The organism is Massilia sp. Root351 (assembly GCF_001425045.1).
GTDB lineage: Bacteria > Pseudomonadota > Gammaproteobacteria > Burkholderiales > Burkholderiaceae_D > Rugamonas.
The window spans coordinates 1-112952 of the sequence record NZ_LMDJ01000035.1; the positions used below are offsets into that span (position 1 = coordinate 1).

General features: G+C 67.0%; 104 protein-coding genes, 4 tRNA genes and 1 riboswitch (1 of these 109 running past the window's edge). Of the genes, 42 read left to right on the top strand and 66 right to left on the bottom strand.

Annotated features, from left to right (window positions below; translation table 11 throughout):
- From ASD15_RS28350 to ASD15_RS28365, 4 genes are all read right to left on the bottom strand, one after another.
- A partial coding sequence (locus ASD15_RS28350; protein ID WP_229418376.1) for a GTP-binding protein occupies positions 1–332 on the bottom strand: 332 nt, incomplete at its 3' end.
- An 81-nt stretch (positions 333–413) separates the two neighbouring features.
- A tRNA-Thr gene (locus ASD15_RS28355) sits at positions 414–488 on the bottom strand.
- Between the two features lie 38 nt (positions 489–526).
- A tRNA-Gly gene (locus ASD15_RS28360) sits at positions 527–600 on the bottom strand.
- A gap of 49 nt (positions 601–649) precedes the next feature.
- A tRNA-Tyr gene (locus ASD15_RS28365) sits at positions 650–733 on the bottom strand.
- A 225-nt stretch (positions 734–958) separates the two neighbouring features.
- On the opposite strand from ASD15_RS28365, the gene ASD15_RS28370 reads away from it, so the two are divergent.
- On the top strand, positions 959–4294 hold the full coding sequence (locus ASD15_RS28370) for an EAL domain-containing protein (RefSeq protein WP_057158376.1): 3336 nt from the start codon (positions 959–961) through the stop codon (positions 4292–4294).
- Here ASD15_RS28370 and ASD15_RS28375 read toward each other — a convergent pair.
- The 5 genes from ASD15_RS28375 to ASD15_RS28395 all read right to left on the bottom strand — a co-directional run bounded on the left by ASD15_RS28375 (position 4257) and on the right by ASD15_RS28395 (position 11826).
- Positions 4257–5810: an HDOD domain-containing protein gene (locus tag ASD15_RS28375; RefSeq protein WP_057158377.1), complete on the bottom strand. Its 1554-nt coding sequence runs from the start codon at positions 5808–5810 to the stop codon at positions 4257–4259. The genes ASD15_RS28370 and ASD15_RS28375 overlap by 38 nt on opposite strands.
- 57 nt (positions 5811–5867) lie before the next feature.
- Complete coding sequence (locus tag ASD15_RS28380) at positions 5868–7526, bottom strand: response regulator (RefSeq protein ID WP_057158378.1); 1659 nt, start codon at positions 7524–7526, stop codon at positions 5868–5870.
- A 203-nt stretch (positions 7527–7729) separates the two neighbouring features.
- Positions 7730–9319 (bottom strand): DUF3369 domain-containing protein, encoded by a 1590-nt coding sequence (locus ASD15_RS28385; RefSeq protein WP_057158379.1) that lies wholly within the window; start codon positions 9317–9319, stop codon positions 7730–7732.
- A 190-nt stretch (positions 9320–9509) separates the two neighbouring features.
- A complete protein-coding gene (locus ASD15_RS28390) occupies positions 9510–10538 on the bottom strand; it encodes a J domain-containing protein (protein WP_057158380.1) in 1029 nt (342 codons plus the stop codon).
- 133 nt (positions 10539–10671) lie between these two features.
- Positions 10672–11826, bottom strand: a complete 1155-nt coding sequence (locus tag ASD15_RS28395; protein ID WP_057158381.1) for a class I SAM-dependent methyltransferase — start codon at positions 11824–11826, stop codon at positions 10672–10674.
- A gap of 33 nt (positions 11827–11859) precedes the next feature.
- Here ASD15_RS28395 and ASD15_RS28400 point away from each other — a divergent pair, with 33 nt between their 5' ends.
- From ASD15_RS28400 to ASD15_RS28425, 6 genes are all read left to right on the top strand, one after another.
- Entirely contained in the window at positions 11860–12669 is an 810-nt protein-coding gene (locus ASD15_RS28400) for an SDR family oxidoreductase (RefSeq protein ID WP_082552214.1), read from the top strand.
- A gap of 30 nt (positions 12670–12699) precedes the next feature.
- On the top strand, positions 12700–13098 hold the full coding sequence (locus ASD15_RS28405; RefSeq protein ID WP_057158383.1) for a dihydroneopterin aldolase: 399 nt from the start codon (positions 12700–12702) through the stop codon (positions 13096–13098).
- Complete coding sequence (gene ttcA / locus ASD15_RS28410; protein WP_057158384.1) at positions 13098–14033, top strand: tRNA 2-thiocytidine(32) synthetase TtcA; 936 nt, start codon at positions 13098–13100, stop codon at positions 14031–14033. The genes ASD15_RS28405 and ttcA overlap by 1 nt, the downstream gene beginning before the upstream one ends.
- A gap of 98 nt (positions 14034–14131) precedes the next feature.
- Positions 14132–14458, top strand: a complete 327-nt coding sequence (locus tag ASD15_RS28415) for a metalloregulator ArsR/SmtB family transcription factor (RefSeq protein ID WP_057158385.1) — start codon at positions 14132–14134, stop codon at positions 14456–14458.
- Positions 14459–14471: 13 nt separating this feature from the next.
- Positions 14472–15437: an acyl-CoA desaturase gene (locus tag ASD15_RS28420; RefSeq protein ID WP_229418377.1), complete on the top strand. Its 966-nt coding sequence runs from the start codon at positions 14472–14474 to the stop codon at positions 15435–15437.
- 9 nt (positions 15438–15446) lie between these two features.
- The gene (locus ASD15_RS28425) at positions 15447–15785 is read left to right on the top strand and encodes a hypothetical protein (RefSeq protein ID WP_057158387.1); all 339 of its coding nucleotides are present in this window, start codon (positions 15447–15449) and stop codon (positions 15783–15785) included.
- 19 nt (positions 15786–15804) lie between these two features.
- Here ASD15_RS28425 and ASD15_RS28430 read toward each other — a convergent pair whose 3' ends face one another.
- The 4 genes from ASD15_RS28430 to hppD form a co-directional block, all read right to left on the bottom strand.
- A complete protein-coding gene (locus tag ASD15_RS28430) occupies positions 15805–17583 on the bottom strand; it encodes a M14 family zinc carboxypeptidase (protein ID WP_057158388.1) in 1779 nt (592 codons plus the stop codon).
- A 102-nt stretch (positions 17584–17685) separates the two neighbouring features.
- Positions 17686–19257, bottom strand: a complete 1572-nt coding sequence (locus ASD15_RS28435) for a S41 family peptidase (RefSeq protein WP_057158389.1) — start codon at positions 19255–19257, stop codon at positions 17686–17688.
- 86 nt (positions 19258–19343) lie between these two features.
- The gene (locus ASD15_RS28440; RefSeq protein WP_057158390.1) at positions 19344–22904 is read right to left on the bottom strand and encodes an indolepyruvate ferredoxin oxidoreductase family protein; all 3561 of its coding nucleotides are present in this window, start codon (positions 22902–22904) and stop codon (positions 19344–19346) included.
- Positions 22905–23043: 139 nt separating this feature from the next.
- Complete coding sequence (gene hppD, locus ASD15_RS28445; RefSeq protein WP_057158391.1) at positions 23044–24168, bottom strand: 4-hydroxyphenylpyruvate dioxygenase; 1125 nt, start codon at positions 24166–24168, stop codon at positions 23044–23046.
- 127 nt (positions 24169–24295) lie between these two features.
- Between hppD and ASD15_RS28450 the strand changes: the two genes are divergently transcribed.
- A complete protein-coding gene (locus ASD15_RS28450) occupies positions 24296–24823 on the top strand; it encodes an Lrp/AsnC family transcriptional regulator (protein WP_057158392.1) in 528 nt (175 codons plus the stop codon).
- Positions 24824–24839: 16 nt separating this feature from the next.
- Here the strand turns inward: ASD15_RS28450 and ASD15_RS28455 are convergent, their stop codons facing one another.
- From ASD15_RS28455 to ASD15_RS28470, 4 genes are read right to left on the bottom strand one after another with little or no spacing between them, the layout of a single operon-like run.
- A complete protein-coding gene (locus ASD15_RS28455) occupies positions 24840–25520 on the bottom strand; it encodes a GNAT family N-acetyltransferase (protein WP_057158393.1) in 681 nt (226 codons plus the stop codon).
- A complete protein-coding gene (locus tag ASD15_RS28460) occupies positions 25513–26766 on the bottom strand; it encodes a multifunctional CCA addition/repair protein (protein ID WP_057158686.1) in 1254 nt (417 codons plus the stop codon). Before ASD15_RS28460 ends, ASD15_RS28455 begins: the two co-directional genes overlap by 8 nt.
- A gap of 20 nt (positions 26767–26786) precedes the next feature.
- Positions 26787–27503 carry a glutathione S-transferase family protein gene (locus tag ASD15_RS28465; RefSeq protein ID WP_057158394.1) on the bottom strand — a complete coding sequence of 239 codons (717 nt, stop codon included), beginning with the start codon at positions 27501–27503 and terminating at the stop codon, positions 26787–26789.
- A 25-nt stretch (positions 27504–27528) separates the two neighbouring features.
- On the bottom strand, positions 27529–29514 hold the full coding sequence (locus ASD15_RS28470; protein WP_057158395.1) for a lytic transglycosylase domain-containing protein: 1986 nt from the start codon (positions 29512–29514) through the stop codon (positions 27529–27531).
- A 38-nt stretch (positions 29515–29552) separates the two neighbouring features.
- Between ASD15_RS28470 and ASD15_RS28475 the strand changes: the two genes are divergently transcribed.
- Positions 29553–30155, top strand: coding sequence for a 5-formyltetrahydrofolate cyclo-ligase (locus tag ASD15_RS28475; protein WP_082552215.1), 603 nt, complete (start codon positions 29553–29555; stop codon positions 30153–30155).
- Here ASD15_RS28475 and metF read toward each other — a convergent pair.
- The 4 genes from metF to metK all read right to left on the bottom strand — a co-directional run bounded on the left by metF (position 30152) and on the right by metK (position 34124).
- Positions 30152–30979 (bottom strand): methylenetetrahydrofolate reductase [NAD(P)H], encoded by an 828-nt coding sequence (gene metF / locus ASD15_RS28480; RefSeq protein WP_057158397.1) that lies wholly within the window; start codon positions 30977–30979, stop codon positions 30152–30154. The two genes, ASD15_RS28475 and metF, sit on opposite strands and share 4 nt — an antisense overlap.
- Positions 30966–31322: a phage holin family protein gene (locus tag ASD15_RS28485; protein WP_057158398.1), complete on the bottom strand. Its 357-nt coding sequence runs from the start codon at positions 31320–31322 to the stop codon at positions 30966–30968. Before ASD15_RS28485 ends, metF begins: the two co-directional genes overlap by 14 nt.
- A gap of 58 nt (positions 31323–31380) precedes the next feature.
- Positions 31381–32796, bottom strand: coding sequence for an adenosylhomocysteinase (gene ahcY / locus ASD15_RS28490; protein ID WP_057158399.1), 1416 nt, complete (start codon positions 32794–32796; stop codon positions 31381–31383).
- A gap of 28 nt (positions 32797–32824) precedes the next feature.
- A riboswitch (S-adenosyl-L-homocysteine riboswitch) is annotated at positions 32825–32893 on the bottom strand.
- 61 nt (positions 32894–32954) lie between these two features.
- Positions 32955–34124 (bottom strand): methionine adenosyltransferase, encoded by a 1170-nt coding sequence (gene metK / locus ASD15_RS28495; RefSeq protein WP_057158400.1) that lies wholly within the window; start codon positions 34122–34124, stop codon positions 32955–32957.
- 187 nt (positions 34125–34311) lie between these two features.
- Here metK and ASD15_RS28500 point away from each other — a divergent pair, with 187 nt between their 5' ends.
- From ASD15_RS28500 to dapF, 3 genes are read left to right on the top strand one after another with little or no spacing between them, the layout of a single operon-like run.
- The gene (locus ASD15_RS28500; protein ID WP_057158402.1) at positions 34312–35169 is read left to right on the top strand and encodes a lysophospholipid acyltransferase family protein; all 858 of its coding nucleotides are present in this window, start codon (positions 34312–34314) and stop codon (positions 35167–35169) included.
- Complete coding sequence (locus tag ASD15_RS28505) at positions 35166–36068, top strand: lipid A biosynthesis acyltransferase (RefSeq protein ID WP_057158404.1); 903 nt, start codon at positions 35166–35168, stop codon at positions 36066–36068. The genes ASD15_RS28500 and ASD15_RS28505 overlap by 4 nt, the downstream gene beginning before the upstream one ends.
- 33 nt (positions 36069–36101) lie before the next feature.
- The gene (gene dapF / locus ASD15_RS28510; protein WP_057158405.1) at positions 36102–36986 is read left to right on the top strand and encodes a diaminopimelate epimerase; all 885 of its coding nucleotides are present in this window, start codon (positions 36102–36104) and stop codon (positions 36984–36986) included.
- Here dapF and ASD15_RS28515 read toward each other — a convergent pair.
- Complete coding sequence (locus ASD15_RS28515; protein ID WP_373888208.1) at positions 36983–38623, bottom strand: hypothetical protein; 1641 nt, start codon at positions 38621–38623, stop codon at positions 36983–36985. The genes dapF and ASD15_RS28515 overlap by 4 nt on opposite strands.
- Positions 38624–39108: 485 nt before the next feature.
- Here ASD15_RS28515 and ASD15_RS28520 point away from each other — a divergent pair, with 485 nt between their 5' ends.
- From ASD15_RS28520 to ASD15_RS28565, 10 genes are all read left to right on the top strand, one after another.
- Positions 39109–40185, top strand: coding sequence for a porin (locus ASD15_RS28520; protein ID WP_057158408.1), 1077 nt, complete (start codon positions 39109–39111; stop codon positions 40183–40185).
- A gap of 207 nt (positions 40186–40392) precedes the next feature.
- On the top strand, positions 40393–41688 hold the full coding sequence (locus ASD15_RS28525; RefSeq protein ID WP_057158409.1) for a porin: 1296 nt from the start codon (positions 40393–40395) through the stop codon (positions 41686–41688).
- 109 nt (positions 41689–41797) lie between these two features.
- Entirely contained in the window at positions 41798–42472 is a 675-nt protein-coding gene (locus tag ASD15_RS28530) for a DUF484 family protein (RefSeq protein WP_057158410.1), read from the top strand.
- A 7-nt stretch (positions 42473–42479) separates the two neighbouring features.
- Positions 42480–43421 carry a tyrosine recombinase XerC gene (locus ASD15_RS28535; protein WP_057158411.1) on the top strand — a complete coding sequence of 314 codons (942 nt, stop codon included), beginning with the start codon at positions 42480–42482 and terminating at the stop codon, positions 43419–43421.
- A 119-nt stretch (positions 43422–43540) separates the two neighbouring features.
- Positions 43541–44596: a GTP-binding protein gene (locus ASD15_RS28540; protein WP_057158412.1), complete on the top strand. Its 1056-nt coding sequence runs from the start codon at positions 43541–43543 to the stop codon at positions 44594–44596.
- Positions 44597–44721: 125 nt separating this feature from the next.
- Complete coding sequence (gene dksA, locus ASD15_RS28545; RefSeq protein ID WP_056401310.1) at positions 44722–45174, top strand: RNA polymerase-binding protein DksA; 453 nt, start codon at positions 44722–44724, stop codon at positions 45172–45174.
- Positions 45175–45328: 154 nt separating this feature from the next.
- Positions 45329–46729 carry an STAS domain-containing protein gene (locus ASD15_RS28550; protein WP_057158413.1) on the top strand — a complete coding sequence of 467 codons (1401 nt, stop codon included), beginning with the start codon at positions 45329–45331 and terminating at the stop codon, positions 46727–46729.
- 112 nt (positions 46730–46841) lie between these two features.
- Complete coding sequence (gene hslV / locus ASD15_RS28555; RefSeq protein WP_057158414.1) at positions 46842–47390, top strand: ATP-dependent protease subunit HslV; 549 nt, start codon at positions 46842–46844, stop codon at positions 47388–47390.
- Entirely contained in the window at positions 47387–48724 is a 1338-nt protein-coding gene (gene hslU, locus ASD15_RS28560; protein ID WP_057158415.1) for an ATP-dependent protease ATPase subunit HslU, read from the top strand. Before hslV ends, hslU begins: the two co-directional genes overlap by 4 nt.
- Positions 48725–48743: 19 nt before the next feature.
- Positions 48744–48935, top strand: coding sequence for a hypothetical protein (locus ASD15_RS28565; RefSeq protein ID WP_057158416.1), 192 nt, complete (start codon positions 48744–48746; stop codon positions 48933–48935).
- A 202-nt stretch (positions 48936–49137) separates the two neighbouring features.
- Here the strand turns inward: ASD15_RS28565 and ASD15_RS28570 are convergent, their stop codons facing one another.
- The 17 genes from ASD15_RS28570 to gpmA form a co-directional block, all read right to left on the bottom strand.
- Positions 49138–49674 carry a type II secretion system protein N gene (locus ASD15_RS28570; RefSeq protein ID WP_157201182.1) on the bottom strand — a complete coding sequence of 179 codons (537 nt, stop codon included), beginning with the start codon at positions 49672–49674 and terminating at the stop codon, positions 49138–49140.
- A gap of 1 nt (position 49675) precedes the next feature.
- A complete protein-coding gene (gene gspF, locus ASD15_RS28575; RefSeq protein WP_057158418.1) occupies positions 49676–50896 on the bottom strand; it encodes a type II secretion system inner membrane protein GspF in 1221 nt (406 codons plus the stop codon).
- A gap of 5 nt (positions 50897–50901) precedes the next feature.
- Complete coding sequence (gene gspE, locus ASD15_RS28580) at positions 50902–52323, bottom strand: type II secretion system ATPase GspE (RefSeq protein WP_057158419.1); 1422 nt, start codon at positions 52321–52323, stop codon at positions 50902–50904.
- Positions 52323–54524: a type II secretion system secretin GspD gene (gspD, locus tag ASD15_RS28585; protein WP_057158420.1), complete on the bottom strand. Its 2202-nt coding sequence runs from the start codon at positions 54522–54524 to the stop codon at positions 52323–52325. The genes gspE and gspD overlap by 1 nt, the downstream gene beginning before the upstream one ends.
- Before the next feature lie 9 nt (positions 54525–54533).
- Positions 54534–55310, bottom strand: a complete 777-nt coding sequence (locus ASD15_RS28590; RefSeq protein WP_057158421.1) for a type II secretion system protein N — start codon at positions 55308–55310, stop codon at positions 54534–54536.
- Positions 55307–55849 (bottom strand): type II secretion system protein GspM, encoded by a 543-nt coding sequence (gene gspM, locus ASD15_RS28595; protein ID WP_057158422.1) that lies wholly within the window; start codon positions 55847–55849, stop codon positions 55307–55309. Before gspM ends, ASD15_RS28590 begins: the two co-directional genes overlap by 4 nt.
- A complete protein-coding gene (gene gspL, locus ASD15_RS28600) occupies positions 55846–57111 on the bottom strand; it encodes a type II secretion system protein GspL (RefSeq protein WP_057158423.1) in 1266 nt (421 codons plus the stop codon). The genes gspM and gspL overlap by 4 nt, the downstream gene beginning before the upstream one ends.
- Positions 57112–57177: 66 nt before the next feature.
- Positions 57178–58233, bottom strand: a complete 1056-nt coding sequence (gene gspK / locus ASD15_RS28605; RefSeq protein WP_229418378.1) for a type II secretion system minor pseudopilin GspK — start codon at positions 58231–58233, stop codon at positions 57178–57180.
- Positions 58233–58883: a type II secretion system protein J gene (locus tag ASD15_RS28610; RefSeq protein WP_057158424.1), complete on the bottom strand. Its 651-nt coding sequence runs from the start codon at positions 58881–58883 to the stop codon at positions 58233–58235. Before ASD15_RS28610 ends, gspK begins: the two co-directional genes overlap by 1 nt.
- Positions 58880–59296, bottom strand: coding sequence for a type II secretion system minor pseudopilin GspI (gspI, locus tag ASD15_RS28615; protein WP_373888209.1), 417 nt, complete (start codon positions 59294–59296; stop codon positions 58880–58882). Before gspI ends, ASD15_RS28610 begins: the two co-directional genes overlap by 4 nt.
- A gap of 1 nt (position 59297) precedes the next feature.
- Positions 59298–59795: a type II secretion system minor pseudopilin GspH gene (gspH, locus tag ASD15_RS28620; RefSeq protein WP_057158425.1), complete on the bottom strand. Its 498-nt coding sequence runs from the start codon at positions 59793–59795 to the stop codon at positions 59298–59300.
- A 9-nt stretch (positions 59796–59804) separates the two neighbouring features.
- Positions 59805–60251, bottom strand: a complete 447-nt coding sequence (gene gspG / locus ASD15_RS28625) for a type II secretion system major pseudopilin GspG (protein ID WP_057158426.1) — start codon at positions 60249–60251, stop codon at positions 59805–59807.
- A 74-nt stretch (positions 60252–60325) separates the two neighbouring features.
- Entirely contained in the window at positions 60326–62491 is a 2166-nt protein-coding gene (locus ASD15_RS28630; RefSeq protein WP_057158427.1) for an amidohydrolase family protein, read from the bottom strand.
- 13 nt (positions 62492–62504) lie between these two features.
- Positions 62505–63269, bottom strand: a complete 765-nt coding sequence (locus tag ASD15_RS28635; protein ID WP_057158428.1) for a HesA/MoeB/ThiF family protein — start codon at positions 63267–63269, stop codon at positions 62505–62507.
- A 4-nt stretch (positions 63270–63273) separates the two neighbouring features.
- Complete coding sequence (locus ASD15_RS28640) at positions 63274–64770, bottom strand: S41 family peptidase (protein WP_057158429.1); 1497 nt, start codon at positions 64768–64770, stop codon at positions 63274–63276.
- A 22-nt stretch (positions 64771–64792) separates the two neighbouring features.
- Positions 64793–66358 carry a murein hydrolase activator EnvC gene (locus ASD15_RS28645; RefSeq protein WP_082552216.1) on the bottom strand — a complete coding sequence of 522 codons (1566 nt, stop codon included), beginning with the start codon at positions 66356–66358 and terminating at the stop codon, positions 64793–64795.
- Between the two features lie 7 nt (positions 66359–66365).
- The gene (gpmA, locus tag ASD15_RS28650; RefSeq protein ID WP_057158430.1) at positions 66366–67112 is read right to left on the bottom strand and encodes a 2,3-diphosphoglycerate-dependent phosphoglycerate mutase; all 747 of its coding nucleotides are present in this window, start codon (positions 67110–67112) and stop codon (positions 66366–66368) included.
- A gap of 105 nt (positions 67113–67217) precedes the next feature.
- On the opposite strand from gpmA, the gene ASD15_RS28655 reads away from it, so the two are divergent.
- The 8 genes from ASD15_RS28655 (at position 67218) to ASD15_RS28690 (ending at position 74048) form a co-directional block, all read left to right on the top strand.
- Entirely contained in the window at positions 67218–67619 is a 402-nt protein-coding gene (locus ASD15_RS28655) for a rhodanese-like domain-containing protein (RefSeq protein ID WP_057158431.1), read from the top strand.
- Between the two features lie 14 nt (positions 67620–67633).
- A complete protein-coding gene (gene grxC / locus ASD15_RS28660) occupies positions 67634–67894 on the top strand; it encodes a glutaredoxin 3 (protein WP_057158432.1) in 261 nt (86 codons plus the stop codon).
- Positions 67895–68019: 125 nt separating this feature from the next.
- Complete coding sequence (secB, locus tag ASD15_RS28665) at positions 68020–68496, top strand: protein-export chaperone SecB (RefSeq protein WP_057158433.1); 477 nt, start codon at positions 68020–68022, stop codon at positions 68494–68496.
- A 112-nt stretch (positions 68497–68608) separates the two neighbouring features.
- Complete coding sequence (locus ASD15_RS28670; protein WP_057158434.1) at positions 68609–69052, top strand: SH3 domain-containing protein; 444 nt, start codon at positions 68609–68611, stop codon at positions 69050–69052.
- Between the two features lie 10 nt (positions 69053–69062).
- On the top strand, positions 69063–70091 hold the full coding sequence (locus ASD15_RS28675) for an NAD(P)H-dependent glycerol-3-phosphate dehydrogenase (protein ID WP_057158435.1): 1029 nt from the start codon (positions 69063–69065) through the stop codon (positions 70089–70091).
- A 174-nt stretch (positions 70092–70265) separates the two neighbouring features.
- On the top strand, positions 70266–70742 hold the full coding sequence (locus ASD15_RS28680; RefSeq protein WP_057158436.1) for a hypothetical protein: 477 nt from the start codon (positions 70266–70268) through the stop codon (positions 70740–70742).
- Positions 70743–70754: 12 nt separating this feature from the next.
- Positions 70755–72776, top strand: coding sequence for a hypothetical protein (locus ASD15_RS28685; protein WP_057158437.1), 2022 nt, complete (start codon positions 70755–70757; stop codon positions 72774–72776).
- Between the two features lie 9 nt (positions 72777–72785).
- A complete protein-coding gene (locus ASD15_RS28690; RefSeq protein ID WP_057158438.1) occupies positions 72786–74048 on the top strand; it encodes a hypothetical protein in 1263 nt (420 codons plus the stop codon).
- Here ASD15_RS28690 and ASD15_RS28695 read toward each other — a convergent pair.
- From ASD15_RS28695 to petA, 8 genes are all read right to left on the bottom strand, one after another.
- The gene (locus tag ASD15_RS28695) at positions 74032–74586 is read right to left on the bottom strand and encodes a hypothetical protein (protein ID WP_157201183.1); all 555 of its coding nucleotides are present in this window, start codon (positions 74584–74586) and stop codon (positions 74032–74034) included. The two genes, ASD15_RS28690 and ASD15_RS28695, sit on opposite strands and share 17 nt — an antisense overlap.
- A gap of 99 nt (positions 74587–74685) precedes the next feature.
- Entirely contained in the window at positions 74686–75099 is a 414-nt protein-coding gene (locus tag ASD15_RS28700) for a cupin domain-containing protein (protein ID WP_057158693.1), read from the bottom strand.
- A gap of 200 nt (positions 75100–75299) precedes the next feature.
- Positions 75300–75375: transfer RNA gene (locus ASD15_RS28705), tRNA-Thr, on the bottom strand.
- A 19-nt stretch (positions 75376–75394) separates the two neighbouring features.
- Entirely contained in the window at positions 75395–75928 is a 534-nt protein-coding gene (locus ASD15_RS28710) for a ClpXP protease specificity-enhancing factor (protein ID WP_057158440.1), read from the bottom strand.
- Between the two features lie 2 nt (positions 75929–75930).
- Complete coding sequence (locus ASD15_RS28715; RefSeq protein ID WP_050409980.1) at positions 75931–76542, bottom strand: glutathione S-transferase N-terminal domain-containing protein; 612 nt, start codon at positions 76540–76542, stop codon at positions 75931–75933.
- Between the two features lie 116 nt (positions 76543–76658).
- Positions 76659–77423: a cytochrome c1 gene (locus tag ASD15_RS28720; protein WP_057158441.1), complete on the bottom strand. Its 765-nt coding sequence runs from the start codon at positions 77421–77423 to the stop codon at positions 76659–76661.
- 31 nt (positions 77424–77454) lie between these two features.
- Positions 77455–78867, bottom strand: a complete 1413-nt coding sequence (locus ASD15_RS28725; RefSeq protein ID WP_057158442.1) for a cytochrome bc complex cytochrome b subunit — start codon at positions 78865–78867, stop codon at positions 77455–77457.
- 2 nt (positions 78868–78869) lie between these two features.
- Positions 78870–79478, bottom strand: a complete 609-nt coding sequence (gene petA, locus ASD15_RS28730; protein ID WP_057158443.1) for a ubiquinol-cytochrome c reductase iron-sulfur subunit — start codon at positions 79476–79478, stop codon at positions 78870–78872.
- Positions 79479–79684: 206 nt separating this feature from the next.
- Here petA and mscL point away from each other — a divergent pair, with 206 nt between their 5' ends.
- The 3 genes from mscL (at position 79685) to ASD15_RS28745 (ending at position 82056) form a co-directional block, all read left to right on the top strand.
- Positions 79685–80104 (top strand): large conductance mechanosensitive channel protein MscL, encoded by a 420-nt coding sequence (gene mscL / locus ASD15_RS28735; RefSeq protein WP_057158444.1) that lies wholly within the window; start codon positions 79685–79687, stop codon positions 80102–80104.
- Positions 80105–80175: 71 nt separating this feature from the next.
- Positions 80176–81342 (top strand): S1C family serine protease, encoded by a 1167-nt coding sequence (locus ASD15_RS28740; RefSeq protein WP_057158445.1) that lies wholly within the window; start codon positions 80176–80178, stop codon positions 81340–81342.
- 21 nt (positions 81343–81363) lie between these two features.
- Positions 81364–82056 (top strand): DUF2461 domain-containing protein, encoded by a 693-nt coding sequence (locus ASD15_RS28745; protein ID WP_057158446.1) that lies wholly within the window; start codon positions 81364–81366, stop codon positions 82054–82056.
- Here ASD15_RS28745 and ASD15_RS28750 read toward each other — a convergent pair.
- Positions 82053–82967, bottom strand: coding sequence for a LysR family transcriptional regulator (locus ASD15_RS28750; protein WP_057158447.1), 915 nt, complete (start codon positions 82965–82967; stop codon positions 82053–82055). The genes ASD15_RS28745 and ASD15_RS28750 overlap by 4 nt on opposite strands.
- Positions 82968–83052: 85 nt before the next feature.
- On the opposite strand from ASD15_RS28750, the gene ASD15_RS28755 reads away from it, so the two are divergent.
- The 3 genes from ASD15_RS28755 (at position 83053) to ASD15_RS28765 (ending at position 85322) form a co-directional block, all read left to right on the top strand.
- Positions 83053–84147: a tartrate dehydrogenase gene (locus tag ASD15_RS28755; protein ID WP_057158448.1), complete on the top strand. Its 1095-nt coding sequence runs from the start codon at positions 83053–83055 to the stop codon at positions 84145–84147.
- Positions 84148–84314: 167 nt separating this feature from the next.
- The gene (locus ASD15_RS28760) at positions 84315–84521 is read left to right on the top strand and encodes a hypothetical protein (RefSeq protein WP_057158449.1); all 207 of its coding nucleotides are present in this window, start codon (positions 84315–84317) and stop codon (positions 84519–84521) included.
- A gap of 39 nt (positions 84522–84560) precedes the next feature.
- On the top strand, positions 84561–85322 hold the full coding sequence (locus ASD15_RS28765; RefSeq protein ID WP_057158450.1) for a GIN domain-containing protein: 762 nt from the start codon (positions 84561–84563) through the stop codon (positions 85320–85322).
- 10 nt (positions 85323–85332) lie between these two features.
- Here ASD15_RS28765 and ASD15_RS28770 read toward each other — a convergent pair whose 3' ends face one another.
- The 13 genes from ASD15_RS28770 to ASD15_RS28830 all read right to left on the bottom strand — a co-directional run bounded on the left by ASD15_RS28770 (position 85333) and on the right by ASD15_RS28830 (position 97382).
- A complete protein-coding gene (locus ASD15_RS28770; protein WP_057158451.1) occupies positions 85333–86283 on the bottom strand; it encodes a type II secretion system F family protein in 951 nt (316 codons plus the stop codon).
- On the bottom strand, positions 86280–87272 hold the full coding sequence (locus ASD15_RS28775; RefSeq protein WP_057158452.1) for a type II secretion system F family protein: 993 nt from the start codon (positions 87270–87272) through the stop codon (positions 86280–86282). Before ASD15_RS28775 ends, ASD15_RS28770 begins: the two co-directional genes overlap by 4 nt.
- 21 nt (positions 87273–87293) lie before the next feature.
- Positions 87294–88661: a CpaF family protein gene (locus ASD15_RS28780; protein ID WP_082552217.1), complete on the bottom strand. Its 1368-nt coding sequence runs from the start codon at positions 88659–88661 to the stop codon at positions 87294–87296.
- A gap of 22 nt (positions 88662–88683) precedes the next feature.
- Positions 88684–89859: an AAA family ATPase gene (locus ASD15_RS28785; protein WP_057158454.1), complete on the bottom strand. Its 1176-nt coding sequence runs from the start codon at positions 89857–89859 to the stop codon at positions 88684–88686.
- A gap of 29 nt (positions 89860–89888) precedes the next feature.
- Entirely contained in the window at positions 89889–90461 is a 573-nt protein-coding gene (locus tag ASD15_RS28790) for a TadE/TadG family type IV pilus assembly protein (RefSeq protein ID WP_057158455.1), read from the bottom strand.
- A gap of 52 nt (positions 90462–90513) precedes the next feature.
- Positions 90514–90975: a hypothetical protein gene (locus ASD15_RS28795; RefSeq protein ID WP_057158456.1), complete on the bottom strand. Its 462-nt coding sequence runs from the start codon at positions 90973–90975 to the stop codon at positions 90514–90516.
- Entirely contained in the window at positions 90972–92405 is a 1434-nt protein-coding gene (locus tag ASD15_RS28800) for a pilus assembly protein TadG-related protein (protein WP_057158457.1), read from the bottom strand. Before ASD15_RS28800 ends, ASD15_RS28795 begins: the two co-directional genes overlap by 4 nt.
- A complete protein-coding gene (locus ASD15_RS32815; protein WP_082552219.1) occupies positions 92402–92740 on the bottom strand; it encodes a hypothetical protein in 339 nt (112 codons plus the stop codon). The genes ASD15_RS28800 and ASD15_RS32815 overlap by 4 nt, the downstream gene beginning before the upstream one ends.
- Entirely contained in the window at positions 92737–94272 is a 1536-nt protein-coding gene (locus tag ASD15_RS28810; protein WP_157201185.1) for a type II and III secretion system protein family protein, read from the bottom strand. Before ASD15_RS28810 ends, ASD15_RS32815 begins: the two co-directional genes overlap by 4 nt.
- Positions 94273–94280: 8 nt before the next feature.
- Positions 94281–95141 carry a Flp pilus assembly protein CpaB gene (gene cpaB, locus ASD15_RS28815; protein WP_057158459.1) on the bottom strand — a complete coding sequence of 287 codons (861 nt, stop codon included), beginning with the start codon at positions 95139–95141 and terminating at the stop codon, positions 94281–94283.
- Positions 95138–96523, bottom strand: a complete 1386-nt coding sequence (locus tag ASD15_RS28820) for an AAA family ATPase (RefSeq protein ID WP_229418379.1) — start codon at positions 96521–96523, stop codon at positions 95138–95140. The genes cpaB and ASD15_RS28820 overlap by 4 nt, the downstream gene beginning before the upstream one ends.
- 80 nt (positions 96524–96603) lie before the next feature.
- On the bottom strand, positions 96604–97140 hold the full coding sequence (locus ASD15_RS28825) for a prepilin peptidase (protein ID WP_057158698.1): 537 nt from the start codon (positions 97138–97140) through the stop codon (positions 96604–96606).
- A 59-nt stretch (positions 97141–97199) separates the two neighbouring features.
- A complete protein-coding gene (locus tag ASD15_RS28830) occupies positions 97200–97382 on the bottom strand; it encodes a Flp family type IVb pilin (protein ID WP_057158460.1) in 183 nt (60 codons plus the stop codon).
- Between the two features lie 379 nt (positions 97383–97761).
- Between ASD15_RS28830 and ASD15_RS28835 the strand changes: the two genes are divergently transcribed.
- Complete coding sequence (locus ASD15_RS28835) at positions 97762–98811, top strand: GGDEF domain-containing protein (protein WP_057158461.1); 1050 nt, start codon at positions 97762–97764, stop codon at positions 98809–98811.
- Positions 98812–98835: 24 nt separating this feature from the next.
- On the opposite strand, the gene ASD15_RS28840 is transcribed toward ASD15_RS28835, so the two are convergent.
- Positions 98836–100059, bottom strand: a complete 1224-nt coding sequence (locus tag ASD15_RS28840; protein WP_057158462.1) for an HD-GYP domain-containing protein — start codon at positions 100057–100059, stop codon at positions 98836–98838.
- A 105-nt stretch (positions 100060–100164) separates the two neighbouring features.
- Between ASD15_RS28840 and ASD15_RS28845 the strand changes: the two genes are divergently transcribed.
- From ASD15_RS28845 to ASD15_RS28865, 5 genes are all read left to right on the top strand, one after another.
- Positions 100165–101094, top strand: a complete 930-nt coding sequence (locus ASD15_RS28845) for a LysR substrate-binding domain-containing protein (RefSeq protein ID WP_057158463.1) — start codon at positions 100165–100167, stop codon at positions 101092–101094.
- Positions 101095–101323: 229 nt separating this feature from the next.
- Positions 101324–104884 carry an indolepyruvate ferredoxin oxidoreductase family protein gene (locus ASD15_RS28850; protein ID WP_057158464.1) on the top strand — a complete coding sequence of 1187 codons (3561 nt, stop codon included), beginning with the start codon at positions 101324–101326 and terminating at the stop codon, positions 104882–104884.
- A 114-nt stretch (positions 104885–104998) separates the two neighbouring features.
- Complete coding sequence (gene icmF / locus ASD15_RS28855; protein WP_057158465.1) at positions 104999–108298, top strand: fused isobutyryl-CoA mutase/GTPase IcmF; 3300 nt, start codon at positions 104999–105001, stop codon at positions 108296–108298.
- A 53-nt stretch (positions 108299–108351) separates the two neighbouring features.
- Complete coding sequence (locus ASD15_RS28860; protein WP_057158466.1) at positions 108352–108708, top strand: glyoxalase superfamily protein; 357 nt, start codon at positions 108352–108354, stop codon at positions 108706–108708.
- A 220-nt stretch (positions 108709–108928) separates the two neighbouring features.
- Positions 108929–109138, top strand: a complete 210-nt coding sequence (locus ASD15_RS28865; protein ID WP_057158467.1) for a hypothetical protein — start codon at positions 108929–108931, stop codon at positions 109136–109138.
- 46 nt (positions 109139–109184) lie between these two features.
- On the opposite strand, the gene ASD15_RS28870 is transcribed toward ASD15_RS28865, so the two are convergent.
- The 4 genes in view from ASD15_RS28870 to ASD15_RS28885 are tightly spaced (at most 30 nt apart) and all read right to left on the bottom strand, a layout consistent with a single transcriptional unit that may run on beyond the window.
- Positions 109185–110195, bottom strand: a complete 1011-nt coding sequence (locus tag ASD15_RS28870) for a substrate-binding domain-containing protein (protein WP_057158468.1) — start codon at positions 110193–110195, stop codon at positions 109185–109187.
- 10 nt (positions 110196–110205) lie between these two features.
- Positions 110206–111474, bottom strand: coding sequence for a sugar MFS transporter (locus ASD15_RS28875; protein WP_057158469.1), 1269 nt, complete (start codon positions 111472–111474; stop codon positions 110206–110208).
- Positions 111475–111504: 30 nt separating this feature from the next.
- Complete coding sequence (gene pgmB / locus ASD15_RS28880; protein WP_057158470.1) at positions 111505–112179, bottom strand: beta-phosphoglucomutase; 675 nt, start codon at positions 112177–112179, stop codon at positions 111505–111507.
- On the bottom strand, positions 112176–112952 hold the 3' end of the coding sequence (locus ASD15_RS28885) for a glycoside hydrolase family 65 protein (protein WP_082552220.1). Its footprint extends 1560 nt past the window's final position; only the last 777 of its 2337 coding nucleotides appear in the window; the start codon falls outside the window, past its right edge; it ends in the stop codon at positions 112176–112178. Before ASD15_RS28885 ends, pgmB begins: the two co-directional genes overlap by 4 nt.

Below are 112952 nucleotides of genomic sequence, written 5' to 3' on the forward strand. Positions count from 1 at the left end.
CCGTCGGCTGCGGAGCAAACCAGGATCGCGCCGTCCATCTGCGCAGCACCGGTAATCATGTTCTTGATGTAGTCGGCGTGGCCTGGGCAGTCAACGTGAGCGTAGTGACGGCCGGCGGTTTCGTATTCAACGTGCGCGGTGTTGATGGTGATGCCGCGTGCTTTTTCTTCTGGTGCAGCGTCGATCTGGTCGTATGCTTTGGCTTCGCCGCCGAATTTCTTCGACAGAACGGTTGCGATTGCAGCGGTCAGGGTGGTCTTGCCATGGTCAACGTGACCGATGGTGCCAACGTTCACGTGCGGCTTAGTCCGCTCGAACTTTTCTTTTGCCATTTTAGACTCCTAACAATGATAAGTGTGCAGGGCACGCGCCCGACTGTCTGAAGATACTGCTGATATTGGTACTGCGAATTCTGGTGCCCTTGACGTGGATTGAACACGTGGCCTCTCCCTTACCAAGGGAGTGCTCTACCACTGAGCTACAAGGGCTTTATTTGTTGCGATGTACCACATAGATGCAAGCTAACTGGAGCGGGTGAAGGGAATCGAACCCTCGTCGTAAGCTTGGAAGGCTTCTGCTCTACCATTGAGCTACACCCGCGAGGTTTAGATCATCTTCACTGCTATCACTCAGTTTTCTTGCAAAAACTTGGTGGAGGGGGCTGGATTCGAACCAGCGTACTCGAAAGAACAGATTTACAGTCTGTCGCCTTTAACCACTCGGCCACCCCTCCGCGAGGAACCGCAGAGTATGAAGCAACTTCTTTGACTTGTCAACACTAGTTTGCAGTTCGTTTTACCGTTCCACCTGCAAGCTGCGATGTTTCGTCTGCTTCGGGGCGAGATTGTAATCACAAGAATGTGAATGTGCAAGTGTTGTTTTTAAGTTGAATGATTTCTTATAGAATCGACACCATTCATGGGTCTTTGACGCACGCCCTGCCGACACTGGAGCCAGTTTGGAAACACAAGTCCTCCCCCGCCGCCGGCCACCCGCGCCGCCGGCCAAGACCCCATGGGCCGGCACGCTGCTGGCCAACGCCGCCCTGCTGCTGGCCTATGTGGCCACCGGCCGCATGGGCCTGGAGATGGCGCTGGGCGCCGCCTACGCCACGCCGCTGTTCCTGCCGGCCGGCATCGCGCTGGCCACCGTGTTCACGCTGGGGCCGCGCCTGCTGCCGGCCGTGGCGCTGGGCGCGGTGCTGGTCAACCTGATCCCGCTGGGCGCTTCCGGCGCGCTGACCTTCCCCGGCGGGCTGCCGCTGGGCGCGGCGCTGGCGTCCGGCGCCGGCGCCGCGCTGCAAGCGTGGATCGCCATGCTGGTGCTGCGGCGCGCGCTGCAGCCGGCGCTGGGGCGCGGGCGCGACGTGCTGGGCTTCTTGCTGCTGGCGCCGCTGCTCGCGCTGGTCAGCAGCAGCGTGGCGATCGGCGCCAGCGGCCTGCTCGGCACGCTGGCGCCGGCGGCGCTGCCGGTCAACTGGTTCACCTGGTGGCTGGGCGACACCACCGGCATGCTGCTGGCCGCGCCGCTGACCTGGATCGCCATCGGCCAGCCGCGCCCGCTGTGGCGGCGCCGGCGCTGGCTGGTCGGGCTGCCGCTGCTGGTGTCGAGCGCGGTGTTCGTGGCCATCTACTTCCAGGTCGAACACTGGGAGAACGCGCAGCAGATGCAGACCTTCCGCCTCAAGTCGCAGCAGCTGGGCGACCAGCTGCAGGCGCAGTTCAGCGAGCACGAACGCTTCATCTACGCCATGTCGAAGGCGCTCAACGATCCGCAGCGTGCGCTCAGCGCCAACGACTTCAGCAACTTCGCCTCCGGCTATCTCGACAAGCGTCCCGAGCTGCTGTCGATGAGCTGGCTCAAGCCGCTCAGCCACGCGCAGCGCCCGGCCTTCGAGCAGTGGGGCAAGCAAGTCATCGAACCGAACTTCGAGGTGCGCGAAGGAGACGCGGCGCAGCGCCTGCAACGCGCCGCGGCGCGCCCGCAGTACATGGTGTCGGTCTTTATCGAGCCGATGAGCAGCAAGCGCTACCTCGGCATCGACTTCTTCAGCGAGCCGGTGCGCGCCGAGGCGGTGCGCCAGGCGCTGCGCAGCGGCCAGCCCACCGTCAGCGCGCCGGTGGCGCTGTTCCGCCACGCCGCCGAGAAAGGCATGGTGCTGCTGCAGGCGGTGCACGCGGCCGGCGACGACGCCGACACCATCGGCATGCTGCTGATCTCCATCCACGCCGATTCCTACATCGAACGCGCGGTGGCGCAAGTGAACTTTCCGGCGCTGCAGGTGCGGCTGCAGGACGTCGGCGGCGCGCGGCCGCTGACCATGCACGACCGCCTGCCGCGCGCGGCGCAGGCCCCCGCGCAGGCCGGCGACGTGCAGCGCCGGCTGCGCTTCGGCGGCCGCGACTACCTGCTCACAGTCGCGCCGTCGGCCGACTACGTGGCGGCCCAGCGCGGCTGGCAAAGCTGGACCGTGCTCACCTGCGGCCTGCTGCTGACCGCGCTGCTGGGCGGCATGATGCTGCTGATCTCGGGCGAGCGCGCGCTGATCCAGGCCCAGGTCAAGGACGCCACGGCACGCCTGCGCGAGCGCGAGGCCCGGCTGCAGGCCATCCTCGACAAGGCGGCCGACGCCATCCTCACCATCGGCAGCGACGGCACCCTGGTGTCGGCCAACGGCGCGGCCGGGCGCCTGTTCGGCTATGCGCCCGAACAGATGCCGGGCCTGCGCCTGGAGCACCTGCTGCCGGTGGCCGAGGGCGACACCGCCGCCGGCCTGCTGCGCAGCATCGCCAGCGGCGTGACCCACGAGCACGAGGCGACCGGCTGGCGCAGCGATGGCAGCGCCTTCCCGCTGGCGGTGTCGGTCAGCGAGGTGGAGCTGCCGGACGAGCACCTGTTCGTGGCCATCCTGCACGACCTGACCGAGCAGCAGCGGTCGCAGGAGCGCATCTACCGGCTGGCCCACCACGATCCGCTCACCGGCCTGGACAACCGGCTGTCGCTGAACCTGCGGCTGGACCAGCTGCTGGCCCAGTCGCGCCGCAGCCAGTCCGACGGCGCTGTGATGTTCATCGACCTCGACCACTTCAAGAAAATCAACGACACCCATGGCCATCAAGTGGGCGACTTGCTGCTGATCGGTGTGGCCAACCGCCTGCGCGAGCTGCTGCGCGAGGTGGACACCATCGCCCGCCTGGGCGGGGACGAGTTCATCGTGCTGGCCGGCGGCAGCGCCAGCCAGCCCATCACGCCCGACAGCGCCAGCCAGGTGGCGGTGCGCGTCGTGGAAGCGTTGAGCGCGCCCTTTGTGCTGCAGGGAAAAACCATCCACAGCGGCGCCAGCGTGGGCGTGGCCATGTTCCCGTCCGACGGCAACGACGCGGCCACCCTGCTGCGCCACGCCGACACCGCCATGTACGCCGCCAAGAGCCAGGGCCGGGGCAACTTCCAGTTCTTCTCGCCGGCCATGAACGCCGCCACCCACGAGCGCCTGCTGCTGGAGAGCCGGCTGTGGCAGGCGCTGGAGCAGGGCCAGTTCGAGCTCTACCTGCAGGCCCAGGTGGAGCTGGGCGGCGGCGCGGTGATCGGCGCCGAGGCGCTGCTGCGCTGGCACCACCCCGAGCTGGGCATGGTGGGGCCGGACCGCTTCATCCCGATCGCCGAGGAATCCGGCCTGATCCTGCCGCTGGGCGAATGGGTGCTGAAGAGCGCCGTGCAGCGCCTGCAAGCATGGCGGGACGGCGGCCTGGGCCATCTGCGGCTGGCGGTCAACCTGTCGGCGCGGCAGTGCCACGGCAGCGCCCTGCTGCCGCTGCTGGACCGGCTGCTGGCCGACAGCGGCATCGATCCGGCCCTGCTGGAACTGGAGATCACCGAGTCGGCCGCCATGCAGGATCCGGAGCGCAGCCGCAAGCTGCTGCGCGAATTGCGCTCGCGCGGGCTGAAGGTGGCCATCGACGACTTCGGCACCGGCTATTCCTCGCTCAGCTACCTGAAGCTGTTCGAGCTGGACCGCATCAAGATCGACCGCGGCTTCGTCAAGGACATCGAGACCGACCCGAACGACGCGGTGATTGTCGCCACCACGATCGCGCTGGCGCATTCGCTGGGGCTGCAGGTGATTGCCGAAGGGGTGGAGACGGTGGCCCAGCGCGAGTTCCTGCGCAGCAAGGGCTGCGAGGAGGCGCAGGGCTATCTGTTCGCGCGGCCCGTGCCGGTGGCCGAGTTCGAGGCGTACGCGGCGCAGGCTCGCCGGCTCACGGCGGCGTCAGCGCCGCCAGAACCTGCCCTTTGAGGGCGCGGATCAGGGAGGTTTCATCGGGCGGCACGCCTTCCGGCGCGGGCGCGCTGCGGTCGGCGTAGAACAGGCCCAGCTGCACGCCCTGCACCACCAGCGGCAGCACGATGAAGCTGCGCGCGTCCGGCAGCAGCTTGCGGTGCCAGTCCGGCAGCAGGTCGCGGATCTTGGGCGCGCCGGCGTCGGCGATCATCAGGTCGGCGTCGTTGCGCATGGCCAGGTGGAACAGGTCGCTGCCGGTCCCGGGCGTCATGGGAAAGGCGAAACCGGCCATGCGCGCGGCGTGCTTTTCGCCGAACGCGATGCGGGCCCGGAAGCTGCCGCTGCGCGCGTCCTTCAGGCACACGGTGGCGAAGCGGAAGCCCAGGCTGCGGTACAGCGTTTCCAGCACCGCCTGGATCACTTCGTTGACCTTGCAGCGCCCGGCCGCGCGCATCTGCGCCACTTCCTGCACGCCGGCCAGCAACTGCTCGCGCGCGTTATAGGGCTTGCCGCTGGCGTGCTGCCCCTCGGGCAGGCTGCCGCCGGCGTCCATGGTCGACAGCAGCAGCACGTTCGGCAAGCCCGCCGTGACCTCCTCTTGCGGCGGCGGCGCCGGCTGCAGCTGCAGGCTGTCGAGCAGCTCGTCCATCTCGACGCGGGCCGCGCCCAGCATGTCCTCCAGGCGCTGGCGTTCCAGCCCCAGCGCCGCGCCGTAGCGCTCGAACAGCGCGCGCGCCGCGTCGGCCGACAGGCCGCCGGGCCGGGCCAGCGCGCGCGCCGCGTCCATGCTGAACGACACCACCAGCCGCACCCAGTCCTGCCGGCTGGGCGGCGGCTTGTGCAGCGGCGCCGGCGGCAGCGTGCCGATCGAGCGCACGATCACGTCCGGAATTTTCCATTCGTTGAGGATGGCGGCCGACAGGGTGTCGTAGGTACTGCCCAGTATCATTTGCGAGGCCTGGCTGACGCTGTGCGCGCCGCCGGCCACCAGCGCATTGATTTCGCGGTAGCGCTCGTGCTGCTGGGAGGCGATCAGCAGCGGGCCGATGTTCTTGAACAGCGCGCCGATCGAGGCTTCCTCGGCGCCCTGGTAGGCGGACAGGCGCGCCAGTTCGCGCCCGATCAGGCTGGCGCACAGCGCCGCCTCCAGCTCCACCCGCACGCTTTGCGCGTGCTTGCCGTTGTCCAGCGTGTCGACCAGCAGCATGGCCAGCGCGGTGGTCTTGACGTTGTCGAAGCCGAGCAGGGAAATCGCGCGCGAGATGGTGGTGACGGCAATGCCGCCCACGCTGCGGTAGCGCGGCGTGTTGGCGATGCGCAGCACCTTTTGCGTCAGGGCCGCGTCCGACAGCACATAGTAGGCCAGCTCCTGGGTGCCGCCTGCGTCCGAATCGACCAGCTGCACCACGCGCCCCACCGAGACGCCCAGCGCGAACACGCCCTCGTCGCTGCAGAGTTTCTTCAGCAGCAGGCCGCGGACGGGCCGCACGTCGGTGCGCGGATCGGAACTCGGAGGGACTGCTGTTGGCATGGCGCTGGGTCCGGTAAGGTGGCAAGGCCATTGTAGCGCCGCCCGCCGCGCGCCGCGCTAGATTGCCGCCAGCCTGCCGGCCCGGATGTTGTATTTCTTCAATATGTCCAGGTGCAGCGCGGACAGTGCGGTCAACTTGGGGTTGACCGGGTCCAGCCGGCGCACGCTGGCGATCAGGTTCAGCGCGTCCTGCCCCAGCATCGCGTCCCAGCCGGTGTTCTCCAGGCACTTGAGCACCGCCACGGCCGCGTTGAACACCACCTGGCCGTTGTCCGGCAGCTTGGCCACCGCCTCCATCATCAGCTCCACTGCGCCGCGGAAATCGCCTTCCTTGGCGCGCGCCGCGCCCACCGCCACCATGTCCACCACCTCCTGCCGGCTTTCGGCCGCCAGCTGCTGCGCCAGCTCGCCCTGGCCGGCGTCCTCCAGCACCCGCATGGCCTTGGCCATGGCGGCCGCGTTGCCGGCGTTGCGCATCACGCCGCGCAGCACTTCGGCGGCCTGCTCCGGCTTGCCGCCTTCCAGACAGGTGCGCGCCAGTTCCAGCCGCAGGTCGCTGGACAGGCCGCTGGCGCGGCGGCAGCCGGCCAGCGCGAAGTGGATGGACTGCTCCAGCCGTTCCTCGTTGCCGGTGTATTCGTGCAGCATGGCAGAGGCAATGGCGCTGCATACGGCCGTGTTGCGCTGCCCGGCCAGCGCTTTGTCGAGGTCGCGGATCACGGCGGCAGCCTGCACCGGGTCGCCCTTCTTCACCAGCGCCGAGACCAGCCGCGCGTGGTCTTCGGGATCGCGGAATTCGGAGAAGCGGGCCTTGCTGACCACCTGTTTCCAGGCCTGCTCGGCCGCGTCCAGGTCGCCCGCCTCCAGCGCCACCTCGCCCAGGCGGCGCAAGCGCCGCACCGCGTGCGGCGACAGCTCCAGCGCCTCGCTCAGCACGGCTTGCGCGCGGCGCCAGTCGCTGCCCACCTCGTGGGTGCGCGCCAGCCAGTCGTAGGCGTCCAGGAAGCGCTTGTTCTGGTCCACCAGCGCCGCCAGCATGGCTTGCGACTCCGCGTGCGCGCCGCGCAGGAACAGGCACTTGGCCTGGCCCAGCCGGGCCCAGTGGATGCTCTTGCTGGCGTACAGCTCGGCGTAAATCGGTTCGGCCAGCTCCGGCTCGCCCAGCTCCACATGCAGCTCGGCGCGCAGGCGCTGGAAGTCGGCCGCGTAGCGCGGCTGCCCGCGCTCGCCGTCCAGGCAGGCGGCAATGGCACCGCGCTGGTCGCCCAGCGCCACCAGCTGGCGGATGCCGGACAGCGCGCTGCGCTTGTCGAGCGCGCGGGCGATGCGCTCGAGCATATTGTCGGCTGTGAAAGGTTTCAGGATGTAATCGTTCGGCTGCAGCTCGGCGGCGCTGACCACCTTGTTGAACTGGCCCTCGCCGGTGACCATGAAGAACAGCGTGGCCGGCTGGATCAGCCGGTGGTGGCGCAAGTCCTCCAGCATTTGCTGGCCGTCCTGGCCGCCGTCCAGGCTGTATTCGCACAATACGATGTCGTATGTCTTGCTGGAGAGCATGCGCACCGCCTGGCCGGCGCTGCTGGCGTCCTCGATACGGGTCACGCCGCACAGGTTGAGCATATTGTGCAGGCTGGCGCGCATGCCGGGATGGGGCTCGATGATGAGCGCGCTCAGGCCGCTGCTCAGGCCGGTGCTCAGGCCGGTGGATTGGTTCATGTGGGTGGTGTCGCTATCCGTCTGCGCATGGGCGGGGCGCACGTGATGGCAGCGGCGCAGGGATGCGGCGGCGTACTGCCTACAGGCAAAGTATAGTACGGATGCGTGAGCATCGGAGAGATTTGGAGAGAATTGCGGGGCATCGGGCGCGCCATGCGGCTGCGGCGGGGCTGGCCCGCCACAGTGGGCATGCCGGACGCCGCCTATTTGGCCGACTGCGGCTGCTGCCCCAGCTGCGGATCGCGTTCGATCACCTCCAGCAGCGCCTGCACCACTTCCGGGTCGAACTGGCTGCCGCTGCGGGCCTTGATGTAGGTCATCACCTCCGGATACGGCCACGGTTCCTTGTAAGGACGCTCGTGCAGCAGCGAATCGAACACGTCCACCACGGCCACGATGCGGGCCGACAGCGGGATGGCGCGCCCCTTCAGCCCGTTCGGATAGCCCTGGCCGTCGAAATGCTCGTGGTGGCTGCCGGCGATCTCGGCGCCGAAGTGCAGGTAGCTGGGCCCGTCCACCATGTTGGCGGCGCGCTCCAGGATGGTGCGGCCCACGTCGGCGTGGGTCTGCATCTGCACCCGCTCTTCCGGCGTGTGCACGCCCGGCTTGAGCAGGATATGGTCCGGCGTGGCCACCTTGCCCACGTCGTGCAGGATGCTGGCCAGGCCTATCATGTCCAGCAGTTGCGGGGTCAGCTCGTCCTGGTACACGCCGCGCTCCTTCATGCGCGCGGCAATCGCCGACGACAGCGCCTGCACCCGCCGCACGTGGCCGCCGGTACCGCTGTCGCGGAACTCGGCCAGGTCGGCCAGCGCCACCACGGTCGCTTCCTGCGCCTTGCGCAGCTGGCCGAACATGTACAGGTTGTCGAACGCGGCGGCGATGCGCTGGCAGAACACTTCCAGCAAGTCGCGCTGGATCTGCGCCAGCGGCCAGGGCGGCGTGACGGAAATGGCCACTTCGCGCTCCTGGGTGTGGATGAACAGCACGTTGGCGGGATGGTCGAACTGGCTCTTCTTTTCTGCGAAGGCCTTGGCGATAGTGGGCCACAGCGGATGTTCGGGCGGCATGCGTTCGTTGTCGGCCAGCGGCGCGTAGTGGCCGGTGGCGGCCACCACGGTGGCCGGACCGTTCTCGCCCTGCATCAGGCACAGCACGCCGTCCGCCCCCACGTCGAGGATGGCCGACACCTGGTTCAGCACGCCGGAGGCGAACTCGCGCAGCGAGTGGATCTGGTACAGATTGGTGGCGCCGGCCAGGATCTTGCCCAGGCCCACGCGGCTGCGCTCGAGCATGTTCAGGCTCTCGTAGGCGCGCAGCGCCGAGATCACCGTGGTAAACAGCTTCTGCGTGGTCAGCTCGGTCTTGGCCTTGTAGTCGTTGATGTCGTACTCGATGATGACGCGCTGCTCGGGCGCCTGGCCCGGCTGGCCGGTGCGCAGCACCACGCGCACGATGGCGTTGTGCAGCTCTTCGCGGATGCGGCGCGCCAGCAGCAGGCCGGCGTCGTCGGTTTCCATCACCACGTCCAGCAGCACCAGGGCGATGTCCGGGGTGTCGCGCAGGATGTCGTAGGCTTCGCGCCCGCTATAGGCCGAGAACAGCTCCAGCTCGCGGCCCTTGAAGCTGACGTTGCGCAGCGCAAGACGGGTCACCGCGTGCACATCGACGTCGTCGTCGACAATCAGCACGCGCCACAAGCGCTGGTCCAGCGCGGACACGCCGGCCACCGGCGCGTCCTCTTCATCCTCGTCGAGCAGCCAGTTTTCGTCTGCAGCGTTTGAATCGGTCATACGTTCTCCAAGGTCGCGCGATGCCGCGCGGACACGCTCTGCCGGCGCTCAATCTGTGGTTCCCAGCATAATCAGATTTTAATAGCCTGACAACCCCTGCCGTCGGCCGCGCCGCATCCTGGCAACATCATGCCGAGCATGGGAAAAACGGGCCGCACGGCAGCATGCGCCGGCGTGGGCCGCAGACGGATTACTGCGGCGCTGGCCGCCGGCAGCCCGCCCGGTCGGCGGCCGGGTCGATGTTCTGGTAGCGGATTTCGTATTTGCCGCTGGCGAGCTTGTCGACCACCCAGCTGTCGCGCGCCAGCACGTAGGCGTAGCGCACATTCGATTTGCGCTCCAGGTCGTACACCTTGATGAAGACGGGCGAGTCGTTGCCGCCGTTGTCCAGCGTCAGCTGCATGTCCTCGCCCTTGTTCTGGATCGGGAAGCCCGCCACGTAGCCGGACTGCGCCGGCCACGGCTCGCCGTTGGGCGCGGCCAGCACGGCCGCCTGGCCGTCGCTGTCGCAATCGGCGGCCGCCGCGGCGGCAGTGCCCGGCAGCACCACCTGCGACAGCGCCACCACCTTGATCAGCGGCGCGCGCAGCACGCCGCTCTCGGCGGCGTAGGGCTTGGCGACAGCCCAGCTGTCGGCCAGCGCATCGGCCTTGGCGTCGTGCCGGGCGCCGGGCGCCGGCACGCCGGAGGCGGCGGCCGAGGACGACGGAGCGCCCGCCGGCGCACCGGCCGACGCGCTCAACTCGCTTTTATTGCCCAGCGCGGCGGCCAGCACGGCCTGCAGGCGCGGCTGGCCGGCCGACATCACGCCGCCCACCCAGCCCAGCATCAGGCTGGCGCCCAGCGCCACGCCCCATTTCCAGTTGCGGCGCCAGGCCGGGCGCGCTGCGCGCGGCTCGTCCACCTGCTCCGGCCAGGCGTGGTCCGGTGCCGCGTGGCGGGCCGGCTTGTGGCCGTCCTCGTGGCGCGTGCTTTCCAGCCACTCGATCTCCCATTCCTCGGCGGCAATCCACTCGTCGTGCTCCTTGCGGCGCTGCGGATCGGCCAGCGTGCCGTAGGCGCTGTTGAGGATGGCCATGATGCGCGCCGCCTTTTCATCACCGGGATTCTTGTCGGGGTGGTATTTCTGGCTGAGCGCCTTGTAGGCGGCACGTATGACTTCCTGCGGCGCCATGCGCGCCACTTTCAGGTTGTCATAGTGAGTGTGTATCTTTCCCATCGTTCCATTAACTTTTCGACAAGCGCGCCGCGACGGGGGGCCGCGCTGAATCGACCATCATAGCTGATTCCGGGCCGTCAATCCCATCTTACAACTGATGAACAGCCGATGAAAAGCATGGCAATTCGTACAATTACAGGCGATGGCTGCGGTCGGCGGCGGCCAGCGCAGGCGGCAGCTGCACGTTATTTCCTATAACCAACACTTTAAACAGCTCGCCCATCTCGGCCGGCGACAGCAGCCGCTGCAGGGCATTTGCCTGTGGCAAATACGCCATAGCGTCGGACGGATCGGTGCGCAGCAGCAGCTCGCCGACCCCGGCGCCGATCAGGAAGGAGGCCTGGTTCATATAGGCCAGCACGGCGGCGCCGGCGTCCTGCGCGGCCACCGCCATGGCGGTGAAGTCGACGTGGGCGGTAATGTCCTGCAAGCCCGGCAGGTAGAACGGCTCGGCGTGCGCGTGGTGGCGGTAGTGGCACATCAGGGTGCCTTTGTCGCGCTGGTCCAGGTAGTACTCGTGGCCGGGGAAGCCGTAGTCGAACAGGAAGGCCGCGCCGCTGCCCCTGGCCATCATGCGCGCCAGGGTGGCCATGAAGCCGCAGGCGGTGCCGTGCAGCTCGGTCTCGTAGCCTTCGGGCAAGCCGGCTTCCTGCTCGGCGCCGATCTGGCTGGCCAGCTGCTGCTGCAGCTCGCCGCCCAGCGCGTGCTCTTCGTAGGCGAAACGGCCGGCCTCCACGGTCACGTGCAGTTCGCGCCAGCCGGCGGCCGTCTTGCGCACCAGGTGCACCGGCATGGCGTCCAGCACTTCGTTGCCGAACACCACGCCGTCCCAGGCGTCCGGCAAGGCGTCCAGCCACACCACCTGCGGGAAGGCGCGCAGCTTGTCCTGCTGGCGCGCGCGCAGTTCGCCCGACAATTCCACGATGGCGTACTGCTCCAGCGCCACGCCGGCGGCCGCCAGCTCGGTCAGGATGTCGAAAGCCAGCTTGCCGGTGCCGGCGCCGAACTCGAGGATGCGGGGCGCGCTTTGAGCGATAATAGCGCCTGCCACGCGGGCCAGCGCGGCGCCGAACAGCGGCGTCAGCTCGGGGGCGGTTGTAAAATCGCCATCCTTGCCCAGTTTGGCGGCGCCGCCGCTGTAGTAGCCCAGGCCGGGCGCGTACAGGGCCAGCTCCATGAAGCGGGCGAAGGGAATGGCGCCCGGCGCGCGCTCGATATCGGCGGCGATCAGGTGCTGCAAGGCGTGGGACGCGGCCAGCGCGTCGCTAGAGGGTGCGGGTAGGGACATCCCGGCATTTTAAACAATTCGACGGAACTATTCATGACTCAGGCAGAGAACACGGTCCCGGCAGGGGCCGGGCCGGCGGCGGCCGCAGTCGCTCCGGTTGCGCTGGTGACCGGCGCCGGGCGCCGCATCGGGCGCGCCATCGCGCTCGGCATGGCGCGCGCCGGCTGGGACGTGGCGGTGCACTACCGGCATTCGCTGGCCGAGGCGCAGCAAGTGGTGGCGCAGATCGCCGCCCTGGGCCGGCGCGCCATCGCCCTGCCCTGCGACCTGGCCGACGAGGCGGCCGTGCGGCGCCTGCTGCCGCAGGCGGCCGGCGTGCTGGGGCCGGTGGCCTGCGTGGTCAACAACGCCTCGCTGTTCGATTACGACAGCGCGGCCGACTTCACGCAGGCGCGGCTGGCAGCGCACATGGCGGCCAATGTGGCCGCGCCCATCCTGCTGGCGCAGGCGCTGCACGCGGCCACGCCGGACGGGGCCCAGGCCGTGGTTTTGAATCTGCTGGACCAAAAACTGTACAATCTCAATCCCGACTTCCTGTCCTATACCTTGTCCAAGGCCGCGCTGCACACGGCCACGACCTTGCTGGCCCAGGAACTGGCGCCGAAAGTGCGCGTGGTCGGCATCGCGCCCGGCATCACGCTGGTGTCCGGCGACCAGAGCGAGGCGGGCTTCGCCAAGGCGCACACGCAAACGCCGCTGGGCCGTTCCAGCACGCCGGAGGACATCGTGGCCGCCGTGCTGTACGCGGCCGGCGCGCGCGCGCTGACCGGCACCACCCTGCTGGTGGACGGCGGCCAGCATTTGCAGGCCTCGCCGCGCGACGTGATGTTCCTCGCCAAATAACTCTTTATACTCTTTACTGAAAGTTCAACCATGCTGTCCGCCCTGACCCACCCCCGGCTCCAAGACTGCCGCCGCCTGTTCCTGCGCAACTACGAAGTGCTGATCAACATCGGCGTGCACGATTTCGAGAAGAAGGGCGAGCAGCGCGTCCTGATCAATGTGGACCTGTACATTCCGCTGGCGCTGTCGACCCCGACCGCCGACGAGCTGCACGAAGTGGTGGACTACGACTTCATGCGCGACACCATCGCGCGCCGCATGGCCGAGGGCCATGTGCACCTGCAGGAAACCCTGTGCGACGACGTGGTCAAAGCCATGCTGACGCACCCGCGCGTGCGCGCCGTGCGCGTATCGACCATGAAACCGGACGTCTACCCGGATTGCGAAGGCGTGGGCGTGGAAGTGTTCCGCATTAAGGATGACGTGTAATGAACGCAGTGATGGAAAACCTGGCCGGCGCGCCAGTGGCCCCGGCCGGCAAGTCGGCCGAAAAGATCGCACTGGAAAACAACAAGCTGCACAAGCGCCTGTGCCGCCTGGTAGGCCAGGCCATCGGCGACTTCAACATGATCGAAGACGGCGACAAGGTGATGGTGTGCCTGTCCGGCGGCAAGGACAGCTACGCGCTGCTGGACATCCTGATGACGCTGCGCGAGCGCGCGCCGATCAATTTCGAGATCGTGGCCGTCAACCTGGACCAGAAGCAGCCCAACTTCCCGGCCGACATCCTGCCGGCCTACCTGGACAAGCTGGGCATCCCCTACCACATTGAAAACCAGGACACCTACAGCATCGTCAAGCGCCTGATTCCGGAAGGCAAGACCACCTGCTCGCTGTGCTCGCGCCTGCGGCGCGGCATCCTGTACCGGGTGGCCGACGAGCTGGGCTGCAACAAGATCGCCCTCGGCCACCACCGCGACGACATCCTGGAAACCTTCTTCCTCAATATGTTCTTCGGCGGCAAGCTCAAGGGCATGCCGGCCAAGCTGGTGTCGGACGACGGCAAGCACATGGTGATCCGCCCGATGGCCTACGTGAAGGAAGTGGACACCGAGCGCTACGCCGAGGTGAAGGGCTTCCCCATCATCCCGTGCGACCTGTGCGGCTCGCAGGAAAACCTGCAGCGCAAGCAGATCAAGAACCTGATGCGCGAATGGGACAAAAAGCACCCGGGCCGGGTGGACAACATCTTTTCGTCGCTGTCGACGGTGGTGCCGTCGCACCTGATGGACCGCGACCTGTTCGGCTTCAAGGACATCAAGGCCGACGGCCAAGCCAACCCGCTGGGCGACATCGCCTTCGACGAAGAGCCCTGCTCCACGCCGAGCACCCTGCCCGGCACCATCCCGCTGCAGCCGCTGTAACCCTCCCCAAATATGCACAAGCCCCTCCTGCTTTACACCAGGCGCGCACTCATCGGCTAATGTATTAACAAATTCGTTAATTATCTAATTCAGTCATCATGTCCCTCGACAAAGTTTTTGAAGCGCTCGCGTCTGCGCCACGCCGCAAGATCCTGGCTTATCTGGCCGAAGCGGAGATGAACACGTCCGAGCTGGCGGCGCGCTTCGAGATGAGCGCGCCGGCGATTTCTCGTCACCTGTCGGTGCTGGAGAACGCGGGGCTGATCAGCAGCGAACGGCGCGGCCAGTTCGTGTTCTACAAGCTCACCGCCGGCAACGTCGCCAACACGCTCACCAGCTACGCGCTGGAACTGTGCCCCACCGGCAGGCCGCTCAAACGTGAGTCCGCCGTCATCGCCGCTCGGCGGCGCAACCGCAAAGACTAGACCGGAGAATGCCATGCCCCCGATGCCAGACAGCCTGAAACAGCACCGCGTCCAGAACGCGGACCCCGCAGGCGTGATCCGGGGCACGGTGCGCTATGCGCCCCTCAAGTCGCTGTGGTTCAGCGGCATGGCGGGCACCGCGCTGCTCGGAGGCTTCGCCACTTTCACCTGGACCGCCTTCGCCCTCTTCCTCGCCGCCACCGGCTTTGTGCTGCTGTTCGGCCACTCGCTGGGCAGCCACCGCAAGCTGATACACGACAGTTTCCAATGCCCGAAATGGCTGGAGTACGCGCTGGTGTACTGCGGCGTGCAGGTCGGCCTGGCCGGCCCGCTCGGCCTGCTGCGCCAGCATGAATTGCGCGACTACGCGCAGCGCATGCCGGACTGCCACGACTACCTGCGCCACGGCCGAGGTTTCTGGCGCGACGGCTGGTGGCAGATTCACTGCCACCTGGCGCTGGACACGCCGCCCGCCATCCGGCTCGAACCGGCCATCGCACAGGACCGTTTCTACCGCTTCCTGGAACGCACCTGGATGCTGCAGCAGCTGCCGCCGGCCTTGCTGCTGTATGCCATCGGCGGCTGGGGCTTTGTGGTGTGGGGCGTGTGCGCCCGCATCGCGGCAGGCATCTTCGGGCACTGGCTGATCGGCTACTTCGCGCACAACAACGGCCCCATGCACGCCGAGGTGCGCGGCGCGGCGGTGCAGGGCCACAACATCCGCTTCGTGTCCTTGCTGACCATGGGCGAATGCTGGCACAACAACCACCACGCGTATCCGGGATCGGCCTGCCTCGGCCTGTACGCCGGCGAATGGGACCCGGGCTGGTGGACCTTGCTGGTGCTGCGCCGCGCCGGCCTGGTGTGGGGCTTGCGCCTGCCGCACCAGCTGCCGCCCCGGCCCGAGCTGCGCAAGCTGGATGCGCTGCAGCATTCCCCTTGCGTCGCCCCTCCGCTCATGAGCACTATCTCAACTTAAGGATAGGCCATGAAGGTAGACATCAACGCCAACGCAGTGCAGGGCAAGCTGGAATTCGTCAAGAAAATGGGCTCCGCCGATTTCCGGGCGGCGCTGGACGGCGCCATGGAGGGTGGTCCCGCGCTGGCGAAGGATGCAGCGGCGGAGCTGGAAGCTTACATGAAGCAGACGCCCGCAGAACGCATGCGCGAGGCGCTGCTGAAGAAGCTGGGCATCAGCGAGGAGGAACTGGCCGCCATGCCGCCGGAGCAGCGCAAGGCCGTCGAGGACAAGCTGGGCGAACTGGTGGTCGAGGAGATGCAGAAGACCGAGCAGAAAAAAGGCACCCGTATCGACACGAGTGCCTGAGCGTGCCTGCGCTAAAGGATCAACGCACCACGGCGCTGCGCATCACCGGGTACAGCTTGAAGCGCTCGTCCCACGATGCGTGGCGGCGGGCGAAGAACTCCAGGCGCTGGGCGGAACTGGCGGCGAACGCGGGGTCGGTGTCCAGCTTGCGCTTGAACTCGGCCGCCACGGCCGGATCCCGCAACTGCTCGCGCGCCACTTCCTCGGCCACGTATTCCTCCATGTACTCCTTGCGCTCGAAGGCATTGTTGAAAGCGCCCCAGGCCAGCAGCGAATCGGCGCTCAGCGGCTCCAGCATGGCCACCACCAGGCGCGACTTGGGCTGCGCGATCGGCACGAACAGCGCGCCGCGGCCCACGTCGCGCGCTTCCTTCTGCCACCCGCCTTCCACCGCCAGCGCCTGGCGGCCTTCAAACGATTGCGCGCCGAACTTGCTCTTGTCGGCGCGGAAGGTCTCCACCTCCACCTTGCCCAGGTCCGCGTTGAGCACCTTGTAGCTGATGCCGTGCTGCTTCAGCTTGTCTGCCACCATGGACGCCTGCCCGGCCGGCACCAGGTAGCCGCCGGCCGGCGCCGCCAGCTGCAAGTTGGGCACCACTTCGTCGCGCAGCGGCACGGTCCAGGTCTGCGGCTTGCTCTCGTCGTAGCGGGTCCACAGCGCGCCGGACACGTCGGACGGGGTGCGCGTGTACTCGTAGCCCGCGAACTGGATCATGCGCGTGCGGTCGGTGGTGCGGTAGCTGAGCGGCACCAGCTGGTTGCCCAGGTTCAGCGCGCGCTCGTCGGCCGCCTGCGCCAGCTTGCGCCACTCGGCGCCGTGCTCGGCCACCTGCGACAGCAGCGAGACGATGGTGTTGCGCGTGATGCGCACGCGGGTCGGATAATCCTTCCACGAATGGGTTTCCACCAGCATCGCGAAACGGTTGCGCAGCGGGAAGTAGCCGGTCGAAAAGCGCGGCGCCGGCATGCTGTCCTCGAAGCCCGACTGCGGGTCGTCGGTCTTGGCGAAGGAGATGTAGAAATGCTTGGGATCGGAGCCCTGCTTGCGCAAGTCGTCCATCACCGCTTCGCGCAGCGCCAGGCCGGCCGGCATCAGCGCCGCGTCGCCGCCGTGCACCGGCTCCACCTGGATCGACACGTCCGGCTGGAACTTGGCGCCATCGGTGACGTGCAGGTCGATATAGGCCAGCGGGTCCCAGGCGTTGACCAGCGCCAGCATGGCGTGCATTTCCGGCGCGTCGGCCTTGATGTAGTCGCGGTTCAGGTTGTAGTTCTGCGACGTGGTGCGCCAGCCCATGGCCAGCGGGCCGCGCTGGTTGGGACGGTTCCACTGGCCGAAGCGCTCGTGGCCGTCGACGTTAAACACCGGCACGAACAGCAGCACCTGCTTGTCCAGCGCGCCCGGCGCGGCCTTGCCCTCCAGCGCTTCGCGCAGCGCCAGGAAGCCGGCGTCCTTGCCGTCGATCTCGCCGGCGTGGATGCCGCCCTGCACCAGCAGCACCGGCAGGCCGCGTTTTTTGGCCTGCTCCGCCGTCAGCGCGCCGGTGCGCGACACGGCCAGCGCCAGCATCGGCCGGCCTTCCGGCGTGCGGCCGAATTCGAAGCAGCGCACCTGCTTGGGGTAGGCGGACTGGAAAGCCTTGCACAGCTGCTGCACTTCCTCGTAGCGGCCGGTTTCCTGGAAACCGGAGCGCTCCGCAGCGGTGACCAGCGTGGACGGGGCGGCGGCATGGGCCAGGGGCAAATGGGTCAGCGGCAAGGCGGCGGACAGGGCGAGCAGCAAGGCACTACGTTTCATGTATCGGGACTCCGGCGGTTGAGGGGAATGCAACATCCGGAAATTATAGAGCGAGCCGGGCCGCAGCAGGTAGCGCAGGCCCGGCCATGCCGCAATGGCGCCCTACCGCGCCGCCGGCTGGACGGCGATCTCGCGGCCCTGGGGGCGGACCGGCGTCATCAGCGGCGCAGCGGCGGCCCTGGCGCGCGCCGCTGCCGCCGGGCAGCTGCCGCTGGCCATGTACTGCAGCGCAACCGACAGCTGCCCCTCGGCCGGATCGCCCAGCGCGCGCGACAGGTCGTCGTTCGCCGGGCAGGTGGGCGCAAAGCCGTCCGCGTAGTCGCTCTGGCCTTTCTGGTTATAGCTTTGGTACTGCACCATGAAATAGGTGATGCCGCAGTTCGGCGCCGGCGAGAACGAGTACGGCTTGCCGCAGGTGGCGCCGCCGACGATAGTCACTTCCACGTCCACGCCGCGCAGGCTGTTGATGAGCATTTCGCTGGCCGAGCAGGTGCCGGGCCCGGTCAGCACCGTCACGCGCTTGAGGCCCAGGTAAGGCAGCTCGGTGCCGCTCTTGGCCGGGTCCAGGGAACTGAAGCCGATCGCCTTGCTGCGGAAGGCGGTGGGCTGGCGCGGCGCGATCCTGTCGCTGCCGACCGGGCGCTCGAAGATCTTGCCCTCGGTCTGCAGCGGCCCGGCGACCATGTAGGCCAGTTCGCTGGCCACCAGCACCAGGCCGCCGCCGTTGTAGCGCAGGTCGATCACCAGCTCGGACACCTTGGCCGCCTGGAACTGGCTGAACGCCTTGATCAGCTGGTTCTCGGCCACGCCGGTGTGCTCGTTGAACAGCAGGTAGCCGACCTTGGCGGAACCGGTGCTCAGCACCTTGGCCACCGGCACCGGCGGCGTGACCACGCGCGCGGCCACCATCACCACGTCGAGCTGGCGCTCGCCGCGCGCGACCACGTAGCGGTGCTGCTCGCCGGCCGCCACCGGGAACAGGGCGGCGTTCAGGCGCGCCACGCTGTCGGCGCCGCTGGCGTTGACGAAATCGAGCCCGTCCAGGCCGATCAGCCGGTCGCCGCGCTGCAGGCCGGCAAAATCCGCCGCCGTGCCCGGCGCCACGCCGGAGACGTGCCACACGCGCGGCACGCTGCCCGAGGCGCTGCTGCGCACCCACTGCACGCCGTAGCCCAGGTCCACGCCCTGCTCGATGTCGTCCCACTCGGCGCTGGTGTAGGTGAAGTGGTACTTGTCCTTGGGCTGGCCGGAGGCGGTCAGCAGCGGCGTCTTCAGGTCCTTGAAGTAGGCCAGCGGATCGGTGTAGCTGGACTGCTTCAGGTCCTTCGGCACTTCCTTGTACCAGAGATAGGTTTCGTCGGTGTACAGGCGCAGGAAATCCAGCTCGTCGGCCAGGGTGCCCTGGCGGTCCGGGTAGAACACGCCCGTGCGCGGCGCAACACACCGGTCCATCACCTCGATGGCGGCGGTGGGCGGCGGCTTGACCGGCGGCACCGGCGGCTCCACGGGGGGCGTGACGGGGGGCGTGACCGGCGGGGTCACGGGCGGCTCCGGCGTCACCGGCGGCGGTGGCGCGACGGGCTCGCCTTGCTGCTGGCCGCCGCCGCAGCCGGCCAGACCGGCCAGGCCCGCCGCCAGCAGCGCGGCCATGGCCTTGGCTGGGAAAGAAGTCATCGAAAGATTATAGCCGCCAAGCAAGTAGGCCCGGCGCCGAAGTTGCAACCAATTGCAAGCATCGGGCCGGGCCAGCCTCGCGCTTGCTATGCCGCGTGGTGCGTGGCGGCGGGCGCGTTGAAGCTGGCCAGCAGGCCCGCTTCCTTGGCCTTGGCCGCCTTCAGGTGGCGCTCCTTGACGTGGCCATAGCCGCGGATGTCCTCAGGAATGCTGGCGATGGCCACCGCCTGCGCCAGGTTGTCCGCGCTCAACTTGCCCAGCAGCCCGCCCACCGTGCTGCGGTACTCGGCGATCAGCGCGCGTTCCATCTTGCGCTCCTCCGTGTAGCCGAAGATGTCCAGCGCGGTGCCGCGCAGGCCTTTGAACCTGGCCAGCACGCCGAAGGCTTTCATCATCCACGGGCCGAACTGCTGCTTGATCAGGTGGCCTTCGGCGTCGGTCTTGGCCAGCAGCGGCGGCGCCAGGTGGAACGTGATCTGGTAGTCGCCTTCGAACATGTTCGCCACCTTTTCCCTGAACGCCGGATCGGTGTACAGCCGCGCCACTTCGTACTCGTCCTTGTAGGCCATCAGCTTGTAGAAGTAGCGCGCCACCGCTTCGGTCAGGCGCAGCTGCTTATTGCCGAGCTTGCCCTCTTCGGCGCGCACATGGTCCACGAACTGCTTGTACTTGGCGGCGTAGGACGCGTCCTGGTAAGCCGTCAGCAGTTCCATGCGGCGGTTGATGATGTCGTCCAGCGACTGGGTGCGCTTGAACTCGATCACCTTGGCCGGCGTGGTCATTTTCGTCACCAGGCCGAGGTCGTGCGCGGCGGTGCGGCCCCAGTTGAAGGCGGTCTTGTTGAAGCCGACCGACACGCCGTTCAGTTCAATCGCCTTGAGCAGCGACGCTTCCGTCAGCGGCACTTGCCCCTTCTGGAAAGCGTAGCCCAGCATGAACATATTGGTGGCGATGGCGTCGCCCATCAGCGCGGTGGCGATCTGGCCGGCGTCGACGAATTCCACGCGCTCGGCACCGCAGGCGCGCATGATTTCGCTTTGCGAAGCGGCGCCCGGGAACTGCCAGTCCGGGTTCTTCACGAACGCCGCCGTGGTGGCGCCGGTGGAGTTGACGGCGGCCCAGGTGCGGCCCTCGCCCATGCGCGACAGCGCGTCGCGGCTGGCCGTGACGATCTGGTCGCAGCCGATCACCAGGTTGGCCGCGCCGGTGCCGACGCGGGTCGAGTGCAGGTCGGACTGCCTGTCCGCCAGGCGCACGTGCGACATCACCGGGCCGCCCTTCTGCGCCAGGCCGCTCATGTCCAGTACCACCGCGCCCTTGCCTTCCACGTGCGCCGCCATGGCCAGGATCTGGCCCACGGTGACCACGCCGGTGCCGCCGATGCCGGTGATCAGGATGCCGTACGGCTCGGCGGTCGACTGCAGCACCGGCGACGGCAGCGCCGGCATGGCGGTGTCGCCGGAGGCGGCCTTCTTCGGCTTCTTCAGCGCGCCGCCTTCCACCGTCACGAACGACGGGCAGAAGCCGGTGGTGCAGGAGAAGTCCTTGTTGCAGGAGGACTGGTTGATCTGGCGCTTGCGCCCCAGTTCCGTTTCCAGCGGCTCCACCGACAGGCAGTTCGACTGCACCGAGCAGTCGCCGCAGCCTTCGCACACGGCTTCGTTGATCACGGCGCGCTTGGCCGGATCAGGGTATTCGTTGCGCTTGCGGCGGCGGCGCTTCTCGGAGGCGCAGGTCTGGTCGTAAATCATGGCCGACACGCCGGGCATGTCGCGCAGCTCGCGCTGCACGTCCATCAGCTCCGAACGGTGGCGCACGGTCACGCCTTCGGCCCACTTGTAGTCGTCCGGGTATTTGTCCGGTTCGTCGGTCACGACGATGATCGGCGTCACGCCCTCGGCCGCGATCTGGCGCGAGATCATGCCGGGATCGAGCGGGCCGTCGAAAGCCTGGCCGCCGGTCATGGCGACGGCGTCGTTGAACAGGATCTTATAGGTGATGTTGACCTTGGCCGCCACCGCCGCGCGGATCGCCAGGATGCCGGAGTGGAAGTAGGTGCCGTCGCCCAGGTTGGTGAACACGTGCTTCTCGTTGGTGAACGGCGCCTGGCCGACCCAGGTCACGCCCTCCGCGCCCATGTGGGTGAAGGTGGACGTTTCGCGGTCCATCCACAGCACCATGTAGTGGCAGCCGATGCCGGCCAGCGCGCGCGAGCCTTCCGGCACCTTGGTCGACGAGTTGTGCGGGCAGCCGGAGCAGAAGAACGGCGTGCGGTCGGTTTCCGGATTGGCTTTCACCGGCAGCGTCTTTAGCGCCAGCTCCTTCGCTTCCAGGAAGGCGATGCGCTCCTGCACCCGCTTGGCCACCGGATGGCCGGCGCAATAGTGCGCGATGCGCGAGGCGATGGCGCGCGCGATCTGCGCCGGGTTCAGCTCGTAGGTGGCCGGCAGCAGCCAGTCGCCGTGGCCGGTCTTGCCCTTGTTGCTCCACTCGCCGGTGTCGTCGAACTTGCCCACCACGCGCGGACGCTGGCCGTCCGGCAGGTTGTACAGCTCTTCCTTGAGCGCGTATTCCAGGATCTGGCGCTTCTCCTCCACCACCAGGATCTCGTCCAGGCCCTTGGCGAATTCATGCACGCCGTCCGCTTCCAGCGGCCAGGTCATGCCGATCTTGTACAGGCGGATGCCGATGTCGGCCGCGGCCTGCTCGTCGATGCCCAGGTCGGCCAGCGCCTGGCGCGTGTCGAGGTAGGACTTGCCGGCGGTGATGATGCCGATCTTCGGCTGGGGCGAGTCCCAGATGATCTTGTTCAGCTTGTTGGCACGGCAGTAGGCCAGCGCGGCGTACCACTTGTAGCTGTTCATGCGCACTTCCATGTCCAGCACGGTGTCCGGCCAGCGGATGTTCAGGCCGCCCGCCGGCAGTTCGAAGTCGGTCGGCAGCTCGATCTGCACGCGGTCCGGGTCGAAGTCGACCACGGCGCCCGATTCGATGATGTCGGTGACGCACTTCATCGACACCCACAGGCCGGTGTAGCGGCTCATGGCCCAGGCGTGCAGGCCGTAGTCGATGTATTCCTGCACCGAGGACGGGTACAGCACCGGGATGCCGCAGGCGTTCAGGATGTGGTCGGACTGGTGCGCGGTGGAGGACGACTTGGCGGCGTGGTCGTCGCCGGCCAGCACCAGCACGCCGCCGTGCTTGGCCGAGCCGGCGTTGTTGGCGTGCTTGAAGACGTCGCCGCAGCGGTCCACGCCCGGGCCCTTGCCGTACCACATGGAGAATACGCCATCGTACTTGGCGTCCTCGAACAGATTGGTCTGCTGGGTGCCCCAGACGGCGGTGGCCGCCAGGTCTTCGTTCATGCCGGGGTGGAATTTGACGTGGTGCGCGTCGAGGTATTTCTTGGCCTTCATGGCCGTCATGTCGACGCTGGTGACGGGCGAACCGCGGTAGCCGGTGATGTAGCCGGCCGTGTTCAGGCCCGCTTTCAGGTCGCGCTCGCGCTGCATCATGGGCAGGCGGATCAGCGCCTGGGTGCCGGTCATGAAGGCGCGGCCGCGCTCCAGGGTCCATTTGTCGTCTAGCGAAATGTCTTGCGCTGGCTTACCGGATTCCAGGTGGGAATCTTTGACTGGTGCGTTCATACTTAGTCTCCACTATTTCTCGGGTGCCCGGCGCGCCGTTCTGTGCGGCGCTGGCGGGTTACGCTGCGCTAACCCGCCGTGCGGGTTGCGCGCTGGTATATCGCAGGGCGGGCTAGCGCAGCGCGCGTCGCCCGCCAAATTAAACCGCTGCCTTGTCGTCTTTCAATACGCCGCGCTTGATCTGGTCCAGTTCGATGGACTCGAACAGCGCGCGGAAGTTGCCTTCGCCGAAGCCCTGGTCGCCCTTGCGCTGGATGATCTCGAAGAAGATCGGTCCGATCACGTTGGTGGTGAAGATCTGCAGCAGCAGCTCGCGCTCGCTCTCGGCGCTGTGGCCGTCGATCAGGATGCGCAGGCGGCGCAGCTCTTCGAGGTTCTCGCCGTGGTGCGGCAGGCGGCGGTTGACCAGCTCGTAATAGGTCTCGATGGTGTCCTGGAACACGATGCCGGTGTCGCGCATGGCCTGGATCGACTGGTAGATGTTGTCCGTGCCCAGCGCGATGTGCTGGATGCCCTCGCCGTGGTAGGCGTCCAGGTATTCGGCGATCTGCGACTTGTCGTCCGACGATTCATTGATCGGGATGCGGATCTTGCCGCACGGCGAGGTCATGGCTTTCGACTTCAGGCCGGTCAGCTTGCCTTCGATGTCGAAGTAGCGGATTTCGCGGAAGTTGAACAGGTTCTCGTAGAACGAGGCCCATTCCTTCATGCGGCCGCGGTGCACATTGTGGGTCAGGTGGTCGATATAGGTCAGGCCGTTGCCTACCGGGTTGGCCACCGCGCCGGGGATCGCCACGAAGTCCACGTCGTAGATGCTGATGTCGCCGATGGCGCCGGCCGGCACGCCGCTGGCGGCGTTCTTGCCGCGCCAGCGGTCCACGAAGTACAGCAGCGAGTCGCCCACGCCCTTGATGGCGGGAATGTTCAGCTCCATCGGGCCGGTCTTGTTGTCGAAGCCCCAGGCGCCCAGTTCCAGCGCGCGCTGGTAGGCGAAGGCGGCGTCGTCCACCCGGATGGCGATGGCGCACACCGACGGACCGTGCTGGCGCGCGAAGCGCTGCGCGAACGAATCCTGTTCGGCGTTGATGATGAAGTTGATCTCGCCCTGACGGTACAGGGTGACGTCCTTGTGGCGATGGCGGGCGATGGCGGTAAAACCCATGCTCTCGAACAGCGCGCCCAGGGCCTTGGGGTCCGGCGCCGCGTACTCGACAAACTCAAAGCCGTCGGTACCCATGGGGTTGTCCAAAGATTCGAATTTCATGTGCGTCTCCTATGCTTATTTTCCGCCCAGTATAGTCCTCGGCGGGCGGCATTAAATTGCGAACAATTCCCGGACACGCTGGATTTGCGCAATAATATTGCTTGTAACCTGACCAAAAGAGGGATTTATGACCAAGATTGCGCTCGATAAAACCGATCGTAAGATTCTTGCTATCTTGCAAAGCGACGGCCGCCTGTCCAACCAGGACGTGGCGGAACAAGTCAGCCTGTCGCCGTCGCCGTGCCTGCGCCGCATCAAGCGCCTGGAAGAGGAAGGCGTGATCCGCCAGTACGTGGCGCTGCTGGACCCGGACAAGATCGGCCTGGGCCTGCTGGCCTATGTGAACGTGCGCCTGGAGAAACACAGCGACGCGGCGGCCGCCAACCACAGCACCGCGCGCGCGCTCGGCGTCAACCCCAGCGGCACCTCGCCGCGCGCCGACTTCGCCGTGGCGGTGGAGCAGTGGCCGGAAGTGGTGGCCTGCTATGCGATGACGGGGGAAATGGACTACCTGCTGCGGGTGCACGTGGAAGACATGGACCACTTCTCGCGCTTCATGATGGCGACCTTGCTGCGCCACCCGGCGGTGCTGGACGTGAAGTCCAGTTTCGCGCTGCAGCGGGTGAAGGACACCACCGCGCTGCCGCTGGTTTGAGTCCCGGCCGCGGGGCCTAGCGGTCCTGCTTCTTGCGGCCCGGCAGCTTGTCGAACCATTTGACGGCGGCGCGGGTGTTGGCCTTGATCGCGTAGTCCAGCGTGGCCACCTGCTCCTCCACCGCCTCCTGCAGCATGCTGACCGGGTTGGCCAGCTCCAGCTTCAGGTAGGCGTCGGCCTCGCCGTAGTCGCGGTGGATCTGCATGCCGGCCTTTTTGGCGATATGCATCATGGTCTGGTTGGACGACAGGCAGTGCATGTACAGGGTGTCGACGTCGTTGTTGCGGCAATGGATGGCGGCGCGCTCGAACAGCTTGGAGCCGATGCCCAGCCCGCGCGCCGACTTCGACACCGACACGCCGAACTCCGCCACCCGTTCCTTCTCGGTGGCCGAGTTCTTGGCCTCCTTGGGCGCGAATGCCAGGTGGCCGACCGCCACCAGCTTGAAGACGCGGTTGTAGACCCCGAACACCATGTCGCGCGAAAAATCGATGCCCTGCACGTACTTGGCGACCTGCTCGTCGCCCAGGTAGGAACCGAAGCGCAGCAGGCGGTCGGCTTTTTCCAGGGCCAGGAAATGCTTCAGCATGCGCCGCCGGTCGCGCTCGGCCAGCTCCTTGACCATGACGGTCGGGCGGTACTTGCTGCCCTTGAGCCAGCGCCGCAGCGGATTGCGGAACATGTTCAGCCTAGTCATCGTCGTCCTCCGCGGTGGCCACGCCCAGGGCGGCGCGCACGGCGCCGACGCGGGCGCGGTGCACCATTTCCGGTATGCGCTGCGGGTGTTCGGTGCAGCGCTGGGCGATCTCGCCAGCATTCACGCCGCGCGCGGCGGCCAGCGACTTTTCCAGGTGTGCCAGCTGCGGGAAAGGCTTGTCGCGGAAGCTCACGCCGTTGCCTTCGCGGCCGCAGGAATCGCATTCGGTGGCCAGCAGCATCTGCGTGAAGCGGGCCGGCTTGCGGAAGGCGTCGCAGCGCTCCAGCAGCTTGACGATGGTGTTCGGGCGCAGCTGCAGCGCCCGGCCCACGTTGCCGTGCTCGCGCGCGGTCATCACCGCCAGGTCGCGGCACTCGCTGGGCACTTTCAGGCGCTTGCACACCTGCTCCACCAGCTTGGCGCCGTCGCCCTCGTGGCCGTGGTGCGCGGGCCATTTTTCCGGCGGGGTGACGCCCTTGCCCAGGTCGTGCATCAGGCTGGCGAAGCGCACCGGCAGCTCGTGGCCGCGCGCGGCGGCGTAGTCCACCACCAGCTGCATGTGGATGCCGGTGTCGATTTCAGGGTGGTGTGCTTCGGGCTGCGGCACGCCCCACAGCGCGTCCAGCTCCGGCACGATGCGCGCCAGCGCGCCGCAGTCACGCAGCACCTGCAGCATGCGCGACGGCTTCTGCTCCATCAGCCCGCGCGACACTTCCTGCCACACGCGCTCGGGCACCAGCGCGTCCACTTCGCCCTGCTCCACCATGTTGCGCATCAGCGCATTGGTTTCGGGCGCCACGCGGAAATCCGGATAACGCGCGGCAAAGCGCGCCACGCGCAGGATGCGCACCGGGTCTTCGGCGAAGGCTGCCGAGACGTGGCGGAAAATGCGTTGTTCGATGTCGCGCCGGCCGTTGAACGGATCGGTCAATGTGCCGTCTTCGGCCCTGGCGATGGCGTTGATGGTCAGATCGCGCCGCACCAGGTCCTGCTCCAGCGTCACCTCGGACGAGGTGTGGAACACGAAGCCCTTGTAGCCGGGCGCGGTCTTGCGCTCGGTGCGGGCCAGCGCGTATTCCTCCTGCGTCTTCGGGTGCAGGAACACCGGGAAGTCCTTGCCGACCGGGCGGTAGCCCTGCGCCAGCATGTCTTCCGGCGTGGCGCCGACCACCACGTGGTCGTGATCCTGCACCGGCAGGCCGAGCAGCTCATCGCGCACCGCGCCGCCGACGACGTAGATCCTCATTGCCATATCCTTCGGCATCCTCAGTCCGGCATTTCCGCGTCGTGCAGCGGGCAGGTTTCGGTTTCGGCCTGCGCCTCGCTGATCCAGCGCGCCACCGCCGGATGGGCGCGCACGCGTTCGCAGTAGGCGTTCAGCGCGGGCGGCAGCACCACGCCGTAGGTCTTGAAGCGCATCACCACCGGCGCGTAGTAGGCGTCGGCGATGGAGAACTCGCCGAACAGGAATTCGTGGTGGCCGAAGCGGCTCAGGCACTCTTCCCAGATTTCGCTGATGCGGCCGATATCGGCCTGGGTGCCGGGCGTGCGGCCCTTGCCGGGATAGCTGCCCTTGATGTTCATCGACATCGAGTTGCGCAGGCTGGAGAAACCGGAATGCATTTCGGCGCAGACCGAACGCGCCATCGCGCGCGCGGCCACATCCTGCGGCCACATGTGTTTTTCGGGGAACTGCTCGGCCAGGTACTCGCAGATGGCCAGGCTGTCCCAGATCGTCATTTCGCCGGCCAGCAGCACCGGCACCCGGCCGCAGGCCGAGAATTCGGCGATCTTGCTGGCGGTGTCGTTCTGGTCCAGCAGCACGCGCACTTCCTGGAACGGGATGTTGAAGGCGGTCATGGCCACCCAGGGCCGCATCGACCACGAGGAATAATTCTTGTTGCCGATAACAAGGGTCAGGCCGGGCGCGCGCGCGGCGGCCAGGGTTTGCGACAGCGTAGGATCGAGTACGGTGGTTTGCATAGGTGTTCCCGGTGTTGAAATAGTGTCAGCGGCCGCCGTAAGTGGCTTCGCTGCGTTCCTGTTCCGTATAGCCTTTCGGCCCGACCGTGCCCAGGCGCGCCTTCAGCGACTGCGGGCGGCCCTCGAACAGGGCGGCGTAATAGGTGGCGTTCGACATCACGTTTTTCACGTAGACGCGCGTTTCGAAGAACGGAATCGACTCAATGAACACCGCGCTTTCCATCGGCTTGCCCAGCGTCGAGCGCCACGAGCGCAGGCGCCCCGGCCCGGCGTTGTAGGCGGCGGTGGCCAGCACCTGCGAACCGTCCATGCTGCCCAGCACCATGTTCATGTAGTTGGTGCCCAGCATGATATTGGTCTTGACGTCGGTGATGGCGTCCTGCACGAAGTCGGTCACGCCGATCTTCTTGGCCACCCAGCGCGCGGTGGACGGCATCACCTGCATCAGGCCGGAGGCGCCGGCGTGCGATTGCGCGTCCATGATGAAGCGCGATTCCTGGCGGATGATGCCGTACACCCAGGCCTTGTCCAGGCCCAGCGTCTGCGTGGCCGGATGCATGATGTCGTCGTGCGGCGACGGGAAGCGCTGGGTGTAGTCGACCTGCACCCGGGTGCGGTCGGACGTATTGACCATGCGGTCCAGGATATGGTGCTGGCGCGCCAATTCGGCGGCGGCCAGGTGGCCGCGCTCGTCCAGGCTGCGCAGCTCCCAGTTCCATTCGCGCGTGCCTTCGAAGCGCAGCCGCATGCCGAAGAATTTGAGCGCGCGCTGGAAGCCGGGGCGCTCGCCGATGGCGGCCACTTCGGCCGGCGCCAGCGGCGCGCCCGGCGGCGGGATGCTGATCAGGTGGCCCAGTTCCTCCTGCGCCAGCAGGCCGTAGAAGTTGGCCTGGTCGGCGATGCCGCGCAGCAGCTGGGCCGCTTCCGGCGTCGGATGCAGCGCGCCCGACTCGGCCATCAGGGCGCGGGCGCGCCAGTAGATCCAGGCCGGATCGGTGCGCAGCGCCTCGGGCATGGCGGCGATGTTCTTCTTGACCTGCGGCCAGTCGCCGTCGCGCAGCGCGATGCGGGTCTTCCACTGGTGCTGGTCGATCGACAGCGGCGCGCCCTCCGACTTGCGCCAGTAGGCGCTGGTGTCCGGCGACAGCGAATAGGACGACTGCAGCGCGATGGCGGCCCAGCCGATGGCCTGCTCCTGCGCGCTCAGCTGCGGCGCGGCTTTTTCCAGCGCCAGCACGGCCAGCTTCATGCTGGTCTTGGCGGCGCGGCCGACGGCCACCAGGAAGGTTTCATGTTCCACCCGGCCGCTGCCCGGGCCCTTGGCGATGGCCACCAGCGGCAGGTCCACCGCCTGGGTGATCTTCTTGTCCACGCCGCCCAGCAGCAGGATGGCGCGGCGCGCCTGGCCGGTGGCGTTGAATTCGCCCGCCAGGCGCACCTGCGCCCACACATCGTCGGCGCCGAACTGGCCGGCCTGGTACAGGGTCGCGATCAGGCCGGCGCAGGCCTCGCCGTAACCGTTGGGCGCGGTCAGCAGGGCGCGCGCCTCGTCGGCCACCTTCAGGCCCTTCAGGGCGCGGGACTGCAGTCCGTAGCACTTGACCTGGGTGTCGTCGTTGAGCACGAACAGCGGCAGCTGGTCGTCGAAGTTGGGCCAGTCCTTCTTGCGCCCCAGCTCCAGCAGCCAGTCGTTGCGCAGCCGGTCGGCGATGGCGCTGCCTTCGTAGCGCTTGAGGAATTCGCGGATCTCGTAGGTGGTGGCGTCACGCCAGCGCGATTTCAGCCGATAATAATCGACATAGGAAGGAATCGAATAGTTGGGCAGGCGGGCGGCGTAGAAGTCGGCCTTCTGCGTCTCATCCTTGCGTACCGCTTCGCGCAGCAGCAGGAAGGCGTCATCCTCTTTGCGGGTATCCGCGCCGGCGTCCTGGGCACGAGCCACGCTGGCAAAGGCGCATAGTGCGGCGGCAGCAAGCGCGGCGCCGGCAATCCATTTCGACCTGGAAATCAATGTACGACTCTCACAAAAATTCAAGACAGACTCACGACATGAGCAGCGACCCTAGAATACCACGCAACGCCCTCCAGCCCCTAGCTCAGCCAGAGGGCGGCCAGCCGAAATCGGCGCTGCGCAAACACATGCTGGCGGCGCGCCGCGCAGTGGACGCGGACACCCGCGCGCAGTGGGACCGTGCGCTATGCCGGCAGGTGCTGGCGTGGCAACAGAAAAACAAGGCGCCAGCGCTGGGCGTGTATTGGCCGCTGCGCGACGAGCCGGACCTGCACCCGGCCTACGCCGAGCTGGCGCGGCGCGGCGTGCGGCTGCTGCTGCCGGTGGTGGTGCGCAGGGATGCGGCGCTCGAATTTGCGCACTGGCAGATCGGCGAGGCGATGGTGAAGGATGCGATGGGGGTGGCGGTGCCGGCCGACTTGCGCATGGAGGCGTACCCGCCGGCGCTGCTGGTGCCGTGCCTGGGCTACAACCGGCACGGCTACCGGCTGGGCTACGGCGGCGGCTTTTATGACCGGACCCTGGCGCGCGCGCCGCGCCCGGCCACCGTCGGCATTGCGTATTCCTGCCTGCTCGCCGACTTCCCCGATGATAGCCACGACATCGCGCTCGATGCCGTGCTGACCGAACTGGACGCTTAGACCAGGCGCTGCCAGAGCGCCGTGGTGGCGGCGGCCTGGTTCATGCTGTAGAAGTGCAGGCCGGGCGCGCCGCCCGCCAGCAGGCGCTCGCACAGGCTGCCCACCACGTCCAGGCCGAAGGCCTTGATGGCGGCGCTGTCGTCGCCGAAGCTGGCCAGCTTCAGGCGCACCCAGCGCGGAATCTCGGCGCCGCACATGTCGGAAAAGCGCATCAGCTGCGTGTAGTTGGTGATCGGCATGATGCCGGCCACGATGGGCACCGCGATACCCAGCTTTTGGGCCTGCTCCACGAACTGGAAATAGGCGTCGGCGTTGTAGAAATACTGCGTGATGGCGGCGTTGGCGCCCGCCTTCACCTTGCGCTCGAAGGCCAGCAGGTCGTCCTGCGGCGACTTGGCCTGCGGGTGCACTTCCGGATAGGCCGCCACTTCGATGTGGAACCAGTCGCCCGTTTCGGCGCGGATGAACTCGACCAGCTCGTTGGCGTAGCGGAACTCGCCGGAGGCGCCGTAGCCGCTCGGCAAGTCGCCGCGCAGCGCCACGATGCGCTTGATGCCGTGCGACTTGTATTCGTTCAGGATGGCGCGGATCGACTCGCGCGTGCCGCCCACGCAGGACAGGTGCGGCGCCGCGTCCTCGCCGGCGGCCAGGATCTCGCGCACCGTGTCCAGGGTGCCGGTCTGCGTGGTGCCGCCGGCGCCGAACGTGACGGAGAAATACTTGGGGTGCAGCTCGGACAGCTGGGCGCGCACCGCGCGCAGCTTTTCCGCTCCTTCCGCCGTCTTGGGCGGAAAGAATTCGATACTGAAATTAGGGGTTTCCATCGGCATTCTTCAGAAGTAAGGTGGACAAAGCCCAGGAAATCACACTGTACAAAATGGCGCCGCCCATGGCGGACCAGAAGCTGTCGACATGGAAGCCGTCGATCCATTGCGCCACCAGCCAGAACATGAAGCCGTTGATGACCAGGATGAACAGGCCCAGCGACAGCAGCGTCACCGGCAGCGTGAGCAGCACCAGGACGGGCCGTATCAGTGTGTTGACCAGGCCCAGCACTAAGGCTGCGACCAGGGCTGCGCCTATGCTCGTGACATCGACGGAATGCATCAGGTAGGGCACGGCGAACAGCGCCGCGGCATTGATTAACCAGGTAAGGACCAAACGCATAGATAAGCCTCGCAGCGGATAAACAAAGGGCCGGCTGCGAGCCGGCCCGGTTCACTGATTAGTAGCGGTAGTGTTCAGGCTTGTAAGGGCCTTCTTTTTTCACGTTGATGTAGGCGGCCTGCTCTTCGGTCAGCTCGGTCAGCTGCGCGTTCAGCTTGCGCAGCTGCAGGCGGGCGACCTTCTCGTCCAGGTGCTTCGGCAGCACGTACACGCCGACCGGGTAGGCCTTGGTGTTGGCGAACAGTTCGATCTGGGCGATGGTCTGGTTGGCGAAGGAGGACGACATCACGTACGACGGGTGGCCCGTGCCGCAGCCCAGGTTCACCAGGCGGCCTTCGGCCAGCAGGATGATGCGCTTGCCGCTCGGGAAGATCACGTGGTCCACCTGCGGCTTGATGTTTTCCCAGGTGTACTTCTTCAGCGCGGCGACGTCGATCTCGTTGTCGAAGTGGCCGATGTTGCAGACGATGGCCTGGTCCTTCATGGCCAGCATGTGCTGCTCGGTCAGGATGTGGTAGTTGCCGGTGCAGGTGACGAAGATGTCGCCGTGTTCGGCGGCGTAGTCCATGGTCACCACGCGGTAGCCTTCCATCGCGGCCTGCAGCGCGCAGATCGGATCGATCTCGGTGACCCACACTTGCGCCGACAGCGCGCGCATGGCTTGCGCCGAGCCCTTGCCCACGTCGCCGTAGCCGGCGATGACGGCGATCTTGCCGGCGATCATGACGTCGGTGGCGCGCTTGATGCCGTCCACCAGCGATTCGCGGCAGCCGTACAGGTTGTCGAACTTGGACTTGGTGACCGAATCGTTCACGTTGATGGCAGGGAAAGCCAGCTTGCCTTCCTTGTGCATCTGGTACAGGCGGTGCACGCCGGTGGTGGTCTCTTCGGTCACGCCGAGGATGGCCGGCAGGCGCTTGGAGTACCAGGTGGCGTCTTTCGCCAGGTGGGCCTTGATCGAGTTGAACAGGCAGATCTCTTCTTCCGAACCGGGGTTGGCCAGCACCGAGATGTCGGTTTCGGCGCGGGTGCCCAGGTGCAGCAGCAGGGTGGCGTCGCCGCCGTCGTCCAGGATCATGTTCGAGTACACGCCTTCGCCCGGCCACTCGAAGATGCGGTGCGTGTAGTCCCAGTATTCGTCCAGCGACTCGCCCTTGACGGCGAACACCGGGGTGCCGGCGGCGGCGATGGCGGCGGCGGCGTGGTCCTGGGTCGAGTAGATGTTGCACGAGGCCCAGCGCACTTGCGCGCCCAGCGCTTCCAGCGTGCGGATCAGCACGGCGGTCTGGATGGTCATGTGCAGCGAACCGGTGATGCGCGCGCCCTTCAGCGGCTGGGCGGCCGCGAATTCCTCGCGGATGGCCATCAGGCCGGGCATTTCGGTTTCAGCGATCTTGATTTCTTTTTCGCCCCATGCGGCCAGGCCGATGTCAGCGATGATGTAGTCTTGTGCGGATTTGAGTACGGCGTTCATCACGCCCTCCTTTCAATGGTTGAAAAAAGTAACGTGAGCGCGGTGTTGATTCCGAGCCTGGCCAGCCGTACGGCGGGTCGCAGCGCTCCTCGGAAGGGAGATTCTAGCAGAAACAGGACTAGCGGGGTCAGACCCGATGGGTCTGACCCGGCTTTTTTTTAGCTCAGGCCGGCGGCGGCGCGCAGGGCAGCCACCTTGTCGGTGCGCTCCCAGCTGAATTCCGGCTCTTCGCGGCCGAAGTGGCCGTAGGCGGCGGTCTTCTGGTAGATCGGACGCAGCAGGTCCAGCATCTGCACGATGCCTTTCGGGCGCAGGTCGAAGTGCTCCAGCACCAGCTTGGCGATGGCGTCGTCCGAAATCACGCCGGTGCCTTCGGTGTAGACGGTGATGTTGATCGGACGGGCGATGCCGATCGCGTACGACACCTGCACCTGGCACTGGCGCGCCAGGCCGGCCGCGACGATGTTCTTGGCCACGTAGCGCGCGGCGTAGGCGGCCGAACGGTCAACCTTGGAGGGGTCCTTGCCGGAGAACGCGCCGCCGCCGTGCGGGGCTGCGCCGCCGTAGGTGTCGACGATGATCTTGCGGCCGGTCAGGCCGCAGTCGCCCTGCGGGCCGCCGATGACGAAGCGGCCGGTCGGGTTGACCAGGAATTTGGTGTCCTTCAGCCAGCCGGACGGCAGCACCGGCTTGATGATCTCTTCGATCACCGCTTCTTCGATTTGCTTGTGGCTCACTTCCGGCGCGTGCTGGGTCGACAGCACCACGGTGTCGACCGACACCGGGCGGCCGTCGACGTAGCGCAGCGTCACTTGCGACTTGGCATCCGGACGCAGCCATGGCAGGCGGCCGTCCTTGCGCAGCTGCGACTGGCGCTCGACCAGGCGGTGCGCGTAGTAGATCGCGGCCGGCATCAGTTCCGGGGTTTCGTCGCAGGCGTAGCCGAACATCAGGCCCTGGTCGCCGGCGCCCTGGTCCAGGTCCAGGCCGGCGCCTTCGTCCACGCCCTGGGCGATGTCCGGCGACTGCTTGTCGTAGCACACCATGACGGCGCAACCCTTGTAGTCGATGCCGTAGTCGGTGTTGTCGTAGCCGATGCGCTTGATGGTTTCGCGCGCTACTTGAATATAATCAACGTTGGCATGCGTGGTAATCTCGCCTGCCAGCACCACCAGGCCGGTGTTGCACAGGGTTTCAGCGGCTACGCGCGCTTTCGGGTCTTGCGCCAGGATGGCGTCGAGAATGGCGTCCGAAATCTGGTCGGCAACCTTGTCCGGGTGGCCTTCAGATACGGATTCCGAGGTGAAGAGGTAGTCGTTGGAAGACATCGCAAGCTCCTGATACTGGTTTTGTAAACATGTCGCAACAACCAATATGGCTTGCGACGCTTTAGCGATATTTATATTCCGCTTCGCAAGTTGTCTGTTAACTCAGCGGATACTGCATACGTGGTATTTTACGCTTCTTTTAAAAACTTTTGGCAAGGCAAAATTTTTTGCCCCGCTCGAATCCTCCATGCTTGTCACCATATTCCGCTTCCTTTCCGTCTTTCCCTTGCCAGTCTTGCACGCCCTGGGCGCCGCGCTCGGCTGGCTGGTGTATCTGCTGTCGCCATCGCACCGGCGCCGCATGCGCGACAATATGCGCCAGGCCGGCGTCGAGCGCCATCTGGGCGCCGCGATTGCCGAGTCTGGCAAGAGCATACTGGAATTGCCGTTTATCTGGTGCGCGCCTCCGGAGCGCGTGTCGCGCCACGCCAGCACCGAGAATTGGGAGCTGGTGCAACGCACGCTGGACGCCGGGCGCGGGATTGTGTTCCTGACGCCACACCTTGGCTGTTTTGAAATTGTCGCCCAGGAAATTGCGCTGCGCACCGAACTGATGGTGATGTACCGGCCACCGAAAAAGGCGGCGCTGAAACCGCTGATCGAGGGCGCCCGCGCGCGCAAGAACCTGCTGCTGGCGCCGGCCAATATGTCCGGCGTGCGCATGCTGGCCAAGACGCTCAAGAAGGGCATGCCGATCGGCCTGCTGCCCGACCAGGTGCCGCAGGAAGGCGAAGGCGTGTTCGCCGACTTCTTCGGCCGCAGCGCCTACACCATGACCCTGCCGGCCAAGCTGGCGCAGCTGGGCGACGCGGTGGTGATCGTCACCTACGCCGAGCGGCTGCCGTTCGGCCGCGGCTATGTGATCCGCTTCGTGCCGTTCGAGGGCACGCTGGACGGCTCCAGCGCCGAGCAGGCGCGCGCCATCAACGCCGCCATGGAGCAGCTGATCGCGCGCGCGCCGGCGCAATATTACTGGAGCTACAACCGCTACAAGGTGCCGGCCGGCGCCGCGGCCGGCGCGGCCGCCACCCCGGAGGCGCCATGAAAGTGCTGCTGGGATTCATGTGGCTGCTGCACTGGCTGCCGCTGCCGGTGCTGGGCCGCTTCGGCAAGGCGGTCGGCTCGCTGCTGTTCATCGTCATGAAGCCGCGGCGCGACATCACGCTGACCAATCTGCGCCTGTGCCTGCCCGAACTGTCCGAGGCCGAGCGCACCGCGCTGGCGCGGCGCCATTTCCAGGCCTATTCGCGCAGCGTGTTCGAGCGCTCCATCCTGTGGTGGGCTTCCGAGGCGCGCCTGCAGCGCCTGATCAGGGTGGTGTCGTTCGACGGCGCCCACCCGGAGTCGGCCGGCATCCCGGTGGCGGCCATGACGGGCCAGCCCACCATCCTGCTGTGCCCGCACTTCGTGTGCCTGGACGTGGCCGGCGCGGCGATCGCCATGCAGGCGTCGGCCTCGTCCATGTACGTGCAGCAGAAGAACGCCGTGTTCGACAAGGTGCTGCGCGACGGCCGCGCCCGCTTCAAGCCGGTGCGCCTGTTCACGCGCCTGGACGGCATCAAGCCCATCCTGCGCGCGCTGAAGGAAAAGCTGCCCTACTTCATGCTGCCGGACATGGATTTCGGCGAAAAGGACGCCGAGTTCGTGCCTTTCTTCGGCGTGCAGGCGGCCACCCTGTCGGCCACCGCGCGCATCGCGGCGGCCACCGGGGCCCAGGTCATGCCGGTGATCAGCACCTTCCTGCCCGATTATCAGGGCTGGCAGGTAAAATTCTACGCGCCGTGGGACAATTACCCGGGTCCGGACATGGTGGAAGCGACGCGCCGCATGAACGCCTTCATCGAGGAACGCGTGCGCGAGGCCCCGGCCGAATATTTCTGGACGCATAAGCGCTTCAAGACGCGTCCCAACGGCGAGCCCTCCTTTTACGGCAAGGCCCGCTAAGCCAACGACACAGAGCACTTACTAGAGCACCCCATGAAACTCAAATTCACCAAGATGCACGGCGCCGGCAACGACTTCGTGGTCATCGACGCCATCAGCCAGCCGATCGACTTCACGCCCGCGCAATGGAAACAGCTGGGCGACCGGCGCTTCGGCGTGGGCGCGGACCAGATGCTGGTGGTGGAGAAGCCGACCCAGCCGGGCTGCGACTTCCGCTACCGCATCTTCAACAGCGACGGCGGCGAGGTCGAGCAGTGCGGCAACGGCGCGCGCGCCTTCGCCAAGTTCGTGTCGCAAAAAGGGCTGACCGACAAGCGCAGCATTTCAGTGGAAACCATGGCCGGCATCATCGCGCCGCGCCTGGAAGAGAACGGCAGCGTGACGGTGGACATGGGCGCGCCGGTGCTGGAGCCGGCCCGCGTGCCGTTCGACGCGGACGGCCTGGACGGCGTGGCCGAGGGCCGCGACACGCTGTGGCCGCTGACCCTGGAACTGGGCGGCGAAAAAGAAACCGTGCTGGTATCGGTGGTGTCGATGGGCAATCCGCACGCGGTGCAGCTGGTGGCCGACGTGGACAGCGCGCCGGTGGAGCTGACCGGGCCGCTGATCGAGCACCATCCGCGCTTCCCGCGCCGGGTCAACGCCGGCTTCATGCAGCTGCTGACCCGCCAGCACGTGCGGCTGCGCGTGTTCGAGCGCGGCGTGGGCGAAACGCTGGCCTGCGGCACCGGCACCTGCGCGGCGGTGGTGGCCGGCATCCGGCGCGGCCTGCTCGATTCGCCGGTGACGGTGGAGGCGCGCGGCGGGCAGCTGTCGATCGCCTGGGCCGGCGAAGGCCAGCCGGTCTATCTGACCGGCCCGGCCGTGACCGTGTTCGAAGGCGAGATCGAGATCCAGGATCCCGCCGCGGGCGCCTAGAAACCGGGCGCCAGCCCGGCCGCCGCGCCGCCCTGGCCCGCCGCCTCCGCCTCCGGCAGCCAGGTCTTCAAGCGGTACAGGCGCTGGCGGTAATTGCCTTCCGGGCCGTCCAGGCCGGCGTCGACGTTGTCGAACAGGCGGCCGATGCGGTCCAGCGCGTGGCGCTGCTGGGCATTGCGCACCAGCACCAGGCGGCGCTTGCCGCGCCCGTAGCTGGCGCGGATATCGACCACCAGGCAATGGCCGCGGTCGGCCGCCTTCACATCCAGCAGCAGCGCCTCGGCCCGGCTCAGGCCGAACCATCCCGCCAGTTCCACGCGCGCCGCCAGCAAGGGCTGGCTGTTCAGCAATTCCCGGCTGACGCCCGGCAGGCTGGCGGCCCAGCCGCCACCGTCGGTCAGCGGCGCGATGCGGCGCAGCGCCGCCTGCGCTTCCCCGCTGCCCTGGGCGGCTGCCTTTTGCAGCCAGTACGCGGCGCGCACGTCGTTTTCCTCGCCGCCGCGCCGGGTGCGCCAGGCGTGGATGCCGCATTCGAGCTGCGCCGCGCTGTGGCCCATGTCGGCCGCGCGCTCCAGGCAGGCTTGCGCTTCGCTCACGCTGCGCTGCGAAAATTCCGGTTTGATATAGATGCGCGACAGCGCGAACCACGCGTCGGCCAGGCCCTGCTCGCCGGCCTGGGTCAGCCAGCGGATGGCGCGCTTGAAATTGACGGCCGGAATGCCCTCGCGCAGCCGCTCGCCTTCCCGGTTCATGCGCGCGAACCACAGGCCCAGCGCCAGCTGGGCGGTACGGTCGCCGCCGTGCGCGGCCAGCTCGCGGCAGTGCAGCTCGGTGCCGTCCGGCTCCAGGCCGGCGTCGGCGTCGGCGTAGGCGTCCAGCTGGCCCAGCGCCTGGGCGCAGCGCGCCAGCAGCTGCACCTGCTGCGGCGCGGCCTGCCAGCCGGCGTTGCGCGCGGCCTCGGCATCCGGCGGCGCCGCGCGCAGCAATTGGCGCACCAGCGGCAGCGCCTGCTCCAGGAAGGCGGCGCGCGACAGCTTGCCCCAGGCTTCGTCCAGCGCCACATAGGCCAGGCTGTTGACGGGGATGGGCGCCGCCGCCGGGACCGGGGCTGGCGGCTGGGCTGACGGCTGGGGGCGGGCTGGTGCGCCGGGGCCGGCCTGGGCCGGCGCCCTGGCCGCCTGCGCCGGCTGCTGCTGAGCCAGCAAGCGCAGCGCCTCCGGCAACCCGGCCCGCACCGCCGCGTCGAGTGCCTGCATGGCCTTGGCGCGCAGCGCGCCGTGGGCGCTGGCCGCCGCCACGCCAAGCGCGCCCAGCGCACCGAGCGCGCCGGCCGCATCGGACTCCCCGGGCGGCGCGCTCAGCACCAGCTGCGCCAGCACCAGGCCGGCCGGCACCACGCCGGCCTCCCAGGCGCGTTCATACCAGGGCAATACCGCTTCGCGGCTGTGCTGTGCGTATTCGTAGCCGACATGGCTGCCGATCAGCCGCCACGCTTCGTCGCGCCCCTGGATGGCGGCGCGGTGCAGCCAATGCAGGGCGGTGGGCGGGCTTTGCGGCAGGCTGGCGCCGCCGAACAGATACAGTTTCCCCAATGCCAGCTGGCACTGGGCGTCTCCCGCGCGCGCCCCTCGGATCATTACTAGTTCTTCACGATTTGCCATCGTTCCACTATTAATATGATTCATTCAAGAAAACGCAGCGTCTTTGCCGCGCCGGCCATAGACCGGGTGGCTTGCTATTTGGTTGATCTTGCCACATTCCAACAATCACAGTAAGGTCAAGTGTAGTTTTCATACCAATCGGATTTACAGCCAATTGCTAAGTATTTGATATTGCTCAACTATTGCGGGGCGGTTGCGCGTGTACGCTGAACCCCATGCCATTAACTAAACGAAAGGAAATCTTGCCGAAGCGCATGCAATGGACAGCTATTCAAGCGTTTCAAAAATACAACAAGAAACCACATTTTTTTGGCTTTCGACCAATACTAACCCTCATAATCGACCAATCCTTCACGGTAGGCGCAGCCAGCAATTAAGGTTTAGACCAGATGAGTGTCGAGTGCACTTCGCGATTTCGCTCTTTGATCGATGAACTAATAGTTAACTAAAAGGAAGAACAAATGAAAAAATCATTAGTGGCCCTGGCACTCATGGGCGCCTTCGCTGGAGCCCATGCGCAATCATCCGTCACTATTTACGGCACGCTGGATGCCGGCGTTTCAAAAACCACCGGCACCACCGCCCAGATCGGCAAACGCGACAACAACAAACTCGGTTTCCGCGGCGTGGAAGACCTCGGCAACGGCCTGAAGGCGCTGTTCCACCTGGAGATCCGCTACGAGCCGGACACCGGCACCATCGAGAACACCGCCGGCACCAACAGCCGTCCGCTGTTCCAGGGCCAGAGCCGGGTCGGCCTGCAAGGCGACTTCGGTACCGTGCGCCTGGGCCGCGGCCTGACCCCGTTCCAGGAAACGTCGACCGCTTTCGAACCATGGAGCGGCGTGCCTGCGGTGGCCGGCTACCAGACCAACCTGCAAGTGGCCGGCTACACCAGCGATCCGCTGGCGCCGCCGGGCTCGTCCGGCAACCGCTTCTCCAATGCGGTCTGGTACAACACCCCGGTGATGAACGGCTTCCAGCTGAACGTGGCGGTGGCCGCCAAGGAATCGCTGGGCAACACCACCGCCATCATCGGCCGCGGCACCGCGCTGGCGCCGCAGTACACCGTCAACTCGATGGCCTCGGCCAACCCCTTCGGCGCCAGCGCCACCTACACGCTGAACCAGTTCGCCGCCTACGCCGCGTATGAGCGCAACGCGATCGAAACCAAGCTGTGGTCGGTGGGCGCATCGTACAAGCCGATGCCGGCCCTGAAGCTGATGGCCTCGTACCAGAAGCAGGACATGGACCACACCATCGTGGCCGGCGCGGCCAACCACGAAACCGACGCCTGGCTGGTGGGCGCCAACTACACCATGGGCCCGGGCAAGCTGCTGCTGGGCTATGGCCAGAAGTCGCCGGACCGCATCCTGAAGACCAAGCAGGCCTCGATCGGCTACGAGTACAACATCTCGACCCGCACCTATATCTACTTCGACCTGTCGAACCGCAAGATGCCGGTGCCGGCCGCCGTCACCACGCTGAACGACAGCTCGGTGAACCACTACTCGGTCGGTATCCACCACAACTTCTAATGCGCAAGCAAGCCCGTGCATAGCAACGAACGGACCTGGCAACAGGTCCGTTTTTTTTGCTTTGTGACTTTTTCGCAACTCCGGATCAATCAGCAACATAGCTTTCTGTACAAGGCTGGATAGCCGTGTCATATTGGTTGCACCTAATTAGTACGCACGTACTATTTTGAGAATAATAAAAAAACAACTCAATCTTTTGGAGACTGCATGAAAACTAAACTGCTCGCAGCGGGTATTGCCGCCTGTTTCGCCGTGCCTGCCATGGCCCAATCCTCGGTCACCATCTACGGTATCGCCGATGCCGGCGTGATGTACGTGAAGAACGGCGGCCAGGACGCCAAGACCAAGCTGGTCAGCGGTATCGCCGACGGCTCGCGCCTGGGCTTCCGCGGCATCGAGGACATGGGCGGCGGCTACAAGGCCATCTTCAACCTGGAAGCGCGCGTCGAGCTCGACACCGGCCGCCAGCAAACCGGCAACCTGAGCAGCAACCCCACCTTCGCGCTGACCGAAGGCCTGAACTTCACCGTGCCGGCAGCGGCCGGCGGCGCAGCCACGGCCGAGAAGCTGCGCGCCGGCGTGCAAGCCGCGCTGAACCCGGCCATCAACGTCAACATCAACGGCGCCCTGTTCGACCGCACCTCGATGGTCGGCCTGATCATGCCGGTGGGCGCAGTGCTGCTGGGCCGCATGTACACCCCGGGCTACGAAGTGCTGAACGCCGGCGACGTGTTCGAGTCGGGCACGGCCGCCGGCTGGGGCGGCATCGTGGGCGGCACCGGCGGCCTGCTGACGGCCGGTATCGCGATCCGTTCCGACAAGTCGATCCAGTACCGCATGGAACTGCCGAACGGCCTCAAGGCGTCGGCCATGTACGGCACCGAGAAATCGGGCTACATCGGCATGGACAAGCGCTCGTGGGGCGCCAACGTGCGCTACGTGGCCAACGGCTGGGACGTCGGCCTGGGCCACAACCACGGCACCGACCAGGTCGGCGCGCGCGGCCTGGTGACCACCACGCTGGCCGGCTCCTACGCCTTCGACAACTGGAAGCTGTTCCTGGGCACCCACAAGCAGAAGAACGAGAACTCGGTCATCATCCGCTACGCGGGCGACCTGCTGGCGCCGACCTTCGCCGCCTTCCCTGCTCCGCTGAGCACGCTGCTGGCCGGCCAGGCCAACGCCGCGCTCAAGCGCAACTTCCTGCTGGACGCGATCAGCTACCAGGTCGGTTTCCACTACAAGGTGGGCGCGGGCCGCATCATGGCGTCCGTGGTGCGCCAGGACGACAAGCGGGCCGACGCCAGCGACGCCACCCAGTACGGCATCGGCTACGACTACAACCTGTCCAAGCGCACCGACGTGTACCTGGTGGGCGCCTACATCAAGAACGAGAACGACGGCCAGTACGCGATCGGCGCGGCCAGCGCCTCGGGCGGCTTCACCTCGAAACCGGGCGAGTCGAGCAAGGGTATCCAGATCGGCATGCGCCACCGCTTCTAAGCGCGGCGGGGCCGCTGCACGCCACACCGAAAGACGCCTGCGGGCGTCTTTTTTATTGGCGCCTCGGTTAGAATGGCGCTTGCCTCTCCACCACACTTACGCTGAAACAATGGATTCCACCGCCGTACTGCAATACCTGACCGACCATCCGCACTTCTTCGAAGAGCACGCCAGCCTGCTGGGCGAGGTCAAGCTGTCCAGCCCGCTGACCGGGCGCGCCGTTTCGCTGCAGGAGCGCCAGATGGAAGTGATGCGCGACAAGTACAAGGCGCTGGAACTGCGCATGGCCGAACTGTCGCGCCACGCCAAGGAAAACGAGACCATCGCCGGCCGCTTCCACAGCTGGACCCAGGCCCTGCTGCAAGTGCGCCAGGACGGCGCCATGCCGCGCGTGCTGGCCGACAGCCTGAAGAGCAGCTTCCACGTGCCGCAGGCCACGCTGCGCCTGTGGGGCGCCAAGCCGGAATACGCGGACCAGTGGTTCACCAACGGCGCGTCGGATGACGCGCGCATCTTCGCCAACAGCCTGATGGCCCCGTACTGCGGCGCCAACAACGACTTCGAAGCGGTGCGCTGGCTGGAAGACGCGGGCCACGTGCAGTCCACCGTCATCATCCCGCTGCGCAAGCCGGGCGCGGCCGCGCCGGGCGGCAAGAGCGCCACCTTCGGCCTGCTGATCCTGGGCTCGCCGGATTCGGAGCGCTTCACCTCGCTGATGGCGACCGATTTCCTGGTCCACATCGGCGAAACGGCCAGCACCGCGCTGGCCCCGCTGCTGGCCTGAGGCCGCCATGGGCGAGCGCGGCAAGGCCGAGTGGGCGCACGCTTACCTCGAGCAGCTGCGCACCCAGCGCAAACTGTCGCCGCACACGCTGGACGCCTACCGGCGCGACCTGGCCGAGCTGGCCGCGCTCAGCGGCGAAACGGCGTGGAACGCGCTGGCGCAGGCCGACCTGCGCCGCTACGCCGCCCGCCTGCACGGCAAGGCGCTGGAGCCGCGCTCCATCGCCCGCAAGCTGTCCAGCTGGCGCGGCTTCTTCGACTGGCTGGCCGGGCAGACCGCGCTGGCCGCCAATCCCGTGCAGGGCGTACGCGCCCCCAAGCGCGCCAAGACGCTGCCCAAGGCGCTGTCGGTGGACGACGCGGTGCGCCTGGTGTCGGCGCCGGCGCGCCTGGCTTCCTCCGGGCCGGGCGCAGCGCCCGAACCGGCCGAGCTGTGCAACCGGGCCATGTTCGAGCTGCTGTATTCGAGCGGCTTGCGGGTGTCCGAACTGGCCGGACTGGACCTGCACTACAGCAAGGACGCACTGGGCTGGCTGGAACAGGGCAACGCCGACGTGACCGTGCTGGGCAAGGGCGGCAAGCGCCGCACCGTGCCGGTGGGAAGCGCCGCCATGGCCGCCATCGCGGCCTGGCTGGCGGTGCGCCCGGCGCCGGCCGACGGCAGCGCCGCCCTGTTTACCAGCGCGCGCGGCAGCCGCGTGTCGGCGCGCGTGGTGCAGCTGCGCCTGAAGGCGCACGGCCTGGCCACCGGCGCGCCCTCGGCGGTGCACCCGCACATGCTGCGCCACTCCTTCGCCTCGCACGTGCTGCAGTCCTCCGGCGACCTGCGCGCGGTGCAGGACATGCTGGGCCACGCCACCATCGCTTCCACCCAGGTCTACACGGCGCTGGACTTCCAGCACCTGGCCCAGGTCTACGACCAGGCCCATCCGCGCGCCAAGATTAAATAGACTATGTAAAGTAAGCATGCGCTGCGTCAAGGACGGCGTTTGGCCGCTTTGACAAAATTCCGGCATAATCGCTCGATCCCGGCCCCCAGGGGCGCTCAACTACTGATCGGCAAGCTGACATGGCAATGATACCCACCACCATCCTCACCGGTTTCCTCGGCGCGGGCAAGACCACCCTGCTCAACCGTATCCTGCAGGAAAGCCACGGCATGCGCATTGCCGTCATCGAGAATGAATTCGGGCAGGAAAACATCGACAACGAGATCCTGGTGCAGGACAGCAAGGAACAAATCGTCGAGATGAACAACGGCTGCATCTGCTGCACCGTGCGCGGCGACCTGATCGTGGCGCTGTCGAACCTGGCGCAAAAGCGCGCCGCCGGCGAGCTGCACTTCGACCGCGTGGTGATTGAAACGACCGGCCTGGCCAACCCCGGCCCGGTGGCGCAGACCTTCTTTATCGACGACGAAGTGGGCAGCCACTACATGCTGGACGCCATCGTCACCGTGGTCGACGCGCGCCACGCCATGCAGCAGCTGGACGACAACGAAGAAGCGCAGCGCCAGGTGGGCTTTGCCGACAAGCTGCTGCTGTCCAAGACCGACCTGGTGGACCAGGCCGTGCTGGACCAGCTGCTGCCGCGCCTGAAGCGCATCAACCCGCGCGCGCCCATCAGCCAGTCCAACTTCGGCAGCGCGCCGATTTCCGAGGTGCTGGACCTGAAAGGCTTCAACCTGAACGAGAAGCTGGAACTGGACCCGGACTTCCTGGCCGCCGAAGAACATGACCACGACCACGGCCATGAGCACGACCACGAGCACGGCGAACACTGCAAGCACCCCAGCCACGCCCACGACCATCACCACAGCCACCACACCGACGACATCGCTGCCTTCGTCTTCAAGAGCGCGCGCCCGTTCGACAGCGCCAAACTGGACGAATTCCTTGGCGGGCTGGTCGATGTGTACGGTCCTCGCATGTTGCGCTACAAAGGCGTATTGTTGATGCAGGGCGCCGAACGCAAGGTGGTATTCCAGGGCGTACACCAGCTGATGGGCAGCGATCTGGGCGCAAAGTGGGCCGAAGGGGAAGAACGTGGCAGCAAAATGGTATTTATTGGCAAAAATCTACCGAAAGACATCTTTATTCGCGGATTGGAACAATGTTTGGTATAAACTAACCGGGTTTTGTGGGGTGCCGGTTAGCAACTAGGTAACGACTTAGGTGCCGGCGCGGTTGCCGAGTTCATCGCGCAACTGATAAATTTGAAAACTCTGTCGTATCGAAGGTAAGCGAAGTGATGACTAAAACTAATAAATCGACCCCCGCCGCTATCGAAGAAGTCCGCCTCCTCACGGAAGAAGAAATTCTGAAGATGGGCGAAGCAGACTACATGAACCCGGCGCAAATGGCATTTTTCAAGGCCAAGCTGCAAGCCCTTGAAAAAGAGCTGCTGAAGAATGCCGGCGAGACGACCGAACACCTGCGCGAAACCGTGCTGGTGCCGGACCCTGCCGACCGTGCCACCATCGAGGAAGAACACGCCCTGGAACTGCGCACCCGCGACCGCGAGCGCAAGCTGCTCAAGAAAGTGCAGCAATCCATCGTCGCCATCGATAACAACGAATATGGCTGGTGCGAAGAGACTGGCGAACCGATCGGCATTCCGCGCCTGATCGCCCGTCCGACCGCCACCCTGTCGCTGGAAGCACAGCAGCGCCGCGAACTGAAGCAGAAGCTGTACGGGGACTAAGCAACCGCCCGGCTGCCTCCGCAGCAGCCGCCCCGGCGCATGGGCGCAGGCGGACGGCTCACCTTAAAAAAAGCATGCAGGCAAGGCCGCATGCTTTTTTTGTTTGTGCCTTGCTCTTCGGCTACACTAGGAGACCAGCATAGCGAGGAATGCCGTGGGCCTGTTTTCCCTGTTCAAGAAAGGCAAGCCGGACGCCGCCGCCCCGGACGGCGACGACGATGCCGCGCGCCTGGCCGCCAACAGCGAAGCCCAGCGCGCCGCGGCCAACAGCCAGCTGCAGCGCGACATCGCGCGCGCCACCGCGCTGAAGATCGACGCCATCGAAGCGGCCATGGAAGCGGACATCTTCAACATGCCGGAGCCGGCCTGGGGCAGCCGCCCGCCGCGCCCGGCCCTGTCCGCGCCGGCCGCCGCGCACCTGGCCGCCGGCGACGCCGACACCCCCGCCACCCTGCCCCTGCTGGACGCCAGCACCACCGAGCTGCTGGCCGACGACGAGATCCCGGCCCCGGTGGCGGCCGACGCCACCGCGCCGGTGGTGGAGGAAAGCGCCATCCTGTACGCCAACGGCCAGGCCGCCATCGCCGTGCAGATGCTGAACGGCGCGCTGGCCGAAGCGGCCGCGTCCGGCCAAGGCGCGCAGCAGGACCGCACCGTCTGGTGGCTGCTGTTCGACCTGTACCAGGCGCAAGGCCGGCAGCAACTGTTCGACAGCCTGTCGATCGACTATGCCAGCACCTTCGAAACCTCGCCGCCGGCGTGGCGCGGCGCGGCGGCCGGCGGCGAGGGCGGCAACGGTGCGGCGGCCGCCCGCGATGGCGCCGCCTATGCCGGCGTCACGCCCGCGCTGTCGTTCGGCCCGGCGCTGGACGGCAGCGCCGCCGCCATCCTCGCGCGCCTGCCGGCGCTGGACGCCGCCGCCCCCCTGCGGCTGGACTTGAGCCGCGTCGCCAGCGCCGACGCCGACGGTTGCGCGCTGCTGCTGGCGGCCCTGCAACACCTGCAGAAGCAGGGCCGCGAGCTGATCGTGGTGGCCGCCGCCGAGCTGGCCGCGCTGCTGCAGGCCGGCCTGCAGGTCGGCCGCCGGGAAGACGGCGCCGCGCCCTGGCTGCTGCTGCTGGAACTGCTGCAGCTGCTGAACCGCGAAAAGGACTTCGAGGAAAGCAGCATGGACTACTGCGTCACGTTCGAAGTGTCGCCGCCGCCGTACGCCCCGCCGGCGCCGCGCCAGGTGGCCACGGCCGCGCGCCAGGCCGCGCCGGCGGCCGCGGCGGCGTCCGACCGCTTCATGCTGCCGCCCGTGGTGGAGGCCAGCTGCGGCGCCCTGCTCGACGCCATCGGCGCCTATGCCGAACAGTACCCGGCGCTGATCTTCGACTGCTCGCGCCTGGCGCGGCTCGACTACGCCGCGGCCAACCAGCTGCTGGCGCGCCTGCAGCAACTCGCGCCGCACGGCAGAAGAGTAGAATTCCGGGAAGTGAACCATCTGGTGGCGGCGCTGCTGCGGCTGCTGGGCTACGCCGGGCTGGCGCGCATCTTCGCCCACAAGTACTAGGCCGCAGCCGCGTCCTTGACTGGACCGTCTTGCAATTGTCCGGCCAGACCCCATGTCAGGGGCTGGCGCCTTGCGCGCATTGAACGTCGAGCGTCATTACATTGAGGTCAACATGGAACAATTTCACGGCACCACCATCCTGTGCGTGCGGCGCGGCAGCCAGGTCGCACTGGGCGGGGACGGCCAGGTAACGCTGGGCAACATCGTCATGAAGGGCACGGCCCGCAAGGTGCGCAAGCTGTACCAGGGCAAAGTGCTGTGCGGCTTTGCCGGCGGCACCGCCGACGCCTTCACGCTGCTGGACCGCTTCGAAGCGAAGCTGGAAAAACACCAGGGCAACCTGCTGCGCGCCTCGGTCGAACTGGCCAAGGACTGGCGCACCGACCGCGTGCTGCGCCGCCTGGAAGCGATGCTGCTGGTGGCCGACGCCACCTCGACCCTGGTCATCACCGGCAACGGCGACGTGCTCGAGCCCGAGAAGGGCATCGGCGCCATCGGCTCCGGCGGCACCTATGCGCAGTCGGCCGCCCTGGCGCTGCAGGAAAACACCGAGCTCACGCCGGCCGAGATCGTGAAGAAATCGCTGACCATCGCCGGCGAGCTGTGCATCTACACGAATATGTCCCACATTATCGAAACGCTGGACGGGAAAGCAGAATGAATATGACTCCGCAAGAAATCGTCGGCGAACTCGACAAGCACGTGGTTGGCCAGGGCAAGGCCAAGCGCGCCGTGGCCATCGCGCTGCGCAACCGCTGGCGCCGGCAGCAGGTGGAAGAGCCGCTGCGCCATGAAATCACGCCGAAGAACATCCTGATGATAGGCCCGACCGGGGTCGGCAAGACCGAGATCGCGCGCCGCCTGGCCAAGCTGGCCGACGCGCCCTTCATCAAGATCGAGGCAACCAAGTTCACCGAGGTGGGCTATGTGGGGCGCGACGTCGACACCATCATCCGCGACCTGGTCGACATCGGCATCAAACAGACCCGCTCGGCCGAGATGGCCAAGGTGCGCGCGCGCGCCGAGGACGCCGCCGAGGACCGCGTGCTGGACATCCTGCTGCCGCCGCCGCGCGATTTCGGCTTCGCCAACGCGGCCCCGGCCGAGGACGGCAAGCCCGACACCACGCGCCAGACCTTCCGCAAGCGCCTGCGGGAAGGCGAGCTGGACGACAAGGAAATCGAGATCGAGCTGGCCGACACGGCGCCGCAGATGGAAATCATGGCCCCGCCCGGCATGGAGGAAATGACCGAGCAGATCAAGAGCATGTTTTCCGGCATCGGCGGCGGGCGCAAGAAGGCGCGCAAGGTCAAGATCAAGGAAGCGATGAAGCTGCTGCTGGACGAAGAGGCGGCCAAGCTGGTCAACGAAGACGAGATGAAGCAGAAGGCGATCCAGAATGTGGAGCAGAACGGCATCGTGTTCCTGGACGAGATCGACAAGATCGCCTCGCGCTCGGAGATGGGCGGGGCCGACGTGTCGCGCGCCGGCGTGCAGCGCGATTTGCTGCCGCTGGTGGAGGGCACGACGGTGAACACCAAGTACGGCATGATACGCACCGACCACATCCTGTTCATTGCGTCGGGCGCCTTCCACCTGGCCAAGCCGTCGGACCTGATACCGGAGTTGCAGGGGCGCTTCCCGATCCGGGTCGAGCTTGAATCGCTGTCGATTGCCGACTTCGAGCGCATTTTGACGGCCACCGACGCCTGCCTGACCAAGCAATACGAAGCGCTGCTGGCCACCGAGGGCGTGACGCTGGCGTTCGCGCCGGACGGCATCACGCGGCTGGCCGAGATTGCCTACCAGGTCAACGAGCGCACCGAAAACATCGGCGCGCGGCGGCTGTACACGGTGATGGAAAAGCTGCTCGAGGAGATCTCGTTCAGCGCCAGCGAAGGCGGCGCGCAGACGCTGACGATAGACGCCGGCTATGTCAATGCGCGGCTGGACGCGCTGGCGGTCAACGAAGACCTGTCGCGCTACGTGCTGTAAGGCAAGAGGGGGGGGAACGATGGCAAACAAGGCATTGGCGACGCGGCAGAAAATGCAATTCCGCGTCGAACCCTCGCAAAAGCCGCGCAACCCCTACGCGGCGCTGGCCAAGAACCGCGCCGCCGGCCCGCACGCCAAGCCGGTCTCGGCCCAGCGCCAGGCCGCCAAGGCCGCCCTCAAGAAAATCGACCCCGCCAAGTCCGACGACTAGCGACCTGAGCCGCATTACGCCTTACTTCGGGGTCAGACCCCGAAGCGGGTCGAATGCGGCTCAGGCCGCTTGGTGAAAAGACCTGATTCTCACCTCGCCAACTTGCGCTAATGCATGGGGCGACTTGCTGTGCCCTATGGTGGAGCGGACTGAGCCGCACTCGGGGTCTGACCCCGAAGTTGGGGGATGCGGCTCAGCTTGCTTATCGGGTTCCGCTGACGGGGGTGGGCATTTGGGGGGGCGGCTGCGGCGCCGGGGGCGCGGGGGGCGGGACCGGCTGCAGTTGCTGTTGCACCGGCGGCATCGGCAGCGGGGCGGCGGTGGCGCTGGATGAGCTGGCGCTTTCCGGCGGCGGCAGGTCGAGCCGCTTCTGGATGCCGCCTTCGGACAGCACCACGTACAGGCCCTGCACTTCCTGCACCTTGACATTGCTGGCCACTTCGGCGCCCACCGGGTAGGCCTTGGCCGCTTGGCCGTCGACCGCGATGATGGCCACGCTGCCGCGCCCGTTGGCGGCAGCCACCACGCCGCGCAGCTGGTAGTTGCTGGCGGCGGCGACGGCGATGTCGCCGCCGAACAGGTTGCGCGCGGCCGCCACCGACGCCTCCGGCGGCGCCTGCATCGGCACGGCGGCGAGCGCGCGCTGCTCGGGTTTGAACAGCAGCATGCCCCAGTAGGCGCACGAGGCGGACACGGCCACCACGGCTACAAAACTTGCTACGACAGGCAATCGATTCATATCAGTGCACCAGCTGGTTAATTTCAATAATCGGCATCAGCACCGCCAACACGATCAGCAGCACCACCACGCCCATGGCCAGGATCAGCGCCGGTTCCAGCAGCCCGGCGATGGTCAGCGTGCGCCGCTCCAGGTCCGCTTCCTGCGCACTGGCTGCGCGGTTCAGCATGGCCGGCAGCTCGCCGGTGATTTCGCCGGCCCGTATCATGTGGATCAGCATCGGCGGGAAGTGCTTCTGCGCCGACAGCGCGCGCGCCAGGCTGACGCCCTCACGCACCGCGTCGCTCGCCTCTTCCACCAGCTGCTGCATGGCGACGTTGGTCAGCGTGTCGCGGCTGGTTTCCAGCGCGCGCAGGATCGGCACGCCGGAACCGGTGGTGATGGCCAGCGTGCTGGCAAAGCGCGCCGTGTTCAGGCTGCGCTCGAATTTGCCGTACAGCGGCGCGGTCAGCAGCCAGGTGTGCCAGCGCGTCTTGAGCGCGAGGTTCTGCAGCGCGCGCCGCCACGAGAACCAGGCGCCGATCAGCAGCACCAGCACGATCAGCCCGTAGTTGCGCACGAAGTCGGACACGGCCAGCATGAGCACCGTCAGCACCGGCAGCTTTTGCTTGGTGTTGGCGAACACGGAGACGATCTGCGGCACCACGTAGGTGAGCAGGAAGATCACGATCGAAAACGCCACCACGGTGACGATCGCCGGGTAGGTGAACGCCAGCTTGACCTTCTGCACCAGCGCGTTGCGGCGCTCGATGTAGTCGGCCAGGCGGGTGAGCACGCGCGACAGCTGGCCAATCTGCTCGCCCGAGGCCACCAGTGCGCGGTAGATTTCGGCGAAGTCGCGCGGATGGCGCGACAGCACTTCGGACAGCGCGGCGCCGCCGATCACTTCGGAGCGGATCGAGGCGATCAGGTCGCGCACGTAGGGCCGCTCGGCCTGCTCCAGCAGCGCCGAGAAGGCTTGCTCGAGCGGCAGGCCGGCTTCCAGCAGGCTGGCCAGCTGGCGCGTAAACAGCGCCAGCTCGGTGGTCGACAGGCGCTCGCCGAAGCCGCGCCGCGTGGTCTTGCCGCTGGCGTCGACCTGGGCCGAGATGGCTTCCACCTTGAGCGGCGTGAGGCCTTGCGCGCGCAGGTCGGAGCGGGCCGAGCGCGGGCTGTCGGCGTTGACCACGCCCTTCCTGGTGGCGCCGCCGGTGTCGACGGCTTCGTAGCGGAATGCGGGCATCGACGTCAGTCCTTCGCCACGCGCAGCAGTTCGGCCTGCGTGGTGGTGCCGTCGCGCAGCCAGCGTTCGCCGTCTTCGCGCATGGTCTTCATGCCGCCCGCCTGCGCGGCGGCGCGCACTTCGGCTTCCGAGGCGCGGTTGTGGATCTGGGCGCGGATTTCCTCGGTGGTGCGCAGCAGCTCGTAGATGCCGACCCGGCCCTGGTAGCCGGTATGGCCGCAGTGCTCGCAGCCCACCGCGTGCCATTGCGCGCCGTCGAAGGTCTTGCAGGACGGGCACAGCTTGCGCACCAGGCGCTGCGCCAGCACGCCGAGCAGCGACGACGACAGCAGGAACGGCTCGATGCCCATGTCCAGCAGCCGCGTGACGGCGGCCGAGGCGTCGTTGGTGTGCAAGGTAGCCAGCACCAGGTGGCCGGTGAGCGAGGCCTGCACCGCGATCTGCGCCGTTTCCAGGTCGCGGATCTCGCCGATCATGATCACGTCCGGGTCCTGGCGCAAGATGGCGCGCAGGGCCTTGGCGAAGGTCATGTCGATGCGCGGGTTGACCTGGGTCTGGCCCACGCCCTGCAGGTCGTATTCGATCGGGTCTTCCACCGTCAGGATGTTGGTGGTGGTGGAGTTCACGCGCGACAGCGCGGCGTACAAAGTGGTGGTCTTGCCCGAGCCGGTGGGGCCGGTCACCAGCACGATGCCGTGCGGCTGGGCGATCAGGCCGTCGAACTGCGGCAGCATGTCCTCGCTCATGCCCAGGTGCTGCAGGTCGAGCCGGCCGGCTTCCTTGTCCAGCAGACGCAGCACGGCGCGCTCGCCATGGCCGGTGGGCAGCGTGGAGACGCGCACGTCGACCGGCTTGCCGCCCACGCGCAGCGTGATGCGGCCGTCCTGCGGCAGGCGCTTCTCGGCGATGTCGAGCTGCGCCATGATCTTGATGCGCGAGATCAGCGAGCCGTGGATGGCCTTGCGCGGCTTGACCACGTCGCGCAGCGTGCCGTCCACGCGGAAGCGCACCACCGAGGTTTGCTCGAACGGTTCGATGTGGATGTCGGAGGCGCCTTCGCGCAGCGCCTGCGTGAGCAGCGCGTTGATCATGCGGATCACCGGCGCGTCGTCGCTCGATTCGAGCAGGTCCTCGATGGCCGGCACGTCCTGCAGCAGCTTGGTCAGGTCCAGGTCGGCGTCGAACTCGTCGGCCACCTGCGAGGCGTCGCCGCCGGCGCCGGCGTAGGCCTTGGCGATGGCTTCCTCCAGGTCGGCGCGGCCCAGGGTTTTCAGGTTGATGCGGCCGAAGCGGCGCGACACTTCGGCAATCGCGGCCGGCGCGGTGGCATTGGACACGTACAGGTCCACCGAGTGCTCGGCTTCCTGGCCCGGCTGGGCCAGCACCGAATAGTCGCGCGCGAAGGCGTAGGGCAGCAGGTTGCTCATTATTGCGGCTTGCCTTCAGACGGCGCGGGCGCCTGGTTCGGATTGAGCTGGCCCGGCACCAGCGGCGGCACGGGGCGCGCCATCTGGCCGCTGCCCGGGAGCGGCGTGCCGTCCTGCAGGCCCGGCAGCATGGGCTGGCCGAGGTTCTTCAGCAGCGGCGTGTCGTTCGGCTTCACGTCCTGCTGGGTGGCGCGCATGTAGTCGTAGCGGTCGGTCGCCAGGCTGGTGCTCTGGTCCTTGTTGCGGATCACCACCGGGCGCAGGAACACCATCAGGTTGGTCTTCTTGCGGCCGCGCTTCTGGTACTTGAACAGGTTGCCCAGGACGGGGATGTCGCCCAGGCCGCGCACCTTTTCCACGTTGTCGTTGGCGTCGTCCGAGATCAGGCCGCCCAGCACCACGATCTGGCCGTCGTCGGCGATGATGTTGGTCTCGATCACGCGCGTCTTGAGCACGATGCCGCTTTCGGAGGTGACGCTGGTGTCGATGCTGGAGCTCTCGTTGTAGATGGCCAGCTTGATGGTGCCGCCTTCGGAGATCTGCGGACGCACCTTCAGGGTCAGGCCGACGTCCTTGCGGTCGATGGTCTGGAACGGGTTGGTGCTGGTGCCGGAGGTGGTGGTGAACTGGCCGGTCAGGATCGGCACGTTCTGGCCGACGCGGATGGTGGCCAGCTCGTTGTCCAGCGTGAACACGTTGGGCGTGGACAGGATGTTGGTGCCGCCGTCCGCTTCCAGCGTGTGCGCCACCGCGCCCAGGCCCAGCTTGCCGTTCGCCAGCTGCTTGAAGATACCGATGGTCATGCCGGCGCCCGGCAGCACCTTGCCGTCGCCCGCCGCCAGGCTGAGCAGGTTGTTGGCGGTGCCGCTGGCAAACGAGGTGCCGCCGCCGACGCGGTAGGTGGAGTTGTCGTTGCCGCTCAGGCCCAGCCACTGCACGCCGAACTCGGAGGCCTTGTCGGCGCTCACTTCGACGATCAGCGATTCGATGTAGACCTGGGCGCGGCGCACGTCCAGCTGGTCGATCACGGCGCGCAGGTTGCGGTACACCGATTCGGGCGCGGTGATGATCAGCGTGTTGGTGGTGGCGTCGGCCTGGATGAAGCCGCCCGCGCCGCCGGCGGCCAGCTGGTTGTTGCTGCTGCCGGCGTTCAGCAGCGGATTGGTGGAACCGGTGGTGCCGGTGCCGCCCGTCATGCCGCTGCCGGTGCTGCCGGTCATGCCGCCGCCGCCGGCCGCGCCCTGCTGGTTGTTCAGCCCGGCCGCGCCGGTGGCCTGGCCGGTGACGCTGCTGTCGCCGGACATGACCGAGCGCAGCGTCTGCGCCAGCTTGGTCGCTTCGGCGTTCTTCAGGTAGACCACGTGCACATTGCCCAGCTGCGCGGTGGGCTGGTCCAGCTTGGCGATCAGCGACTTGGCCAGGTTGGCGCGCGCCACCGACGGCGCGCGCAGCACCAGCGAATTGGTGCGCGGGTCCGCCAGCACGCTGACGCGGCCCGAATCGGCGCCGCCGCCGGCGCCCGGCTCGAGCAGCTTGGTGAGCATGCTGGCCAGGTCGCTGGCGATGGCGTAGCGTACCGGGATCACGTCCATGTCGGTGCTGGAGGGCGCATCCAGCGCGGCGATCAGCTTGCCCAGGCGCTTGAGGTTGTCCGCGTAGTCGGTGATGACCAGGGTGTTGTTGCCCGGGTTGGCGTTGATGGTGTTGTTGGGCGTGATCAGCGGGCGCAGCACCGTCACCAGGTTGGCCGACGATTCATAGTTCAGGTGGAACACCTGGGTGGCGATCTGGTCGCCCTTGAGCGCGCCGCCGGCGCCGATCTGGGTCGGCGTGGCCTGCAGCTTGGCTTCCGCTTCCGGCACCACCTTGGCGTAGCCGTCGCCGCTGACGATGGCGAAGCCCTGCAGGCGCAGCGCGGAGGTCAGCAGCGCGAACGCCTGGGTCTTGCTCATCGGGCCCTCGGACACCAGCGTCAGGGTGCCCTTCACGCGCGGGTCGATCAGGAAGGTGATGTTGGTGTAGTGGCCCACCGCCTTGATCACCGACTCGATGTCGGCGCCGACGAAGTTGAGCGCGGCATCATCGCCGGGGGCGGCCCAGGCGGGTGCTTGCGCGGTCAGCGCGGCGCAGCACAGCATGGCGGCCGCGCTCAGCTGGCGCAGCGTTGGACGTTGGGACTTGCTTGCGGACTGTTTTTTCATTATCTGTACTTATCTGAACTCTAACGCGATGATGTTCTTGCCGCCCTGGTTGGGACGGCGCTGGCCCAGCAAATTCAATAGATTGTCCAGCGACTGCTCATAACCGTCGGCCGCCTGGGCCTGCCCGGAGAATTGCAGGCGGCCGTTCTGCAGGCTGCCTTTCCCGCTCAACAGCAGCGGGCCTTTCAAGGAACTCAAATCCAGCTGCGCCTGCTGGCCGCGCCAGTCCAGCGCCAGCTGGTAGCTGCCCAGCGGCTTGAGCGGCGACAGCCGCGACGACATGTCGGCCATCTCCAGCGTGGTGCGGCCGTTCACGTCCACCTGCTGCCCGGCCAGCGCCAGTTCCAGCGTGGTCCACGACAGCCGCAGGCGGCCGCTGAGGGCCAGCGTGTTGAGCGGCGCCCCCAGGCCGGCCAGGCCGTCGGCCGGCAGCAGCAAGGCCGACGGGCTCAGTTGCCACTGCTTCCAGCCGCCCTTGAAGCTGACCGGCTGCGCCAGCGCCTGCGCGTTCGACAATTCCATGTCCACCATGCCCAGCAGCGACAGCGGCGAGAGCTGCCACGCAAAGCGCCCCGGCAGCAGCGGCGTCACCGCGCCATTGCTGCTGGCCGCGCCGCCGATGAAGGCGGAGCCGCGCCACAGCGTACCTTGCGCATCGCCCAGCGTCAAACGGCCGCCGGTGCGGCTTTCCACCGCGTCCGCCACCCAGGCGGCGGGGAAGAACGCCAGCACCGCCAGCGACACGCCCAGCAGCGCCGCCAGCAACCATAACACGGCGCGCTTCATCGCCCCCCGCCGGCGTTGTTCGCGCCTGGGCCCGACGCCTGCCGCAGCGTGATGGTCGCATCCACCACCCCGGGCGTGGGCTGGCCGGTGACGACCGCTTCCTGCACCAGCACGGCACTGTCGCGGCGCTGCGCGTCCAGCCAGGTGACCAGCGCGGCGAACGGCACGCCCTTCACTTCCAGCTTGGCGTATTCGCCGGTGAGGTTGAGCGACTGCGGCTTGAGGCCGGCCGCGTTCAGGCTGGCGTTCAGCCCCTCGCGCGACATGGGCGGCGCCTGCACCGGCGGCCGCGCCGCCAGTTCGGCGGCCGTGCGGCCCATGGCCTTCAGCTCGGCCACGTCCTGCCGCAGCTGCGGCAGCGCCTTGGCCAGCCGCTCGCGCCCTTCCAGGGCGGGCGCCACCAGCACGCTGTAGACCAGCGCCAGCCCGACCACGGCGCCGCCGATGGCGAGCATGCGGCGTTCCTGTTCGCTGCGTTCATTCCAGAAGGCGGACACGCTGTCGCGCAATTGCTGGATCTTCATCGTTGCTTCGCTCATGCTTTGCTCCCGGTGCTGCCGCCAGCGCCGCTGCGGACCTGCCATACGCCGGCCGCCGTTTCCGACAGCGCCAGCCCGCGCGCCGACAGGGCGCCCTGCAGCTGCTGCAGGGTGGCCGCGTCGGCCGCGTTGGGCTTGAGCTTGATGACCAGGCTGCGCTCGCGGTACTCCATCGAGGCGATCAGGTCGCGCTTGCCGGTGGCGGCCAGCGCTTCGCCGAAGGCGGCGGCCATGGCGGTGAATTCGTCGGCATTGACTTCGCCGCTGCCAGCCTTGGCGGCGGCGATATTCATGCGCATCTGCGCGGCCGGGTCGCGGATCACGGTTTCCTTCGGATAGGCGGCGCGGAAGATCTGCACCATGGACTCGCGCAGTTCGCGTTCCTCGCGCTTCAGGCGCAGCCACTCGATATTCATGCCGGCCAGGTTGACCAGCAGCGCCAGCAACGCCAGGCGCAGCGGCCAGCGCCAGCGCTGCCAGGCGCGCGACTGCGCGCCGGTGGCGCCCAGGCCCGCGGCCAGGTCCGGCGCCGCGCCGCCCCTGGCGCTCTTGGCGGCGGACACCCAATGCTCCCAGCGGTCCGTGTCCAGCGCGACGTGGCTGACCGCGGCCGCCAGCGGCTGGTATTGCGGCAGCAGCGCGGCCGGCGCATACACCGTCAGCGGCGCGTCGCCGGCCAGCGCGCGCAGCATCTGCAGCGCCGCCTCCGGCTGCGGTCCCACGGTCAGGCCCATGCCGTCCTGCAGGCCTTTGCGCAGCGTCAGTTCCAGGCCGGCGTCGGTTTGCGCCAGCGCCGCCGATGCGCCGCCCGGCGCCAGCGGCAGGCACAGTTGCGCCGGCAGCGCGGACACCGATTGCGCGCCTTGCGCCACCAGCGTTTTCACCAGCACTTCCAGCCAGCTGCGCTGCACCACGGCCACGGTGCGGGTACTGCCGTCCTGCGTGGCGGTGGTTGGCGCCAGCGCCAGCACGCAGTCGGCCGGATCGCCCAGCACCTGGTCTTCCACCAGCGCCGGCAGCGCGGCCTTCAGGCGCGCGTTCGACAGCGGCGGCACCGGCACGTGCAGCAGGGTGACGTCGGCGGCGGCCAGCAGCAGCACCACGCGGCGCGCGGCGGCCACCGTGTCGGCCAGGTTACCGAGCGGCGAAGCGCCCTGCTGCATCACGTTGCCGCCGTCGCCCACCAGCGCGAAATGGCAGGCAGGCGCGGCGCCGCCGTCGGCGGCCGCCCTGGCTGGATACCGGATGTATAAAGTCGTCAAAGAAGAATCTCGCTTTCGTTCATGCTGCTTAGGTATCCAATTTCGCTGTCCAACAAGCTTTCCAAACTAAATTTCCCGCATCCACAGCAACACCGGGCTTTTGGGGCCGCGGTAAATCAGCGACTGCGCGTCCAGCGCCGCCCGGTCCAGCCGGACATGGCTCAGCACCAGGAAGTAATCGCTCTTCACCTCCACCTTCACCTCGGCCGGCAGCGTCTTGCGGGTCTGGCCCGCCAGGTAGTTGCCAAAGTCGGCCGCGGTATTGAACGCCGTGCGGCGCCGGAACTGCACTATCGTCGCCGCTTCCGACACCGAGCAGTCGGCCAGCGCCGCCAGCACTTCCGCCGGCGCCGTATTCACATTCACGTTGACCCCGGGCAGCAAGACGACGACGAACTCGCGCAACTTTTCTATCATGGGCTGCGTGAAGCCCGACACCGCCAGCAAGTCTTCCACCCGGATCAGCTCGAGCGGCTCGCGGCGCGTGCCGTTGCTGCTGCCCGCCAGCCCGCCGCCGGCGCCGCCCGCGCCACCGCCTCCTCCCGCCCCGCCAGTTCCACCCGTGCCCCCCGTTCCGCCGGCCCCGCCCGCATCGGCCGCGACCGGCTGGCTTAGCGCCAATTCCTCGGCCAGCGTTTGCGCCAGGCCGGGGTTCAAGCTCAGGCGCTGCAGCAGGCGGCGGAAAATCTGGACTTGCACCGGATCGGGCGCGCCCCTCTGCACCAGGTTGGCGAGATTGTAACGTGCTTGCGCGTCGGTAACCCGGCCGGACAGGGTGGCATCGAATTTTTCGTTGGCCACGCGCTCGCGTTCGACGTAGTCGTCCAGCCGCGTTTCGGCCAGCGGGGTGGCCCAGGGGCCGTTTTCGGAAGTGACCGTGGGGTTGGAACGGGCATCCTGCTGCAGGATCAGGCGCGCCCAGTCCAGCGCGCCGCGCATGATCCACTTGGTCTGCAGGTGCAGGCGCTGGTTCTCCATCGAGCGCACCTGCACCTGCTGCTGCCAGAACAGGCTGGCCACAATGGTGACCGCCAGGGTGGTCAGCAACAGCGCGGTGATGACGGCCACGCCGGCCTGGCGCGCGCGCGGCACGGCATGGCGCCCCATCGGATGGCGGCGCATCACTTCTCCCCCATCAGGAATACTTTCACCAGCGGGGCGGCCTGGCCGTGCAGTTGCACCGTCAGTTCCAGGCCGTCGAAGTCCTGCTCGCCGGAGCTGCCCGCTGCGGCCTCCGCGGACTGGCCGCCCTGCACGCCGCGCACCGGCTGCCAGGCGCTGTCGCGCCAGCCGCGCACGGCCATGCTGTCCACCCCGCTCTGCAGGGCCACGGCCGGCGCGTTGTCGCTGTCGCTGACGGCCGCCGCCCACAGCGCGTCGAGCTGCGCCAGGTCGCGCGTGGCACGCGATTCGCGCCGCGTGAGCACGCCGTCGCGGATGCGGTAAGTCACCACCTGCAGGCGCGACGGCTCGCCCTCGGCCAGCACGGTGCGCACGAAGAGCATGCGGTCCGCGTCCGCCGCCAGCGTTTCGCGCGCGCGCAGCTGCTTGCGCAGGGCGCGCTGCTCCATGTCGCTTTGCATCTGCGCAAACGCCAGCTGGATGCCGCGCGTCTGCTCCATCTGCTCGGTGAGGGCCTGGCGCGAGCGGACGATGCCGTCCAGGCCGCGCCAGCCCAGCACGGCAACTATCGCCAGCACGGCGATCGCCACCAGCAGCTCCACCAGGGTGAAGCCGCGCGAGCGGAACGGATTGGGCGTGGCGGCCATCATTCCTGCAGCTTCAGTTGCACCAGCTTGATGATCAGGCGCTCGGGCTGCTTCTCGTCGAACACGCTCACCTCGACCCGGCGCAGGCGCGGGTTGGGACTGGCGATCACCTCTTCCTGGCACACCAGTTTCAGGTCGCCCTGCGGGCAGTCGAAGGAAGTCTTGCCCACGGAGGGGAACTGCTTGTTCAGGCTCAGGTGCACCAGCCGGTTTTCGGCCGACCAGGTGGCCATCATGGCGGCGCGCAGGCCGTCGCTGTTTTGCGTCAGGCTGCCGACCGCGCGCAGCGAGGCGCCCAGCGCGGTGCCGACGATGACCAGCGCCACCAGCACTTCCAGCAGGGTAAAGCCGCGCGCGCGGCGGGCCGCGGCGTGCGTGCAGTTGGCGTGCATGGTGGCGGGCAAATTGGCGTGCATATCAGTCCACCGTGAAGTGGCCGATGCCGTCGGCGCGGATGACGACACTGACGTCGCCGCTGGCCATGGTCAGCGCGAAGGGTTTATCCACCGGCTCGCGGCCGAAGGTGATGCGCAGGGTGTCGCCGGGCACGGTCGAAGCCGGCTCCAGCAGCAGCGTGACGGGGCTGTTCTTGAACTGGCGTTCGCGCAGCAGGTCGTCCTGCCGGTCCTGCGTGGTGATGGGCTCCCACACGCGCTGCTCGTTGCGCACCAGGAAGCGGTAGCTTTCCGGCCCCGCCTCGAAGGCCACCAGGCGGTTGCGCACGATGGCTTCGTCGCGCGCCAGCTGCAGCAGCAGCGCCACGCGCTGCGCCTCCTGCTGCATGCCCTGGCGCCGGCTGGGCGCCGCGTTGAGCGACACCAGCCCCACCGTGATGCCGGCGATGACCAGCACCACCAGCAGCTCGATCAGCGTAAAGCCGCGCTGCGATTGGTGAAAGCGCGCGGCGGCCGCCATGACGGTAGCCTAGTTGTCCCAGGAGCCGATGTCGGCATCGTCGCCGCTGCCGCCGGGCTGGCCGTCGGCGCCCAGCGAGAACACGTCCACTTCGCCCTTCAGGCCGGGCGAGAGCAGCTGGTAGGGGTTGCCCCACGGGTCCTTGGGCATCTTTTCCAGGTAGCCGCCCGCCTTCCAGCCGTTGGCGGCCGGGCCGGTGGTGGGCTTGGTGAGCAGCGCCTGCAGGCCCTGTTCGGTGGTCGGGTAGCGCTGGTTATCCAGCTTGTACAGTTTCAGCGCCTGCATCACGGTGGCGATATCGACCTTGGCGGCGGCGACTTTCGACTCGCCGGTGCGGGCCAGCAGCTTCGGCACGACCAGCGCGGCCAGCACGCCCATGATGACCACCACCACCATGATCTCGATCAGGGTGAAACCGCGCGCGCGGCGCTTGGCAGGGAATGTAACGTTTTGCATAAACAAGGACACTTTCCAGGTGAGAGTGCGAAGTATAAGGCCTAATTGTGACGATCAGGTTGTGACGATAAGCTCTAATCGTGGCGATGGGCGGAAACGCCGATGCGCTGCAGGGCGCCTTCGTTGCCGCCGCCGGCGATGTTGCTCGACACCGGCGCCAGTTTCTTCAGCGCCGGGGCCGCCGTGACGAAAGGCCGGATGCCCAGCGCGCTGTCGACCTCGTGCGGATAGACCAGGAAGCCGCGCGTGATGACGGCGGCCACCTTGCGCACGTCGCCGATATTCTTGGTCGGCTCGCCATCCACCAGCACCAGGTCGGCCAGCTTGCCCGGCGCGATGCTGCCGCGCTCGTGGCTGGTGCGCGTGTACAGCGCGCCGTTGCGGGTGGCCACCTGCAGCGCCTGCGACGGCGTCAGGCCGGCCTGCACCAGCAATTCCAGTTCGGCCTGCAGCGTGAAGCCCGCCAGCTCGTCGGTGCCGGCCACGATGGGCACGCCGGCCCGGTACAGGCGGCCCACGAAGTCCACCATGTGGGCGTAGGACTGCTGGTAGCGCTTCAGGGTGGCGTCGTCGGCGATCTTCATGGTGCCGACGCGAAAGCCGCGCTGCAGGTCCGGCGGCATGTGCGGGGCGATGGCGGCGAACGGCGTGTTCATGTCGCCGTCCTTCTGCTTGAGGAAGGCGAAGGTGGCCAGCGTGGGGTCGATCACGGTCTTCTGCCGGGCCAGGCGGGCGATGAAGTCCTTGACCTGCCTGGAATCGAACTTCAGCGCGGCGCTCTTCTCGGCCGGCAGCACGAAGCGCTCCAGGGTGCGGGTTTCGGTCTGCGGCGTGGCCAGGAAGTTCAGCATCACCTGGTTGATGTGCTGGATCTCGTCGAAGCCCATGTCCAGCGCCTCGAAGGCGCGCAGCCCGGCCGGGATGTGGCCGGACACGCGCATGCCGCGGCTGTGCGCGTACGCCACCGTGTCTTTCAGGATGGCTTGGGGGAAGGAGTTGTAGATCTTCAGCTGCGGGTAGCCGTGCTCGGCGTACCAGTCGATGGCGCTTTTCGCCTGCGGCAGCGTCTTGACCACGAAGCCCAGGTTGGCCGAGTACGGGCTTTCCCCTTCCAGGAAGCCGGACGGCACCACCTGCGGCGAGAGCAGCTTGCCGGCCGCCGTTTCGTCCATGATCTGCTGCAGCTGGGCATTGTCGTTGCCCATGTCGCGCACCGAAGTCACGCCGGCGGCGATATGCAGGCCGCCTTCCCAGCGGCCCACATGGCCGTGCATGTCGAACAGGCCGGGCAGCAGCACGCGGCCATCGGCGTCGATCTCGTTGACGGCGCCGCGCACCGGCGAGCCGGCCGGCAGCACGGCGGTGATGCGGCCGCGCAGCACGTACACGTCCGAGGCCGGTCCCAGCTTGGCTTTCTCGCTGTCGAACACGCGCGCGTTCTTCACCACGGTCAGGCCGTTCAGCGGATGCTGCAGGGTCGATGCCAGCTCGGCCAGCATCTTCTGCTCGGCGTCCTTCTGCAGCGCGGCCAGCGCCGGGCCGTTCGCTTCCCAGCCTTGCTCGATGGCGGTGAAGGCGCCCGGGATCACCACCGCGAACAGGCGCGGCCTGGTTGCGGCAGCGCCAGCGGCAGCGGCAGCGTTGCCCATGGTGGCCCAGTAGAACTGGGGCGACAGGCCCAGGCCCGTCTGCGCCAGCAACTGCACCTGCTGGCTCTGGCCATTCAGCGTCACCTGCGCTTCGGCCAGCTTGCGCTGGGTCAGCGTGCCCGAGGGCAACAGCGCCAGCTTGCCGCCCGGGGCGGCGGCCAGCGCGGCGATGGCGGCCGACGCCACCTCGAAGGAGTTGTTCAGCGGGACGTACATGGCCGGGCCGTTCAGCGCCTGCTCGCCGCGCTCGGTGGTGGACTGCCAGGCGGCCTTGCCATTCTGGATGGCGAACTGTTCGTTGACCACCGCGCCGTAAGTGGAGTTGCCCTGCACGGCGTAGCTGGCCATGGTGCCGTCGGCGTTGTAGCGGATCTGCTCGGTCAGCTCGGGGCCGCGGCCGTTGTTCTTGTAGATGAAGCGCACCTTGGTCAGGCCATCGTCGCCGCGCTCGACCACCTGTTCGCCGGCCTGCTTGCCGTTCTCGGTGATGAGCACATAGCGCAGGGTTTCGGCCGCGATGGCGGAGGCGGGGGCGTAAGCGGCAAATGCCGAGGCAATCGCCACGGCCATGATGGCGGAAAGTCGCTTCATCGGGGTCGGTCTCCTAGGGTTGTGCGCACACCGGGCACGCGTCGTTGCGGCCGATTTTGATACAGGTCCAGTCCATGCGCAAGCCGTCCAGCAGCAGCAGGCGGCCGGCCAGCGGCTCGCCTATGCCCATCAGCAGCTTGAGCGCTTCGGCCGCCTGCATGGCGCCGACCACGCCCACCAGCGGCGCGAACACGCCCATGGTGGAGCAGGCCACGTCCTCGAAGGGCTGGTCCTGCGGGAACAGGCAGGAGTAGCACGGCAGGTCCGCGCTGCGGCCGGCCCCGCCGCGCGGATCGAACACGCTGACCTGGCCGTCGAAGCGGATCACCGCGCCCGACACCAGCGGCACGCCGTGCGCCACGCAGGCGCGGTTGACGGCGTGGCGGGTGGCGAAGTTGTCGGTGCAGTCAAGCACCACGTCGGCCCGGCTCACCAGTTCGGCCAGGCGCGCGTCGTCCGCGCGCTCGACCAGCGCCTCGATCTGTATGGCGGGATTGATGGCGGCCAGCGTGGCGCGCGCCGATTCGGCCTTGGGCAGGCCCACGCGCGCCATGTTGTGGGCGATCTGGCGCTGCAGGTTGGTCAGGTCGACCGTGTCGTTGTCGACAATGGTGAGCCGGCCCACGCCGGCCGAGGCCAGGTACATGGCGGCCGGCGAGCCGAGGCCGCCGGCGCCGATCACCAGCGCGCGCGCGTCCAGCAGCTTCTGCTGGCCTTCGATGCCGATTTCGTCAAGCAGGATGTGGCGCGAGTAGCGCAGCAGCTGGCTGTCGTCCATCGCCTTACTTCTTCAGGGGCTGGGCGGGCGCGTCCTGCTTGACGGGGGCGTCCGGCTTGGCGGGTTTGGCGGACGCTTCCACCTCCAGGTCGCGCGCCTTCTCGGTCTTGGACAGCTGCACCGGCAGGCCCTTGAAGTGGTTCAGCGCCTGCGCCAGCTGGAAGTCGTCCTTGCTGCCGAATTCCACCGGCTTGCGCGTCCTGGACAAGGCCAGCAGGCGCTGCTCTTCTTCCAGTTCGTCGTGCAAAGGCTGCGGCACGGCGGACGGCAGTTCCTTGTCGTCCTTGTTGTTCAGGTGCTTGACCAGGTCGGCCTCGCGCAGGCGCATGCTGTTCAGGCCGTCGCCTTCGGCGGTTTCGTCGACCAGCATGTCCGGCACGATGCCGCGCGCCTGGATCGAGCGGCCATGCGGCGTGTAATAGCGCGCGGTGGTCAGCTTGACGGCGGTGTCGGCGGTGAGCTGGCGCAGGGTCTGCACCGAGCCCTTGCCGAAGGTTTGCGTGCCCATGACCACGGCGCGCTTGTAGTCCTGCAGCGCGCCGGCCACGATTTCGGAGGCCGAGGCGGAACCGGAATTGACCAGCACCACCATCGGCACGCTCTTCAGCGCGGCCGGCAGCTTGGCCAGCGGATCGCTGTTGGCGCGGCCGGAATAATATTCTGGGCGGGCATAGAAAGTCTGCTTGGAGTCGGCCAGCTGGCCGTTGGTGGACACCACCACCGCGTCCTTGGGCAGGAAGGCGGCCGAGACGCCGATGGCGCCCGGCACCACGCCGCCCGGGTCGTTGCGCAGATCGAGCACCAGGCCCTTGATGCCCGGGTTCTGCGCATACAGGCTGGCCAGCTTGCGCGCCATGTCGTCCACCGTGGGCTCCTGGAACTGCGACACGCGCAGCCAGGCGTAGCCCGGTTCGATCATCTTGGCTTTCACGCTCTGCACGCGGATCTCTTCGCGCACGATGGGCACGATGATGGGCTTGTCCTCGCCCTTGCGCGACAGGGTCAGCACGATTTTCGAGTGCGGCTCGCCGCGCATTTTCTTGATCGCCTCATCCAGCGACAGGCCGCGGATGGGCGTGTTGTCGAGCCGGGTGATCAGGTCGCCGGCCTTGATGCCGGCCTTGAAGGCGGGCGAATCCTCGATCGGCGACACCACCTTGACGTAACCGTCCTCGATGCCCACCTCGATGCCGATGCCGACGAACTTGCCCAGCATGGACTCGCGCATCTCCTTGAAGGCCTTCTTGTCCAGGTAGACCGAGTGCGGATCGAGCGAGGCCACCATGCCGGAAATGGCTTCGGTGACCAGCTTTTTCTCGTCCACGTCTTCCACGTAGTCGGACTTGATCAGGCCGAACACGTCCGACAGCTGGCGCAACTCCTCCAGCGGCAGCGGCATGGCCGGCGCTTTCTGTGCCACAGCGGAAAACTGCAGGGAAGCGGCCACCCCGGCCACCATGCCCAGGCCGATCAGGCCGAAATTCTTGAACTTGTTACCCATGATTGTTCCGCTGTGTTGGACTTCAGAATTTGACCCAGCTGGCCGGATCGAATTCCTTGCCCTTGTGCCTGAGCTCAAAGTATAAACCCGATTCTTCGTTACCGCCGGTGTTTCCGGCCGCCGCGATGACGTCGCCGGCCTTCACCACTTCGCCCACGCGCCGCAGCAGCGACTGGTTGTTGGCGTACAAGCTCCAGTACTGGCCGCCGTGGTCGACAATGATCAGGTTGCCGAAGCCGCGCAGCCAGCTGGCGTGCACCACGCGGCCGCTGGCCACCGTGTGCACGTCGGCCCCTTCGGCGGCGCGGATGAACATGCCCTTCCAGCTCGGGCCGTCGCCGCGCTTGCTGCCGTAGCGCGCGGCCACCTTGCCCGCCACCGGCGCACGCAGCTGGCCCTTCAGCGCGGCGAAGGCGCCGTCCGGCATGGCCGGGGCCAGCGCGATGTCGGCCTTGCGCGCCGGCGGCTCTTCCTTCACGGCCGCCACTTTGGTTTCATCGACTTCGATCGGCTCCAGCTTGCCGCCCTCGCCAGCCGGGGCCGGCGGGACGGTCTGGGCAGTCTGCGGCGGCGCCGGCGGCGTCACCGCAGCCGGCGGCAGCGGCAGCGGCGCCGGTTTCGGCTTGCCCTCGGCCTTGGCGATGCGCTCGCGCTCGGCCTGCGCGGCGCGGGCCTTGGCCAGCGCCTCGGCGCGCACCCTGGCCTGCTCGCGCGCCCTGGCCTGCGCCAGCGCCCTGGCCTCCGCGTCAGCCTTGGCCTTGGCGGCCTTGGCGGCGGCCACGCGCTCCAGGCGCGCCTTCTCGGCGGCGGCGGCCCTGGCCTGTTCTTCGATCAGCTTGCCCAGCTTGTCGACCAGGCCCGCCATGCGCTGCTCGTCCTGCGCCAGCTTGCCCGCCTCCTTGCGCTGCGCCACCAGGCGCTGCGACAGGCCGGCCAGCACGGCGGCGCGCTTGGCTTTTTCCTTGACCAGCAGCGCTTTCTGCTGCTGTTCTTCCTGCGCAATCTCTTCCAGTTCGTCGCGCGCGTTCTGCGCGTCGGCCTGGTTCGCTTCCACCGCGCGCAAGTTGGCGCGCAGCGATTCCAGCAGCCGCGCCTGCGCCTGCGACACATAGGCCATCAGTTGCAGGTCGCGGTTGATGCGGTTCGGGTTGTCCCCGGACAGCAGCAGTTTGATGCGGTCTTCATTGCCCGCCACGTATTGCTCGCGCAGCAGCTTGGCCAGCTGCTGCTTTTGCAACTCCACCGTGGCCTGCAGGCGCGCGCGTTCCGCGCCCAGCGCTTGCAGCCGGACGTTGGTCTGGGTTTGCTCCTCGGACAGCTCGCGCAGGCTGCGGTTGGCGTTCGAGATCGCCTCCTCGGACTCGGCCAGCGTGTCGGCCGCGTCCTCGCGGGCGCTCTCGGTCTTGCCGATATCGCGCTTGAGCTCGTTGAGCTTTTGCTGCAGGCCGGCGCGCTCGGCTTCGGCTTGCAGCTTCTGCTTGCTGCGCTCGGTGGGCTTGGCAGGGGCGGCGTGCGCCGCCCCGGACATCAGGAGCGGCAGCGACAATAGCAGCGCGCCCGCAGCGCGGGTGGTAGAAGACCAGGACATCAACTACTTACTTGGCCTTGCCCTGGTTGGCCACCGCAGCTTGCGCGGCAGCAATTGCGGCCGGATCGCCCAGGTAATAGTGGCGGATCGGTTTCAGCTCGGCGTCCAGCTCGTACACCAGCGGCTGGCCGTTGGGGATGTTCAGGCCGACGATGTCGCTGTCGCTGATGCCGTCGAGCATCTTGATCAGCGCACGCAGGCTGTTGCCGTGCGCCGAAATGATGATTTTCTTGCCGGCGCGGATGGCCGGGGCGATGTCCTCTTCCCAGGCCGGCATCACGCGCGCCACGGTATCCTTCAGGCATTCGGTCAGCGGGATGCTGTCCTTCGGCAGCCCGGCGTAGCGCGGGTCGTTGAAGGAAGTGCGGTCGTCGCCTTCGGCCAGCGGCGGCGGCGGCGTGTCGTAGCTGCGGCGCCATACCAGCACCTGCTCGTCGCCGTACTTGGCGGCGGTTTCGCCCTTGTCCAGGCCCTGCAGCGCACCGTAGTGGCGCTCGTTCAGGCGCCAGTCGTGCTTGATCGGCAGGTACATCATGTCCATTTCGTCCAGCGACAGCCACAGGGTGCGGATGGCGCGCTTGAGCACCGAGGTGTACGCCAGGTCGAAGGTGTAGCCTTCCTGTTTCAGCACCTGGCCGGCGGCCTTGGCCTCGGCTATGCCCTTTTCAGTCAGATCCACATCGGTCCAGCCGGTGAAGCGGTTTTCGAGGTTCCAGGTGGACTCGCCGTGACGCATGAAGACAATTTTGTACATGGGAACTATCTATAAAGTGTGAAAAAATCTGCGGGAGGCAGCGTTTCAGCCTCTGTTCAGCTTCTATTTTATAATGCGCGCATAACCTATAACCATTGGAACACCGTGAAATTCCTTATTGATCAGATTTTTCTTATTGGTATCGTCGCCCTGTCGGGTGGCGCACTGCTGTGGCCGGTACTCACCCAGCGCGGCAAAAAGGTCAGCCCGTCCGAGGCCGTGCAGTTGATAAATCGCGGCAAGACCACCATCTTGGACGTGCGCGAGGCCAAAGAATACGCCGAGGGCCACCTGCCGGACGCCAAGCATATCCCGGCCGGCGAACTGAAGCAGCGCCTCGCTGAACTGGACAAATTCAAGAACCGCACTGTCGTCGTGGTGTGCCAGAAGGGCGGCCGCGCGTTCGGCGCCGCCAAGCTGCTGGGCGGCGCCGGCTTCGACAACGTGGTCGTGCTCGATGGCGGCCAGGCCGCCTGGCAGACCGCCGGCTTGCCGCTGGCCAAATAACGGAGGATAGCACCATGACAGCCAACGTAACCCTGTACAGCACTGCGGTGTGCCCGTATTGCGTGCGCGCCGAGCGCCTGCTGGAAGCCAAGGGCGTGACCGGCATCAACAAGATCCGCGTCGACCTCGACCCCGAGCAGCGCGTGCTGATGATGCAAAAAACCGGCCGCCGCACCGTGCCGCAAATCTACATCGGCGACACCCATGTCGGCGGTTTCGACGATTTGTATGCGCTCGATCAAGCCGGCGGCCTGGACCCCTTGTTAAAAGGCTGACCGCCCTCAAATTGGTTTTGCTACAATTGCTGCGCATTTGCGCGCCCGCCCTACCGGGACGGGCCGCGCGGGTACCCTAACAGCGAGCGGTTCTGCCGCTCTTTTCCTACATAAGAAAGCGCACCATGTCTGACGAAAATCTGCAACCAGTCTTCCAAATCCAACGCGTCTACCTGAAAGACATGTCGCTGGAACAGCCGAACTCCCCAGCCATTTTCCTGGAACAGGAAGCGCCTGCGATCGAAGTCGCGCTGGACGTGGCTGCCGAGCCGCTGGCGGAAGGCATCTTCGAGTCGACCGTCACCATCACCGTGACGGCCAAGATCAAAGATAAAGTGGCTTTCCTGGTTGAAGGCAAGCAAGCCGGTATCTTCGAAGCGCGCAACATCCCTGCCGACCAGCTGGATCCGCTGCTGGGCATCGGTTGCCCGAACATCGTGTACCCTTACCTGCGCGCCAACATCGCCGACATGATCACCCGCGCCGGCTTCCCGCCAGTGCACCTGGCCGAGATCAACTTCGAAGTGTTCTACCAGCAGCGCCTGCAAGCGCTGGCCGAGCAGCAAGCTGCCGCAGCACCTGCCGAAGGTGCGGCACACTAATTGCATTCGCAATGAGGATGCAGTCCGGCGGTGCGCCTTGCGCGCCGCCCTTTCAAAGGCCGGCAGCGGCCTTTGCGTTTTTCCACTCCCGAATTCTGATCAGAGGCCCGGTATGACACTCTTCCGATGGATCGCAGGCGCAGCACTGCTGCTGGCCGCTACGGCCGGGCACGCGCTCGACTTCAAATCGGTGGGCGCGGCCCCGGCCATCCTGTACGACGCCCCCTCCACCAAAGGCGGCAAGCTGTTCGTGGCGCCGCGCGGCATGCCGCTGGAAGTGGTGCTGAGCTACGGCGAATGGGTCAAGGTGCGCGACGCCAACGGCGACCTGGCCTGGACCGAAGCGAAAAGCCTGAGCCCCAAGCGCACCCTGGTGGTGCGCGCGGCCAACACCAAGGTGCGCGCCGCCGCCGACGACAATGCCGCCACGGTGTTCCTGGCCGACAAGGGCGTGCTGCTGGAACTGGCCGAATCGGCCGGCAACGGCTGGATCAAGGTGCGCCACCGCGACGGCCTGAGCGGCTACGTAAAGAGCAGCGACATCTGGGGCATTTAAGCACACCGCCATGCATAACCATCAACCTGCCGCCGGCGCGCGCCGGATCAGCGTGCTCGGCGCCGGCGCCTGGGGCACCGCCGTGGCCATGGCGCTGGCCGCACGCCACGACGTCTTGTTGTGGGGCCGCAACAGTTCTGCCATGCAGGAAATGGCGGCCGCGCGCGACAATCTCCACTATCTGCCTGGCCATCCCTTCCCGCCCGGCTTGCGCGTCGGCGCCGATTTCGACGCCGCGCTGGCCCACGGCAGCGACCTGCTGATCGCGGCCTGCCCGGTGGCCGGCCTGCGCCCGCTGCTGGAACAGCTGAAGGGGCGCGCCCTCCCCAACCTGGTCTGGCTATGCAAAGGCTTTGAGTACGGCAGCGGCCTGCTGCCGCACCAGATCATGCGCGAGGTGCTGGGCGACAGCGTGCCCGGCGGTGCGCTGTCCGGCCCCTCGTTCGCGCAGGAAGTGGCGCGCGGCCTGCCGTGCGCGCTGACCATCGCCTCCACGTCCGCGCCGCTGCGCGACCGCGTGGTGGCGGCCATGCACGGCGGCAATATCCGGGTCTACAGCAGCGCCGACCTGGTGGGCGTGGAAGTGGGCGGCGCGGTCAAGAACGTGCTGGCCATCGCCACCGGCGTGGCCGACGGCCTGGGCCTGGGCCTGAACGCGCGCGCCGCCCTGATCACGCGCGGCCTGGCTGAAATCACCCGCCTGGGCACCGCGCTGGGCGGCCAGGTGGAAACCTTCATGGGCCTGACCGGAATGGGCGACCTCATCCTCACCTGCACCGGCGACCTGTCGCGCAATCGCCGCGTCGGCCTCGGACTGGCGCAGGGCAAGGCGCTGGACCTCATCGTCAACGAGCTCGGCCATGTGGCCGAAGGCGTGCCGTGCGCCAAGGCCGTGCGCGAACTGGCCGCCCGCCTCGGCGTGGACATGCCGATCACCAACGCGGTGGCCGGCGTGCTGTTCGACGGCGACCAGCCGCAGGCCCTGGTGGCGCAGTTGCTGGCGCGCGATCCGCGCGGCGAAAATGGCTTGCTTATATGAAACTGCTAGTATTCAAAAGTTAAATAATGTTCCGTCAATTGTCATTTTGCCGAACAAAATAAATGCGGCGCACATTTGAAACCGACGCGAATTTGCCTCAATTTTGTGCGAAACTAGTTGTCATGCAGGGCGGCAACGTCCCACTCTTCCCTTATTTTCAGAAGATCATTGGCAATGAAATATTCTCTTGAGTCCAGCGGACCATCCAGCGACAACAACCCGGCAAAACAGCGCCGCCGCTTCATCCAGCTGATGTCGGCCAGCGCCGCCACCATGGCGCTGCAGGCGTGCGGCGGCGGTGGCAGTGCCGAAGCCGGCACCAGCCTGGCCGGCCCCGCGCCGGCAGGCGAACCGGCCACGCCGCCGAGCACTGCCTCGGGCGCCAGCGGCCCGTCGGCCCTGGTCCCGGCCAGCGCGCCGCCGGTCTGGACCATTGTGCCCACGCTGACCTTCACGCAGGGCGTGGCCAGCACCATCTCCATCAGCAAATACGTCAAGAGTTCCAGCGGCGGGCCGCTGGCCATCGCCCTGAACGGCATCGCGCTGCCGCCCGGCGTGACCTACAACGCCCGCACCCTGTCTTTTGTCTACGACGGCATCGGCGCGGTGGGCAGCACCGACGGCCACGTGCTGACCGCCAGCGACATCTGACGGTCCGACGCTATGGCACAGTCCTCTTCCAACCCCTTCATCATCCAGGTGCAGGCGCCGGCGGCATCGTTCGCCACCTTCACGCTGACTTCGGCGACCGGCGGCGCCAACCTGCCGTTCACGTTGGGCCAGGCCTTTCGCCAGGGCCAGGTGCCTGCCGGCAAATTTGTCGGCAGCAGCCTGCCCGGCCTGCAAGTGACGGCCAAGAACCACTGGCCGGACGGTTCGCTGAAATTCGCCACGCTGTCCGGGCGCGCCACGCTGGCGGCCAACGCCGCGCAAAGCTACACGCTGAACGCCACCGGCACGGCCAACACCGGCGCCGCGCTGACCACCGCAGCGCTGCGCGCCACCAACCTGAGCGCCGCCGTGGGCGCCGGCAGCTATGGCACGGCCAGCTGGTCGGGCGCCGACTGGGACGCCCCGTTCATGGCGTGGGTGGCCGGTCCGGCCATGAGTTCCTGGATCTACCGCAAGCCCATCGGCAGCGACGCCCACCTGGTGGCGTGGCTGGAGGTGCGCCTGTATGCGGGCGGCGCCGTCGAGGTGCTGCCGTGGGTCGAAAACGGCTATCTGAAAGTGGCCGGCCCCACCAGCAAGAGCGCCACCTATACCTTCACGCTGGGCGGCACGCAGCGCTTCAGCGCGGCCATCGACCTGCCGCACCATTGCCGCACCGTGCTGCTGCAGGGCACGGCGCACAGCTACTGGCTGGGAACCGATCCGCGCGTGGCGCCCAGCCACGACAAGGCCTATTTGCAGGCGTCGCGCCTGGTGCCCAACTACCGCGCCGCGGTGCCCTCCACCGCAGCGGCTTGGTCGACCCTGGCCAGCAGCTATACGCCCCTGCAGCAAAGCAACTACGCCGGCGCCATGGGCCAGACCGGCTACCATCCCGGCATCGGCCTGCTGCCGGAGTGGGACGTGCTCTACCTGGCCAGCAACGATGCGCGCGGCCTGCCAGGCGTGCTCATCAATGCGTACAGCGCCGGGCGCTACCCGATTCACTACCGCGACGAGAGCAGCAACCGTCCGGCGCGCTTCTCCAGCCACCCCAATCTGGTATTGGGCGGCAATAGCGGCGTGGCCGGCACCGGCAGCTCCAGCACCGGCAGCTTCACGCCGGCGGCCACCGGCACCGCGCCGCCGATCTGGGACTCGCCGCACCACCCTTCCGTGGGCTACACCGCCTACCTGCTGACGGGACGCTACTACTTCATGGAGGAGGTGCAATTCGCCGCCACCGTGCACTACCTGAAGAACACCGACAACTACCGCCTGTTCGCCGGCGGCGTGTTCCAGTCCGCTTCCGGCGCCAATACGGTGCGCGGCGCGGCCTGGTCGCTGCGCACACTGGCGCAGGCGCTGTGCGTGACGCCCGACAGCGACACGCAGCTGCGCAACGAGTTCGCCGCCTCGCTGGCGGCCAATGTGGACTGGTACCACGGCATCTACGTGGCCAAGCCGAACAGCCCGCAGGGCATGGTGGCGCCGTACGCCAACTATGCCGACGGCAGCGGCAAATACATGGAGGCGGCCTGGCAGCAGGACTTCTTCACCGCCGCGCTGGGCTACGCGATCGACCTCGCGCCGCCGCTGCCTGCCGCCTCGGCCACGCGCCTGGGTGCGCTGTTCGCGTGGAAGGCCAAGAGCATCATCGGCCGCCTGGGCGGCACCGGCGACGACGAATACCTGTACTGCGACGCGGCCGTCTACACGGTCGCGGTGGCTCCGGCCAACCGGGCCGATTTCAACGGCGGCACCGGGCCCTGGTATGCCAGCTGGGGCGACGCGTACGCCGCCACGGTGGGCAAGCGCAATCCCGGCGTGGGCGGACCGCTGCGCGGCGCCTACTTCCCCGACCCCACCAGCTACTGGGGCAACCTGCAGCCGGCCATCGCCTACGCGGTACAGCACGGCGTACAGGGCGCGCAAGCGGCCTATGCGCGCATGACCGGCGCCAGCAACTGGAACCAGATCGTCTCCGGCTGGAATAGCCAGCCTGTGTGGGGCGTGGCGCCGCGCGCCAATTGAGGAATCACTATGTCACAAGCTTCGTCCAACATTTTTTCCGTCAGCGTGAAGGCGGCCAACACGCCGCAGCCGGTGCGCCCGGCCTGGATGCCGCCGGCCGGCTACTTCGCCGACATCCCGATGCGCAACACGCCGAACGACGTGGTGCCGCCGATTTACACGCGCGACAACTACCTGATGAACAACCCCTTCGTGCAGTGGGGCGGCAGCGCCATCCTGCGCGATTACAGCGAACTGGGCGCGCAAGTGTTTTATTCGGCAGGCCACGAATCGGCAGGCGGCTTGCCCAACTTCCAGTTTTCGCTGATCTGCGATTTTTCCAGCCTGACCTGGCGCACCGCCAACATCCCGCTGCGTAGCAACAACAGCAACACCTTCGTCAACGGCTACGCCCCGGACGGCACCCCCTACTGCCCGCACAGCTACCTGGGACTGCAGGAAATGCCGAAAGCCTGGGGCGGCGCTGCGCAAGGCACGCTGGTGGCGTTCTTCTGGGCCGGCTCGGTCTGGCCCAACCGCATCCGCCTGCTGGACGTATCGCGCACCAGCCTGGGCTACAGCACCATGAGCACGCGCCAGCCGCAGAACGCCGACCCGACCATGATACGGTTCTCGCCCACCTCCACCGGGGGCAATTATCCGATCACGGTGCAGGACGAGCAGCGCCAGGGCTGGTGGGCGGCCGTGGCCGGTCCGGTCAGCTACACTCTGTTCGTCAGCAAGACTGGCGAGATCACGCAATACCCGGCCTTGGGCGGCAACCTGATCAACGCCTCGATGGTGCTGTGCCCGTCGCTGAACCTGCTGATCGCCATCGACGGCGGCTACGCCAGCGGTCCCAACGCCAGCGCCAGCTACCGCACGCTGCACATCCGCAATCTGGCCAACGGCCAGGTCAGCCAGAACCGCACCAGCGGCACCGTGCCGTCGGTAACCCTGGGCTACGACGGCGCGACCAGCCCCAACTTCCACCGCATGGACATCATGGGCCTGCAGTGGGTGGAGGAGCTGGGCTGCATCGTCGGGCTGGACCAGGTCGACCAGCCGCCAACGCTGGTCAAGCTGACTCCGCCCGCCAGCAATCCCGCCACCAATCCCTGGACCTGGAGCAAGACCGTGCTGCAGCACTGGCCGTCGGACACCAACGGCCAGGCAACGATACAAAAAGCGGAGTACGGCTATTGGTCCAAGTTCCGCTGGGTTCCGTCGCTGCAGGCATTCGTTGTGTGCGGCAGCAGTTCGCGCAAGCCGCAGGTCATCCGCCTAACTTGAGCCCCGGCAGGAAGGCTATGCTGGTCAGCAGCACCGCCAGCACCGCCAGGGAAAGCCAGCGCAGGCGTTGCCACAGGGCGCGGCGCGGCCGCAGGTAGCCCTGCAGCGCCGCCTCGTGCTGCGCCAGCAGGCTGCCGATGCTGTGCCAGCCGTGCAGCGACACGCGCGACAGGCCGGCTTTGGTGCGCTGCTCGGTCAGGTCCTCGGCCCGGTCCTGCAGCGCGACGGTGTCGGGGGTGGTGGTCAGGATGATGAGCTCGTGCACCGGGTGCGGGAAACCGTCGATCTCGCGCACCGCAGCATCCAGGTTGGCGATGCTGAGCGACTTGCCGAAGCTGCGGCTGCGGCCTTTGCACTGCAGCAGCAGCACCTTGCCGTCAGGCAGCTTGGCCCAGGCGTCGGCGCCGTGCTCCCTGCGGTCCAACGGCCCCCAGCGCTCGAACTGCACGCCATGGACCGCCGACATCAGGCCACGGCCCAGGCGGTCAAAGTCCTGCCAGCTGGCAGGTTTCGGAAATTCAGCTGCCCTGCGTCCCATGCTCATCCCTCGATAACGATGTAATTTTTATCATATAAAAATGACATCTTTCTGGGGGAAAGTCAAGTATTGGCTGGGTCAGGCTGGCAGCAGCGTCGCTTATTTGGCAAAGCTCGCCAGCGGCTTGCCCTTCTGCACCAGATAGGTCGCCAGTTCTGCCGCGTTGCCGGTGCCGACGTTCTTGGCCACGTGCATGGCGCCGGCCGGGATGAAGACCGCGTCGCCTACTTTCAGCGTAACCGGCGGGCGGCCGTCGATCCGGTATTCCAGCGTGCCTTCAAGCACGAAGGCGATTTCCTCGCCCGGGTGGGCGTGCTTGGGCGACTCGCTGCCTTCTTCGAAGTCGACGCGCACCTGCAGCACTTCGCGGCCTGGCACGCTGAAGTCGCTCTTCAGGATGTCGGTGCGCTTCAGGCCCTGCATCTGCATCGGCATCTGCGCGTGTGCCGCCTGGGCCAGCAGGGCGCTGCCGGCGATCACTACTGCTGCCATCATGGTGGGTACGGTTTTCATCTGGACGTCCTTTTCTGCGTTGACCGGATCGGATATCGATTCCGTACCGCCATTAGACCGGCGGCGCGTATCGGCCATGTGTCGTGACAAGGCTGCGGAGAAGTCGCCATGTATCCGGCGCGGACTTGATACACGGGGATACAAGAAGATGTTCTGGAAATGCAAAAAGCCCAGCCATATAGGCTGGGCTTTTCCGTATCTGGTGCCGACTGCCGGTTTCGAACTGGCCACCTGATGATTACAAATCAACTGCTCTACCAAATGAGCTAAGTCGGCGTTGCGCGAAGATTATACGCTATTTGATACGCGTGAGGGTGGGGCGTCCGCCGCCTTTTTTGGGCGGCTCGCCGCCGCCGTCCGGGCCATCCGGACCGCCCTGCTCGTCCTCGCCGTCGCTGCCGGCCGGGCGCGCTTGCGGCGCCGGGGTCGGCACCGGGGCCAGGGTGGGCGTGCTGGACACCGGCGCCAGCGGAGCCGGGGCCGGCGCCGAGGCGACCGGCGCGTCGTCGTAGCCGCCCAGTTGCGGCTCGAACGCCATGCCCTGCCCGTTTTCGTTGGCGTAGATGGCCATCACGTTGTTGACCGGCACGTAGATCTCGCGCGACACGCCGCCAAAGCGGGCGTGGAAGCGGATGCTGTCATTGTCCATCTTCAGCCCGGAAGTGGCGCCGAAGCTGATGTTGAGCACGATCTCGCCCTTCTTGACGTATTCCATCGGCACCGTGGTGGCGGCGTCGACTTTCACGGCCAGGTAGGGCGTGTAGCCGCTGTCGGTGCACCATTCGTAAATGGCGCGCAGCATGTAGGGCTTGGTGGAAATCTCGGACATGATCAGCGGCGCATGACCTTCTCGGACGGCGTCAGCGCTTCGATGTAGGCCGGACGCGAGAAGATGCGCTCGGCGTATTTCATCAGCGGCGCGGCGGTCTTCGACAGCTCGATGCCGTAATGGTCCAGGCGCCACAGCAGCGGGGCCACGGCCACGTCCAGCATGGAGAACTCGTCGCCCAGCATGTACTTGTTCTTCAGGAACAGCGGCGCCAGCGTGGTCAGGCGGTCGCGGATTTCCGCGCGCGCCTTGTCGTGGCTCTTGTCGTTGGCCTTGGCGCGCTCGCTTTCCAGCGTGTGCACGTGCACGAACAGTTCTTTTTCGAAGTTGAACAGCATCAGGCGCGCACGGGCGCGCATCAGCGGGTCGGCCGGCATCAGCTGCGGGTGCGGGAAGCGCTCGTCGATGTACTCGTTGATGATGTTCGATTCGTACAGGATCAGTTCGCGCTCGACCAGGATGGGCACCTGGCCGTACGGGTTCATGGTGGAAATGTCTTCCGGCTTGTTGAACAGGTCGACGTCGCGCACTTCAAAGTCCATGCCTTTTTCAAACAGGACCAGGCGGCAGCGTTGCGAGAATGGGCAGGTTGTACCCGAATAGAGAACCATCATTTTTGTAGTTCCTTAGAAACAAAATGGGATGCAGCCGCGAACGGCTCACCCCAGAACGCGCCCGCCACGCGGGCGACGCACAAAACAACATGGCCGGCCTAGGCCGGCATGCTCACTTATTTGACCTCTTTCCAGTACGATGCGTTCAGACGCCAGGCCAGCAGCGCGAAGCAGGTCAGGAACAGCAGCACCCACACGCCAAGGCGCTTGCGGGTCTGCGCGGCAGGTTCGGCCATCCACTCCATGTAGCCGACCAGGTCCGCCACATTGGTGTCGAACTCCAGCTTGCTCATGGTGCCCGGCTTGACCTGCTCGAAGCCGACGAATTTATGCACGCTCTTGCTTGGATCGTGCGGATCTTTCTCTTCGGCAAACTTGGCCACTTGCACGCCTTGCAGTTCATGCAACACGTGCGGCATGGCCACGTTCGCCACCATCAGGTTGTTCCAGCCGTTCGGGCGGGTGTCATCCTTGTAGAAGGTGCGCAGATAGGTGTACAGATAGTCGCCGCCGGTGCCGCCGGGGCCCGACTTGGCGCGCGAAATCACCGACAAGTCCGGCGGCACCACGCCGAACCAGGCTTTGGCGTCCTTGGCCGGCATGGCCGTGGTCATCATTTCGCCCACTTTTTCGCCGGTAAACAACAGGTTGTTCTTGATCTGCTCTTCCGTCAGGCCCAGGTCCTTGAGGCGGTTAAAACGCATCGAAGACGCATTATGGCAGTTCAGGCAGTAGTTCACAAACAACTTGGCGCCATTTTGCAGCGCGGCCATGTTGGTGGAGCGGTCCGGCGCCTTGTCCAGCGGGTGGCTGCTTTCGCTTGCCAGGGCCAGGCCTGGCAGCAGCGCCAGGATCGCAAGCAGTTTCTTTGCAAAATTCATATTCTTGTCCTTTTGAGCTGTGGTCGGCGGATCAGTGCGGATGGAAAGTCACGCGGGATGGCACAGGTTTGAACTGGCCCATCGCGCTCCACCACGGCATCAGCAGGAAGAAGAAGAAGTAATACAGCGTGCACACTTGCGACACGATGGTGCCGATGGTGCTTGGCGCCTGGGTGCCCAGGTAACCCAGCGTCAGGAACGACAGGCCGAACACGGCGTACACATATTTGTGCCAGTCCGGGCGGTAGCGGATCGACTTCACCGGCGAATGGTCCAGCCACGGCAGGAAGGCCAGGATCACGACGGAACCGCCGAAGAACACCACGCCCCAGAATTTCGCGTCCAGCACCGACGGCAGCATGCCGACGATGGCCACCAGCGCCACCACGGCGATGGCCGCCTTGGTGGTGAAGGCCAGGCGCGATTTCAGCCACAGGAAGGCCACGTAGGCAGCCACGGCCACCATCAGTACCCACATGAAGTCGGCGGTGGTGGCGCGCAGCACCGAGTAGAACGGCGTGAAGTACCAGGTTGGCGCGATGTGCAGCGGGGTCTTCAGCGAATCGCCCGGCAGGAAGTTGTTGTATTCCAGGAAGTAGCCGCCCATTTCAGGCGCGAAGAACACCACGGTGCTGAAGATCAGCAGGAACACCGACACGCCGAACAGGTCGTGCACGGTGTAGTACGGGTGCGACGGGATCGAGTCGACCGGATGGCCGTCCGGGCCCAGGTTCTCTTTGACTTCGATGCCGTCCGGATTGGACGAGCCGACTTCGTGCAGTGCGATCAGGTGGGCGGCAACCAGGCCCAGCAGCACCAGCGGGATGGCGATCACGTGGAAGGCGAAGAAGCGGTTCAGGGTGGCGTCGGACACCACGTAGTCGCCGCGGATCCACAGCGACAGGTCGGGGCCGATCAGCGGGATGGCGCCGAACAGGTTGACGATCACCTGGGCGCCCCAGTACGACATCTGGCCCCATGGCAGCAGGTAGCCGAAGAACGCTTCGGCCATCAGGCACAGGAAGATGGCGAAGCCGAACAGCCAGATCAGTTCACGTGGCTTGCGGTAGGAACCGTACAGCAGGCCGCGCGTCATGTGCAGGTAGACGATGATGAAGAAGGCCGAGGCGCCGGTCGAGTGCATATAGCGCACCAGCCAGCCCCACGGCACTTCGCGCATGATGTATTCCACCGAGCCGAAGGCCAGGTTGGCGTCCGGCTTGTAGTGCATGGTCAGGAAGATGCCGGTGACGATCTGCAGCACCAGCACCAGCATGGCCAGCGAGCCGAAGATGTACCAGAAATTGAAGTTTTTCGGGGCGTAGTACTTGCCCCACTGGTCGTTCCACAGCTTGGTCAGCGGGAAGCGGTCGTCGACCCAGCCCAGCGCTTTTTGCGCCACCGGGGCATTGGCGGGGAGTTTCGTCTCTTTAAAAGCAGCCATGTTTATGCCTCGCCTTTCTCGTCTTTGCCGATCACCAGCTTGGTGTCGCCCAGATACATATGACGCGGAACCTGCAGGTTGTCCGGCGCAGGCTTGTTCTTGTAGACGCGGCCGGCCATGTCAAAGGTGGAGCCGTGGCATGGGCACAGGAAGCCGCCTTCCCAGTCGTCCGGCAGCGACGGCTGCGGTCCCGGGGTGAATTTCGACGATGGCGAGCAGCCGAGGTGGGTGCAGATGCCCACCGCGACCAGGATTTCAGGTTTGATGGAGCGGTTCTGGTTGCGGCAGTATTCCGGGGTGTACTCGTCCGGGTTGCGCTTGGAGTCGGCGTCGGCCACCTTGCCTTCGGTCTTTTTCAGCGAGGCAACCATTTCCGGCGTGCGCTTGAGGATCCAGACCGGCTTGCCGCGCCATTCGACAGTGCGCATTTCGCCCGGCTGCAGCGTGGAGATATCGACTTCGACAGGTGCGCCGGCCGCTTTCGCTCGCTCGGACGGCTGGAAGGTGCTTACCAGGACACCGGCGGTGGACAGTCCAACTACGCCACCTGCCGCGCATGTTGCGGCGATCAAGCCACGACGGCCAGAATCGACCTGCTTATCGTTACTCATACCAAACCCCAATCATCAAATTGCGAAATAGTTATTATGCGTTAACCAAGCTTCCAGCAACCTTAGATTATAGGTGAAGCCAAAACCGTTTTAAAGCGAAACGTTGCATTTGTCTAAATTCTGCCCCATCCCGATCGTCGCAGACTATCGCCCAGTTGCTAAAAAACACGCTATGATCGGCTATACAACATAGCAAGGAGGTCACAATGGGCATGATGCAAGAGTTCAAAGAATTTGCCATGAAGGGCAACGTGGTCGACCTGGCGGTCGGCGTGATCGTCGGCGCGGCCTTCAGCAAGATCGTCGATTCGCTGGTGCAGGACATCATCATGCCGCCGATCGGCAGGCTGATCGGCGGCCTGGATTTCGCCAACTATTACCTGCCACTGAACGGCCAGGCCGCCAATCTGAGCCTGGTGGAAGCGAAGAAGCTGGGCGCGGTACTGGCGTACGGCAACTTCCTGACCATCCTGTTAAACTTCATCATCCTCGCGTTCATCATCTTCCAGATGGTGCGCATGCTGCAGAAGGCCCGCAAAGCCGAGCCTGCTCCGACGGAGACGCCGGCGCCGACCGCCGAGGACATCCTGCTGCTGCGTGAAATCCGCGACGCACTGAAAAAATAAGCCTGGCGGCACGCGCAGCGCCCGGCGGCAAAGTTAGGACGCCAAGCTGGGCGCCCGGTTAGGACGGCATCATGCGACGACTATGGTTATTGTTTGCACAAGCGGTGACCGTGGTCCTGGCGCTGTACTTCGTCTACAGCGCCATGCGGCCGGACTGGCAAGGCTTGCCGGGCGTGCCCGGGCTGGGCGCCGCGCCGTCCACGCCGGCGGGCGCGGCCCGCAGCGCCCTGCTGGGCGGCCATGCGCCCCCCTCGCCGGGCTCGTACCGGGCGGCGGCGGCGCAAGCCATGCCGGCCGTGGTCAACGTGCTCACCACCAAGGCGCCGCGCCGCAAGCATCCGCTCACGCGCGATCCCTTCTTCAAGAAATTCTTCGGCGACCGCGACCGTGACGGCGACGAGGACGACCAGTCCAGCCTCGGCTCGGGCGTGATCGTCAGCCCGCAAGGCTACATCCTGACCAACAACCACGTGGTCGACGCCGCCGACGAGATCCAGGTGGTGCTGGCCGACGGCCGCAAGGCCGCCGCCAGGGTGGTGGGCACCGACCCCGAAACCGACCTGGCCGTGATCAAGGTGGACCTGGACAAGCTGCCGGTGATCGTGCTGGGCCACGCCGAGCAGGCCAAGGTGGGCGACGTGGTATTGGCCATCGGCAACCCCTTCGGCGTGGGACAGACCGTCACCATGGGCATCATTTCCGCGCTGGGCCGCAATAATTTACATATCAACAACTTCGAAAACTTTATCCAGACCGACGCCGCCATCAACTTCGGCAACTCGGGCGGCGCGCTGATCGACACCAGTGGCAACCTGCTGGGCATCAACTCGGCCATCTACTCGCAGACCGGCGGCTCGGTGGGCATCGGCTTCGCCATTCCCGTGTCCACCGCCAAGACCGTGATGGAATCGATCATCAGCTCGGGCCACGTGGTGCGCGGCTGGATCGGCGTGGAATCGCAGGAAATCACGCCCGAGCTGGCCGAGAGCTTCGGCCTCAAGGTGCAAAGCGGCGCCATCATCGCCGGCGTGGTGCGCAACGGCCCGGCCGACAAGGGCGGCATGAAGCCGGGCGACATCCTGCTGCAGGTCGAGGGCAAGGCGGTCAACGACACCAACGACATGCTCAATCTGATCGCCCAACTGCCGCCGGGGGAAAAAGCTACAATGCGGGTGCTGCGCAAGAGCCGCGAGACGGACCTTGCCATTACCGTGGGCAAGCGCCCGATTTCACGATAAAACACCCGCCCCCGATCCGACATGCACCTGCGCGACCTGAAGAACTACCTCACCGAACTGGCCGACAACAACAACCGCCCCTGGTTCATCATGAACAAGCCGCGCTACGACATCCTGCGCGAAGAATTCCTGGAACTGGTCACGCAAGTGATCGCCGAGCTGGGCAAATTCGACCCGGCGGTGAAGTTCTGCAATCCGAAGAAGGCCATGTTCCGCATCAACCGCGACGTGCGCTTCGCCCACGACAAGAGCCCGTACAAGACGCGCTTCTCGGCCGCCATCGCGCCCAACGACATGCGCCGCCCGTCCAAGGCCGGCGGCCCCACCTACTATTTCCAGCTGGACGGCGAAGGCCGGCTGCTGTTCGGCGCCGGCGAGTACATGCCGCCGCCGGAGCGCACCAGGGCGCTGCGCAAGCACATGGTGGAAGACGCGGCCGGCTTTTCCAAGGCCCTGAAGAACAAGGCACTGAAGGCGCGCTACGGCACCATCCAGGACGAGGGCAAGCTGCAGCGCCCGCCCAAGGGCTTCGACGCGGACCATGAACACATCGAGTTCATCAAGCTGAAGAGCTTCTTCGTGTGGACCGAGATGAAACTGGACCTGAACAAGCCGGACCTGCTGCTGCCACTGATCGCCAACGGCCTGAAGGACGCCTACCCGCTGGTGACCTGGATGCGCTCGGCCAAGGTGGAAGAAGTAGCGGAAGACTAAGCCGTCTCCCCCGCCAGCCACTGCTCGATAAACTCGACGCACACCCGCACCTTGGCCGAGGTGGACAGCCGCGACGTGTAGACCGCCCACACGTCGGCCGGCTGGGCATAGGCCGGCAGCACCCGCTGCAGCGCGCCGCGCGCCAGCGCAGGCCCCACATCCCAGATCGAACGCAAGATGATGCCGTGGCCGTCCAGCGCCCACTGGTGGACGATTTCGCCATTGCTGGCCGATAGCGGCCCGGCCACCTTCACCGACTCCATGCCGGCCGGCCCGGTCAGCAGCCAGCGGCCCGCGCTATGGTCGTGCCCCTGGTCGCGCTCGCGGACCACGATGCAGCGGTGCTGCGCCAGCTCGGCCAGGGTGGCCGGCGCGCCATGCCGGGTCAGGTAGGACGGCGCCGCGCACAGCACCCGCTGGTTGGCGGCGATGCGGCGCGACATCAGGTGCGGCTCGTGCGCCTCGCCCACCCGGATGTCCAGGTGGAAGCCTTCGCCTATCAGGTCGACCGGGCGGTCCAGCAGCTCCAGCTGGATTTCCATCGCCGGATAGCGCAGCGCCAGCGCCGAGATGGCCGGCGCCACCCGGTTGCGGCCGAAGCCGGAACTGGTGCAGAGGCGCAGCAGGCCGCTGGGCGCGCGCTGCCCGGTCGACACCGCGTCCCGCATCTGGTCCACGTCCTCCAGTATCCGCTGCGCCCACTGGTGCACCAGGGCGCCCTGCTCCGTCACCGTCACGCTGCGCGTGGTCCGGTGCAACAGCTTCACCTGCAGCGACTGCTCCAGCAGCGCGATGCGCTTGCTGACATAGGCATTGGACACGCCCAGCGCGCGCGCGGCGGCGGCAAAACCGCGTTCGCGCACCAGGGTGCAGAACAGCCGCAGGTCGGCCAGCAAAGGTTGATCATTCACGATATGTGCATGCCGCAATTACGAATCAGCCGATTATAGCGCTGGCGATTAACGCTATGCTAAAAGCTCATTCACAGGAGGACGCATGAAAACGCATCGCATCGCAGTCATCGCCGGCGACGGCATCGGCCAGGAAGTCATGCCGGAGGGCCTGCGCGCCGTCCAGGCGGCAGCGCGCAAACACGCGCTGGCGCTGGAATTCACCCGCTTCGACTGGGCCGACTGCAACTACTACGCCAGCCACGGCAAGATGATGCCGGACGACTGGTTCGCGCAGCTGAAGGATTACGACGCGATCTACTTCGGCGCCGTCGGCTGGCCGGACACGGTGCCCGACCACGTATCGCTGTGGGGCTCGCTGATCAAGTTCCGGCGCGCATTCGACCAGTATGTGAACCTGCGCCCGGTGCGCCTGATGCCCGGCGTGCCCTGCCCGCTGGCCAACAAGCAGCCGGGCGATATCGACTTCTTCGTGGTGCGCGAGAACACCGAGGGCGAGTACTCGTCGGTGGGCGGGCGCATCTTTGAAGGCACGGAGCGCGAAACGGTGCTGCAGGAAGCCGTGTTTACGCGCAAGGGCGTGGACCGCATCCTGAAGTACGCCTTCGAGCTGGCGCAGAGCCGCCCCAAGCAGCACCTGACCTCGGCCACCAAGTCGAACGGCATCGCCATCAGCATGCCATACTGGGACGAGCGCGTGAAGCGGATGGCGGACGGCTACCCGGACGTGCGCTGGGACCAGTACCACGTCGACATCCTGGCGGCCCGCTTCGTGCTCAGCCCGGAGCGATTCGACGTGGTGGTGGCGTCCAACCTGTTCGGCGACATCCTGTCCGACCTGGGCCCGGCCTGCACCGGCACCATCGGCATCGCGCCCTCCGCCAACCTGAACCCGGAGCGCGTATTCCCCTCGCTGTTCGAACCGGTGCACGGCTCGGCGCCCGACATCGCGGGCAAGAACATTGCCAACCCGGTGGCCATGATCTGGTCCGGCGCGCTGATGCTGGAGTTCCTCGGCCAGGGCCTGGCGGATGCTGCGCAGCAGGCCGCCTTCAAGAGCGCGCACGACGACATCATGCGCGCCATAGAAACCGTGCTGGTGCAGGGCCCGCGCACGCCCGACATGGGTGGCAGCGCCAGCACCACCGGCATGGGAGAGGCGATCGCCGCGCTGATCTGATGTCGGGCCGCGCCGGGCGCGCTCAGGCTCTCCTATTTGCAGTTCATGTCGCCGAATTCGCAGTTCGTCGCACTCCGGTGGAGTGGTGCGTTGGGTTTATCTATAGTTCACTCAACGCAAACGCAAACACCAACGCAGCACGAACCGAACTCACAAGGAGAAACATCATGAACATCGCTAAAAACATGGAAGCCATCTTCATCGCCGCCGTTGTCCTGGCCGGCGCCGCCAGCATCGCCACTGCCGCCGTGCCGGCAGCACCGGCCACCGTCGCCAAGGCCGTCAAGGCTGCCCCCGCCGCGACCGCCATGCCGGTGGTGACGATTACCGCAAAACGGCTGAGCGCAGCTGAAAAAGCCGCGCTCGCCAACTAAGCGCAGCACATGCCGCACACCACTCGCCCGGAGCACGCAATGAACAACTTTATCAGCGCAACGATGATGGCCGTCACCCTGTACGCGACGCACGGCGCCGTGATCGCCCAGGAACTGGCCAGCGAAAGCCGCAGCATCGATGCGCGTGCCGTGAAAGTGGTGCTGGATGGCGTCATCAGCCTGAATATCAAGCAGGGCCCGACCGCCTCGCTGGTGGTCAGCGGCGACAAGCGCTACCTGCCCAAAGTGACCGTGGTGCAAACCGGCGACACGCTGCGCATCGGCACCGAGCTGCGCGGCGTGCAAATGCACAGCAATAACCTGCACGCGGAACTGACCCTGCCCAATCTGCGCGAACTGGTGTCGGCCGGCGTGGGGTCGACCGAAGTGAGCGGCTTCTCCGGCGACGAAATGCGCCTGGCACTGGAAGGCGCGGGCGCGGTCAGCCTGACCTCGCGCTACCGCACCTTGAACGCCAAGCTGACCGGCGTAGGCAGCATGCATGTGAACGCCGGCGAGGCCGACTCGGTGGGCCTGGACCTGCGCGGCGCCGGGCAGATGGTGGTCAGCGGCCAAAGCAAAAACCTGAACGTGAAACTGGGCGGCATCGGCAGCCTGGACGCGCAGCAGCTGCGCGCCGACAGCGTGGACGTCGACCTCAGCGGCCTGGGCGGCGCCACCGTCTACGCCAGGACCAGCGCCAAGCTGCGCCTGAGCGGACTCGGTTCGGCCACCGTGTACGGCAAGCCCGCCAACCGCAGCGCCAGCGCGCGCGGCCTGGGCAGCGTGGCCTGGAACTGAGCGCGGATCTCTAGCGCGCCCCCACGGCCGGCAGCAGCACCCTGGACATTTGCAGCATGGCCGGTCCTAGCAGCACCATCATCAGCGTCGGGAAGATGCAGAAGATCAGCGGGAACAGCAGCTTGAGCGCGATCTTGGCCGCCGCTTCCTCGGCCATCATGCTGCGCTTGCTGCGCAGGTTCTCCGCATGCACCCTCAGCGACTCGCCCATGCTGGTGCCGAAACGCTCCGACTGGATCAGCATCGCCACCAGGGTGTCGACGTCCTCCACGCCGCTGCGCAGCGCCAGGTTGCGCAAGGCCTTCTCCTTGCTGAAGCCGGCCCGCATCTCCATCAGCACCAGCTGCAGCTCCTGCGCCAGCACCACGCTCTTCAGATGCACTTCGCCGGCCACCTTGGCCAGCGCGCGCTCCAGGCTCAGGCCCGCCTCCACGCACACGGTGAGCAGGTCCAGCGCGTCCGGCAGATGCTCGAAGATGTCGCGCTGGCGGCGCGCCGCCGTGCGCGCCAGCAGCGCGTTGGGCAGGTAGTAGCCCACCGCCGCAGCGCCGAGCAGGAAGTACAGCCAGCCCCCGCCCACGGCGCCGCGCTTCAGGCCGGCGGCCAGCGCCGCCAGCAGCGCCGGCAGCAGCAGCGCCAGCACGCTCTTGCCGGCGAAATAGAACGTGGGCGCGGACGCGTGGCGCCAGCCCGCCGTCATGAAGCGCGTACGCAGCGGCGAACGTTCCCAGCCTTCCTCCGGCAGCGACAGCCGCACGAATGGCTGCGCCACCTTGGCCGCCCGCTCCACCCAGCCGGACGGCGGCTCGGCCGCGCCCTCGGGCAGCGCATGCGCGGCCAGGCGCTGGCGTAGCGCGCCTGGCGCGAACAGCAGCATGGCCGCCAGCGCCACCAGCGCCACCACCACGAACACCACCAGCAGGAACAACAGGTGGCCGGACTCCAGCTGCAGGGCGCTCATAGGCGGATCCGTATCAGCTGGCGCATCCACAGCAGCCCGCCCAGCATGGCGGCCGCGCCGTACCACAGCAAGGTCACGCCGGCCGGATCGGTCCACAGCAGGCTGATGTACTTGTAGCTGGTGAGCGACATCAGCGCCATGGCCGCCAGCGGCAGCAGGCCCAGTATCCAGGCCGACATGCGGCCCTCGGCCGACAGCACGCGGATCTGCGCCAGCAGGCGCAGGCGGGCGCGCACCATGCGCGAGATATTGCCCAGCAATTCGGCCAGGTTGCCGCCCGATTCGCGCTGGATCAGCACCGCGATCACCAGGTAGCGCAAATCCGTCAGCGGAATGCGCGCGCCCAGGTTGTGCAAGGCCTCGTTCATCGGCACGCCATAGTTGATCTCCTCATAGGCGATGCGGAATTCTCTGCCGATGGGCTCGGGCATTTCATTGCCCACCATGTGCAGCACGTTGGCGAAGGAATGGCCGGCGCGCAGCGCGCGGCTGAGGAAATCGGCCACCTCCGGCAGTTGTTCCTGCAGCTTGGCCAGGCGCGCGCTGCGGGCCCGGTACAGCAGCAGCGCCGGCGCCAGCACGGCCGCCGCCAGGGACAGCAAGTGCGCCGGGCGCGGCAAGCCGGCCAGCGGCGGCAGCGCGGCGGCCGCCATCAGCAGCGCTGCCTGCACGCCCAGCAGGCGCGCCACGCTCAAGCCCAGGCCGGACTGCAGCAGCAGCCGGTCCAGCCGCGCCGCCAGCGGCAACAGCGGCGCGCGCCGCAGCAGCTGCTCCAGCCACGGCGCGCCGCTGTAGCGGCGCTGCTTGAGGATGGTGACGCGCGGCGCCATGCCGCCGTCGTCGCCGCGCGCGGCCATCAGTTCCAGCCGCCGGGCAATGCGCCGCGCGCCGCCGCCGTGAGTGCCGGACCACCACAGCCAGGCGCCCTCGATCAACAGGATCACGGCAGCGAACAGCAGCACCGCGAAGCACGTGAAGACCAGATCCATAAGCTTCTCCCGTAGCAGTCCCTATTCGTAGATCTTGTCCGGATCGAACGCGCTGTCCGGCACGGCGGCGCCGAACAGGCGCAGGCGCTCGGCGAAGCGCGGCCGCACGCCGGTGGCGCGGAACTGGCCCTGCACCCGGCCCTCGGCGTCCACCCCGGTCTGCTCGTAGCGGAAGATCTCGTGCATGGCGATCATGTCGCCTTCCATGCCGGTGATCTCCTGCAGGCTGACCAGCTTGCGCGCGCCGTCCGTCAGGCGCGACACTTGCATCACCACCGTGATGGCCGAGCAGATCTGCTGGCGCGTGGCGCGAGGCGTCAGCGTCAGTCCGGCCATGCCCACCATGTTCTCCAGCCGCGACAGGGCGTCGCGCGGGGTGTTCGAGTGGATGGTGGCCAGCGAACCCTCGTGGCCGGTGTTCATGGCCTGCAGCATGTCGACCGCCTCGGCCCCGCGCACCTCGCCCAGGATGATGCGGTCGGGACGCATGCGCAGCGCGTTGCGCACCAGCGCGCGCTGCGTCACCTCGCCCTTGCCTTCGATATTCGGCGGGCGCGTTTCCAGGCGCACCACGTGCGGCTGGCGCAGTTGCAGCTCGGCCGCGTCCTCGATGGTGACCACGCGCTCGCTGCCGGGAATGAAGCCGGACAGCACATTGAGCAAGGTGGTCTTGCCGCTGCCGGTGCCGCCCGAAATCAGGATGTTGATCTTGGCGTGGCCCAGCGCCTCCAGCACCTGCACCATGGGCGGCGTGACGCTCTTGTAGGCCAGCAGGTTGGCCACCGTCAGCGGCTGCACCGCGAAACGGCGAATCGACAGCATGGGGCCGTCGATCGCCAGCGGCGGGATGATGGCGTTCACGCGCGAGCCGTCCGGCAGGCGCGCATCCACCATCGGGCTGGACTCGTCGATGCGGCGGCCCACGCGCGAGACGATCTTCTCGATGATCTTCATCAGGTGCGCGTTGTCGTGGAAGGTGATGCCGCTCAGCTCCAGCCGCCCGGCGCGCTCCACATAGACCTTGCACCAAGTGTTGACCAGGATGTCGGACACGCCGGCGTCGGCCAGCAGCGGCTCGAGCGGGCCGAAGCCCAGCATCTCGTGCTGGATGTCGAGCACCAGGCGGTGCCGCTCCTGCTGGTTCAGCACGATGCGCTCGTCCTCGATCACGCGCTGCACCAGCAGCGCCAGCTCGTGCTTGAACTGCTCCGGCGTGAGACGCTTCAGGCGCTCCAGGTCGATGCGGTCCAGGATGGTCTGGTGCATGGTCTTGCGCAGCTCCTGGTAGGACGCGTCCGGCAGGCTGCCCATCAGCCCCGGCTGCAAGCCCATCACGTTGACGGCCCCCCTGGTTTCATCGCCACTGGCAAGGCGTTCCCGCAAACTCATGTCGCTCTCCTCGGATGGACCTTCACAATTCCGCATCGCTGCGGCCAAACAGGCGGTCGAACAGGCCCTTGCTTTCCGGGACCCGGCGCGCCGTCACCATTTCCACCAGCTCGGCCAGGCTGCGCGCCACCGGGCTGCTGCGCGACAGCTGCAGCAGCGGCACGCCCTGGTTCACCGAATCGGTGGCCGACAGGTAGTCGTTCGGCACCGTGTGCATCACCTCCGCGCCCAGCGCCTGCTCCAGGTCGGCCAGGCGCAGCTTGCCGCCACGCTCGTAGCGGTTGACGATCAGGCGGATGCGTTCGCCCGGGTAGCCGAGCGAGCGGAAAATGTCGAGCAGGCGGCGGCCGTCGCGGATGTCGGGCAGCGCCAGCTGCAGCACCGGATAGATCGCGTCGGCGCCGTCCAGCGCGCGCAGCGAGATGGCGTCGATCTGGCGCCCCACGTCCAGCACGATGTAGTCGTAGTGCTGGCGCGCCACGCGCAGGATGGCGTCCATGTGGTCGGGCTTCATGTCCGACACCTGGTGCGGATCGTCGGCCGCCGCCAGCACGCCGAAGTTGGGCGTCACGTGCACCAGGCAGGAATCGAGGAAGGCGCCGTCCATGCGGCCGATCTGGGCGCAGATGTCGGACAGCGTCATGGCCGGCTTCTGGTCCGACACGTACAGCGTGGCGTCGCCGAACTGGCCGTGCAGGTCGATCAGCAGCACTTTGCGCTCGGCCAGCACCGCCAGCGCATAGCCGAAATTGGTGGCCAGGAAAGTGGCCCCGCTGCCGCCCTTGCAGGAAATGAAGGCCAGCGCCTTGCCGTCGCGCATATGGGTGACGCCGGTCTCGATTTCGATGCGGTCCATGGCCTCGTGGAAGGCGCGGTGCACCAGCGGCAGCGGCAGCACCTCGCGCATGCCGGCGCGCATGGCGCGGATCAGCAGGTCCTGCTGCGGCTCGCGCGTGAGCATCATGTAGGAGGCGCGCGGATAGTGCTTGCCGAGGCGTTCGACCAGCTCGGCCTCCCCCGGCGCCATGTCGCTGGCGTCAAAGATCACCAGTTCGGGCGGCTCGGCCAGCACCCGCTCGACCGCGTCGCGCAATCCCTGGCGCGTGGCCACCAGCTGCACCGCCGGCATGCGCGCCGATCCCTGCGCCGCCACCTCGGCGTGCAGCAGGCTGTCCCGGCTTATCATCAAGGCTTTCATGGGTCTTCCCTCTCAAAGAGCGCGCCGTGTCAGGGAGGCGGCGGGGCAGGCGCGGCGCACAGCGCGCTGCCCGGCTGATATCCCAGCGCCTCGGCGCGCGCGGTGGTGGCCGAAGCCGGCAGCGCAAGGCCCTGCCAGTTCAGCTGCGGCAGCGGCAGCAGGGCCTGGAACGGCACCGGCTGGCAGCTGGCCGCATCGGCCGGGTCGCACACGCTGACGCGCACATGGCGGATGCAATCGCTGCCATTCGGATTGCGCAGGCAGTACAGCCGGTTCAGCGCCGGGCACGGCGCACGCGCCGCGGCGGCCACCGGCTGCAGCGCGCCGGCCGCGTCCTGCCACAAGTACTCGATGCGCAAATGGCCCGGGCCGAACGACGGCGCCATCGGCAAGGAGCCGCCGCCGGGCCGGAACAGCGCGCGCCGGCGCAGCGCCGCCATGGCCGCCGGGTCGGTGTAGTCGGCCATGGCGGCTGCGCGCGCGGCGCTGCGCGTGACTTCCTGCAGCGTGTTCCACAAATAGATCAGGCGCGCGCATTCCAGCAGGCCGTACATGAACAGCAGGAAGAGCGGCAGCGCCAGCGCCAGTTCGATCAGCAGCACGCCGGCGGCCGGACGCCGAAGAGTACGTCTGCGGCCATGTTCAACGCAGTGTCTAGTTCTCATAGCGCATCACCACTGCCGTCTGCAGCTGCAAGCCGTTGGCGCCCAGCAGCCAGCCGCTCAGGCCGTCCCAGCCCACCGGATGCACGGTGAAGCCGAGCTTGACCTTCAAGCGCTGCGGCATGGTGGCGCTGCCGCAGAAGCCGGGATCGCAGTCGACTTCGAACTCCAGCTCCCCGGTGCTGACCTGGGCGTCGGCCAGCGCCGCCATCACCTGCGCCAGCGCCTGCGCCTCGGCCTGGTCGTAGCTGCCCTTTCTGGCCATCTGCAGGCGCGGCATGGCGGCCAGCTGGCGCGCGGCCTGGTAGGCCACCTTGTCCAGTACCACGAACTGGCGCACGGCGCTGCCCAGCGTCAGCAGGCAGGGCGCGAAGAACAGCATCATCAGCAGGATCAGCGCCAATTCCAGCGCAATCACGCCGCGCGCCCGGCGGCCGGGTGGCGGCGCCTTCATCGGTACAGCTCCACCGCGCCGGCCAGCGTGCTTTCCTCCACCACGCCGGCGAACTCGCCGCGCACGCCGCCCGCGCCGGCCTGCTCCATCAGGAAGAACTGCGCCAGCGCCAGCACCGGCGCCTCGGTGAGCGCGCCGGGCGGCGCCGGACAGTCCAGCAAGGGAATCACCAGCAGGCGGCGCAGCGCCAGGCCGGGCTGGGCCGGCGCCAGATAATAGGCGGCGGTGGTTTGGAAATAGGCCGGCGTGTTGTAATTGGGCGCCGCGGGCAGTGCTCCGGCGGCCACCGGATACAGCCACGGCCACTGGTTACGGCTGATGGCGGCGCCGTTTGCCGACTGGCGCGCGCCGCTGTAGGCCCACAGCGGACCGTAGTCGGCCGCGCCGGCCGCGCTGGCCCGGTCGGCCATGGTGTTGTAGGGCTGGCCGGGCGCAGCCGGCGCCGGGGTGGCGCTGGCGGCGGCGGGCGCGGGCGACATCCAGCTGCCCGCGCTGTTGTACTGCCGCACATTGGTGTCGGGCGGCGCAGTGGCCGGCAGGCAGGCCAGCGGGCCCGCGCCGTACACGCCCAGGCGCGAATTGAGCTGCTCGCCCAGCGTGAACGCAGCCGGGCGGCGCAGCCGCAGCGTGGCGCCCGCCACGCGTGGCAGCTGTACCGTGCCGGCGCACATGAACGGCGCCAGCACCGCGTCGGCGGTATGGTCCACCATCCCGGCAGGCCCGGCGCCGGCAGGCTGGATCGGGTCGGCCAGGAAGTACTCCGCCGCCTCGGTGTTGTGTTCCGGGTTCAGCTTGAGCAGGTTGTAGGACACGCCGAAGCGGAAGCCATGCTGCAGCAGTTCCTGCGCGGCGCCGCCGGCGGCGCCTGCATTGTTGCGCGTGCCCGTGGCCGGCCCCATGGCGCACACCGCCAGCGGCGTGACGCGCGTCCCGGCGCGCCCGGCCACGGCGCGGGCGGCGGCGGTGGCATTGGCGGCCGCACCCAGCATGCCGAGAAACGCGCTGTTGACGGGCGCCACCGTGAGCTTGCCGCTATCCACCCTGGCGTAGGCCACGCCGGCGGGCGCCGCGGCAGCCGAGCCGGTGTCCAGCCAGGCCGCGTCCGGCGCGTCCGGCGTGGCGCTGAACTGCAGGGCGCCGGACTGCCAGCTCACGCTGGCGCCGAAATGGACGTCGGCGGCGGCCGCCGCAGCCGCCTTCGCGGCGGCGTCGTTGACCCCGGCCGCGGTGCCGTTGAGCGAGCGCGCGGCGGCCAGCGCCACCGCGTCCGCATAGTTCTGCAACTGCACCCGGCGCTGGTACACCAGGGCCAGCTCCAGCGCCATCCCGGCCGCGCACAGCAGCACCGGCAGCAGCAGCGCGAACAGCAAGGTGAGCACGCCGCGCTGGCGGGCCGCGATGCGGCGTGCACAGGGCGCAAGGGCTGTCATTTTGCACCGCTCACGCCGATGGTGAAGCTGCCCTGCTGCGGCGCCGCTTCGGCAAAGCCCTTCTGATAGCGGCCCTGCGCCTGGCTGGCGGCGCGGCCGTCCACGCCGGCGGCCTGGCCATCGCCCCGCGCCTGGGCCTGGCGGGCCGCGTCCGGGTTGGCGATCTGCAGCGCCAGCGCGGCACGGGTGGCGCTGCCGAATGGCGGCACGGATAGCCCGGGCGGCGCCGCGCCGCCGCCGGCGCAAGCCGACAACAGCACGGAAAGCGCAGCCGGAAGCAACGCCGGCAAGCGCGCCGGCAACGGCAGCCAGGTGCGGGACGGGCGTGGTGTCATGGCAATCCTCCTTGCGGGCCTGCACCCAGGAACAGCAGGCCGCGCCCCGGCGGCGCCATGCTGCCGGTGGGCAGCGGCTGGCCGGGGGGCAGCGGTTTGACCAGGTGGGCGGTGATGACGAACAGCAGCTCGCTGCGGTCATGCTGGAAATCGGTGCTGCGGAACAGCGCCCCCAGCACCGGCAGCTCGCCAAGCAGCGGCAAGCCCTTGACGCTGGTGTTTTGCGTGTTGCGTATCAGCCCGCCAATGGCGAAGCTCTGACCGTCGTACAGTTGCACCGTGGTGCTGGCGCGGCGCGTGGTGATCAGCGGCAGCAGCGCGCCGCCGCTGAAGCCGCTGGCCGAGATGCCCACGCCCTCGCGCGACAGCTCCGACACTTCCGGCGCCACCCGCAGGTTGATGCGCCCGCCGGCCAGCACCGTGGGCGTAAAGCGCAGGCCCACGCCGAACTCCTTCTCTTCCAGCGTGACCTTGTCGCGGTCCTGCGCCACCGGAATGAAGATCTTGCCGCCGGCCAGGAAGCTGCCCTCCTGGCCGCTGATTGCCATCACGGTGGGCTCGGCCAGGATGCGCACCAGGCCGTCCTTGCGCTCGGCGTCCAGCGTGAAACGGCGCTTGTCGCCCTTGACCACGTCGAGCCGGCCGCCGGCGGTGCCGGTGAGGAAGCTGGACAGCACAGTGGCGGCCCAGCCGCCGCCGGCGTAGTGCAGCATCACGCCGGCCTCCAGCTTATCGAGCAGGGTCTTGGACACTTCGGCGATCTTCACCTCCAGCATCACCTGCTGCGGCGCCGTCACCGACAGCAGGTTGACCACGCGGCTCAGGCTCAATCCGGCCACCGCCGGCACCGCACCGGAAGGCACGGCCGAGGGCAGCGCCGGCGGCGGCGCCTTGTCCTCCGCTGCGCGCGGGCTGGCCAGCGCCTGCACCGGACGCCGCACATAGGCGTGCGCCAGCTCCAGCACGTTCATCAGCGTGGCGCCGTCCTCCACGGTGCCGCTCAGCACCAGCGCGTCCGCCGCCGCCGTGACGCGGATGTTCTTCTCATGCGGCATCAGCTGCGCCAGCGACGCCTGCAGGCCGGCCACGTCCATGCCCACCACCAGGTCGATCAGGCTGCATTTGCCGCTCTTGCCCTGCACCACCATATTGGTGCTGCCGATGTCGACCCCGGCCACATACAGCGTGTCCGGCGCCACCAGCATTGCCTGCGCCACGGCCGGGTTGCCGATGCTGCGGCTGGCCACCGCTTCCGGCATGCGCAGCAAGGTCGATTTGCCGGGCTGCAGCGCCATGCTGTGCTGGGCCGGGGTATCGCCGGTGCAGCGCGGCCCGTCGCTGGCGGACGGCGCCTGGCGGGGCGCCGGCGGGTTAGCCTTGTGCGCTGCGGCCGCAGCGGCGGGCGCGGCGGCTATCGGCGCAGCCACCGCTACGGCCGCCGCCGCAGGGACGGCCGGGATGCGCGGCGTGCGCGCCGCCAGCGCCGGCTGCGCACAGCACGCCAGCAGCGCAAGCACGGGCATGGATTTCATGGCGCGCATCACAAGCACTCCCGGCTGCTGTGCAGGCCGTTGATGACGCCGATGCAATGGCGCGCGGGCGCCACCGCCAGCTGGGCACGCGGTGCGGGCGCAGCCGCAGCTGACAGCGCGGACCGCGGCGGCTCGGCGGACGCCGCCGGTTCGGGCGCCGGGGCCGGCTCCGCGATGCCCAGCAGCGTGCCCTTGGTAGCGCCCGCCGTCACGCCCGGCCTGGGGTCGACCTGGTTGCGCAGCGCCAGCGACAGCGTGCCCACGCTGCGCGCCAGGTCCAGGTGCTCGGCCTGTTCGGGCGTCACTTCCAGTGTCACCGCATTGACCACGCGCGGCTTGGTGTCGTCGCGGCTCACTTCCTGCGCCACCGCCAGCACCAGGATGCGCTCCAGCACGATCTTGGAAATGTCGCGCTCGTGCAGGCGCTCGCCGGCCCGGGTGTGCACGATGATGTCGACGAAATTGCCCGGCAGCGCAAAGCCGGCCACGCCCACCACGTCGTTGACGCGCACCGTGATGGCGCGCTTGCCCTCGGCGATCAGCGCCGACAGCCCGCCCAGCGTGCCGGCCGGCGCCAGCTTGGCCTCGCTCAGCGGCTCGCCGCGCAGCACGCTGGTCTTCAGCACCCGGCCGTTCAGCCTGGCCGGGTCGCGCAGCGCGCCCGGCGGCAGCGAGTCGGCCGGCCAGTCGGCCAGCTTGAACATGTCCGGCGCCAGGCGCTGGCCCAGGTTGACGTCGGCCGCCGCCACCACGATGCGGCCGGCCGTGCCGGGCGTTTGCCGCAGCAGCCAGCGCGACGCCAGCAGCACCGCCGCCAGCCCCAGGGCCACGGCCAGCCCCAGCATCAGGTAGGCGCGCCGGTTTTTCATGCCGCCCTCGCCCGCAGCGCGGCCGGCCCGGCCTCGTCCCCGCCGGGGACGACAGCCGGCGCGCAGGTGGCGAACATGCTGGACCAGGCCTGCTCCAGCGCCATCACCGTCAGGCGCGGCGCCTGGCCCGCGTAGCCGGCGAAGTCGGCGATGCGGCCCAGGATCTCGCGCGGATAGCTGGCCAGCAGCGGCTGGCCGCTGCCACGGTGCAGCTCTTCGATCAGGTAACGCAGCCCGGCGTCGTCCAGCGCCACGCCGGCGGCGCGGCACTGCTGGCGGAACAGGGTGCGGTAACTCGCTTCGCTGAGCGCGCCAACGTGGATCTTGTAGCCCAGCCGGCGCAGCGCCGAGCCGTCCAGCAGCGCCTGCGGCGCCAGGTTGGTGGCGAACACCAGCATGGCGCCGAACGGCATGGCGAACTTGTGCCCGCCTTGCAGCGACAGCTGGTCCTGGCCCGCGTCGAGCGGCTGGATCAGGCGGTTCAGCAGCGCCGGCGCCGCCATGCGCTGGCGGCCCAGGTCGTCGATGATGAGCAGGCCATGGCTGGCCTTGCAATGCGGCGGCGCCTGGTAGCAGCCGGAAAACGCGTCGTGGCGCAGTTCCAGCATGGACTCGTCCAGCTCGGCGCCCAGCGGCACCACGGGGCGCTGGCACAGCACCCAGCGCGCGTCCGTGCTGCGCCGCTCCAACGGCTGGCGCGCCGCCGTGCCCGGCGGCAGGGACGGCGCCAGGTGCAGCGCCGGATCGTACAGCTGCACGATCTCCTGGCCCACCGCCACCGCGTGCGGCACCAGCACCGTGCCCTGCAGCAGGCGGCCCAGCTTGCGCGCCAGCGTGCTCTTGCCGCTGCCGGGCGGACCGTACAGCAGCATCGAGCGGCCGGCGTGCATGGCCGCGCCGATCAGGTTGCGCACCGCCGGCTCCAGCCCGGCCTCGCCGAACACCGCTTCCACGTCTTCCGCACTGGGCACCGGCAGCTGGAGCGCCTGGCGCGCCGCCATGGCGCACCAGGCCTCCAGCGTGACCGGCGCCGGCCCCTGGTAGGGCGAGCGCTGCAGCCAGCCGGCCGCGCGCTGCTTGCCGGCGCCGGTCAGCTGGTATTGCACGTCGATGTCGGCGTCGCCGCGCCAGGCCACCTCGGCCAGCTGCTCGGCCACCATGAAATCGAGCGCCTCGCGCAGCACATTGATCGACAGCCGCAGGCGGGTGGCCAGGATGGGCAAGTGGGTGCGCCCGGCAGCGTAGATGGCCTTGGCGGCCAGTTCCACGATCAGCTGCAACTCCAGCCCGGTCTCGCGCGCGGTCCTGGGCTGCGGCGGCAGCGCGCCATGCGCGTCCTCGTCGCTGCGGGCAGCCGGCAGTGCGGTGGCAAAGTCCATCATGCGATACTCCTGATAAGTGTTGCGATGAGGAATTGATACTAGCAACGGCTTGCCTGGCGGATATTGAGTTACAGCAAAGCTTACGCACGGCAATGCGGTGCCAGCACCACCCCCAGCGTGCCCAGCGCCACGGCCACGCCGTAAGGCATGCCGCCCACGCTCTGGGCCGGCTGCAGCGGCACCGGCTGCAGCGGCACCCCGGCCAGGCGCAGCAGCCAGGGCAGCAAGGTGGCGCGCAGATTGGCCCAGCCGCGCCGCCACTGCCCGCTGGCCGCCATCAGCGCCAGCGCCAGCACGCCGCCGGCGGCAAAGCTGAGCAGGGCGACGTCGAGTGCCTGCAGCGGACCGGTGAAGGCGCCCACCATGGCCATCAGCTTGACGTCGCCGGCGGCCATGCCGCGCAGCAGGTACAGCGGCAAATACAGGAAAAAGCCGGCCAGCAGGCCCGCCAGCCACTGCGACAGCAGCGCCCACGGCGGTCCGGCCAGGCCGTGCAGCACCAGCGCCAGCAGCAGGCCGCCGAGCACCAGTACGTTGGGGATCTTGCGCAGCGCCAGGTCGGTCACCGCCGCCTGCAAGACCAGCCACAGCAATATCACTTCGCTAGCAGTCCACATGGCGAACTCCGGACGGAAAAAGGGCGCGCCGCGGCAGCACGGCGCGCCCGGCCCACCCATCAGGGCGTGACGGCCATGCTGGTGACGATGTCCTCGAAGGCCGCCTCGATGGCGTCCCTGAGCGGACCGAACGCGGCGGCAATCGCACCGGCCATGACCGCCGCGATCAAGCCGTACTCGATGGCGGTGATACCTTCCTCATCCCGGGCGAAGTGCCGGGCTGCCTGCATAAAACTGTTCATGATGTACCCCTTGAAAAGAAATCAAAGCTACGCCCTGGCGCGGCCCGGCTGCAGTCCGGCGGCCATTGGAACCACTATATTCCGGCCAGTTTCGGCGACGTTGATTGTGCGCAAGTTTTCCTCTGGGAATCTTTCCGGCCGGGGCGCGAGACCATGTGTGGTATGAACGAAACTGTTTTACATCAAACTTTCAGGGAATGGCCGCAGTGGCGAGCGCTTGCGCTCGTCATTGGGGGGTAGAATCGTGGCGTTTTAGCAGAAATATCGCACGCTGGAATTGCCTATAATACAAAAAGGTATTATTCTGCTTAGCTGTCTTTTGGAAAGGCCTCGTGCTTATGAGCACTGTACGCCTTGGTGCCGTGATCAGAGAACGACGATGGATTCCCTACTGAAACACATGGTGGACATGACTGGCCACCGCGATCACACGATGCTGGACGTGTCGGTTATATCCGCCGTCCAGGAGCTGGCTGGCGCGCGGCAGACCCGCGTGCTGACGCTCACCTCGGTGCGCGGCCAGATCTTCGTGCGTCCGCGCGCCATCATCGTGTCGGGCAGTCCGGCCCGCATGGAAGAGCATGCCGACCCATCGTGCGCAGGCGATCCCATCAGCCAGTTTCCCGCCCTGGCCGACTGCATCGCGCGCCACGAAGCGTCGGCCGACCAGGTCGACGCCAACGGCAACCACACGCTGTGGCTGCCGATCTGGCTGGGCGACAAGGCCAACACCTGCCTGGAAATCGTCAATCCCACGCCCTACACCAGCGAAACCATCCACATCGTGGGCGGCATCGTCAGCGTCTACCGCAATTTCCAGAACCTGCTCGACTACAGCGAGCGCGACTCGCTGACCGGCCTGCTCAACCGCAAGACCTTCGACGACCAGCTGGCCAAGATGCTGCAAGCCAGCACCGCCGAGCAGGACGCGCTGGCGCTGCCGCCGGGCGAGCTGGAGCGGCGCCAGCATAACGACCAGGAAAAGCAGTGGCTGGCGGTGGTCGACGTGGACCACTTCAAGCACGTCAACGACAAGTTCGGCCACCTGTACGGCGACGAGGTGCTGATCCTGATCGCCAACCTGCTGACCTCGTCCTTCCGCGCGCAGGACCGCGTGTTCCGCTTCGGCGGCGAGGAGTTCGTGGTGCTGCTGCGCTCGACCTCGCAGGACAACGCGCACCGCATCATCGACCGCTTCCGCGCCAATGTCGAAACGCACGAGTTCCCGCAGGTGGGCAAGGTGACGGTCAGCATCGGCTACGTCAGCATCAGCGCCTATCAGGCGCCGGTGATCATCCTCGGCCAGGCCGACCAGGCGCTGTACTATGCCAAGAGCCACGGCCGCAACAAAGTGTGCCACTACGACGAGCTGGTCAGCGGCGGCCTGCTGCAGGTGATCGAATCGAACGACGAGGCCGAGTTCTTCTAAGCCGGCCCGGCCAGCCGGGCCTATCTAACCCGCCAGGGTGAGAAAGCGCATCGGGTCGACATTCCACTTCGCCGGCGACTCATGGCCGACGATCTTGTCGCCGCCGCCAAAGCCCAGTCCGCGCGCCAGATCCACCGTTTCCGGCTTGATGTAGACATTGTTCCTGGTGTGGAAGAAGACATTGACCTTGGGCGCCAGCAGATTGGTTTCGTGCGGCTCGACCACCACGCCCAGGCGGCCCGACTCCAGCATCACCATGGTGCCCACCGGATAGATGCCGACGCAGCGCATGAATTCCTGCGCGTACACCGGGTTGAAGTGGAACTTGCTCCACTCATAGATCTTGCGCAGCGCGGCGGCCGCCGGCATGCCCTTGTGATAGCAGCGATCGGCGGTGATGGCGTCATATACGTCGACGATGGCAGCCATTTGCGCCAGTTCGCTGATGGCGTCGCCGGACAGCTTGTTCGGGTAGCCGCTGCCGTCGCGCCGCTCGTGGTGGTGCAGCGTGATGTCGAGCGCGATGTCGTTGACCTCCGGCGACTGGCGCAGGATATCGAAACCATCCTGCGGATGCTTGCGGACGATGGCGAATTCCTCGTCCGTCAGCGCGGCCGGCTTGTTCAGCACGGCGTCCGGCACCAGCGCCTTGCCGGTGTCGTGCAGCAGCCCCCCCAAGCCCGCCTGGCGCGTGATGTCCGGATCCATGCCGCGCGAATTGCAGAACGCCACCAGCAGCGCGCACACGCTCACCGAGTGCAGAAACGTGTAATCGTCCTTGTTCTTGATGCGCAGCAGCCCGACCAGCGCGCCCGGATTGCGCAGGATGGACTCGGTGATGTTCTGCACCACCGGCTGCACCTGGCCGATCTCGATGGCCTTGCCCAGGCGCGCGTCGCGCATCACCGTGCGCACCAGGCTGGACGCCTGGTGCCGGACCTGCGCCGCGCGCGACAGCTCCTCGCCCAGCGACACCCGGGTCACCAGCGCCGGCTTGGCGGCCAGTTCGGTCAGTTCGCGCTCGGTGGCCAAATTGGCCTCGTCCAGCGTGGGCGCGTCCTGCACATCCAGTCCCTTGGAACTGTCGATCACCACGTCATGGATGCCGGCCTTCAGGATCTTGCGGATCTCGTCCTCACTGCTGATGACGAAACGGTTGCGGATGAACGGATGGGTCATCCAGTCGCAACTGAGGTCATGGATATACATGCCCACTGCCAGCTGGGAAGAATCAACTTTCTTGAGCATACGGGGCCTGCAAACGCGGTAAACGATAGGGAAGGGTTAGAATCAGTATAACAAATAGTTTCCACCCGGATTTACACTTTTGTCCTGAACATAGCCCCACGCCACATGGAATTACGCCAACTCCGCTATTTCGTCGCGATCGTCGACCACGGCGCGCTGTCGCGCGCGGCCACAGTGCTGCACGTGGCGCAGCCGGCGCTGACGCAACAGCTGCGCCAGCTGGAGGAAGAACTGGGCGCCCAGTTGCTGCACCGTTCCGCGCAGGGCGTGCTCAGCACCGACGCCGGCAAGGTGTTCTACGAGCACGCCCAGGCCATCCTGAAGCAGGTGGCGGACGCCAAATCGGCCGTCACCCAGTCCGCCGAGCGGCCCAGCGGCAGCGTCACCTTGGGCCTGCCGCACAGCATCTCGGGCGCGCTGGCGCTGCCGCTGCTGTCCGCCGCGCGCGCCCAGTTCCCCGAAATTACCTTGCAGCTGACCGAAGAACTGACCGGCAACCTGGCCGAGCAGCTCAAATCCGGCCGCGTCAACCTGGCCGTGCTGTTCGACGACGGCCAGCTATCGCCCTTCGTCTGCACCCCGCTGGTGGAAGAAGAGCTGCGCTTCATCTGCCGCGCCGGCTCGCCCTGGGCCGCAGGGCGCGACAAGGTCACGCTGGCGCAAGCGCTGGCGGCCCAGCTGATCCTGCCCGGGCCGCAGCACGGCGTGCGGCCGCGCATCGAAAGCGTGGCGCGCGGCGCCGGGCTGGCCACCGCCAACGTCATAGAAATCAACTCCATCGCCATCCTGAAATCCGCCCTGCTGGCCGACATGGGCGCGACCATTTTGCCTGTGGCGCCGGTGCTGGCCGAGATCGAGCGCGGCGCCATGGTGGCCCTGCCGATCGAGCAGCCGTCCATCTCGCGCACGGTGGTGCTGTGCGGCTCCAAGAACATCCCCCTGACCAACGCCGGCGCCGCCGTCAGCCGCCTGGCCTGCCAGGTGGCCGCCGACCTCTGCCACAGCCACTACTGGCTGGGCGCCCGCCTGCTCTAAATCCCCCCTTTCCCCACCGACAAATGGGGTCAGGGTTAATTTCCGCAGCGTTCCATCATTTTTTCTTATACCCCCATTGGCAATCGGTATTTCCGTATACGTCAACTAAGCCCTACACTGAAACATTGGTAATGCCGCCCACCGGCGGCGTTACGGCTGCACCTGCTGTGCCTTACCCGGCGCGGCGCAGGAGCGGCGAACCACCCGAACACCATTTGGAGACATCACCATGGCCGACAATACGGCACCAGCACAGGCGCCTTCGCGCCTGACCAGCGTCACGCTCGACGACAAATACACCGCCACCGCCGGCAGCATCTTCCTGTCCGGCATCCAGGCCCTGGTGCGCCTGCCGATGATGCAGCAGATCCGCGACGCCGCCGCCGGCCTGAATACCGCCGGCTTCATCTCCGGCTACCGCGGCTCGCCGCTGGGCGGCCTGGACGAGACCCTGTGGAAGGCCAAGCCGCACCTGGAACAGCACCATGTGCAGTTCATCCCGGGCGTCAACGAGGACCTGGCCGCGACCGCCGTGTGGGGCTCGCAGCAGGTGGACCTGATCGGCGAGAGCAAGTACGACGGCGTGTTCGCCATGTGGTACGGCAAGGGCCCGGGTGTGGACCGCTGCGGCGATGTCTTCAAGCACATGAACCATGCCGGCACCTCGAAGCACGGCGGCGTGCTGCTGGTGGCCGGCGACGACCACGGCGCCTACTCGTCCACCCTGCCGCACCAGTCCGACCACATCTTCTCGGCCTGCATGATCCCGGTGCTGTACCCCTGCAACGTGCAGGAATACCTGGACCTGGGCGTGCACGGCTGGGCCATGTCGCGCTTTTCCGGCTGCGCGGTGGCCTTCAAGGCGCTGGCCGACACGGTCGAATCGTCGGCCTCCATCGACGCCGATCCCTTCCGCGTGGAGGTCAGGCTGCCGAAGGAGTTCCATATGCCGGAAGGCGGCCTGAACGCCCGCCTGTCGGCCATCCCGCTGGGCCAGCAGGCGCGCAACCAGGAAGCGCTGATGCAGGACTATAAGATCTACGCCGCCCTCGCCTACGCCCGCGAAAACAAGCTGAACCACACGACCATCGACTCCAAGGACGCCAAGCTGGGCATCATCGCCTCCGGCAAGTCCTACCTGGACGTGCTGGAAGCGCTGGAAGAACTGGGCATCGACGAAGCCATGGCCGCCACCGTCGGCCTGCGCCTGTTCAAGGTGGCCATGCCGTGGCCGCTGGAGCCGGACAGCGTGCGCGAATTCGCGCAGGGCCTGGACGAGATCCTGGTGGTGGAAGAGAAGCGCCAGTTCGTCGAATACCAGCTCAAGGAGCAACTGTACAACTGGCGCGACGACGTGCGTCCGCGCGTGATCGGCAAGTTCGACGACAAGGGCGAATGGGTGGCCCCGCGCGGCGAATGGCTGCTGCCGCCCAAGGCCGATTTCTCGGTGTCGCAGGTGGCGCGCGTGATCGCCTCGCGCGTCAAGCAGTACATCACCGACACCAACATCCAGGACCAGATCAAGGCCCGCCTGACCTTCCTGGACGCCAAGGACGCGGTACTGAAGAAAGCCATCAACACGCCGTTCCGCCCGGCCTTCTACTGCTCCGGCTGCCCGCACAACACCTCCACCAAGGTCCCGGACGGTTCCTTCGCGCTGGCCGGCATCGGTTGCCACGTGATGGCCACCTCGATCTACCCCGAGTACAACAAGCTGACCACCCACATGGGCGGCGAAGGCGCGCCGTGGATCGGCCAGGCCGCGTTCTCGAAAGTGCCGCACGTGTTCCAGAACCTGGGCGACGGCACCTACTTCCACTCCGGCTACCTGGCGATCCGCGCCGCCGTGGCGGCCAAGGTCAACATCACCTACAAGATCCTGTACAACGATGCCGTAGCCATGACCGGCGGCCAGCCGGTGGACGGCACCGTCTCGGTGCCAATGATCGCGCAGCAGATGGCCGCCGAGGGCGTCAAGCGCATCGCGCTGGTGACCGAAGACCTGAGCCGCTACACCGACCGCTCCGCCCTGCCTGCCATCGTCTCGCTGCACGACCGCAAGGAGATCGACGCGGTACAGCGCGAACTGCGCGAACTGGAAGGCTGCTCGGTGCTGATCTACGACCAGACCTGCGCCGCCGAGAAGCGCCGCCGCCGCAAAAAGGGCGAGTTCCCCGACCCGAACAAGCGCATGGTCATCAACGAAGCGGTGTGCGAAGGCTGCGGCGACTGCGGCGTGCAGTCCAACTGCGTGTCCATCCTGCCCAAGGAAACCGACTTCGGCCGCAAGCGCACCATCGACCAGTCCTCCTGCAACAAGGACTACTCGTGCGTGAAGGGCTTCTGCCCGTCGTTCGTGACGGTGGAAGGCGGCGCGCTGAAGAAATCGAAGACCGGCGTGAGCAAGGACAAGAGCGTCGGCGACGGCTGGGAAGAACTGCCGCAGCCAACGCTGCCGGCCTGCGAGCAGCCGTACAACATCCTCATCAACGGCATCGGCGGCACCGGCGTGATTACCGTCGGCGCGCTGATGGGCATGGCCGCGCACCTGGAAGGCAAAGGCGCGTCGGTGCTGGACATGACCGGCATGTCGCAGAAAAACGGTTCGGTCACCTCGCACGTGAAAGTGGCCAAGTCGCCGTCGCACCTGCGCGCGCAGCGCATCGCCACCGGCGAGGCCGACCTGATCCTGGGCTGCGACATGCTGACCGCCGGCGCGGCCGATGCGGTATCGAAGATGCGTCCGGGCCGCACGCTGGCCGTGGTCAACCTGCACGAGCAGCCGCCCGGCACCTTCGCGCAACAGGCCGACTGGCAGTACCCGGCCGCCGAAGTGCGCGCGCTGATCGAGGAATCGGTGGGCGCGGCCCAGTACCACAGCGCCGACTTCATCGACGCCACCAAGCTGGCCACCGCGCTGATGGGCGATTCGATCGCCGCCAACCTGTTCATGCTGGGCTACGCCTGGCAGCGCGGCCGCATCCCGCTGACGGAAGCGTCGCTGCTGCGCGCCATCGAACTGAATGGCGTGGGCGTGGAAGCGAACAAGAAGAGCTTCCTGTGGGGCCGCCGCGCCGCCGTGGACCTGAAGCGCGTGGAGAAGACCGCGATTCCAAGCCAGGCCATCGTGGTGCAGATGCCGCAAAGCCTGGAAGCGGTGATCAAGAAGCGCGTCGAGTTCCTGACCGGCTACCAGGACGCCGGCTACGCCGCGTCGTACGAACAGCTGGTGCAACAGGTGCGCGCCAAGGATGCCGGCCTGAACCTGGGCAACAAGCTGTCCATGGCGGTGGCCAAGTCGCTCTCCAAGCTGATGGCCTACAAGGACGAGTACGAAGTGGCGCGCCTGTACACCGACGGCCGCTTCGTCGAGCAGCTGCAGTCCCAGTTCGAAGGCAACTTCTCGCTGAAGTTCAACCTGGCGCCGCCGCTGCTGGCCAAGAAGGACGCCAAGGGCCACCTGGTGAAAGCCGAATTCGGCTCGTGGATGTGGAGCGCATTCAAGCTGCTGGCCAAGCTGAAAGGCCTGCGCGGCGGTGCGTTCGACATCTTCGGCTACACGGAAGAGCGTAAGATGGAACGCGCGCTGATCGCCGAGTACCGCGAACTGGTCGGCACCGTGCTGGCACAGTTGAACGCCGGCAACTACGACACGGCCGTGGCGCTGGCGCAACTGCCGGAGAAGATCCGCGGCTTCGGCCATGTGAAGGAAAAAGCGGTGGCCGAGTTCCGCGCCGAGAAAGCGCGCCTGCTGGCCGCCTTGGGCGGCGGGCACCAGCACGCCGCGTGATAAGACCTCGGGTCGGACCTGCCGGGTCCGACCCCTGCATTTTCCGCTTGACTTGACGTTAACGTAAACGTCATATAATCAAAATTCTCGCGTTCCAGAACGACAAGGACACCCATGAACGACCTCTCCGCTCCGAAACTCGCCGCCGTGCCCGAGCAGGCCAAGCTGGCCAACAAGGTACGCTTCGTCACCGCCGCCTCGCTGTTCGACGGCCACGACGCCTCGATCAACATCATGCGCCGCATCCTGCAGTCGAACGGCGTGGAAGTGGTGCACCTGGGCCACAACCGTTCGGTGGACGAAGTGGTCACCGCCGCGCTGGCGGAGGATGTGCAAGGCATCGCCATCTCCAGCTACCAGGGCGGCCACGTCGAGTACTTCAAATACATGCTGGACCTGCTGCGCGAACGCGGCGGCGCCCACATCAAGGTGTTCGGCGGCGGCGGCGGCGTGATCGTGCCGGAGGAAATCGCCGACCTGCACGCCTATGGCGTGACCCGCATCTTCAGCCCGGAAGACGGCCAGCGCATGGGCCTGGTGGGCATGATCCAGTGGATGGTGCAGCAATGCGACATCGACCTGTCCCAGTATTCCCCGACCGCGCTGGCGCCACTGCGCGAAGGCAGCGTGGCGGACCGCCACCGTCCGCTGGCCCAGCTGATCACGGCGCTGGAAAACGAGAAGGCCACGCCCGAGCTGCGCGCTGAACTGCGCGCCGCGGCCGAAAACCTGCCGGTACCTGCGCTGGGCATCACCGGCACCGGCGGCGCCGGCAAGTCCTCGCTGACCGATGAGCTGATCCGCCGCATCCGCCTGGACCAGGGCGACGCGCTCAACCTCGCCGTCATCTCCATCGACCCGTCGCGCCGCAAATCCGGCGGCGCACTGCTGGGCGACCGCATCCGCATGAACGCCATCGCCCCGTGGGCCGGACAAGCGCGCGTGTTCATGCGCTCGCTGGCCACGCGCGAAGCGGGCTCCGAAATTTCGCAGGCGCTGCCGGACGTGATCGCCGCCTGCAAGGTGGCCGGCTTCGACCTGGTGATCGTCGAGACCTCCGGCATCGGCCAGGGCGACGCCGCCATCGTGCCGCACGTCGACGTCTCCATGTACGTGATGACGCCCGAATTCGGCGCCGCTTCGCAGCTGGAAAAAATCGACATGCTCGATTTCGCCGACTTCATCGCCATCAACAAATTCGACCGCAAGGGCGCGCAGGACGCGCTGCGCGACGTGGCCAAGCAATACCAGCGCAACCGCGAACTGTGGAGCCGGCGCCCCGACGAAATGCCGGTGTACGGCACCCAGGCGTCGCGCTTCAACGACGACGGCGTGACCGCGCTGTACCAGGGCCTGGTGGGCAAGCTGGCCGAATTCGGCATGAAGACCGTGCCGGGCGCGCTGGCCAAGTCCGAAGTACGCTTTAGCAGCGGCAAGAACGTGATCGTGCCGCCGGCGCGCGCGCGCTACCTGGCCGAGATTTCGGACACCGTGCGCGGCTACCACAAGAACACCGCCAAGCAGGTGAAACTGGCGCGCGAGCGCCAGCAGCTGCGCGAATCGAAGCGCATGCTGGCCGCCGCCAAGGCCGGCCTGGACCTGGGCGCCGATTTCGACGAACTGATCGCCGAGCGCGACAGCGCCATGGAAGCCGGCGCCAAGAAGCTGCTGGCCCAGTGGCCGGACATGCAGGCCGCCTACGCCGGCGACGACTACGTGGTGAAAATCCGCGACAAGGAAATCCGCACCCGCCTGATCTCGCACACGCTGTCCGGCACCAAGGTGCGCAAGGTGGCGCTGCCGCGCTACGAGGACGACGGCGAAGTGCTGCGCTTCCTGATGTCCGAGAACGTGCCGGGATCCTTCCCGTTCACGGCCGGCGTGTTCGCCTTCAAGCGCGAAGGCGAAGACCCGACCCGCATGTTCGCCGGCGAAGGCGACGCGTTCCGCACCAACCGCCGCTTCAAGCTGGTCTCCACCGGCATGGACGCCAAGCGCCTGTCGACCGCGTTCGACTCGGTCACGCTGTACGGCGCCGACCCTGCGATCCGTCCCGACATCTACGGCAAAGTGGGCAACTCGGGCGTATCGATCGCCACGCTGGACGACATGAAGGTGCTGTACGACGGCTTCAACCTGTGCAGTCCGAGCACCTCGGTGTCGATGACCATCAACGGACCCGCGCCCACCATCCTGGCCATGTTCATGAACACCGCCATCGACCAGCAGGTGGACAAGTTCGTGGAAGAGAACAAGCGCCAGCCGAGCGCCGACGAAGCGGCCAAGATCAAGGACTGGGTGCTGCAGAACGTGCGCGGCACCGTGCAGGCCGACATCCTGAAGGAAGACCAGGGCCAGAACACCTGCATCTTCTCCACCGAGTTCTCGCTCAAGGTGATGGGCGACATCCAGGAATACTTCGTGCACCACCAGGTGCGCAACTTCTACTCGGTCTCCATCTCCGGCTACCACATTGCCGAAGCGGGCGCGAACCCGATCTCGCAGCTGGCGTTCACGCTGTCGAACGGCTTCACCTTCGTGGAAGCCTACCTGGCGCGCGGCATGCACATCGACGATTTCGCGCCCAACCTGTCGTTCTTCTTCTCCAACGGCATGGACCCGGAATACACGGTGCTGGGCCGCGTGGCGCGCCGCATCTGGGCCGTGGCCATGCGCGACAAGTACGGCGCCAACGACCGCTCGCAGAAGCTGAAGTACCACGTGCAGACCTCGGGCCGTTCGCTGCACGCGCAGGAGATCGACTTCAACGACATCCGCACCACCTTGCAGGCGCTGATCGCCATCTACGACAACTGCAACTCGCTGCACACCAACGCCTACGACGAAGCCATCACCACGCCGACCGACGAATCCGTCCGCCGCGCGCTGGCGATCCAGCTGATCATCAACCGCGAATGGGGCCTGGCCAAGAACGAGAACCCGAACCAGGGTTCCTTCATCATGGACGAGCTGACCGACATGGTGGAAGAAGCGGTGCTGCAGGAGTTCGAGCGCATCGCCGAGCGCGGCGGCGTGCTGGGCGCGATGGAAACCGGCTACCAGCGCGGCAAGATCCAGGAAGAGTCCATGCTGTACGAGCACCAGAAGCACGACGGCACGCTGCCCATCATCGGCGTGAACACCTTCCGCAATCCGAAGGCCACCGACGTGCCGGCGCCGATCGAGCTGGCGCGTTCCACCGACGATGAAAAGCAGTCGCAGCTCAAGCGCCTGGAAGACTTCCACACGCGCCACGCGGCAGCCGCCCCGGCCGCCCTGGCTGCGCTGCAGAAAGCCGCCATCGACAACGAAAACGTGTTCGCCAAGCTGATGGACGCCGTGCGCGTCTGCTCGCTGGGCCAGATCACCGCCGCGCTGTTCGAGGTCGGCGGCCAGTACCGCCGCAATATGTAATACTCCCTGGCGCCGTGGCAGTGGGCCGCGGCGCCATTTCTTCAGGGAGCATCATGCAACTCTCTCCAGCCATCCCCATCCTGCGCAGTTTTTCCGAGGCCAAGGCTCGGGAGTTTTATGTCGATTTCCTGGGGTTCGAAGTGGCGTGGGAACACCGCTTCGAACCCGACGCGCCGCTCTACATGGAGCTGCGGCGTGGCACGCTGACGCTGCACTTGAGCGAGCATCACGGCGACGGCTCGCCCGGCATGACTTTGCTGGTGCAGGTGGACGGCCTGGATGCGCTGCACGCGGAACTGAACGCCAGGCAGTACCGGAATATGCGGCCCGGCATCGAGGCGCGCGACTGGGGCCGCGAGATGACCGTGTGGGACCCGTTCGGCAACCGCATCCGCTTTACTGCCGAGTGAGCTATTCCTGCATAAGCGCCTCGCTTCCAGGAAGCCCGGGAGGCACCATCACGTTCAAAGGCAGGCTGGTCATGGCGCAGGCCTCGGTGACGACACGCAGCGCGGCCAGCTGGCGGCCCAGCTGGCCAGCTTCTCCAATGATGCCCTAAGTGAATTTTTCAGGAGAATAATCAATATCGGCGCCTGCTCTTCGCCTATGCTGGGTCAAACCGGAGGGCTCATGACGACCATACACATCTCCTTACCCGACCAGCTGGTGCACGACGCCGGCGAGCTTGGACTGCTCGACCCAGTGACCCTGGCCGAGCTGCTGCAAAACGAAATCCGCCGCCGCACCTTCGCCGACATCTTCGCCGTCTCGCACCGCCTGGCAACCGAATCCGAACCGGAACAGGACCCCGAACCGCCGCCGCGCCGCCGGCGCAAGTAGCGGATGGCACTCATGCAGAAACGGCGCCTCCTGCGCAGCGGGCGCCTCAGGAGGGGCAGCGGCCGACGGTGGCGCCGGGCAGCAGGACGGGCTGCCACAGCACCTGCAACTCCCCGGCCGGCGTGCCGGAGGACAGCGCCAGCAGCATATCGATCATCTTGGCGCCGGCGCCCGCCGGGTCGGGCTGGTCTATCGTGGTGACGTTGGCGCCGGCCAGCGTGTCGGCCAGGCTGCCCCACACGATGACCGACATTTCCTTGCCAATTTCCACGCCCGCATCCAACAGCGCGCGGACCGTGCCCACGCCGGACAAATGGTTGTCGACGATGACGGCGGTGGGACGCGGCGAGCACGCCAGCAACTGCTGCATGGCCTGGTAGCCGCTGCGGCGGTCGATGGTGTCCGAAATCAGGTAGCGCGGATCGGCGCTCAAGCCGGCGCCGGCCAGCGCCGCCAGGAAGGCGTCCCTGCGCTGGCGGGCGAAGTTCATTTCCAGCGGCGCGCTCAGGAGCGCGATACGCTGGTGGCCCTGTTCCAGCAGACAGGCCGCCGCCATGCGGATGCCGGCCTCGTTGTCGTAGTCGAACCACGCATACGGCGAGTCCAGCTCGGTGCGGCCGTGCGCCACGAAGGGAAAGCCGGCCTTGCTCAGGAAAGCGATGCGCTCGTCGCGCACCAGCGTGCGGCTTACCACCAGGCCGTCCACGCGCCGCCCGCGCACGATCTGCTCGTACGAGGCCAGCTCATTGTTGGCCGACACAGGGCCGATGATGAAGTTCATCTTGCGCGCTTCCAGCGCTTCCGTCATGCCGCCCACGGTGTGCAGGAACATGGCGTCGCCCAGGTCCGCCGGCAGCAGCGGGTAGATGATGCCGAACACATTGGTGCGCCCCACCGCCAGCCCGCGCGCCAGCGGATTGGCCTCGTAACCCGCCTCGCGCGCAGCCGCCAGCACACGCTCGCGCGTGTGCACGTTCACTTCGGGATACCCGTTCAGTGCCCGGCTTACCGTGGTTTTGGACATGCCAAGCAGGTTGGCAAGACTCTTCAGATTCATGGCGGAGGCTTCAATGCTGACCGGTGATTATAGCCGAGCCACCATAGCCATCCGCCCCCGCATCCACCGACTTTTTGAAAAAATACAACATAATCAAGATGATAGAGATCGGCGCCAGGGTCAGGTAGAAGGCGAAATGGCCGCTGAAATTACCAAATACATAACCGGTGACCAGCGAGCCGGTGGTACCGCCCAGCGCAGAAAAAATCACCAGCAGCCCGGTCATGGCCGAGTGCTGGTGCTTCGGCAGAGAGCTCAGCATGACCGAATTGATGCCGGGGTAGATCGGCGCCATGAACAGGCCGATCAGCGGGAACAGGAAGGCCGCCACCGGCGCGCTCGACCAGGTGACGTAGGGGTCGTGCGCGATGTCGTGCGTGAGCGGCAGCGCCAGCAGCACCATGGCGCCCATGCCCAGCACGCAGCCGTTCATCACCGGATACCAGTTCAGCTTGCGCATCAGCACGCCGGCCGACAGCCGCCCCGCCGCCAGGCAGGCCGCGTAGATGCTGGTCACCTGCACGCTCATGGCCGCCGGCAGCTTGAGGATTTCGTTGTTGAAGGTCGGCAGCCAGGTGCCCACGCTCTGCTCGATCAGCACGTACAGGAAGGCCGTGATGACGAACACGCACACCAGCGGCTTGAAGAACAGCTTGAGCATGGCGGCGAAGTCCTGCGCCAGGCTGCGCTCGGGCGGCAGGGCGGCAGTGCTTTCGTCGAACTGCGTGGTGAGCACCAGCGCGAAAGTCATGGCGCACAGCGCGGCCAGCACCCAGTAGACCTGCAGCCAGCTTTGCGATTGCGGATTGTCCGAGTCGATGAAGTAGCCGAACACCCAGTAGGCGCTGAGCACGCCCACCATGAAGAAGCCTTCCAGTGTGTTCATGATGCTGGCGTGCTGCTTGCGGTCCGCTGCGATCAGGCCCAGCGTGGAATACACCGATACCTTCACCAGCGCAAAGGCCACGCCCACGCACAGGAACAGCAGCTTGGTGGTGAGGAAGCCGGGCACCAGCGGCATCGCCATGCAGGCGAAGGTCACCAGCGCCAGCCCGGCCAGCATGGCCTTCTTGTAGCCGATGCGCGGCAGGAAGGACGCCACCAGGAAGGAGACGATGGCGATCGGCAGGTCTTTGAAGCCTTCCAGCACGCTGGCGCCCGACTTGGTCACGCCGTAGTTGCCGATCACCTGCAGGATCACCGTGCCCACGCTGTTGAGCAGGATGGCGAATACGAAGTAAATCAAAAACAGGGCGAACAGGATGCGCTGCTTGTTCATGGTGTCTCCGGTATTTTTAGGATTGTAGTTTTATTCGGCCGGACCGGGATCGGGACTGAAATCGAGGCTGAACGTATCCAGGCCCGGTATCACGCGGTCCGCCTGTGTGAGCACCGCGGGGTCGCCGACGCCGAGGGCCGTCATGCCGGCCGCCTTGATGGACGCAACGCCCGCCACCGCGTCCTCCACGCCCAGGCAGCGCGACGGCGACACGCCCAGTTCCGACGCGGCCTTCAGGAAAATCTCCGGGTCCGGCTTGCCCTTGGCGATCCTGGCCGCGTCCACCACGTAGTCGAACTTGCGCGTGATGCCCAGCATGGCCAGCACCGCAAAGGCGTTCTTGCTGACCGAGGCCAGGCCTATCTTCAAGCCGGCCGCGCGGCACGCGTCCAGCGCCTGCACCGCACCGGGCAGCAAGTCGGCCGGCGACATGGTCGAAATCAGCTCGACGTAGTGCTTGTTCTTCTCGTCGGCCAGCGCCAGCTTTTCCTCCTGCGCGTAGCTGCGCCTGGCCGACGCCAAAATCAGCTCCAGGGAACCCATGCGGTCGATGCCTTTCAGGTGCTCGTTGAACGCTTCGTCGAAATGCACGCCCTGGGTTTCGGCCAGGCGCTTCCAGGCCAGGTAGTGGTAGCGCGCGGTGTCGGTGATGACGCCGTCCAGGTCGAAGATCACGGCGTCGAATTTGCTGTCATTGCTGCTCATGCGAGTTCCTTCACGTTGGCGGCGGCGCTGAGTTCAACCGGCTGGCCGCGATGGGTAAATGCCAGCGCGTCGCCTTGCAGCAGCGTATAGGCGGTGCGGCCAGCTTCCACGCGCACCTGCAGCAGGCAGCCTTGCAGGTGCAGCTTGAACTGGTAGTGCTGCCACTGCTTCGGCAAGGCCGGCGCGAAGCGCACCGCGCCGTCCACTACGCGCATGCCGGCGAAGCCGTAGGCCACGCCCATCCAGGTGCCGGCCATGGCGGCAGTGTGCACGCCGTAGTGCGTGTTGCCGTGCGTGTCGTCCAGGTCCAGGCGTGCGGTCTCCATGAAGTAGTCGTAGGCCTTGTCCTGGTAGCCCACTTCCGCCGCGATGATGCTGAAAATGCAGGACGACAGCGAGGAGTCGTGCGTGGTCACCTTCTCGTAGTAGTCGAAGTCGCGCCGCTTGTCGTCCTGCTCGAATTCATCGCTGAGCAGCAGCAGCGCCAGCACCACGTCGGCCTGCTTGCACACCTGGTGGCGGTAGATCACCAGCGGGTGGTAGTTCAGCAGCAGCGGATAGTTTTCCTTGGGCGTGTTGGCGAAATCCCACACCTTCTTGTCCAGGAAGCTGTCGTCCTGCGCGTGGATGCGCAGCGCTTCGTCGTACGGCAGCAGCATCTGCGCGGCGGCGCGGCGCCATTGCGCGGCTTCGTCCGGGTCCAGCTGCACCGCTGCGGCGATGCGCGCGAATTCGGCCGGCTGCTGCGCTGCGAGACGCTCGGCGATGGACGC

Bases quoted from the DNA above. Each gene is read 5' to 3' on its own strand.
- ASD15_RS28375 (WP_057158377.1), bottom strand. From the start codon at position 5,810: ATGCCAACAGCAGTCCCTCCGAGTTCCGATCCGCGCACCGACGTGCGG.
- ASD15_RS28380 (WP_057158378.1), bottom strand. From the start codon at position 7,526: ATGAACCAATCCACCGGCCTGAGCACCGGCCTGAGCAGCGGCCTGAGC.
- ASD15_RS28385 (WP_057158379.1), bottom strand. From the start codon at position 9,319: ATGACCGATTCAAACGCTGCAGACGAAAACTGGCTGCTCGACGAGGAT.
- ASD15_RS28390 (WP_057158380.1), bottom strand. From the start codon at position 10,538: ATGGGAAAGATACACACTCACTATGACAACCTGAAAGTGGCGCGCATG.
- ASD15_RS28395 (WP_057158381.1), bottom strand. From the start codon at position 11,826: ATGTCCCTACCCGCACCCTCTAGCGACGCGCTGGCCGCGTCCCACGCC.
- ASD15_RS28400 (WP_082552214.1), top strand. From the start codon at position 11,860: ATGACTCAGGCAGAGAACACGGTCCCGGCAGGGGCCGGGCCGGCGGCG.
- ASD15_RS28405 (WP_057158383.1), top strand. From the start codon at position 12,700: ATGCTGTCCGCCCTGACCCACCCCCGGCTCCAAGACTGCCGCCGCCTG.
- ttcA (WP_057158384.1), top strand. From the start codon at position 13,098: ATGAACGCAGTGATGGAAAACCTGGCCGGCGCGCCAGTGGCCCCGGCC.
- ASD15_RS28415 (WP_057158385.1), top strand. From the start codon at position 14,132: ATGTCCCTCGACAAAGTTTTTGAAGCGCTCGCGTCTGCGCCACGCCGC.
- ASD15_RS28420 (WP_229418377.1), top strand. From the start codon at position 14,472: ATGCCCCCGATGCCAGACAGCCTGAAACAGCACCGCGTCCAGAACGCG.
- ASD15_RS28425 (WP_057158387.1), top strand. From the start codon at position 15,447: ATGAAGGTAGACATCAACGCCAACGCAGTGCAGGGCAAGCTGGAATTC.
- ASD15_RS28430 (WP_057158388.1), bottom strand. From the start codon at position 17,583: ATGAAACGTAGTGCCTTGCTGCTCGCCCTGTCCGCCGCCTTGCCGCTG.
- ASD15_RS28435 (WP_057158389.1), bottom strand. From the start codon at position 19,257: ATGACTTCTTTCCCAGCCAAGGCCATGGCCGCGCTGCTGGCGGCGGGC.
- ASD15_RS28440 (WP_057158390.1), bottom strand. From the start codon at position 22,904: ATGAACGCACCAGTCAAAGATTCCCACCTGGAATCCGGTAAGCCAGCG.
- hppD (WP_057158391.1), bottom strand. From the start codon at position 24,168: ATGAAATTCGAATCTTTGGACAACCCCATGGGTACCGACGGCTTTGAG.
- ASD15_RS28450 (WP_057158392.1), top strand. From the start codon at position 24,296: ATGACCAAGATTGCGCTCGATAAAACCGATCGTAAGATTCTTGCTATC.
- ASD15_RS28455 (WP_057158393.1), bottom strand. From the start codon at position 25,520: ATGACTAGGCTGAACATGTTCCGCAATCCGCTGCGGCGCTGGCTCAAG.
- ASD15_RS28460 (WP_057158686.1), bottom strand. From the start codon at position 26,766: ATGAGGATCTACGTCGTCGGCGGCGCGGTGCGCGATGAGCTGCTCGGC.
- ASD15_RS28465 (WP_057158394.1), bottom strand. From the start codon at position 27,503: ATGCAAACCACCGTACTCGATCCTACGCTGTCGCAAACCCTGGCCGCC.
- ASD15_RS28475 (WP_082552215.1), top strand. From the start codon at position 29,553: ATGAGCAGCGACCCTAGAATACCACGCAACGCCCTCCAGCCCCTAGCT.
- metF (WP_057158397.1), bottom strand. From the start codon at position 30,979: ATGGAAACCCCTAATTTCAGTATCGAATTCTTTCCGCCCAAGACGGCG.
- ASD15_RS28485 (WP_057158398.1), bottom strand. From the start codon at position 31,322: ATGCGTTTGGTCCTTACCTGGTTAATCAATGCCGCGGCGCTGTTCGCC.
- ahcY (WP_057158399.1), bottom strand. From the start codon at position 32,796: ATGAACGCCGTACTCAAATCCGCACAAGACTACATCATCGCTGACATC.
- metK (WP_057158400.1), bottom strand. From the start codon at position 34,124: ATGTCTTCCAACGACTACCTCTTCACCTCGGAATCCGTATCTGAAGGC.
- ASD15_RS28500 (WP_057158402.1), top strand. From the start codon at position 34,312: ATGCTTGTCACCATATTCCGCTTCCTTTCCGTCTTTCCCTTGCCAGTC.
- ASD15_RS28505 (WP_057158404.1), top strand. From the start codon at position 35,166: ATGAAAGTGCTGCTGGGATTCATGTGGCTGCTGCACTGGCTGCCGCTG.
- dapF (WP_057158405.1), top strand. From the start codon at position 36,102: ATGAAACTCAAATTCACCAAGATGCACGGCGCCGGCAACGACTTCGTG.
- ASD15_RS28515 (WP_373888208.1), bottom strand. From the start codon at position 38,623: ATGATCCGAGGGGCGCGCGCGGGAGACGCCCAGTGCCAGCTGGCATTG.
- ASD15_RS28520 (WP_057158408.1), top strand. From the start codon at position 39,109: ATGAAAAAATCATTAGTGGCCCTGGCACTCATGGGCGCCTTCGCTGGA.
- ASD15_RS28525 (WP_057158409.1), top strand. From the start codon at position 40,393: ATGAAAACTAAACTGCTCGCAGCGGGTATTGCCGCCTGTTTCGCCGTG.
- ASD15_RS28530 (WP_057158410.1), top strand. From the start codon at position 41,798: ATGGATTCCACCGCCGTACTGCAATACCTGACCGACCATCCGCACTTC.
- ASD15_RS28535 (WP_057158411.1), top strand. From the start codon at position 42,480: ATGGGCGAGCGCGGCAAGGCCGAGTGGGCGCACGCTTACCTCGAGCAG.
- ASD15_RS28540 (WP_057158412.1), top strand. From the start codon at position 43,541: ATGGCAATGATACCCACCACCATCCTCACCGGTTTCCTCGGCGCGGGC.
- dksA (WP_056401310.1), top strand. From the start codon at position 44,722: ATGACTAAAACTAATAAATCGACCCCCGCCGCTATCGAAGAAGTCCGC.
- hslV (WP_057158414.1), top strand. From the start codon at position 46,842: ATGGAACAATTTCACGGCACCACCATCCTGTGCGTGCGGCGCGGCAGC.
- hslU (WP_057158415.1), top strand. From the start codon at position 47,387: ATGAATATGACTCCGCAAGAAATCGTCGGCGAACTCGACAAGCACGTG.
- ASD15_RS28565 (WP_057158416.1), top strand. From the start codon at position 48,744: ATGGCAAACAAGGCATTGGCGACGCGGCAGAAAATGCAATTCCGCGTC.
- ASD15_RS28570 (WP_157201182.1), bottom strand. From the start codon at position 49,674: ATGAATCGATTGCCTGTCGTAGCAAGTTTTGTAGCCGTGGTGGCCGTG.
- gspF (WP_057158418.1), bottom strand. From the start codon at position 50,896: ATGCCCGCATTCCGCTACGAAGCCGTCGACACCGGCGGCGCCACCAGG.
- gspE (WP_057158419.1), bottom strand. From the start codon at position 52,323: ATGAGCAACCTGCTGCCCTACGCCTTCGCGCGCGACTATTCGGTGCTG.
- gspD (WP_057158420.1), bottom strand. From the start codon at position 54,524: ATGAAAAAACAGTCCGCAAGCAAGTCCCAACGTCCAACGCTGCGCCAG.
- ASD15_RS28590 (WP_057158421.1), bottom strand. From the start codon at position 55,310: ATGAAGCGCGCCGTGTTATGGTTGCTGGCGGCGCTGCTGGGCGTGTCG.
- gspM (WP_057158422.1), bottom strand. From the start codon at position 55,849: ATGAGCGAAGCAACGATGAAGATCCAGCAATTGCGCGACAGCGTGTCC.
- gspK (WP_229418378.1), bottom strand. From the start codon at position 58,233: ATGCGCCGCCATCCGATGGGGCGCCATGCCGTGCCGCGCGCGCGCCAG.
- ASD15_RS28610 (WP_057158424.1), bottom strand. From the start codon at position 58,883: ATGATGGCCGCCACGCCCAATCCGTTCCGCTCGCGCGGCTTCACCCTG.
- gspI (WP_373888209.1), bottom strand. From the start codon at position 59,296: ATGCACGCCAATTTGCCCGCCACCATGCACGCCAACTGCACGCACGCC.
- gspH (WP_057158425.1), bottom strand. From the start codon at position 59,795: ATGGCGGCCGCCGCGCGCTTTCACCAATCGCAGCGCGGCTTTACGCTG.
- gspG (WP_057158426.1), bottom strand. From the start codon at position 60,251: ATGCAAAACGTTACATTCCCTGCCAAGCGCCGCGCGCGCGGTTTCACC.
- ASD15_RS28630 (WP_057158427.1), bottom strand. From the start codon at position 62,491: ATGAAGCGACTTTCCGCCATCATGGCCGTGGCGATTGCCTCGGCATTT.
- ASD15_RS28635 (WP_057158428.1), bottom strand. From the start codon at position 63,269: ATGGACGACAGCCAGCTGCTGCGCTACTCGCGCCACATCCTGCTTGAC.
- ASD15_RS28640 (WP_057158429.1), bottom strand. From the start codon at position 64,770: ATGGGTAACAAGTTCAAGAATTTCGGCCTGATCGGCCTGGGCATGGTG.
- ASD15_RS28645 (WP_082552216.1), bottom strand. From the start codon at position 66,358: ATGTCCTGGTCTTCTACCACCCGCGCTGCGGGCGCGCTGCTATTGTCG.
- gpmA (WP_057158430.1), bottom strand. From the start codon at position 67,112: ATGTACAAAATTGTCTTCATGCGTCACGGCGAGTCCACCTGGAACCTC.
- grxC (WP_057158432.1), top strand. From the start codon at position 67,634: ATGACAGCCAACGTAACCCTGTACAGCACTGCGGTGTGCCCGTATTGC.
- secB (WP_057158433.1), top strand. From the start codon at position 68,020: ATGTCTGACGAAAATCTGCAACCAGTCTTCCAAATCCAACGCGTCTAC.
- ASD15_RS28670 (WP_057158434.1), top strand. From the start codon at position 68,609: ATGACACTCTTCCGATGGATCGCAGGCGCAGCACTGCTGCTGGCCGCT.
- ASD15_RS28675 (WP_057158435.1), top strand. From the start codon at position 69,063: ATGCATAACCATCAACCTGCCGCCGGCGCGCGCCGGATCAGCGTGCTC.
- ASD15_RS28680 (WP_057158436.1), top strand. From the start codon at position 70,266: ATGAAATATTCTCTTGAGTCCAGCGGACCATCCAGCGACAACAACCCG.
- ASD15_RS28685 (WP_057158437.1), top strand. From the start codon at position 70,755: ATGGCACAGTCCTCTTCCAACCCCTTCATCATCCAGGTGCAGGCGCCG.
- ASD15_RS28690 (WP_057158438.1), top strand. From the start codon at position 72,786: ATGTCACAAGCTTCGTCCAACATTTTTTCCGTCAGCGTGAAGGCGGCC.
- ASD15_RS28695 (WP_157201183.1), bottom strand. From the start codon at position 74,586: ATGGGACGCAGGGCAGCTGAATTTCCGAAACCTGCCAGCTGGCAGGAC.
- ASD15_RS28700 (WP_057158693.1), bottom strand. From the start codon at position 75,099: ATGAAAACCGTACCCACCATGATGGCAGCAGTAGTGATCGCCGGCAGC.
- ASD15_RS28710 (WP_057158440.1), bottom strand. From the start codon at position 75,928: ATGTCCGAGATTTCCACCAAGCCCTACATGCTGCGCGCCATTTACGAA.
- ASD15_RS28715 (WP_050409980.1), bottom strand. From the start codon at position 76,542: ATGATGGTTCTCTATTCGGGTACAACCTGCCCATTCTCGCAACGCTGC.
- ASD15_RS28720 (WP_057158441.1), bottom strand. From the start codon at position 77,423: ATGAATTTTGCAAAGAAACTGCTTGCGATCCTGGCGCTGCTGCCAGGC.
- ASD15_RS28725 (WP_057158442.1), bottom strand. From the start codon at position 78,867: ATGGCTGCTTTTAAAGAGACGAAACTCCCCGCCAATGCCCCGGTGGCG.
- petA (WP_057158443.1), bottom strand. From the start codon at position 79,478: ATGAGTAACGATAAGCAGGTCGATTCTGGCCGTCGTGGCTTGATCGCC.
- mscL (WP_057158444.1), top strand. From the start codon at position 79,685: ATGGGCATGATGCAAGAGTTCAAAGAATTTGCCATGAAGGGCAACGTG.
- ASD15_RS28740 (WP_057158445.1), top strand. From the start codon at position 80,176: ATGCGACGACTATGGTTATTGTTTGCACAAGCGGTGACCGTGGTCCTG.
- ASD15_RS28745 (WP_057158446.1), top strand. From the start codon at position 81,364: ATGCACCTGCGCGACCTGAAGAACTACCTCACCGAACTGGCCGACAAC.
- ASD15_RS28755 (WP_057158448.1), top strand. From the start codon at position 83,053: ATGAAAACGCATCGCATCGCAGTCATCGCCGGCGACGGCATCGGCCAG.
- ASD15_RS28760 (WP_057158449.1), top strand. From the start codon at position 84,315: ATGAACATCGCTAAAAACATGGAAGCCATCTTCATCGCCGCCGTTGTC.
- ASD15_RS28765 (WP_057158450.1), top strand. From the start codon at position 84,561: ATGAACAACTTTATCAGCGCAACGATGATGGCCGTCACCCTGTACGCG.
- ASD15_RS28770 (WP_057158451.1), bottom strand. From the start codon at position 86,283: ATGAGCGCCCTGCAGCTGGAGTCCGGCCACCTGTTGTTCCTGCTGGTG.
- ASD15_RS28775 (WP_057158452.1), bottom strand. From the start codon at position 87,272: ATGGATCTGGTCTTCACGTGCTTCGCGGTGCTGCTGTTCGCTGCCGTG.
- ASD15_RS28780 (WP_082552217.1), bottom strand. From the start codon at position 88,661: ATGAGTTTGCGGGAACGCCTTGCCAGTGGCGATGAAACCAGGGGGGCC.
- ASD15_RS28785 (WP_057158454.1), bottom strand. From the start codon at position 89,859: ATGAAAGCCTTGATGATAAGCCGGGACAGCCTGCTGCACGCCGAGGTG.
- ASD15_RS28795 (WP_057158456.1), bottom strand. From the start codon at position 90,975: ATGAAGGCGCCGCCACCCGGCCGCCGGGCGCGCGGCGTGATTGCGCTG.
- ASD15_RS28800 (WP_057158457.1), bottom strand. From the start codon at position 92,405: ATGACAGCCCTTGCGCCCTGTGCACGCCGCATCGCGGCCCGCCAGCGC.
- ASD15_RS32815 (WP_082552219.1), bottom strand. From the start codon at position 92,740: ATGACACCACGCCCGTCCCGCACCTGGCTGCCGTTGCCGGCGCGCTTG.
- ASD15_RS28810 (WP_157201185.1), bottom strand. From the start codon at position 94,272: ATGAAATCCATGCCCGTGCTTGCGCTGCTGGCGTGCTGTGCGCAGCCG.
- cpaB (WP_057158459.1), bottom strand. From the start codon at position 95,141: ATGAAAAACCGGCGCGCCTACCTGATGCTGGGGCTGGCCGTGGCCCTG.
- ASD15_RS28820 (WP_229418379.1), bottom strand. From the start codon at position 96,523: ATGATGGACTTTGCCACCGCACTGCCGGCTGCCCGCAGCGACGAGGAC.
- ASD15_RS28825 (WP_057158698.1), bottom strand. From the start codon at position 97,140: ATGTGGACTGCTAGCGAAGTGATATTGCTGTGGCTGGTCTTGCAGGCG.
- ASD15_RS28830 (WP_057158460.1), bottom strand. From the start codon at position 97,382: ATGAACAGTTTTATGCAGGCAGCCCGGCACTTCGCCCGGGATGAGGAA.
- ASD15_RS28835 (WP_057158461.1), top strand. From the start codon at position 97,762: ATGGATTCCCTACTGAAACACATGGTGGACATGACTGGCCACCGCGAT.
- ASD15_RS28840 (WP_057158462.1), bottom strand. From the start codon at position 100,059: ATGCTCAAGAAAGTTGATTCTTCCCAGCTGGCAGTGGGCATGTATATC.
- ASD15_RS28845 (WP_057158463.1), top strand. From the start codon at position 100,165: ATGGAATTACGCCAACTCCGCTATTTCGTCGCGATCGTCGACCACGGC.
- ASD15_RS28850 (WP_057158464.1), top strand. From the start codon at position 101,324: ATGGCCGACAATACGGCACCAGCACAGGCGCCTTCGCGCCTGACCAGC.
- icmF (WP_057158465.1), top strand. From the start codon at position 104,999: ATGAACGACCTCTCCGCTCCGAAACTCGCCGCCGTGCCCGAGCAGGCC.
- ASD15_RS28860 (WP_057158466.1), top strand. From the start codon at position 108,352: ATGCAACTCTCTCCAGCCATCCCCATCCTGCGCAGTTTTTCCGAGGCC.
- ASD15_RS28865 (WP_057158467.1), top strand. From the start codon at position 108,929: ATGACGACCATACACATCTCCTTACCCGACCAGCTGGTGCACGACGCC.
- ASD15_RS28870 (WP_057158468.1), bottom strand. From the start codon at position 110,195: ATGAATCTGAAGAGTCTTGCCAACCTGCTTGGCATGTCCAAAACCACG.
- ASD15_RS28875 (WP_057158469.1), bottom strand. From the start codon at position 111,474: ATGAACAAGCAGCGCATCCTGTTCGCCCTGTTTTTGATTTACTTCGTA.
- pgmB (WP_057158470.1), bottom strand. From the start codon at position 112,179: ATGAGCAGCAATGACAGCAAATTCGACGCCGTGATCTTCGACCTGGAC.